Raw genomic sequence first — 113393 nt, 5'->3', positions numbered from 1 at the left:
GGAAATCTATCTCGATGCGAATGCCACCACGGCCGTCTTTCCCCCGGCCCGTCAGGCCGCGCTGGCCGTCATGGCCGACAGTTTCGGCAATCCCAGCAGCACCCATGGCAGCGGCCTCAAGGCGCGGGCTGTGCTCGACCAGGTGCGGGCCAGCGCGCGGCGCGTGCTCGATGCTCCCACGGGCGAGCTGTTCTTCACCAGCGGCGCCACCGAAGGCATCCAGACCAGCGTGCTGTCGGCGCTGTGCGAATTGCGCCGGCGCCGCGATGCCGGCGAGCCCGCGGCCGAGGCGCTGCTGTATGGCGCCACCGAGCACAAGGCGGTATCGCAGGCGCTGCAGCACTGGAACCGGCTGCTGGGATTGGACCTGCCGATCCTGGCCATTCCCGTGGACCGCAACGGCCGCCATGACCTGGCCTGGCTGCGCGCGCACGCACCGGCAGCGGGGCTGGTCTGCACCATGGCCGCCAACAACGAGACCGGCGTCATCAGCGATCTCGATGGCATTGCCGACATCCTGCGCGGCAGTGCGGCGCTGTGGCTGGTCGACGGGGTCCAGGCGCTGGGCAAGCTGCCCTTGAAGCTGGCCGAGCGGGACATCGACTACGCCCCCTTTTCCGGACACAAGTTCCACGCCCCCAAGGGCATCGGCCTGCTCTACGTGCGTGCGGGCGCGCCCTTCACGCCGCTGCTGACGGGCGGCGGGCAGGAGGGGGGCTTGCGCGGCGGCACGGAGAACATCGCCGGCATCGCGGCGCTGGGCGCGGTGCTCGGTGCCATGGAAGCCGGCAACGTCTTTCAGACACCTGTGGCGCTGGCCGCGCACCGCGCGCAGTTGACGCAGGCATTGCGCGAGGCCTTCCCGGGGCTGGTGTTCAATGCCGGCGAGGCGCCATGCCTGCCAACGACCTTGAACTTCGCGGTGCGCGGCGTCGGCTCCAAGCTGCTGCTCGATCTCTTCGATGCCGCCGGCCTGCGCGTCAGCGCCGGCTCGGCCTGCAGCGCCGCCAAGGCCGAGCCCAGCTATGTATTGCAGGCCATGGGACTGGAAAAGTGGCGGACCGAGGCCGCGGTGCGCCTGTCCTTTGGCGCGCTCGACAGCGCGGAATTCATTGCCGCGGCCTGCGCGCGGCTGCGGCGCTGCGGCGAGGTCCTGCGCGCGCGCGGCCTGGGCAGCGTGGCGCCGGCCACGGCGTGCGATCAGCCCTCGCCGTTGCCGGGCCATGAGGCGCAGGGGGTGTTTGCCGCGGCCTGCAAGGAGGCATTGCTTCCGGTCGGCGACGCCGAAAAGCGCGCGCTGGCCATCGACTGCGAAGCGGCGGTGGAGTTGCACCGGCAGGGCCAGGTGCTGTGGGTGGATGTGCGCGAAGGCTACGAGCGCGATGTCCAGGCGCAGACCGGGCTGCTCAAGGATGCGCAGGCGGCGCCCCTGTCGGGCCTGGCCTCGGCATTGCCCGAATGGCTGGCGCTCGCGCCGCAGGTGCCGGTGGTGTTCTATTGCCGCAGCGGCAACCGCAGCGCCCAGGCGGCGCGCGCGCTGCGCTGCCTGGGGCATGCCTCCGCCTGGAGCCTGGCAGGCGGGCTGGCGATGTGGAGCGAGCCGGAGCCACAGCGCACGGCCGAGGCTGCGGCGCACTGAAACCCAGGCGCCGTCCGCAAAGAAGCCCGGGTGATCAGGCCTGCGGCAGGCGCGTGCCGGCCAGCCCCCTGGCCTCCAGTGCGGCCGAGCCCATTAGGCACAGGTCCTCGCGCCAGGGCGCGGCGATCAGCTGCACGCCCAGCGGCAGGCCGCCGGCCAGCGCCGGCCACAGCGGCGCGGTGCATACCGGCAGGCCGATGCACGACAGCGGCTGCGTCAGCAGCCCCAGGCCGGCGCGCGGCGGAACCTGCTGGCCATGCAGGTCCACCGTGGCCGCGCCCAAGGGCGTGGCGGCGAAAGGCGTGGCCGGCGCCAGCAACAGGTCGTAGCGCGAGAACAGCGCCATGGCTTCCTGGTGGCACTGGCGGCGCAGCCGCTGCGCCTGCACCACCCATTCCACCGGGATCAGGCTGCCGGCCACCAGGCGGTCGCGCGAGTGCGGCTCGTACTCGGCATAACGGCTGCGCAGCCGTTCGCGGTGCAGCGCGCCGCCCTCGGCCGCGGTGATCAGGAAGGCGGCGGTGCGGGCCGTCTCTGCGCCGCGGAACTCGACCTCATCGGACGCGCCCAGCGCCGCGGCGGCCAGGTCCAGCGCCTGCCGGGCGGCGGCGTCGGCCTGGGCGTGGAACCAGCCGCCGAGGATACCTATGCGCAGGCCCGCCGGCCATTGCAGCGCCGTCGACACCGGCTCCGCCGGCCGCTGTGCGCAGGCGACATCGGCGGGGTCGCCGCCCTGCATCAGGTCGTAGGCCAGCGCCAGGTCGCGTGTGCTGCCGGCGAAGAGCCCCAGGTGATCCAGGCTGTGGACGAAGGGATAGGTGCCGCTGCGTGGCAGCCGGCCGTAGGTAGGCTTGAGGCCGAACACGCCGCACAGGCTGGCCGGCACGCGCACCGAGCCGTTGGTGTCCGAGCCCAGCGTCAGCGGCACCAGCCCCGCCGCCACGGCGGCGGCCGAGCCTCCAGAAGAACCGCCCGCCACCCGCGTGCGGTCGTGTGGATTGCGGGTGCTGCCGTAATGGCTGTTCTCGGTGGTGAAGCCATAGGCATGCTCGTCCATGTTGAGCGCGCCGACCAGTACCCCACCAGCCTGCCGCAAGCGGCGCACCAGCAGCGCGTCCTGCGTGGCCGGAGGGTCTGCGGCATTGACCTGGCCGCCGGCCAGCGTCGCCAGGCCCGCGACATCGTAGAGGTTCTTCACCGCATAGGGCACGCCGGCCAGCGGTGGCAAAGACTCGCCCCGGGCAAAGGCGGCGTCCACCGCGGCCGCTTCGGCCAATGCCCGCTCGGCGGTGACGGCGGTGAAGCAGTTGAGCTGCGGGTCCTGCGCGGCGATGCGCTCGAGTGTCTCGCACGCGATGGAGGTGGCGCTGCGCTCGCCGCTGCGCACCTGGGCGGCCAGCGCCTCGGCGCTGGCAAAGGCGGGTCCGGTCGGGGTGATGGTGGCGTTCATGGGCGGAAAACGTAGGCGGCCTCGTCCTGCCGCGCCAGCGGTTGCAGGCGCAGCGCAGCGGCCATGGCGGCGATGCGGGCGAATTGCTCGGCCACCTGCGCCGGGGGGATCAGGGTGGCGTCGTAGCCCTGCAGCGCCATGGCGGCGCGCACATAGGCATCGATGTCGGCTGCGGACGCCGCGGGAGCGGAAGGTACAGGCTGGCTCATCTCATTCGACCTTGGCGCCGGTGGACTTCACCAGCGGCGCGTAGTGGGCCATCTCGCGCTGCACGATGCGGTTGAACTGTTCCGCGTTGCCGGTGGTGACCACCTCCGCGCCCAGCTGCAGATAGGTCGCCTTGATCTCCGGCGAGGCCAGCACCTTGGCCAGGGTGTCGTTGAGCTTCCTGACCACCGGCGCGGGCAGGCCGGCGGGGCCGACGATGCCGTTGTAGAGCACCAGCTCGAATCGGGGCACGCCGGCTTCGACCATGGTCGGCACCTCGGCGGCGGAGGCCACGCGCTGCGGCGTGGTGACCGCCAGGGCCCGCAGGGTGCCGGCCTTCACCTGGGCCAGCGCGGGCGGCAGGCTGCTGAAGAAGAAGTCGATCTCGCCGGCCAGCAAGGCATTGGTGGCGGGCGCGCTGCCGCGGTAGGGCACATGCACCGGCTCGATGCCGCCGGCATTGTTGAGCATGGCGCCGGCCAGGTGGATGATGGTGCCGTTGCCGGAGGAGCCGAAGTTGCCCGGCTTGGACTTCTGCTGCGCGATCAGCTCCTGCACGGTCTTCGCCGGCGACTTGGCGTTCACCACCAGCATCAGCGGCGTGGACGCCACCATGCCCACGGGCGTGAAGCTGCGCACCGTGTCATAGGGCAGCTTGGGATAGAGGCTGGCGTTGATGGCATGCGTGGTGACGTCGGTCAGCAGCAGGGTGTAGCCGTCCGGCGCGGACTTGGCCACCGCGTCGGCGGCGATGGTGGTGCCGGCGCCGGGCTTGTTGTCCACCACCACCGCCTGGCCCAGCTCGCGGCCCATCTGCATGGCGACGGCGCGGGCGATCACATCGGTGATGCCGCCCCCGGGAAAGCCCACCACCATGCGGATCGGCTTGGAAGGATAGGCATCGGGCTGGGCCTGGGCCGGGCCGGCCAGGGCCAGCAGCAGGGATGCGGCCAGGGCCGAAAGGTTCTGACGGCGCGAAAGAAAAGGCATTTTTGACTCCCGTGGAAAGAAAAAACCAGAAAGCGGCGGTTGGAGCGGGTGCTCAGGGCGCGGCCGGCGCCGCCAGCGCCACCGCCCGCATCGCCTGCCACAGCGCCTGGATCTCGTCGCGCACCAGGCGCCGGCCGATCAGCACCAGGCTGCTGCCCTCGGGCAGGGCAGCGCCGGCGGCCAGCGGCACCTCGCGGTCGAACTGGTGGCCCACGCCCTGCACCACGAAGGCCTGGCCGGGCGCGTCCTCGTAGCGCACGATGCCCTTGACGCGCAGCAGATCGGCGCCGCGCAGGCGCACCAGCAGCTCCAGGAACTCGCGCAGCAGCGCGCGCGGCAGCGGCAGGTCGAAACGCAGCGCGAAGCTGCCGACCCCGGCGGGATGCGGCACCAGCCGGCGGCCCAGGTAGGCGCCGTCGGCCGGCGCGGTCGCCAGCCATTCGAAGGGCGTGGCATCGGCCAGGTCGGCCACCGGTATGTCGCCGAAGGCGGCCTCCTGGCAGCGCGCGAAGGCATTGATGCCGCGCACCCAGTCCTGCGCCGCCTCGCGCTCCCCGGGCGTGGCGCGGTCGGCCTTGGAGAACACCACCCGGTCGGCCGCCGCCACCTGGCGCGCGGCGATGCCGGGCGCGGCGGCGCGGCCCGCGGCGTTGGTGGGGTCGACCAGGGTCACCACATGGCCCAGCCGGTAGTCGCGCAGCAGCGGCGCGTCGCCATACAGGGTCTGCGCCACCGGGCCGGGATCGGCCAGGCCGCTGGTCTCCACCACCACCCGGTCGAAGCCGGGCAGCTCGCCGCGCCGCCGGCGCATGCCGATGTCCACCAGCATCTCCTGCAGGTCGCCGCGCAGCTGGCAGCAGACGCAGCCGTTGTCCAGCAGCATGGTGCGGTCGTCGGAGCGCTCCAGCAGGTGGTGGTCGATGCCGATCTCGCCGATCTCGTTGACGATCAGCAGCGTGTTGGCCAGCTCCGGCGCGGCCAGCACGCGCCGCAGCAGCGTGGTCTTGCCGGCGCCGAGGAAACCCGACACCACGATGACCGGCGTGCGCGCATCGCGCAGCGCGAGGGATTGCGGGCCGGCCATGGCTAGATGTTCATCTCGATGCAGTAGAGGCCGCCGGTATGGCGGTCCACCGCGAAGACGATGCCGCGGTCGTCCACGAACACGTCGTTGATCTGCGTCGCGCCCACCGGCGAGCCCGCGGGCGCGGCCGGCACGAAACTGGCGATCTCCTGCGGTGCGAACGGGTCGGAGATGTCGTAGGCGCGCACCCCGGCGTTGAAGAAGGTGCCGACGATCACCTGGTCGGACTTCCACGCGCCTGGCACCGGCGGGTTCTCGTGCAGGTTGTGCGCGCCGAAGCGCCCGCCTCGCTTGGCGAACACGTCCACGGGCGGCGCCGGCAGCGTCGAGATGCTGACCAGGTTCTTCTCGTCGCTCATGTCGACCATCCACACCAGCTTCGGCCAGTCGCCGCCGTTGTCCATCACGCATTCGTCGCTGCAGACCAGCAGGTTGCGCTCGAACAGCGGCAGCGCGGTGTGGCTGAAGCCCTTGAAGGGCGGCGAGTTGACGAAGCGCGAAACGACCTTGGGCCGCGAGCGGTCGGAGATGTCCAGCACGAAGATGCCGCCGTCGATATAGCCCAGGTAGCAGCGGTCGGGCCGCTCGGGATAGACGTTGCTGTTGTGCGCGCGGATGCCGGAATCGAAGGGCGCGGCCAGGCGCTGCGGCGGGGGCTCGGCGTCGCCCTCCATGGTGCCGGGGAAGTGCCAGCGTCCCACCGCCTCGGGCTTCGAGGGATTGCGCACGTCGATGATGCGGTAGACCTGGTCGTCCTTGGGGTTGCGCGGGACCAGCTCCGGGTCGCCGCAGGCCATGTGCACCGTCTCGCCATCGACGAACCACAGCGTGTGGGCGCCGCGCGAGTGCGGGCCGGAGGCGTCGAAGTGCGAGATCAGCCGCGGCGACTCGGGCCGCGAGATGTCGAACAGATCGAAGCCCGCCGGCTGCAGCCCGGGGCGGCTGACCTGGTAGGCGACGGCCATCATCTGGCCCGAGATCTCGAGCGAGTTGGAGCGCACCGCCGCGTGCGGCAGCTCGGTCTGCACGACGATCTTCGGCGCGCGCGGGTCGCTCACGTCCACGCCGGTGAAGTTCTTGGGCGCGCTCTCGTGCGCCATCCACAGGATGCGCCGGCCGTCCGGCGCGAGCTGCAGGGCCACGCCTTCGCCCAGCCCGCCCCAGCCGGAGAGGTCGTGGTGCGAGAGCAGCTTCATGTTGCGGTGCTGTGCGGTGGCGGCGTTCATGCTGCGGCTCCCGGTGCGGTCTGCGCGTGCCAGGCCAGGATCTGCTCGCCAGTCATGAAGGCGACGTCGGCATGGCCATGCATGTACGCGAGGGCCTGCTCGAAATACCTGATGCGGTGCGGCACGCCGCTGAGGAAGGGGTGCACCGCCAGGCCCAGCACCCGGACCTGGTCCGCGCCTTCCTCGTAAAGCCGGTCGAAGGTGTCGGTGACGCGCCGCAGCAGCTCGTCGGCGCGGTGGTGCTGCACGGCCATCATGGGAATGTCGTTGAGCTCCACCGAATAGGGCATGGCGACCATCTCGCCGGTTTGGGTGCGCAGCGGCACCGGCTGGTCGTCGAGCACCCAGTCGCCGATGTAGCGGATGCCGGCGGCATGCAGCAGGTCGACGCTGTCCAGGGTCTGCGTCAGCCCGGGGCCGAGCCAGCCCACCGGCGCCTTGCCGGTGAAGTCGCGGATGGTGTCCACCGTGCGGCGGATCATGGCCGCCTGGTCCTCGACCTTGTGCACCGGCATCTGCTCGAAGCCATGGCCCATGAACTCCCAGCCCGCGTCGCGCGCGGCTTCGGCCACGCGCGGGTAGTTCAGGCAGACCGCGCCGTTGATGGACAGGGTGGGCACGATGCCCAGCTTGTCCAGCGCCGCCTTCAGGCGCCAGAAGCCGACGCGCATGCCGTACTCATGCCAGGCCCAGTTCGCCATGTCGGGCTGCACCGCCACACCGGTGGGGGCCGGAAGCACTTGGCGCGGCATCGGCCGCTCGATGCTCCAGTCCTCGACGTTGACGATGGGCCAGACGATCACCCGGGCACCCCCGGGGCCCTTGCGTGGCGGGCGGTCGATCATGGCGGAATAGTCGATGCGGTCTTTGGGGTTCATGATAATGTCCACTATTTGGATATATGCGACAGGTCCTTCTGGCGTTGCAAATTCGATGCCCGAAGGAGCTTCTGTATGAAACCCGCAGATACTTTTACCGAATATCCATTATTTGGACTTTCAATGAATACTTCTCCGAGCCTGCCCCCTGTCTCCGCCAGCCCGCAGGGCGTCGCCCGCATCGCCGCGCTGCTGCGGCTGGTGGCGGTCCACCAGGGCAGCGGGCTGCGCTACACCGAGATCGCGGAGCTCAGCGGGCTCGAGCGGCCGACGGCCCACCGCGTGCTCAAGTCCATGGTCGAGGAGGAACTGCTGGTGCGCGACCCCGCCACCCGCAGGTACCGGCTTGGTGCGTTGATCGCCGAATTGGGGGCGCTGGCCGCGCCCGTTCACGACCTTGGTGCGCTGTGCCAGCCGGCGCTGCAGCGCCTGGCGCAGGCGACCGGCGACACCGCCTTCGTGTTCACCCGCCGCGCCAACGATGCGCTGTGCGTCAGCCGGGTGCAGGGCGACTTCCCCATCCAGACGCCGGTGGTGGCGGTCGGCAGCCGCCAGCCACTGGGGGTGAATGCGGGGGGGCTGGCCTTCCTCATGGCGCTGCCGGCGCGCGAGGTGGACAGCATTCTGGCGGCCGTCGGCAGCCGGCTCGGCAGCTTCCAGCAGCTGGAGGTGAACAAGCTGCGCGAAGCCGTGGCGGCGGCGCGCAAGCAGGGCTATGCCTGCATCGGCGAGCATGCCGTCGCCGGCGTCACGGCCATCGGCCTGCCGGTGCCGGGCGCCGGCGGCGCTCCGGTGGCGGCGCTGACGGTGGCCTCCACCACCAGCCGCATGACGCTGGAGCGGCAGCAGGACATCCTGCCGGTGCTGCGCCGCGAGGTGCATGCGCTGGCGGCGCTGCTGGGCGGCGACGGCGCAACCCAGTACAAGACGGGGCAGCACCCGTAAAAAAGCCCAGGCCGTCCGGGCACCTGGGCTTTGTCCTGAACGCCTGGCAGGCAGCACGGCATGGCATGGCGGATCCCGATGCCTTCGAGCTCAGGAGCGGTGGCCTGCCGCTTTCCCGGGCGCCGCCAGCAGGCTTTCGAGCGCGTCGAAGTCGAGCGGCTTGACGAAGTGCATATCGAACCCCGCCTCCTTCGCCGCCTTGACATCGCTCGGCTGCCCATAGCCGGTCACCGCGATCAGAATCAGGTCCTCTGGCTTGGCTTGCCGCAGCCGCCTGGCAAGCTCATAGCCGGTCATCGTCGGGAGGCCGATGTCGAGCAGTCCGACATCAGGCTTGAACGTCCGCGCAACTTCCAGGCCGGCATAGCCTTCATAGGCAAGCGCGACTTCGTGTCCAGACATCCGCAGCAGCTCGGCAACGCCGTTGGCGGCGTCGACGTTGTCGTCCACCACCAGCACCCGGCGCGCCGTGAATGCCGCGGCCGGAGCCTGGGCCGTCTCGGGCACCTTGTCCGGCAAGGCCTTCGGGACCAAGGGAAGCCGGACGGTGAAGCGGCTGCCTCGACCGATGCCGCCGCTGGCGACCGCAACAGTGCCGCCATGGGATTCCACGATCTGCTTGACCAGGGTCAAGCCGATGCCCAGTCCGCCTTCCGCGCGGGCGCGCGTGGTCTCCGACTGCACGAACAGATCGAAGATGTGCGGCAGGATATCCGGCGCGATGCCCGAGCCATCGTCCGTGACGCTCACGACCGCTTCGCCGTCGATGACTTCCATGCGCAATTCCACATGGCCGCCCCGGTCCGTGTACTTGCCGGCGTTGTTCAGCAGGTTGCCGAACACCTGGTCCATGCGCGTGCCGTCGGCCTCCACCGTGACCGGACCTTCGGGCAATACGGTGATCAGCTGGTGGCCGCGCTGCGTCATGAAAGGCGTCGCTGCGGCAGCCACGTTCTTCAGCAGTTCGACCAAGCACAGCGGACTGCGGTGCAGGGACAATTTGCCCCGGGTGATCCGCGAGATGTCCATGAGGTCATTGATCAGCCGGGTCATGGTCGTGACCTGGCGGTCGATCATGGCCAGGGGGCGGCGCAGCCCCTCGTCCTGTGATTTCATCTCCATCACCTTGACCGCCATGCGGATGGGCGCCAGCGGATTGCGCAGCTCGTGCGCCAGGACCGCGATGAACTCGTCCTTGCGATGGTCGTCGACCAGCGACATCTCGAGCCGGTCCTCGGCCGCGGTCGCGTCCTCGAATGCCAGCAGCAGGCGCGCCGACCGATGGCCCATGGCGGGCACCTTGCGCGCATGCACGAGCATGGACTTGCGCCCGATGCCCGGGAAGTCATGGTTCACGCGGTAGCTGTTGACCGGTTTGTTGACGGTCAGGACCTGCTCCAGCACGAGCCGCAGCTCGGGAATGTCCCACTGCCCGTCGCCCAGGTCGAAAAACCATCTGTTCAGCGTCATTCCCGGGTTCGTGAGGAAGATGTCGTAGAACGCATTGTTGGCGCGGTGGATGCACAATGACTGGTCCAGAACCAGCAGCGGGTGCGCCATGGTATCGATCACGGATTCGGCGTAGCTGGCGTTGAACTCGGCTTCCTTGCGCGTTTGCAGGAGCTCCGTGTTCAACACCTGCAATTCGCGGCTGCGGCTCATCATCTCTTCGTTGGCGGTCGTCAATTCCTCGTTGCTGGCCTGCAGTTCCTCGCGCGCGGTGACGAGTTCCTCGTTGCCGCTCAGGAATTCCTCGTTCGCCGATTGCAGTTCCTCCTGGGCGGAGCGGGACTCCTCCAGCGCGGCTTCATACGCCTCGTTGGTGGCGTGCAGGTAGTCGCGCAGGCTCCCCAGCTCCTCCTCCAGCTGACGGATGCGCACATCCTTTTCGGATTCCGGAATCTCGGGCCGGCCCTCGGCCTTCTGCGGGCGGCCGTTGGCGTCGAAAAGAATCAGGCAGAAGCTGCTCTTGGTCGCCGGCTCGCGCAGCGGAATGACTTCGACCGTGCCTTCGCGATGGCCGGACGCGGTTTCAATGCGCAGATCGGACTTCAGAACGGTCAAGCCCGATTGTTGCGCTTCCTTGATGACGGGCATCAGCTGCAGCAGGATGCCCGGATGCGCAACGCGGTGCAGGTTCAGGCTTGCGGTGCCGCTGGCGTGCTCGAGATAGGGACTCGTCTGGCCGCGGAACTGCACGATGTTGAGCCGGTCGTCCACCAGGATGCTGGCCGGGGCGAAGCGCGAGAGCAGCAGCCCGTCGGCCTTGCGCTGAACCTGGGTATTGTCCACGAAGGTGGGCTGGGAACTCTCGGTGGAGATGACGGCCATGGGCTTCCTGGCGGGATCGGCCCGCATCACGGCGTCGATCGAGCCGCGCGCCGGCAAGGCCCGGCGATAGACCATGCGCTGGTTGTTCTCCGAACGCTTGAAGAATTGGGTTTCCTCGTCCGCGTTCTCCGCCGGCCCCAGGATCAGGAAGCCGTCGGGCTTGAGCGCATAGTGGAAATGCCGCAGGACCTTGCGCTGCAGCCCTGGGTCGAGATAGATCAGCAGGTTGCAGCAGCTGATCAGGTCCATGCGGGAAAAGGGCGGATCGCGCGTCACGTTCTGGCGCGCGAAGACGCACAGCTCGCGGATGTGCTTGGCGATGCGGTAGCGCCGGTTCTCGTGCACGAAATAACGCTGCAGCCGGGTCGCGGACACCCGCTCGGCAATGCTTTCCGGGTAGGCACCGTGCCGGGCCTGCTCGATGGCCGCCTCATTGAGATCGGTGCCGAAAATCTGGATGGTGATGCCTTGTGCCCGCTCGCCCAGGAATTCCATCAGGCAGATCGCGAGCGAATAGACTTCTTCCCCGGTGGCGCAGGCGGGCACCCAGATCCGCAGCGGATTGGAATGGTCGCGGTCCTTCAGCAAGGCTGGCAGCACGGTTTGCTTCAGTGCCGTGTAGATCGTCTCTTCCCGGAAGAAAGAGGTCACGCGGATCAGGAAATCGTCATACAGCGCGGCCAGCTCGACCGGGTTGTCCTGAAGGACCTGCAAATAGGAGGACACCTCGGTCGCACCGATCAGTGCCATGCGCCGCTGCAGGCGCCTTTGCACCGTGCTGGGCTTGTACTGGGTGAAATCGGCCTGATAGACCTCATTGATCAACGCAAAGATACCGTCGAGAGATGCTTGCGACGCGGCGGCGGCCGTATCTTCTGCGTCCTGGGCATCGACAAAATAGGGATGCAGGGCGATCTTGGCCAGCTCCGCCACCATGTCCCGGGGGCGCACGACCAGGTCGATACAGCCGGTGTGGATCGCGGACTGCGGCATGCCGTCGAAAGCTGCGCTGGCGGGATCCTGCGCCAGCGTGACGCCGGCGGCTTCCTTGATGGCCTTGACGCCCTCGGAGCCGTCGCTGCCGGTACCGGACAGCACGATGCCGATGGCCCTGCCATTGCGTTGCTGCGCAATGGACGCGAACAGGGCGTCCACCGGCAAATGCTTGTGGGCGGCGTGCGAGCGCGGCGACAGCCTGATCCGGTTGCCCACCAGTGTCATGACGGTATCGGGCGGGATCACGTAGGCATGGTTGGGCTCGATCACCTGTTCCTGTGCCGCCGACATCGGCACGGCCGTGCGCTTTTCCAGGATTTCCGCCAGGTGGCTCTCGTGCCGCGGGTCCATGTGCGAGACGATCAGGAATGCCAGGCCCAGGTCGGGCGGCATCGCCTCGAACAGCTGGCTGATCGCCTCGAGGCCGCCTGCGGACGCCCCGATGCCGACTACCGGAACAAGGCCAAATCCCGATGGCTTGTCGGCCGGCTCCTGGTCAACCGGCGCCATGGCGGGTCCCCATGGCGGCGCTCGCTGGAAGCCTCCACCCACTGTCTTCGTTCATCTTCATGCCCATTTCCTGCAAGTTGCGTATAGAGGTGGCGGATTTCCATCCAGCCACCGCAGTCTCCAGGCCCGCCGTGTTCGACGGGGGAGTTCCGGATTCGGCGGTGGACAGCCTGTGCGTGGCGCGGACAGCGATGCGTGCTGCTTCGCTGGTGCGCGCAAGCACGCCATGCACAACACATTCAGCCGCGGGGCTTGGTTTCGCGCATGGAGAAGGAAGGGCATGCAATGGCAGCGCCTGCGCTGCCGTGTACATTCCTGAGCTGTTGCTGTGGCCTTGCTGGATGGTACTGCACGCGCTCCGCCTGACACGGGTGTGAAGTGAAAAGAACAGCATTTATGCGCGGAACGTGCCAGCCGAACGCGCTTCGCGACCCAGGCAGGGGGCGGTGGCGCAACAATGGCTCCAGGCTTGCCGGACAAGGCCGTGGCAATCGCCTGTAAACCCTGCTGAAGGTGGGGTATCCTGATCGGTTACGGCTAGGCCTTGACACCGAACCCTGGCGTTCAGGGAAATTCTTGGGCTTGGGAGTTTCGTATCGAGCGGAGCCAAGGGCATGCCGCGCCGCCTGGGCGTCAGGGCACTGCATCGTGCCGCCCATACCCTTTTGCCTGTTCTTGGGCTCAGCCGCGCTGACTGGCTCCATCGTGCAAAAGGAAAATCCTGGTCGGGGTGAGAGGATTCGAACCTCCGGCCTCTACGTCCCGAACGTAGCGCTCTACCAGGCTAAGCTACACCCCGATTCATCCACCGCAAACGGCGCTTGAACCCATGGAAGGCTTCAAGTGCGTCTGTCGAGCAGTTGAGCCGCCAATTGTAGCAAATTTGCGGTGTGTGAATTGTCTGGCAGCATTTTTAGTGCATCGATCGCACGTTCGGCCTCCGCATGCGCTGCGGCGCGGGCCACGTCCAGTGCGCCCGTGGCCTGCACGATGGCGATGACAGTGGCCAGCTGCTCGGTCGAACCCTGCTCGATGGCCCCGCGCACGATGGCCGCCTGCTCGGGCGTGGCGCGCTGCATGGCGGCAATCAGCGGCAGCGTGCATTTGCCTTCGCGCAGGTCGTCGCCCAGGTTCTTGCCCATCTCCGCGGCGTCGCCGGTGTAGTCCAGCACGTCGTCGATGATCTGGAAGGCCGTGCCCAGCGCCTGGCCGTAGATCGCGCAGGCCTCCTCGACATGCGGTGCGCTGCCCGCGAGCACCGCCCCCAGCTGGGCGCTGGCCTCGAACAGCTTGGCGGTCTTGGAGCGGATCACGTGCAGGTAGCCGGCCTCGTCGAGCGAGGCATCGTGCATGTTCATCAGCTGCTGGACCTCGCCCTCGGCAATGATGTTGGTGGCGTCCGAGAGGATCTGCAGCACGCGCATGCTGCCGGCTTCCACCATCATCTGGAAGGAGCGGGTGTGCAGGAAGTCCCCGACCAGGACGCTCGCCGGGTTGCCGAAGGCCTCGTTGGCCGTGGCGCGGCCGCGGCGCATGGTCGATTCATCGACCACGTCGTCGTGCAGCAGCGTCGCGGTATGGATCAGCTCGACCACCGCCGCGAGATTGATGCGCTGGCTGCCCTCGTAGCCCAGCGCCTTGCAGATCATCAGCAGCAGCGCCGGGCGCAGCCGCTTGCCGCCGGCGGCGATGATGTACTGGGAGATCTGGGAAATCAGCGGCACGCTGCTGTGCAGACGGTCGGCAATGACGCTGTCCACCTCGCGCATGTCGCCGGCGATCAGGGAAAGGGGATTGTTGGGGGTGATAGCTGTTGTCAAAATAGTGGCCGCCCTGTGAGCCTCGGATTATAGGAACTGTAGGCGTGAAATGAGGGGCTTGGCTGCGGCCATGGCCTGAAGTCTGCACAGGACAACGCAATGCAAGCAAATCCATGCCATGGTACAATCGCCGGCTCTGCGGAAATCCGTTTCGCAGAACTCTCAATTCAAGAGGTCATACATGTACGCGGTCATAAAAACCGGCGGCAAGCAGTATCGCGTTGCTTCCGGCGAAAACATCAAAGTAGAACAGATTGCTGCGGACGTAGGCCAGGAAATCGTGATCGACCAGGTTCTGGCAGTCGGCAACGGCGCTGAACTCAAGGTTGGCACACCCCTGGTGTCCGGCGCAACTGTGAAGGCAACCGTGGTTGCTCACGGCAAGCACGACAAGGTGCACATCTTCAAGATGCGCCGTCGCAAGCACTATCAGAAGCGTCAGGGTCACCGTCAGCAGTTCACCGAACTGCAGATCGTGGCAATCGTTGCTTAATAGGAGCTAGGTCATGGCACAGAAAAAAGGCGGCGGCTCTACGCGAAACGGGCGCGATTCCAAGCCCAAGATGCTCGGCGTGAAGGCTTTCGGCGGTGAACTGATCACGGCTGGCTCCATCATCGTTCGCCAGCGCGGCACCAAGTTCCACCCCGGCGAGAACGTCGGCGTGGGCAAGGACCACACGCTGTTTGCCTTGGTCGAGGGCCACGTGTCCTTCTCCACCAAGGGCGCACTGTCCAAGCACACGGTCAATGTGACGCCTGCCTAAGGTTTGTCACTTCGACTCGCAGCGAAGCCCCGACCTGTCGGGGCTTCGCTGTTTGAGGGGTATGCTTGGCCCCTCTAGTGCCCCGTTCATCGGGGCCTTATGCTTTTGTGCGCTGCGCGAAAGCACACTGATTTTGTAAACTGGATGCCCCATGAAGTTCGTCGATGAAGCTTATATTGACATTGCTGCCGGTGACGGCGGCAATGGCTGCGTCTCGTTCCGGCACGAGAAATACAAGGAATTCGGCGGCCCCAATGGAGGAGACGGCGGCCGCGGCGGCCATGTCTTCGCGGTGGCGGATTCCAATCTCAACACCCTGGTCGATTTCCGCTATGCGCGCCGGCACGAAGCCAAGCGCGGCGAGCACGGCATGGGCTCGGACATGTTTGGCGCCGCAGGGGCCGACATCACCCTGCGCGTGCCGGTGGGCACCATCTTCTCCGACGCCGAGACCGGCGAGGTGCTCTACGAGCTGCTGACCCCGGGCGAGGTCGTGACCATTGCCAAGGGCGGCGATGGCGGCTTCGGCAACATGCGCTTCAAGAGCGCCATCAACCGCGCGCCGCGCCAGAAGACGCCGGGCTGGCCGGGCGAGCGCAAGAGCCTCAAGCTCGAGCTCAAGGTGCTGGCCGACGTCGGCCTGCTGGGCATGCCCAACGCGGGCAAATCGACGCTGATCGCCGCGGTCTCGAATGCGCGCCCGAAGATCGCCGACTATCCCTTCACCACGCTGCACCCGAACCTGGGCGTGGTGCGCGTCGGCCCGGAGCAGAGCTTCGTCATTGCCGACATTCCCGGCCTGATCGAGGGCGCGTCGGAAGGCGCGGGCCTGGGCCATCTGTTCCTGCGCCATCTGCAGCGCACGCGCCTGCTGCTGCATGTGGTCGACATGGCACCGTTCGACGAGACCGTGGACCCCGTGGCGCAGGCCAAGGCGATCGTCGGCGAGCTCAAGAAGTACGACGCCGCGCTCCACGACAAGCCGCGCTGGCTGGTGCTCAACAAGCTGGACATGGTCCCGGCCGAAGAACGCGCCGCGCGCGTCAAGGACTTCGTCAAGCGCTTCAAGTGGAAGGGTCCGGTGTTCGAGATCTCGGCGCTGACGCGCGAGGGCTGCGAGCCGCTGATCAAGACCATCTTCCAGCATGTGCAGGCCGAGCAGCGCGCCGAGAACACGCCGGTCGAAGTCGACCAGCGCTTCGTGGGTGATGCGCCCGCGGACATCGATCCGCGCGATCCGCGCTTTGCCGGCGACGATGCTTGATGAGAGAGCCGGGCAGGCTGCAAAGCCTGCCGGGAGGGGCGGCCCAAGGGCCATCGACTGACCAGCGCCTGCGCCCACGGGGCCGGCGCCCAAGAACAATCCGAATCATGGCTTCCAGTGTTTTGCGCGACGCGCGGCGTATCGTGGTGAAGGTCGGCTCCAGCCTCGTGACCAACGAGGGCCGGGGCCTCGATGAAGAGGCCATCGCGCAGTGGAGCCGGCAGCTGGCCGGCCTGGTGCGCGGCGAAGGCGGCGTGCGCCGCGAGGTGGTCATGGTCTCCAGCGGGGCGATTGCCGAGGGCATGAAGCGCCTGGGCTGGAAGACCCGTCCCAAGCAGGTGCACGAGCTGCAGGCCGCGGCGGCCGTGGGCCAGATGGGCCTGGCGCAGATGTACGAGACCAAGCTGCGCGAGCAGGGCGTGGGCAGCGCCCAGGTGCTGCTGACCCATGCCGACCTGGCCGACCGCGAGCGCTACCTGAATGCGCGCACCACGCTGCTGACGCTGCTCAATCTGGGCGTGGTGCCGGTCATCAACGAGAACGACACCGTCGTCAACGACGAGATCAAGTTCGGCGACAACGACACGCTGGGCGCGCTGGTGGCGAACCTGGTCGATGCCGACGCGCTGGTCATCCTGACCGACCAGAAGGGGCTGTACACCGCCGACCCGCGCAAGAACCCCGATGCGCGCTTCGTCGACGAAGCCCAGGCCGGCGACCCGGCGCTCGAGGCCATGGCCGGCGGCGCGGGCTCGAGCATCGGCAGCGGCGGCATGATCACCAAGATCCTGGCGGCCAAGCGCGCCGCGGGTTCGGGCGCCTCCACGGTGATTGCCTGGGGCCGCGAGCCGAACGTGCTGGGGCGGCTGGTGGCGGGCGAGGCCATCGGCAGCCTGCTGGTGGCGCAGACAGCGAAGAAGCAGGCGCGCAAGCAGTGGATTGCCGACCATCTGCAGCTCAAGGGCGCGGTCCATGTGGACCAGGGTGCGGCCGACAGGCTGCGCGAGGACGGCAAGAGCCTGCTGCCCATCGGCATGACCGGCGTGGATGGCACCTTCTCGCGCGGCGACGTGATTGCCGTGCGCGACCCGCTGGGCCGGGAGATCGCGCGCGGCCTGGCCAACTATGCCAGCGCCGAGGCGCGGCTGCTGTGCCGCAAGAGCTCTTCGGAATTCGAGCGGCTATTGGGCTACACCGCCGAATCGGAGATGATCCACCGCGATAACATGGTGGTCACCGCAGGCTGAAAGAACGCGCCATGCTTGGCGCGGGTTTCAGGGATGCTTGTTGCCGCCCGCCGCGCGCTGGCTGGCTGCAGTCAGATCGGTCTGCGGATCGGGGTCGAAGCTGGCGCCGGGCGGAAGCTCCAGCCCCGGATGCAGCAGGCCCAGCGTGGTGCGCGAAGGCAGCGAGGCTGCGGGCATGGCGGAGCCGTCGGGGTCCCGGTTGCGCATGCCGCTGCGCAGGTAGCGGTTGCGCTGCTCCTGGCGCGGCAGGAAGCGCGCCAGCTCGGTCAGCGCCATTTCATAGACGCCGCGCTTGAACTCCACCACCACTTCCAGCGGCACCCAGTAGTCGTTCCAGCGCCAGGCGTCGAATTCCGGATGGTCGGTGGCCCTGAGGTTCAAGTCCCAGTCATGGCCCAGCAGCTGCAGCAAATACCAGATCTGCTTTTGGCCGCGGTAGTGCCCGCGCGCATCGCGTCGGATATACCGGTCCGGCACCTCGTAGCGCAACCAGTCCCGGGTTCTGGCGACCACGCGGACGTGGTCGGGCTTCAGACCCACCTCTTCGTGCAATTCCCTAAACATCGCCTGCTCAGGCGATTCCCCGCGGTCTATGCCGCCTTGCGGGAACTGCCAGCTGTGGGTGCGGATGCGTTTACCCCAGAACACCTGGTTCTTGTGGTTGAGCAGGATGATGCCGACGTTCGGGCGAAATCCGTCCCGGTCAAGCATAATCGAACCCCAATTTTTTGAATTGCGTCCATTATGCATGGTGCCATGCCCCCGGCAAGCGCGCCCGCCTGATTTCCGCTGTACTCTCGCCCCATGAAAGCCTCTCAATTCTTCATCTCCACCTTCAAAGAAGCTCCGGCCGATGCCGAAGTGGTCAGCCACAAGCTCATGATGCGTGCCGGGCTGATCAAACGGCTGGGCGCGGGTGTCTACAACTACATGCCGATGGGCCTGCGCGTCATCCGCAAGGTCGAAGCCATCGTGCGCGAGGAGATGAACCGCGCCGGGGCCGTCGAGGTCACGATGCCCGTCGTGCAGCCGGCCGAGCTGTGGCAGGAAACCGGCCGCTTCGAGAAGATGGGCGCCGAGCTGCTGCGCATCCAGGACCGCCATGGCCGCGACTTCGTCATCCAGCCGACCAGCGAGGAAGTGGTAACCGACATCGCGCGCCAGGAACTTCGCAGCCACAAGCAGTTACCCAAGAATCTCTACCAGATCCAGACCAAGTTCCGCGACGAGCGCCGTCCGCGTTTTGGCCTGATGCGGGGCCGCGAGTTCACCATGAAGGACGCCTACAGTTTCGACAAGAGCCGCGATGCGGCCCAGCTGAGCTACCAGACCATGCGCCAGGCCTACCAGCAGATCTTCGATCGCTTCGGCCTGCGCTACCGCGCCGTGCGCGCCGACAGCGGCGCGATCGGCGGCGATCTGAGCGAGGAATTCCAGGTCATTGCCGCGACCGGTGAGGACGCCATCGTCTATTGCCCGGACAGCGATTACGCGGCCAACCTCGAGAAGGCCGAGGCGCTGGCGCCCGCGGGCCCGCGCGCGGCGGCCACGCTGGCCATGAGCCAGGTTGCCACGCCGGGCAAGAGCACCTGCCCCGACGTGGCCGAGCTGCTGGGCGTGCCGCTGTCGACCACCGTCAAGTCGCTGGTGCTGGCCACCGATGCGCTCGACGACAAGGGCGTCGTGGTCAGGAGCCAGGTCTGGCTGCTGCTGCTGCGCGGCGACCACGACATGAACGAGATCAAGGTCGCCAAGGTGCCCGGCCTCGACGCCGGCTTCCGTTTCGCGACGCAGGCCGAGATCGAGTCCCACTTCGGCTGCAAGCCCGGGTACCTGGGGCCGGTCAACCTGCTGCAGCCGGTGAAACTGGTGGTCGACCGTGACGTGGCCGTCATGGGCGACTGGATCTGCGGCGCCAACGTCGAAGGCTTCCACATGATCGGCGTGAACTGGGGCCGCGACCTGCCGGAACCGGAAATCGTTGCCGACCTGCGCAATGTGGTGGCTGGCGATGCCTCGCCGGACGGCAAGGGCCCGCTGGCGATCGAGCGCGGCATCGAGGTCGGCCATGTGTTCTACCTGGGCGACAAGTATTCCAGGGCGATGAACGCCACCTTCCTGGCCGAGAACGGCAAGCCCGCGTTCTTCGAGATGGGCTGCTACGGCATCGGCATCACGCGCCTGCCGGCCGCGGCCATCGAGCAGAACCATGACGAGCGCGGCATCATCTGGCCCGACGCGATCGCACCGTTCACGGTGGTGCTGTGCCCCATCGGCATGGCGCGCAGCGAGGCCGTGCAGGCCAGCGCCGGCGCGTTGTACGACGCGCTGCTCGGGCTGGGCGTGGACGTCATCCTCGACGACCGCGACGAGCGCCTGGGCGCGATGCTCGCCGACTGGGAGCTGATCGGCGTGCCGCACCGCGTGGTGATCTCCGACCGTGGCCTCAAGGAAGGCACGGTCGAATACCAGCACCGCCGCGACACCGAGGCCACCAAGGTCGCGCAGGACGGCATTCTCGAGCACCTCAAGGCGCGTCTGGGGCTGTAATGGGCTCTCCGGGCCGCACCGCTTCACCCTTGCGGCCCATGGCCGCCGGGTTGCGCCGGCGCGGCCTGCTGGCGGCCGCTCCCGCCTGGCTGCTGCTGCCGGGCGCGCCGGCCCATGCCGGCGGGCAGCTCGAGGAACCGCTGGCCGACTCGGTGCGCACGGCGCTGCGCGCCGCCGTGCTCAGCGCCGGGCCGCCGGAGCTGATGTTCGCCTCGACCGAGGCCAGGCTGTCCTACCTGCGCTGGCTGGCGGCGATGAGCGACCGGCTGTACCGGCGCAAGCCCGATGACGCGGTGCGCCGCGAATTCCTGCAGACGGTCTGGTACGAGGCGCGGCGCGCGGGACTGGACGTGAGCCTGGTGCTCGGGCTGATCGAGGTGGAGAGCGCCTTCCGCAAGTTCGCGATCTCCAGCGTCGGTGCGCGCGGCTACATGCAGATCATGCCGTTCTGGATGCGCGTCATCGGCGATGGCGATCCCGGCAACCTGTTCCACATGCAGACCAACCTGCGCTTCGGCTGCGTGATCCTGCGCCACTACCTGGACCGCGAACGCGGCGACATGTTCCTGGCGCTGGGCCGCTACAACGGCAGCCGCGGCAGGTCGCCCTATCCCGATGCGGTGTTCGCGGCGCAGCGCAAATGGGTGTTCGATCCGGCCAGCAGGGTTTGAGCCCGCACTTCGACAGGTTCAGTGCGAACGGAGTTTGCCGTTCGTCCTGAGCCTGGCGCAGGGCAGCCTGTCGAAGGATGGACGTCCCGCCCGATGGATCTGCAGCCAGCTCATGTTCCAGAGACTGTTTGCTTCGAAAACCGGAATTCAACCCTCGGCCTTCTGCACCCCTATCGCATCCGCCTCCAGCCGTGACACCATCACCTGGTCGATGCGGTAACTGTCCACGTCCAGCACCTCGAACTTGTAGCCGCCCCAGTTGACGCTGTCGGTGCGCCGCGGCACGCGCCGCAGCATGACCATCAGGAAGCCGCCCAGGGTCTCGTATTCGTCGTCATGCGGCAGGGCATCGAGCGAGAGCGCGCGCAGCACGTCCTCCACCGGCGTCACGCCGTCGATGAGCCAGGAGTTGGCATCGCGGCGCACGATCTGTTCCTCGTCGTCGAAGGCCACCATGTCGCCCATCACCGTGCTCATCACGTCGTTGAGCGTGACCACGCCGACCACCAGGCTGTATTCGTTGACGATGATCGCGAAGTCCTCGTGCACCTGGCGGAACTGGTCGAGCACCTCGGTCAGCGTGAGGCGGTCGGGAACGATCAGCGCCTTGTGGATCAGCGTGTCGTCGCGCAGCGAGATCGGCTGGTTGGTCAGCGCGCGCTGGAATAGGTCCTTGGCATCGACATAGCCGATGACATGGTCGATGTCGCCGTCGCAGACCGGGTAGGTGGAGAAGGGTTCCTCCGCGATGCGCATGCGCACCACCTCGTCGGGGTCGTCGCGCAGGAAATAGGCAATGCGGTCGCGCTGCGTCATGGCCGAGGCCACGGTGCGCGAGTCGAGGCCGAACACGTTGGCGATCATCTGCTGCTCGCGCTGCGCCAGCATGCCGGCGCGGGCGCTGGCTTCGGTCATGGCCAGGATGTCGTCGGAGGTGATGCGCTCGTCGCGCTGGGTCGGCAGCTTCAGCAGCCTGAAGAGGGCATCGGTGCCGCGGCTGTAGAGCCAGACGATGGGCTTGAACAGCGTCATGCAGGCCTGCATGGGGCCGACCACGCGCAGCGCCACGGCTTCGGACTCGGCCATGCTCAGGCGCTTGGGGATCAGGTCGGCAAATACGATGAACAGCGAGGTGATGATGAAGAACGAGCTCAGAAAGCCCAGCGTCGCCGCCGTGCTGGCCGTGAACCAGAGCTCGAAGGCGCGCGTGAAATAGGGGCTGAAGGCGCCTTCGCCGACGATACCGCCGAGGATGGCAATGGCGTTCTGCCCGATCTGCACCACCGTGAAGTAGTTGCCCGGCTGCTCCTGCATGCGCATCACCGGCTCGGCCCGGCCATCGCCCTCGTCGGCCAGCTGTCGGAGCCGCAGGCGCCGCGAGGCCGCCAACGAGATCTCGGCCATCGAGAAAAAGGCGCTCAGGGCAATCAGCGCGGCAATGGTCAGCAGGCTTTGGGACACGCTCATAGGCAGTCGGTGACTCGCGTAGGGAACATGCCTGACATTGCATCATAAAAGCGGCTGGTGCCGGGAGGGCGATGCGTGCCGTGGACAACAAAAAACCGCCCGAAGGCGGCTGGATGGGGCAGGGCCGGGTTCAAGCCTTGTTGTCCAGGAGCTGCTGCAGCTCGCCGGATTCGTACATCTCCATCATGATGTCGGAGCCGCCAATGAATTCGCCCTTGACGTAGAGCTGGGGAATGGTCGGCCACTGGCTGTATTCCTTGATGCTCTGGCGGATCTCCTGGTCTTCCAGGACGTTGACGGTGGCAATGGTCTTGGTGTCCACGCCGCAGGCCTTGAGGATCTGCAGCGCGCGGCCGGAAAAGCCGCACTGGGGGAAACTGGCGTTGCCCTTCATGAACAGCAGGATGTCGTTGTTCTTGACGAGTTCGTCGATGCGTTGGTGGGTATTGCTCATGTCTGGCTCCTAAAGAGGGCGGCCGCGCGTGCGGCGGGATACGCCCGGGATTATTTCACTGTCTGCGCGATTCCATCATGCACCCGCCCGTGCAACGGGCAATGCCCGCCAGATCGTTGCGGCTTTGCACCTGCGCAAAGCCCGCGCGAGCCAGCAGTTCCTGCACCGCGGGCGCCTGGTCCCAGCCATGCTCGATCAGCAGCCAGCCCCCGGGCGCGAGATGTACCGGTGCCTGGTCAATGATCGCACGGATGTCATCCAGGCCATCGCTGCCGCTGGCCAGCGCCGACAGCGGTTCATGCGTCAGGCTGAGAAGATGGGGATCGTCGGCTGCAATATAAGGGGGGTTGGTGACGATCGCGTCGAATACCTGTCCGGGCGCGACGGCCTGCAGCCATGAGCCCTGGGCAAACTGTACCGCCAGGCCCAGCTGCCGCGCGTTGGCTTCGGCGACGGCCAGCGCGTCGGCGCTGGCATCCACAGCCCACACCTCGGCATCGGGGCGCTGGTGCTGCAGCGCCAGCGCGATGGCGCCGCTGCCCGTGCCCAGATCGGCAATGCGCGGTGCGGGCCGGTCGGCCAGCACTTCCAGCGCCCAGTCGACCAGCGTCTCGGTGTCGGGGCGCGGGTCGAGCACGCGCGCATCGACCTGCAGCGCCAGGCCGTAGAACTCCTTGCGCCCCGTGAGATAGGCCACGGGCTCGCCCGCGAGGCGGCGCGCGCAGAGTGCGTCAAAGGCCTGCTGCTGCGCGGGTGGGAGCATGTCGGTGTCGTGCGTCAAGAGCCAGGCGCGGCCGGCATCGGGCCGGCCCAGCGCATGCAGCAGCAGCAGTTGCGCGTCGATGCGCTCGAGGCCCGCTTCGCGCGCCTGCTGCAGGGCCTGCTGCAGCGTGCTCAAGCGTTGACCTCCAGCTCTGCCAGCTGCTCCGCCTCGCGCGCATGCTGCAGCGCCTGGATGACGTCGCCCAGGTCGCCTTCCATCACATACAGCAGTTTGTAGAGCGTGAGGTTGATGCGGTGGTCGGTGAGCCGGCCCTGGGGGAAGTTGTAGGTGCGGATGCGGTCGGAGCGGTCGCCGCTGCCGATCAGTCCCTTGCGCTGGGCGGCTTCCTTGGCGGCGCGCTCGCTGCGCTCCTTTTCCTGGATGCGCGCCTGCAGCACCTGCAGCGCCTTGGCCTTGTTGGCGTGCTGGCTGCGGCCGTCCTGGCATTCGGCGACGATGCCCGTGGGCAGGTGGACCACACGCACCGCGGAGTCGGTCTTGTTGATGTGCTGGCCGCCGGCGCCGCTGGCGCGGAAGGTGTCGATGCGCAGGTCGGCCGGGTTCAGCGTGACGGCCTGGGCCTCGTCGGGCTCGGGCATGACGGCGACGGTGCAGGCGCTGGTGTGGATGCGGCCCTGGGTCTCGGTGGCCGGCACGCGCTGCACGCGGTGGCCGCCCGATTCGAAGCGCAGCTTGCCGTAGACCTGGTCGCCCGAGACATGCAGCACGATTTCCTTGTATCCGCCGACCTCGTTGTCGCTGGCGCTCATGACCTCGACCTTCCAGCCCACGCTTTCGCAGTAGCGCGTGTACATGCGCGCCAGGTCCGCGGCAAACAGCGCAGACTCGTCGCCGCCCGTGCCGGCGCGGATTTCCAGGTAGGCATCGCGTTCGTCGTCGGGGTCCTTGGGCAGCAGCAGCCGCTGCAGCTCGTCCTCGAGCTGCGCCAGCTCGGCCGTGGCGCTGGCGATTTCCTCCTGCGCCATCTCGGCCATCTCGGGGTCGTCCTGCATGGCCTGCGCCTCGGCCAGATCGGCTTCGCGCTGCACGAAGCGCGCATAGCGCCCGGCGACGGCCGTCACCTCGGCATGCTCGCGCGAGATCTTGCGGTACTGGGCCATGTCGCCCATGATGTCCTCGCGCGACAGCAGGAAGTCGAGCTCCTCGAGGCGCTGGGCGAAACGTTGCAGCTGGCTGCGCAGAAATGGTTGCATGGGAGGGAAGCGGTTGCGCTATGCGGGCATAGCTGGAGAGAAAGCGAAGGCGAGGAAGGCACGCAGCAGGCGCGCCAGGCAAGCCGCGTCGCTAGAGCGCGTTCTTGTGGCCCTGCGAGCGCAGGAACAGGCGCGAGACGGTCTGCACGGTCTGGGCGCGCTGCTCGGGGTCGCCCGAATGCAGCTCGGCCATGGTGCCGTGCAGCATCTTCTGCGTGAGGCCCCGCGACAGGGCCTCGAGCACGGCGTCGACGTCCTCGCCCTTGGCCAGGCGCTTGCGTGCGCGCGCGATCTCGGCCGCGCGCCACACGTCGGTCTGCTCGTGCAGCTGCTGGATCAGCGGCACCACGCCGCCCTGCGGGCTGCGCTGGTCCATCCAGTGCAGGAAGCTCTGCACGCCGCTGTCGATGATGGCCTCGGCCTGGGCCACGGCGGCCTGGCGGTGGGCCTGCGCGGTCTGCACCACATGCGCGAGGTCGTCGACGGTGTAGAGATAGACGTCGCGCAGCGCCTTGACCTCGGGCTCGATGTCGCGCGGCACGGCCAGGTCGACCATGAACATCGGGCGGTGCTTGCGCTTCTTCAGCGCGCTCTCGACCGCGCCCAGGCCGATGATCGGCAGGCTCGAGGCCGTGCAGCTGATGACCGCGTCGTATTCGTGCAGGTGGTCGGGCAGCTCCGCCAGGCGCATGACCTCGGCGCCGAAGCGCGCGGCGAGCTTCTCGCCGCGCTCGATGGTGCGGTTGGCGATGGTGATGTGCTGCGGATTCTTCGCCGCGAAGTGCGTGGCGGCCAGCTCGATCATTTCGCCCGCGCCGACGAACAGGATGCGGATCCTGCCCAGGTCTTCGAACAGCTGGCCGGCCAGGCGCACTGCGGCGGCGGCCATGCTGATGCTGTGCTCGCCGATCTCGGTCGAGCTGCGCACTTCCTTGGCCACGGCAAAGCTGCGCTGGAACAGCTGGTTGAGCGTGGTGCCCAGGGCGCCCGCGGTTTCGGCCGCGCGCACCGCATTCTTCATCTGGCCGAGGATCTGCGCCTCGCCCAGCACCATGGAGTCGAGCCCGCTGGCGACGCGGAAGGCATGGCGCGCGGCCAGACCTTCTTCCAGCTGGTAGGAGTGCGAGCGCAGCACCTCGGGGCTCACGCCGCCGCTGCGCGCCAGCCAGTCGAGCGTATGGCCGAGCGCCGGGGTGTCGGCGGCGCAATAGATCTCGGTGCGGTTGCAGGTCGAAAGGATCGCGGTTTCCACGCCCTGGTGCCGGCCGCCGCCGGCCAGCGACTGGCGCAGGCCCTGCAGCGTCGGCGCGATCTGGTCGAGCGCAAACGCAAAACGACCCCGCAAATCAAGCGGAGCCGTGTGGTGGTTGATGCCTAGAGCCCAGACTGCCATAGACCTGCATTATAAAATTTATGCGCCAGCTTGGCATCCTCTGCCGGCATAAGCCTTGATTGGAATTATTGATATGGGTTTTAGCGCCGCGCTTGCGCATCTGCTGAACTTCGCCGCTCCCGCCTTGGTGCTGGCACTGGGACTGGCCGCGGCGGGCCGCCTCGTCTCTCCTGGAGCGGGACATCTGACGGGCTGGTGGGTGCAGGTGGCCATCAATTTCGCCGTGGGCTGCGGCGTGCTGCTGGCCGGGCTGGTCTGGTTCGAGCGCGATGGCAAGCTGGCGACCTATGCCGCGCTGGTGCTGGCATGCGCCGCCTGCCAGTGGGTGCTTGCGGGCGGCTGGCGCCGCTGAGCCCCGCTCAGGCCTTGTAGCCGGTGAGTATCATGTACCAGGCCAGCGCGCCGACCACCAGGGCCAGGACCATCGGCAGGGCATTGAGCAGCTGCTGCGGCAGGTGCCAGTTCCAGCCCGCGCGCGCCCTGGCGCGCCGGTAGCCCTTGAGGCCCAGCACGAAGGCCGCGGGCGGAAACACCAGCGCGGGCAGCATCAGCCACAGCAGCGGGAAGGTCAGCAACGACAGGATCACCGAGGCCGTGCGCATGTTTTCCTTAGGGGGTGGCGATTTGCCAAGCTCACCACGGTTCCATCCGTTCGTCCTGAGCTTGCCTGGGCGGCCCCGTCGAAGGATGAACGGCCTGCGCTCAAGTCTGGAGGCATGGCCGTTCATGGTTCGACAAGCTCACCACGAACGGTGTTGGAGAGCAGGGCGACCAGATCATTCACGCCGCGGCGCTGAACAGGTCCACGCGGTCGCTGATGATGCCGTCCGTGCCCAGGTCCAGCAGCCGCTGCACCGCCCATTCGTCATTGACCGTGTAGCTGAGGCAGCGCATGCCCAGGCCATGCACCTGCGCGACGCGTTCGGCATCCCACAGCGCGTGGTTGAAGACCATGGCCACGCAGTCCAGCTCCTGGGCGATGCGCAGGTCGGCATCGCCCTCGGCCAGCTTGTCGACCAGCAGGCCGCGCGGAATATGCGGCGCGGCTTCCTTTGCGGCCTGCAGCGCCGCAGACTTGAAGGAGGTGAAGAAAGGCTGGACGATATCGCGCGGCCAGATGCGGTTCATCAGTTCGGCAACCACGCGGCCGGTCTCGGCTTCCTGGCCGGGCGTGGGCTTGATCTCCACATTCAGAAAGAAATGGTTGGCCAGGCACCAGCGCGCCAGGGCCTCGAGCGTGGGCAGCGCCTCGCCCGCGTAGGCGCGCGAGTGCCAGCTGCCCGCGTCCAGTTGCGCGATCTCCGCCAGGCCCAGGTCGCCGCCCGTGCCGCGGCCGTTGGTGGTGCGCTCCAGCGTGGCGTCATGCAGCAGGAAAGGCACGCCATCGCGGCTGAGCTTGGCATCGCATTCGAACATGCGCCAGCCATGCGCCGCGCCCAGGCGGAAGGCGCTCATGGTGTTCTCGGGGGCGAGCTTTCCGGCGCCGCGGTGGGCGATCCAGCGGGGGTAGGGCCAGGGAGTCGAGGGGGCGGTCATCGCGGATCCATCAAAAACGAAAAGGGAATGTGAAAAGAGAGCCACTCGGGCTCTCTTCGGGGCAGCGCTTAGATGCGCTTTCCTGTCTCGGCGTTGAACCAGTGCAGGCGCCGTTCTTCACGGGGCTGAATGCGGATGGTATCGCCGGCCTTGGGGAAGCTGTGCGCTTCCTCGATGCGCACGGTGACCATCTCGCCGCCGACGGTGCCGTAGACCAGGCGCTCGGCGCCCAGCAGCTCGACGGTGATGACCTGCATCTCCCAGCCGCCGCTGGCGACGATGTCGATGTGCTCGGGGCGGATGCCCAGGATCTGGCCGGCACGGCCGCCGGGGGCGTTCTTCAGCAGGTTCATCGGCGGCGAGCCGATGAAGCTGGCGACGAAGGTCGTGGCCGGGGTGTTGTAGACCTCTTCGGGCGTGCCGAACTGGTCCATGACGCCGCCGTTCATCACGATCATGCGCTGCGCCAGGGTCATGGCCTCGACCTGGTCGTGGGTCACGAACAGGCTGGTGATGCCGAGTTCGTTGTGCAGCTTCTGGATCTCGATGCGGGTCTGCGCGCGCAGCTTGGCGTCGAGGTTGGACAGCGGCTCGTCGAACAGGAAGACCTTGGGCTGGCGCACGATGGCGCGGCCCATGGCCACGCGCTGGCGCTGGCCGCCCGAGAGCTGGCGCGGCTTGCGGTCGAGCAGGTGGCCCAGCTCGAGGATCTTCGCGGCCTTGTCGACGCGCTGCTTGATCTCGTCGGCCGGTACCTTGGCGATCTTCAGGCCATAGGCCATGTTCTCGAAGTTCGTCATGTGCGGGTACAGCGCGTAGTTCTGGAACACCATCGCGATGTCGCGCTGCGCCGGCTCGAGCTGGTTGACCACGCGGTCGCCGATGCTGATGTCGCCGCCGGAGATCTCTTCCAGGCCGGCGATCATGCGCAGCAGCGTGGACTTGCCGCAGCCCGAGGGGCCGACGATGACGATGAATTCGCCGTCCTTGATGTCGGCGTTGACGCCGTGGATCACGGGCACTGCGGTCTTGCCGGTGCCGTAGCGCTTGACGACGTTCTTGAGGGTAATGGATGCCATGGGAGTATTCGTTCAGATCGTTGGATTCAAGAGGTGCGGATGCAGGGCTTACTTCTCGGTATCGACCAAGCCCTTCACGAACCACTTCTGCATCAGCATCACCACGGCCGCGGGCGGCAGCATGGCGATGATGGCGGTGGCCATCACGATGTTCCAGTCCACGGCGGCTTCGCCACCGGCGAGCATGCGCTTGATGCCGATCACCACCGGGTACATGTCTTCGCTGGTGGTCATCAGCAGCGGCCACAGGTACTGGTTCCAGCCATAGATGAACTGGATCACGAACAGCGCCGCGACCGAAGTCTTGGACAGCGGCACCAGCACGTCCTTGAAGAAGCGCATCGGGCCCGCGCCGTCGATGCGCGCGGCTTCGACCAGCTCGTCCGGCACCGTCAGGAAGAACTGGCGGAACAGGAAGGTGGCGGTGGCCGAGGCGATCAGCGGCAGCGTCAGGCCGGCGTAGCTGTTGAGCATGCCGAGTTCCGCCACGACCTTGTAGGTCGGCAGGATACGCACTTCGACGGGCAGCATCAGCGTCAGGAAGATCGCCCAGAAGCACAGCATCTTGAACGGGAAGCGGAAGTAGACGATGGCAAACGCCGACAGCAGCGAGATCGCGATCTTGCCCACGGTGATCACGATGGCGGTCACGAAGCTGACCCACATCATGTGCACGACGTTGGTGTTGGAGCCCAGCTTGCCCGAGCCGAACAGCGCGGCCTGGTAGTTTTCCCAGAGGTGCGCGCCGGGCAGCAGCGGCATGGGGGACTGGACGATCGCATCCGCGGTGTGCGTGGATGCCACGAAGGCCAGGTACAGGGGGAAGGCCACGATCATCACGCCCACGATCATCACGAGGTGGGACAGGACGGTGAGCCAGGGACGGCGGTCAACCATGGGAGGGCTCCAGATTCACAAAAAGAGGTGCGGCAAAGAGGGCGGGCATCAGTACTGCACCTTCTTTTCGACGTAGCGGAACTGCACCACCGTCAGGGCCACCACGATGATCATCAGGATCACCGACTGCGCTGCGGAGCTGCCCAGGTCCAGCGACTTGAAGCCGTCTTGATACACCTTGTAGACCAGGATCGAGGTCGACTGGCCCGGGCCGCCGGCCGTCGCGGCGTCGATGATGCCGAAGGTGTCGAAGAACGCGTAGACGATGTTGATCACCAGCAGGAAGAAGGTGGTCGGCGACAGCAGCGGCAGCTGGATGTTCCAGAAGCGGCGCCACGGACCGGCACCGTCGATGGACGCGGCCTCGATCAGCGACTTGGGGATCGACTGCAGGCCGGCCAGGAAGAACAGGAAGTTGTACGAGATCTGCTTCCACACCGAAGCCAGCACGACCAGCGCCATCGCCTGGTTGTCGTTCATGATGTGGTTCCAGTCGTAGCCCAGCTCGCCCAGATAGTGGGCCACGACGCCCAGCGAGGGGGAGAACATGAACATCCACAGCACGCCGGCGATGACCGGTGCCACGGCGTAGGGCACGATCAGCAGGGTCTTGTAGAGCATGGCCGCGCGCACGATGCGGTCGGCGAAGATAGCCAGGATCAGCGAGACCGTGATCCCCAGGCCCGCCACGAGCACCGAGAACAGGGCGGTGCGCATGAAGGAGTTGAGATAGGTCGGATCGTCCAGCAGATTGGCGAAGTTCTCCAGGCCCACCCATTCGGTGCTCATGCCAAAGGCATCTTCGACCTGGAACGACTGAAGCACGGCCTGGGCGGCAGGCCAGAAGAAGAAGATGCTAATGATCAGCAGCTGGGGCAGCAGCAGCGCCCAGGGCAACCATGTCGAGCGGAAAAGTACGCGTTTTTCCATGGGGTTCACAAACAAAAAAAACCGCCGAACCCCCAGCAGGGAGTTCGGAGGATTGGAAGGCGCTGGCCACCATGGGTGCAAAAAGCGAATCTAAACGAACCGAGTCGAAACGCTTAATCCAGCGAATATGCGCGTATTGTGCCTAGCTGGCAGCGCCTGTGCCAGTGGAAAAAGCCCTAGACCCTCAAATAAAGGGCTTTAGGCTTGTAAAAATTGCTTACTTCTTGTTGGCGCGCTCGAAACGTGCCAGCAGTTCGTCGCCGCGCTTGACGATCGAGTCCAGCGCGTCCTTGGCCGACTTCTTGCCGCTCCAGACCTGTTCGAGTTCCTCGTCCTCGATGGTGCGGATCTGCACGTAGTTGCCCAGGCGGATGCCGCGCGAGTTGTCGGTGACCTTGCGGATCATCTGTTGCACGGCCACATCGGTGCCGGGGTTCTTCTGGTAGAAGCCGGACTTCTCGGTCAGGTCGTAAGCTGCCATGGTGACCGGCAGGTAGCCGGTGCGCTGGTGGCTGGCCGCCTGGACCTTGCTCTGCGACAGGAAGTCGAAGAAAGCGGCCACGCCCTTGTACTCGGCAGGCTTCTTGCCGGCCATGACCCACAGCGAAGCGCCGCCGATGACGGTGTTCTGCGGTGCGCCCTTGACATCGGAGTAGTAGGGCAGGGGAGCCAGGGCGTAGCTGAACTTGGCGTTCTTCGCCACGTCGCCGTAGAAGCCCGAGGAGGTCTGGATCATCGCGCATTCACCCGAGGTGAACGAAGCCTGTGCCGAGGAGGCGCGGCCCTTGTAGACGAACTCGCCCGCGGCAGCGGCCTTGGCCAGGTTGTCGATGTGCTTGACGTGCAGCGGCGAGTTGATCTTCAGGCGCGCGTCCATGCCGGCCAGGCCGTTGGACTTGGTGGCGAACTCGACGTTGTGCCAGGTCGAGAAGCTCTCGAGCTGGGTCCAGCCCTGCCAGGCCAGGGTCATCGGGCAGCTGTGGCCGCTGGCCTTGAGCTTCTTGGCGGCTTCGAACACTTCGGGCCAGGTCTTGGGAGCCACGTCGGGGTTCAGGCCGGCCTTCTTGAAGGCGTCCTTGTTGTAATAGAAGATGGTGGTCGAGCTGTTGAAGGGGAAGCTCAGCATCTGGCCGTTGGGGGCGGTGTAGTAACCGGCCACGGCGGGGATGTAGGCCTTGGGGTCGAAGCTCAGGCCGGCGTCAGACATGACCTTGCCCACGGGCACGGTGGCGCCCTTGGAGGCCATCATGGTGGCGGTGCCGACTTCGAACACCTGCAGGATGTGGGGTGCGTTGCCCGAGCGGAAGGCGGCGATGGCGGCCGTCATGCTCTCGTCGTAGACGCCCTTGAAGGTCGGCACGACCTTGTATTCCTTCTGGCTTTCGTTGAATTGCTTGGCCAGGTCGTTGACCCACTCGTTGTTCACCGCCGTCATCGAGTGCCACCACTGGATCTCGGTCTGGGCTTGGGCAGAGGCGCAAGTGGCGGCGATGGCCGCGGCAATGGCCAATGATTTGAAATGCATGGAAACTCCTGGAGTCGGACGAAAGGACAAACCGCACATGCTAGGCAGCGTTCGTGACAGATTTGTGTCGTGGAAAGTGCGTACCAGCCTCCTGTCTTCTCCATGCGCAAAACCGCAACTGCCGAAGCTAAGCAGGGATTTGTGTCAGAAATATGAAAGAGGCGTAACGCGGGCGGAGGATCATTTTAGGACAAGTGCCTGAGTTGTCCTATGCCCGGCCAGAAGGGAAATCCCTGAACCGGGGCGGCCCCCGCGAAAAGGGGCACCGCCATGGTGCATGCAGCCTAGAAACGCCCGTGGCGCTGGGGCCATCGCAAGTGCAGATGCATCAAGTAACAGTCACCGGCTTAAAATCTCGATCCCCATGGTTCAGGACGTGCAAAACGTCCAATACGGTCCACCCCATGAATTTTCCGATTGCGCAGGCCGCCTTGATGGCCAAGGCTGCCGAACCCGCCCGTCTCCGAGAAATCCCCTATAACTACACCTCGTTTTCCGACCGGGAGATCGTGATCCGGCTGCTGGGCATGTCCATGTGGGATGTGCTGACCCAGCTGCGCGAGGAACGCCGCACGGGGCGCTCCGCACGCATGCTCTACGAGGTGCTGGGCGATATCTGGGTGGTGCAGCGCAACCCCTATCTGCAGGACGACCTGCTCGACAACCCCGGCCGGCGCAAGGCGCTGGTCGATGCGCTGCAGCACCGCCTGGCCGAGATCGACAAGCGCCGTGAACCGGGCCTGGACGCCGAGCGCGATGCGTTGGTGGGCCAACTGGTCGAGGCCGCGCGCGGCGCGATTGCCGAATTCAACACCACCTTCGAGGCCGCCGCCGAACTGCGCCGCCGCGTGCAGCGCACGCTGGGACGCCTGACGGCCAAGGACAACATCAAGTTCGACGGGCTGTCGCGCGTCAGCCATGTCACCGATGCCACCGACTGGCGTGTCGAATACCCGTTCGTGGTACTGACCCCTGATACCGAAGCCGAGATGGCGGCGCTGGTCAAGGGCTGTATCGACCTCGAACTGACCATCATCCCGCGCGGGGGCGGCACTGGCTACACCGGCGGAGCGATTCCGCTGACCTGGCGCAGCGTGGTGATCAACACCGAGAAGCTCGAGGCCATGACTGAGGTCGAGATGCTGCGCATCCCGGGCCAGGACCGTGAGGTCGGCACGATCTGGACCGAGGCCGGCGTGGTCACGCAGCGCGTGGCCGATGCGGCCGAGCGCGCGGGCTTCGTGTTCGCGGTGGATCCCACCTCGGCCGAGGCCTCGTGCATCGGCGGCAACGTGGCGATGAACGCCGGCGGCAAGAAGGCCGTGCTCTGGGGCACGGCGCTCGACAACCTAGTCAACTGGCGCATGGTCACGCCCGAGGCGCAGTGGCTCGAGGTCACGCGCACCGACCACAACATGGGCAAGATCCACGACGCCGAGGTCGCCACCTTCGAGCTGCGCTATTTCGAGGCCGACGGCAAGACGCCGGTGCGCACCGAGACGCTGAGCATTCCGGGCCGGAGCTTCCGCAAGGAAGGCCTGGGCAAGGACGTCACCGACAAGTTCCTCTCGGGCCTGCCGGGCATCCAGAAGGAAGGCTGCGACGGCCTGATCACCAGCGCGCGCTGGGTCGTGCACCGCATGCCCGAGCACACGCGCACCGTCTGCATGGAGTTCTTCGGCAACGCCAAGGACGCGGTGCCGAGCATCGTCGAGATCAAGGACTTCATGTTTGCCGAGCAGAAGCGCTCGGGCGTGCTGCTGGCCGGCCTCGAGCACCTGGACGACCGCTACCTCAAGGCCGTGGGCTACGCGACCAAGAGCAAGAAGGGCAACGGCCATCTGCCGAAGATGGTGCTGCTGGGCGACATCGCCGGCGACAACGCCGACGACGTGGCGCGCGTGGCGGCCGAGGTCGTGCGCATCGCCAACTCGCGCAACGGCGAGGGCTTCACGGCCGTGAGCGCCGAGGCGCGCAAGAAATTCTGGCTCGACCGCAAGCGCACGGCCGCGATCTCGCGCCACACCAACGCCTTCAAGATCAATGAGGACGTGGTGATCCCGCTGCCGCGCATGGCCGAGTACACCGACGGCATCGAGCGCATCAACATCGAGCTGAGCCTGCGCAACAAGCTGCAGCTGTGCGAGGCGCTGCAGGACTTCTTCGCGCACGGCAGCCTGCCGCTGGGCAAGCAGGACGACGCCGGCGAGATCCCCTCGGCCGAGCTGCTCGAGGACCGCGTGCAGCAGGCGCTGGAGCTGATCGCCAACGTGCGTGCCCAGTGGGCCGGCTGGCTGGCCGAGGTCGAGATGCTGTTCCCGCAGCTGCAGGACCACACCCTGCGCGCCAGCTGGAAAACGCAGATCCGCGCTCCGCTGGCGCAGATCTTCGCCGGCGGCGCCTTCAAGCCGATCCTCGACGAGGTGCAGGCCATCCACCAGAAGGTGCTCAAGGGCCGCGTCTGGGTGGCGCTGCACATGCATGCCGGCGACGGCAACGTGCACACCAACATTCCGGTCAACAGCGACAACTACGAGATGCTGCAGACCGCGCACGAGGCCGTGGCGCGCATCATGGTGCTGGCGCGCAGCCTCGACGGCGTGATCTCGGGCGAGCATGGCATCGGCATCACCAAGCTCGAGTTCCTCACCGACGAGGAGCTCGCGCCCTTTGCCGCCTACAAGCAGCGCGTCGACCCGCAAGGGCGCTTCAACAAGGGCAAGCTGATCCGCGATGCCCATTTGAGCGTGGGCGAGCTGCAGCACGACGGCCGTGCGGCACGCGAATCGCTGATGTATTCGGACCTGACCAATGCCTACACCCCGAGCTTCGGGCTGATGGGCCACGAGTCGCTGATCATGCAGCAGTCGGACATCGGCGCCATCGCCGACTCGGTCAAGGACTGCCTGCGCTGCGGCAAGTGCAAGCCGGTCTGCGCCACGCACGTGCCGCGCGCCAACCTGCTGTACAGCCCGCGCAACAAGATCCTCGCGACCTCGCTGCTGGTCGAGGCCTTCCTCTACGAGGAGCAGACCCGGCGCGGCGTGTCGATCAAGCACTGGCAGGAATTCGAGGACGTGGCCGACCACTGCACGGTCTGCCACAAGTGCTTCAATCCCTGCCCGGTCAAGATCGACTTCGGCGACGTGACCATGCACATGCGCAACCTGCTGCGCAAGATGGGCAAGAAGAGCTTCAATCCGGGCAACAAGCTCACGATGACCTTCCTCAACGCCACCAACCCGGACACCATCAAGGTGATGCGCCAGGCGATGGTCGGCGTCGGCTTCAAGGCCCAGCGCCTGGCGGTGGACGCGTTCAAGGCCGTGGGCCGCAAGCAGACGAACCATCCGCCATCGACGGTGGGCAAGCCGCCGATCAAGGAGCAGGTGATCCACTTCATCAACAAGAAGCTGCCGGGCGGGCTGCCGAAGAAGACGGCGCGCGCGCTGCTGGACATCGAGAACAAGGATTACGTTCCGATCATCCGCAACCCCAAGACCACCCAGGCCGAGACCGAGGCGGTGTTCTACTTCCCCGGCTGCGGCTCCGAGCGCCTGTTCAGCCAGGTGGGCCTGGCGACCCAGGCCATGCTCTGGCACGCGGGCGTGCAGACCGTGCTGCCGCCGGGCTACCTGTGCTGCGGCTATCCGCAACGCGGCAGCGGGCAGGGCGACGTGGCCGACAAGATGATCACCGACAACCGCGTGCTGTTCCACCGCGTGGCCAACACGCTCAACTACCTCGACATCAAGACCGTGGTGGTGAGCTGCGGCACCTGCTACGACCAGCTCCAGGGCTACGAGTTCGACAAGATCTTCCCGGGCAGCCGGATCATCGACATCCACGAGTTCCTGCTGGAAAAGGGCATCACGCTGGGCCAGGCCGGCGGCTACCTCTACCACGACCCCTGCCACACGCCGATGAAGCAGCAGGACCCGATGAAGACCGTCAAGGGCCTGATGGGCGACCAGGTGCTCAAGAGCGAGCGCTGCTGCGGCGAGTCGGGCACGCTGGGCGTGACGCGCCCCGACATCTCGACGCAGATCCGCTTCCGCAAGGAAGAGGAACTGCGCAAGGGCGAGGCCCAGCTCAAGGCCGCGGGCGCGCTGGCGCCGCAGGACAATGTCAAGATCCTGACCAGCTGCCCCAGCTGCCTGCAGGGCCTGAGCCGCTATGGCGACGACATGCGCAACGGCCTGCTCGAAGCCGACTACATCGTGGTCGAGATGGCGCGCAAGATCCTGGGCGAGAACTGGATGCCCGAATACGTCGAGCGCGCCAACGCCGGCGGCATCGAACGGGTGCTGGTATGAGCGACACCAACGACAGCTGCGTGCTGTGCACCACCCCGGGCGGGGCGCCGGTCTGGCAGGGTGCGAAGCTGCGCGTCATTCGCGCCGAGGAGCCGGGTTTTCCGGCCTTCTACCGCGTGGTCTGGACGGCGCACTCTGCCGAGTTCTCCGACCTGTCCGAGGAGGACCGCCTGCTGTGCATGCAGGTGGTGGCAGCGGTGGAGCGCGTGCTGCGCGTGCAGCTCGCGCCCACCAAGATCAATCTCGCGGCGCTGGGCAACATGGTGCCGCACCTGCACTGGCATGTGATCGCGCGCTTCGACTGGGACAGCCATTTTCCCGCGGCCATCTGGGCACCGGCGCAGCGCGAGCGTTCGCCGGAGCAGGAAGCCGCGCTGGTGGCACGCTTGCCCGAGATCGACGCGCACCTTGTGGCCACGCTGCAGCCCTGGTCCTGAACATTGAACAAAAGGTGAAGTCATGGCAGGTTTGAAGCCCGGAATCCCGACCCCCGAATCCCTCACGGTGCATGGCGCCTCGCGCGTGCTGGAAGTGGGTTACTCCGACGGCGCGCAGTTTCGCCTGCCCTTCGAGCTGCTGCGCGTCTATTCGCCCTCGGCCGAGGTCCAGGGCCACGGCCCGGGGCAGGAAGTGCTGCAGTACGGCAAGCGCAATGTGGAGATCGTCGCCGTGGAGCCCGTGGGCAACTACGCGATCAAGCCGATCTTCAGCGACGGGCATGAGAGCGGGCTGTTCACCTGGGCCTATCTGTACGAGCTGGGCAGCCAGCAGGAGCAGCTGTGGGCGCAATACCTGCAGCGGCTGGAGGCGGCGGGGGTGGACCGCGATATGCCGATGCCTGCGAAGTCTTCGGGGCATGGGTGCGGGAGCCACTGAGGCGCTTTTTCTGCGTCGCTCCGGGCAGGCCCGCTGAGGTTTGTCGGCGGGGCCGTCCATGGTTCGACAAGCTCACCACGAACGGGTTTTACCGTTCGTCCTGAGCTTGTCGAAGGATGAAGGGCCTGTCCACCAGCTCAAAAGCGCCTTCCCAATGCCAGCCGGCCTGCGCACAACCCTCCCATCACCCAGCCCTGGTGCTATATTAATAGTAGCTTCGGCCGCAGCAACAGCCAGCGCCGCAGACGTTTTTTCATTTTGATGCAGGCGTGGCAAGCCCTGCGGCGCCACGGGGTTGTCCGCTGGACGCGCGGCGCATGCTTGCTAGCATTGATGGCATATGAGCACCACACATTTCGGTTTCGAGACGGTTGACGAGCAGGACAAGGCGCGCCATGTGCGCGGCGTCTTCGATTCGGTCGCGTCCAAGTACGACGTCATGAACGACCTGATGTCCGGCGGCCTGCACCGCGCCTGGAAGGCCTACACCGTCATGGTGGCCAACCTGCGCGAAGGCAGCAAGGTGCTGGACATCGCCGGCGGTACCGGCGACCTGTCGCTGGCGTTTTCCAGGAAGGTCGGCGCCAGCGGCGAGGTCGTGCACACCGACATCAACGAAGCCATGCTGCGCGTGGGCCGCAGCCGGCTGATCGACAAGGGCGTGCTGCTGCCCACGCTGGTCTGCGATGCCGAGCAATTGCCCTTTCCCGATGCGCATTTCGATGTCGTCAGCGTGGCCTTCGGCCTGCGCAACATGACGCACAAGGACGTGGCGCTGCGCGAGATGTGCCGCGTGCTCAAGCCCGGCGGCCGGCTGCTGGTGCTGGAATTCTCGCGCGTGGCCAAGCCGCTGACCAAGGCCTATGACTGGTATTCGTTCAAGGTGCTGCCGACGCTGGGCAAGCTGGTGGCGGGCGACGACGCCAGCTACCGCTACCTGGCCGAGTCGATCCGCATGCACCCCAGCCAGGACGAGCTCAAGGCGCTGATGAAGCAGTGCGGTTTCGGCCATGTCGACTACCACAACATGACCGGCGGCATCGTGGCGCTGCATGTGGGTATCAAGTGCTGAGTAGGATGACGGGAGACATGCCGCAGGGCATCGCTGAAACGAACAATGGAAGGAAGATGACATGATGAAGCTTTGGTCGGTAGTGCTGGTGGCGATGCTGTCAGTGGTGCATCTGGATGCCGACGCCAAGCGCATGGGCGGCGGCAAGTCCATGGGACAGCAATCGGGCAATGTGACGCAACGCAATTCGGCGGCGCCGGGTGCGCCCGCGCAGCAGAACGCCAGCAGCGCGGCCGCGGCCCGGCCTGCCACGGCGGCGCCGGCAGCCGCCGCGCCCAAGCGTCCCTGGGGCGCGATGCTCGGCGGCCTGGCCGCAGGCCTGGGCCTGGCCTGGCTGGCCAACGCGCTGGGCTTTGGCGAAGCCTTTGCCAACATGCTGATGTTCGGCCTGCTGGCCATGGTCATCATGGTGGTCGTGGGCATGGTCATGCGCGCGCGCAAGGCCAAGGCGGCCGGCAATGCGCCCGCCGCACGCAGCCCCTTCGCCTTCCAGGGCGCAGGCACTGGCGCGGGTGCCGGCGGTTTGGGCGACACGGGCAACGTGCCCCTGGCGCGCCAGTACAGCCCGGACAAGGTCGGCAACGACGCCTCGGCCCGCCCCTGGGAAAACCAGGCCACGGCTTTCGAGTCGGCTGCACCGTCGGCGGCTGCGGGTGCTGCCGCCGGGTCGCTGATCGGCTCCGCCCTGCCCGCGAACTGGAGCGTGCCCGAAGGCTTCGACACCGAAGGCTTCCTCACGGCAGCCAAGCGCAATTTCGTGACGCTGCAGGCCGCCTGGGACCGCGCTGACATCGGCAGCCTGCGCGCCATGATGACCGACGAGATGCTGTCGGAGATCCGCACGCAGCTGGCGGAGCGCGAAGCCGAGCATCCCGGCGCCGTCAACCAGACCGACGTGCTGATGATCGAGGCCCAGCTGCTGGGCATCGAGGACCTGGGCGACGGCTACATGGCCAGCGTCGAGTTCTCCGGCATGATCCGCGAGGAAGCCTCGGCCAGCCCGAGCCCCTTCCGCGAAGTGTGGAATATGACCAAGCCCAAGAATGGCAACAGCGGCTGGCTGGTGGCCGGCGTGCAGGCTTTGCAGTAATTTCCGCAAGCGCGCCGGCAAGGACATCTCAAGGGTTTTGTCGGGCGCGCCAACTAGGGAATAATCGGGGACTATGGCAACACAGTCCCCTTTTTCATTCCTGAACGGCCTCCTGGAACGCGTTGTGACAGGCCCACAACTCCCGTCCTGGCTGGTGCACGAAGTGCAGCAGCGCACGGTGCTGTTCCTCAACCATGTGCTGATGCAGGAAAAGGCGGCAATGGAGCGCCTGGTGCGGCAGAAGGGCCGTGTCGCGCGTGTCCAGTGGCGCTCGTACACCATGGCGCTGGCGATCACGCCCGCCGGCCTGCTGGATCTGGCCGAGGAAGGCGCCGTGCCCGACCTGCAGCTGGAAGTCACCGACACCTCGCCGCTGGCGCTGGCCCAGGCCGCGCTGCGCGGCGACAAGCCGGCCATCCGCATCGAGGGCGATGTGCAGTTGGCCGCGGACATCAACTGGCTGGTCGACAACGTGCAGTGGGACATCGAGGAAGACCTCGCGCGCGTGATCGGTGACGCTCCGGCGCACACCGTGTCGCAAATTGCACGCAAGGCGGCGCAGACGCTGCGCCAGTTCGTGGGCGCGCGTGGCGGCCGCGGCGCCGGGCGTGCCGGGGATATCGGCGGCCGGAACCTGCCATGAGCCGGATGCTGCGGGGGCTGACCATCCTCTGGGTGGTGTTTCGCTACGGCCTCGACGAACTGGTGCTCTCGGGCTTCAAGCACCCATCGCTGCGCCTGCTGAGCCGGGTGCTGACGGTGGGCCGGCGCTTCCATGCACCGCGCGGCCAGCGCCTGCGCGAGGCGCTCGAGCAGCTGGGGCCGATCTTCGTCAAGTTCGGCCAGGTCCTGTCGACGCGCAGCGACCTGCTGCCGCCCGACGTGGCACTGGAACTGGCGCGGCTGCAGGACCGCGTGCCGCCCTTTCCGGCCGAGGTCGCCGTAGCGACCATCGAACGCTCGTTCCAGCGGCCCATCGCCGAGATCTTCGTGAGCTTCGACCGCCAGCCGGTGGCCAGCGCCTCGATCGCGCAGGTGCATTTCGCGGTGCTGCGCGACCGTGCGGGCGTGGAGCACGAGGTGGCGGTCAAGGTGCTGCGCCCCGGCATGCTGTCGGTCATCGACAAGGACCTGCAGCTGATGCACATGATGGCGCGCTGGGTCGAGCGCCTGTCGTCCGACGCCAAGCGCCTCAAGCCGCGCCAGGTCATTGCCGAGTTCGACAATTACCTGCATGACGAGCTGGACCTGATCCGCGAAGCCGCCAACGCCGCGCAGCTGCGGCGCAACATGGACGGGCTGGACCTGGTGCTGATCCCCGAGATCCACTGGGACTTCTGCCACCCCCAGGTCATGGTCATGGAACGCATGAAGGGCGTGCCGATCAGCCAGGTCGAGCAGCTGCGCGAAGCCGGCGTGGACATTCCGCAGCTGGCGCGCGACGGCGTGACGCTGTTCTTCACGCAGGTGTTCCGCGATGGCTTCTTCCATGGCGACATGCACCCGGGCAACATCCAGGTGAGCCTGGAGCCCGAGACCTTCGGGCGCTACATCTCCATCGACTTCGGCATCGTCGGCACGCTGACCGAGTTCGACAAGGAATACCTGGCGCAGAACTTCACCGCCTTCTTCCGCCGCGACTACAAGCGCGTGGCGCAGCTGCACATCGAAAGCGGCTGGGTGCCGCCCACGACCCGCGTCGAGGAGCTGGAGTCGGCCATCCGCGCGGTCTGCGAGCCGTATTTCGACCGTCCGCTCAAGGAAATCTCGCTGGGCATGGTGCTGATGCGGCTGTTCCAGACCTCGCGGCGCTTCCAGGTGGAGATCCAGCCGCAGCTGGTGCTGCTGCAGAAGACCCTGCTCAACATCGAGGGCCTGGGCCGCCAGCTCGACCCCGACCTCGACCTGTGGAGCACGGCCAAGCCCTTCCTCGAGAAGTGGATGCTGGACCAGATGGGGCCGCAGCGCCTGTGGCGCGAGCTGAAGAACGAGGCCCCGACCTATGCCAAGCTGCTGCCCGAGCTGCCGCGCCTGCTGTACCGCTCGCTGCGCCACGACCAGGGCGACCAGACCCGGCTGCTGCAGGAGCTGCTCAAGGCCCAGCAGCGCACCAACGGCCTCCTGCAGGCGCTGATCTATGGCGGGGCGGGGTTCCTGCTGGGATTGCTGGTGATGCAGTTCGTAGCGCGCATCCGTATCTACTGAGAAAGGCCCCCAGGGGCCTTTTCTTTCCTCCGGCGCCGCCACAAGCCCCCATGGTTTTTACAGGCGCGCATCATTTGCACCACAGATGGCCGCAGATGGCATGGAAGGCGCCTATTGCCTTGATAATCCGCAGCGGTTTTGACAATACCCGGGGTTGGGGAAAGCTGCCATGCTGATCACATTCATCGTCCTGTACTTGCTTGCGTCCATCGGGATCGGCCTGTACGCGGCCACGCGCGTCAAGAACACTTCCGACTACGCGCTGGCCGGCCGCAGCCTGCCGCTGGCGGTGGTCGTGGCCACCACCTTCGCCACCTGGTTCGGTTCCGAGACGGTGCTGGGCGTGTCGGCGCAGTTCGTCAAGGAGGGCCTGGGCGGCGTGGTCGAGGACCCGTTTGGCGCGGGCATGTGCCTGGTGCTGGTCGGTCTGTTCTTTGCCTACAAGCTCTATCAGAAGAACCTGCTGACCATCGGCGACTACTACCGTCTGCGCTTCGGCCGCACCATCGAGGTCGTGTGCTCGCTGATCATCATCTGCAGCTACCTGGGCTGGGTCGGCGCGCAGATCACGGCGCTGGGGCTGGTGTTCCATCTGCTCACGCAGGGCGCGATGTCGGTCACGGTGGGCATGCTGGTGGGCACGCTGGTCGTGCTGGTCTACACGCTCTATGGCGGCATGTGGTCGGTGGCGCTCACGGATTTCGTGCAGATGATCGTGATCGTGGCCGGCCTGCTGCTGATCGCCTGGTATGCGGCCGACCTGGCCGGTGGCGCCGGGCGTGTGATCGACTTTGCCGCCAGCGAAGGCAAGTTCCGTTTCTTCCCCGAGAACGCCAGCCCGCGCGAGTGGCTGTTCTTCATTGGCGCGGCCATCACCATGATGCTGGGCTCGATTCCGCAGCAGGACGTGTTCCAGCGCGTCATGTCCGCCAAGAACGCCTCGGTGGCGCGCCGCGGCCCGGTCATCGGCGGCATCTTCTACATCCTGTTCGCGTTCGTGCCGATGTTCGTCGTGACGGCGGCGGTGCTGATCATGCCGGAGACCGCTGCCGCGCTGCTGGCCGACGATCCGCAGAAGCTCCTGCCGACGCTGGTCATGGAGCGCATGCCGCTGGCGCTGCAGATCGCGTTCTTCGGCGCGCTGCTGTCGGCCATCATGTCCACGGCCTCGGCCACGCTGCTCGCGCCTTCGACGGCCTTCGTGGAGAACATCCTGCGCAACCTGTGCCCGAACCTGTCGGACGCGGCCACGCTCAAGGCCATGCGGCTGTCGGTGCTGGTGTTCACGCTGTGCGTGCTGGCGTACTCGATCACCATGCAGGGCAGCTCGATCTACGAGATGGTCTCGGGCGCCTACCAGGTGCCGCTGGTCGGCGCGCTGGTGCCGCTGGCCGCGGGCCTGTACTGGAAGCGCGCCACGACCCAGGGCGCACTGCTTGCCGTGTTCCTGGGGCTGGGGGTCTGGTTGCTGTTCATCTGCGTGCCGGGCTGGAGCGAACTGTTCCCGCAGCAGCTCGCGGGCCTGCTGGCCGCGGCCGGCGGCATGTGGGCCGGATCGCTGTTGCCGCAATGGTTCACCGACCAGCGCGCGGCGGGGCACCACTTCGCCCAGACGGCGGCCTGAAAATCCTGGCGGGGGCGGCGCACAACCCCCGCCGGCCGCAGAACCGGGACGCGCGCCTATAATTGAAGGTTTTGCACTTTCCCTCGATTCAAGCGCTATGCCCATTTACGCGTACAAGTGTGGTTCCTGTGGTCACGCCAAGGATGTGCTGCAGAAAATGTCCGATGCTGCGCTGACGCAGTGCCCGGCCTGCAATGCCCAGGCGTTCTCGAAGCAGCTCACGGCCCCGGGCTTCCAGCTCAAGGGCACGGGCTGGTATGCGACCGATTTCAAGAACGGCAGCAAGGCCGCGGCACCGGCCGTGGCGGGCGCCTCGTCCGATACGGTCGCAACGCCGGCTGCCGCAGCCCCTGCCGCACCGGCTCCCGCCGCCCCTGCCGCCAGCGCTGGCGCGGCTGCCTGAGTCCCGCCCATGGCTGCCTTGCGCAAATGGCTCTTCACCGGCTTGCTGGTGATCGTTCCCGGAGTGATCACCGTCTGGGTGCTCAACTGGATCATCGGCACGCTGGACCAGACGCTGACCATCCTGCCCGAAGCCTGGCAGCCCGACCGGCTGCTGGGCCTGCACATTCCCGGCTTCGGCGTGCTGCTGACGCTGGGCATCCTGCTGGTCGTGGGGGCTGCCGCCAGCAATCTCGCGGGCCGCAAGCTGGTCGCCTGGGGCGATGCGGCGGTGAGCCGCATCCCCGTGGTGCGCTCGATCTACTCCAGCGTTAAGCAGGTTTCCGACACCCTGTTCTCCGAGAGCGGCAATGCGTTTCGCACCGCCGTGCTGGTACAGTGGCCGCGCGAAGGCGTATGGACCGTGGCTTTCGTCACCGGCTCGCCCAGCGGCGAGATCGCAGCCTATCTGCGCGACGAATACCTCAGCGTGTTCGTGCCCACGACCCCCAACCCGACCGGGGGCTACTTCGTGATCGTGCGCAAGAGCGACTGCATTGAACTCGACATGAGCGTGGACGCCGCGCTCAAGTACATCGTCTCGATGGGCGTGGTGACGCCACCCGACACCACGCTCGCGAATAAATAACAAACCTTGTCGCGCCCCAGGAGGGCGCAGGAAGACTAGCCATGGCCATGCGCTCCCACTATTGCGGTCTCGTGACCGAAGCCCTGCTGGGCGAAACCGTCACCCTGTCGGGCTGGGTGAACCGCCGCCGCGACCACGGTGGCGTGATCTTCATCGACCTGCGCGACCGCGAAGGCTACGTGCAGGTGGTCTGCGACCCGGACCGTCCCGAGATGTTCGCCACCGCCGAAGGCGTACGCAACGAGTTCTGCGTGCAGATCAAGGGCCTGGTGCGCGCGCGCCCCGCCGGCACCACCAACGACAAGCTCAAGAGCGGCCAGATCGAAGTGCTGTGCCACGAGCTGAACGTGCTCAACGCCTCCGTGACGCCGCCGTTCCAGATCGACGACGACAACCTGTCCGAAACCGTGCGCCTCACGCACCGCGTGCTGGACCTGCGCCGCCCGTACATGCAGAAGAACCTGATGCTGCGCTACAAGGTCAGCATGGAGGTGCGCAAGTTCCTCGACGCCAACGGCTTCGTCGACATCGAGACCCCGATGCTCACCAAGAGCACGCCCGAAGGCGCGCGCGACTACCTCGTGCCCAGCCGCGTGCACGACGGCCAGTTCTTCGCGCTGCCGCAGTCGCCCCAGCTGTTCAAGCAGCTGCTGATGGTCGCCGGTTTCGACCGCTACTACCAGATCACCAAGTGCTTCCGCGACGAAGACCTGCGCGCCGACCGCCAGCCCGAATTCACCCAGATCGATATCGAGACATCGTTCATGGATGAGCAGGAAATCCGCGACATGTTCCAGGGCATGATCAAGAGCGTGTTCCAGACCGCGCTGGGCGTGGACCTGGGCGACTTCCCGGTCATGAGCTACCAGGATGCGGCGCGCCTCTACGGCTCGGACAAGCCCGACCTGCGCGTTAAGCTCGAGTTCACCGAGCTGACCGACGTGATGGCCGATGTCGACTTCAAGGTGTTCTCCGCCCCCGCCACCACGCCCGGCGGCCGCGTCGTGGCGCTGCGCGTGCCCGGCGGCGCCCAGATCAGCCGCGGCGAGATCGACGGCTACACCGAGTTCGTCAAGATCTACGGTGCCAAGGGCCTGGCCTGGATCAAGGTCAACGAAGTGGCCAAGGGCCGCGAGGGCCTGCAGTCGCCGATCGTCAAGAACCTGCACGACGCGGCGCTGGCCGAGATCGTCAAGCGCACCGGCGCGCAGGACGGCGACCTGATCTTCTTCGGCGCGGACAAGGAAAAGATCGTCAACGACGCGATCGGCGCGCTGCGCATCAAGGTCGGCCACAGCGAGTTCGGCAAGGCCAGCGGCCTGTTCGAAGACCGCTGGGCACCGCTGTGGGTGGTCGACTTCCCGATGTTCGAGCACGACGAGGAAAACGACCGCTGGGTCGCCGTGCACCACCCCTTCACCGCGCCCAAGGACGGCCACGAGGACCTGATGGTCACCGACCCGGGCAAGTGCATTGCCAAGGCCTACGACATGGTGCTCAACGGCTGGGAGATGGGCGGCGGCTCGGTGCGTATCCACCGCGCCGATGTGCAGAAGAAGGTGTTCGACGCGCTCAAGATCACGCCCGAGGACGCGCAGCTGAAGTTCGGCTTCCTGCTCGACGCGCTGCAGTACGGCGCGCCCCCGCATGGCGGCCTGGCCTTCGGCCTGGACCGCATCGTCACGCTGATGACCGGCGCCGAGTCGATCCGCGACGTGATCGCCTTCCCCAAGACGCAGCGCGCGCAGTGCCTGCTGACGCAGGCGCCGAGCCCGGTGGATGAAAAGCAGCTGCGCGAGCTGCATATCCGTCTGCGCAACCCGGATGCGGTGAAGGCGTGATTGTCTCGTCTGAGCCCGTCATCCTTCGGCAGGCTCAGGACGAACGGACAAGCAAAGCGGCACCCGCTTGATCCACAGGGTCAGGCAGGTGCCGTTTTTTTATGGGCATCGGCATGGGCCACAATGGCCCATGCCCAAGATTCCCCAATCCGTGCTGGTGGTGATCCACACGCCGCAGCGCCAGGTGCTTTTGCTGCAGCGCGCCGGCCAGCCGGACTTCTGGCAGTCGGTCACGGGCAGCAAGGATTTCGAGCACGAGCCCTGGGAAGTGGTGGCCGCGCGCGAGGTGCGCGAGGAGACCGGCATCGATGCCCATGCCGAGGGCTGCAGCCTGCGCGACTGGCGGCTCGAGAACGTCTACACCATCTATCCCGAGTGGCAGCACCGCTATGCGCCCGGGGTCTGGCACAACACCGAGCGGGTGTTCGGCCTGGAGGTGCCGTCCTACACCGGCGTGAGGTTGAATCCTTGCGAGCACACCGCATTTGCTTGGCATCCTTGGCTGGAAGCGGCGGACCGCTGTGCGGCTGCATCGAATGCCGAAGCCATATTGCTTCTGCCCCGGCTGGCTGCTTCTTCTTCTCGTTCTCACCGCTGTACATGACTGTTTCCAACCCATCCGATCCCGGCATCCTGCGCGTGGCAACCTACAACATCCACAAGGGTGTGCAGGGCCTGGGGCCTGCGCGGCGGCTGGAAATCCACAACCTGGGCCTGGCCGTCGAGCAGCTCGACGCCGATATCGTCTGCCTGCAGGAAGTGCGCAAGATGAACCGGCGCGAGGCGCTGTACTTCGACCGCTGGCCCGAACTGTCGCAGGCCGAATACCTGGCGCCCGAAGGCTACGAGGCGGTCTACACCACCAATGCCTACACGCGCGACGGCGAGCACGGCAATGCGCTGCTCACGCGCTGGCCGGTCATCGGCCACAAGCACGAGGACATGTCCGACCACCGCTTCGAGCAGCGCGGCCTGCTGCACGTGGAGATCGACATCGAAGGCCGGCGCGTGCATGCGATCGTCGTGCACCTGGGGCTGATCCGTGGCAGCCGCATGCGCCAGATCGCGCAGCTGCAGCGCTTCATCGAGCGCGAGGTGCCGCCGGGCGCGCCGCTGGTCGTGGCCGGCGACTTCAACGACTGGGGCGGGCAGATCAAGCGCATGCTGGCCGGTTTCGGGCTGTACGAATTCGACGAGGGCGTCGACGTGCTGACCTATCCCTCGCGCCTGCCGCTGGCGCAGCTCGACCATGTCTATGTGCGCGGGCTCACGCCCTGCGGGCTGCATGTGCCCAAGGGCAAGATCTGGTGGCGCATGTCGGACCACCTGCCGCTGATCGCCGAATTCAAGCTCTGAACGCGGCGGATTTCACGCCTCACGCGCGCAAGTCCCTTGCCGGGGAGTGCGGCGCAATCGCTGGTAGGATGCCCGGATGCTCAGAGAATCCGCTGCCGAAATGAACACAGCCAGCCCCGACGAGGGCACGCCCGTTTCCGTCAAAATCCGCGAGCGGTTGGCTGCCGCGCGCAAGCGCTACAACGCCAACGACAACATTGCCGAATTCATCGAGCCCGGCGAGCTGGAGAAGCTGCTGGACGAGGTCGAGCACAAGATGCAGGGCGTGCTCGACAGCCTGGTCATCGACACCGCCAAGGACCACAACACCCGCACGACCGCGCGGCGCGTGGCCAAGATGTATGTCAACGAGGTGTTCAAGGGCCGCTACACGCAGGCCCCGGCCATCACCGAGTTCCCCAACGCCGAGCATCTCAACGAGCTGATGATCGTCGGCCCGATCACCGTGCGCAGCGCCTGCAGCCACCATTTCTGCCCCGTGATCGGCAAGATCTGGATCGGCGTGCTGCCCAACGAGCACACCAACGTCATCGGCCTGTCGAAGTACGCGCGGCTGGTCGACTGGGTCATGGGCCGCCCGCAGATCCAGGAAGAGGCGGTGGTGCAGCTGGCCGACCTGATCATGGAAAAGACCCAGCCCGACGGCCTGGCCATCGTCATGGAGGCCTCGCACTTCTGCATGTCCTGGCGCGGCGTGCGCGAGATGGACTCGAAGATGCTCAATTCGGTCATGCGCGGCGTGTTCCTCAAGGACCCCACGCTGCGCCGTGAATTTCTCTCGCTGATTCCCGGAAGGAACTGACCCATGCTGGTGCGCCTGATCTATGCAAGCCGTGCGGCGGATGCCTCGCCCGCCGCGATCGAAGCCATCCTGACCCAGGCGCGCGAGCACAATCCGGGCTCGGGCATCACCGGGGTGCTGTGCTACGGCGGGGGCGTGTTCCTGCAGGCCATCGAGGGCGGGCGCTCCCAGGTCAGCGCGCTCTTCGGCCACATCCAGCGCGATGCGCGCCACCAGGACGTGGAACTGCTGCACTACGAGGAAATCGCCGAGCGGCGCTTTGGCGGCTGGACCATGGGCCAGGTCAACCTGTCGCGCATCAACCATGCGATCGTGCTCAAGTACTCGGAGACCATCGAGCTCAATCCCTATGTGGTGTCGGGAAAGATGTCGCTGGCGTTGCTGGAGGAGTTGATGGCGACGGCGTCGATTGGAAGCCGGGGGTGATTTTTCGTTCTCGCTCCTTGGCTTGAGGTCAGGCCGTCCATGGTTCGACAGGCTCACCACGAACGTTTTTTCCGTTCGTCCTGAGCCTGCCTCGCCGGCCGCGTCGAAGGATGAGCGGCCTGTCCTCAAGTTCCGCTGCTGACCTTGATTCTCTGGCTGGTCAATAAAGGATCAAAGAGGGGCGCGGTCTTGTTGAAGAGGTCCCCATGCCCACCCCCGAATCCCTCCTCGCCTTCTTCGGCGTCTCCCTTCTGCTCGCCCTGAGCCCTGGCCCCGACAACATCTTCGTGCTGCTGCAATCGGCACGACACGGAGCGCGCGCCGGCATGGCCGTAGTGTTGGGCCTGTGCGCCGGCCTGGTAGCGCACACGGCCGCCGTCGCGCTGGGCCTGGCCGCGGTATTCGCTTCCTCGCCCATGGCATTCACGGTGCTCAAATACTGCGGCGCGGCCTATCTCGCCTGGCTGGCCTGGCAGGCATGGCGCGCGCCGGTGGCCCAGGCCGATCCTGCCGCACCGCAGCAGAGCGCGGCCCTCGATGCGCGCGCGCTGCGCCGCATGGTGGCGCGCGGCGTGATCATGAATCTCACCAACCCGAAGGTGCTGATCTTCTTCCTGGCCTTCCTGCCGCAGTTCGCCGACCCGGCGCGCGGCGGCCTGGCGCCGCAGATCATGGCGCTGGGCTGTGTCTTCATGCTGGCGGCGCTGCTGGTGTTCGGCGCGATGGCCTGCTTTTCCGGCGCGTTCGGCCGGCTGCTGCAGCGCTCGGCCAAAGGCCAGCGCTGGCTCAACCGGCTGACCGCGCTGGTGTTTGTCGGCCTTGCGCTGCGCCTGGCTTCGCTGCAGCGCTGAGCGGCCTCAAGCCCAGGACAGCGACGACAGGTCGTTGACAAAGACGGGCATGTCTTTCCAAAGCCCGCGCAGGCCTTTCTTCGCCACCGTGACCCACTGCGGCTGGTACAGGAACGCATGCACCGATTCCTGCGCGATCAGGCGCTGGGCATCGCCGAGCAGGCGGGCGCGGTCGGCGGGGCGGGGGGCGCGCTTGATCTGGTCGTACAGCGTGTTGAACGCCTGCGACTGGTAGCCCCAGTAGTAGTCGGGCTTGGCGAAGTTGCCCAGGTCGAAGGGCTCGACGTGCGAAATGATCGTCAGGTCGTAGTTCTTGTTGCCGTAGGTGCCGCTGAGCCACTGCGCCCATTCGACGTTCTGCAGCTTGACCTGGATGCCGATCTTGGCGAGCTGCGCCGCGATGACCTCGCCGCCCTGGCGCGCATAGGGCGCCGGCGGCAGCGTCATGGTCAGCGTCAGGGGCAGCTTCACGCCGGCCTCGGCCAGCAGCGCCTTGGCCTTGGCCAGGTCGTAGGGATTGACGCCGGTCGTGTCGACATAGCCAAAGGCGGTGGGCACGTAGTAGCTGCCGATGGGCACCCCATAGCCTTCGGCCGCGCCGTCGATCACCGCCTTGCGGTCGATGGCGGCGGCGATGGCGCGGCGCACGCGCACGTCGCTCAAAGGCTTGCGCGCGTTGTTCATCGCCATGATGGTCTTGGCGCGCGAGCCGCTGACCAGCACCTCGAAGCGCGGGTTGGACTTGAACTGCGCGATGGAGCGCGGCGACACGCGCGGGAAGCAGTCCACGTCGCCGGCCATCAGCGCCGCGACCTGGGCCGCGGGGTCGGGAATGAAGCGGAAGGTGGCGCGCTGGATCTGGATGTCGCGCGCGGCGCGAAAGTCCTTCCAGGCGTTGAGGGTGACGGACGCGCCCTTGCTCCAGCGGCCGACCAGATAGGGGCCGGTGCCCACGGGCTGGGTGGCGTTCGTGGCTGCGCTCTTGGGCTCGACGATGATCGAGGTGGCCTGGCCCAGCACGAACAGGAAGTCGGGGTCCACATCCTCGTTGACGATGGTCACGGTGTACGGGTCGACCACCTGGACGCGCAGGCCGGTGAAGTTGCGCCGGTCCTTGTTGGTGCTTTTCTCGGCGGCCGCGCGCTCGAAGGAGAACTTCACCGTTTCGGCATTGAAGGGCTCGCCGTTGTGAAAGCGCACGCCCTTGCGCAGTTTGAAGGTGAAGGTCTTGAGGTCGCTGCCGACTTCCCAGCTCTCGGCCAGCAGCGGCGAGACGCTGCCGTCGGAATTGATCTTGGTCAGCGTCTCGAACAGGTTGTACTGCACGATCTCGGCAATCGACGAGGCCGCATTGGCCGTCGGATCGAGCCCTGGCGGCTCGAGCGTGAGCGCGATCACGATGCTGTTCTTCTTTTCCTGGGCCAGGGCGCTCCAGGACGCAAGCAGGGAGGTGCTGGCCAGGGAGCTGGCGGCCAGTACGCGGCGGCGATTCAACATGGGTGTCTCCGTCGGAGTGTTCTGGGGGGCAGGGGTAGCCGCTTGGGGCTCGCGACCCCGCTTTTTACACTATTGTGCCCCCACGCGTTGACTGCGGCGGGCGCGCGAGCGCCCCGGCGCGATCTGCGGCACGGCCGCGACCAGCGCGCGGGTATAGGGGTGCTGCGGCGCGTGGAACAGCTGCGCGGGCGCGCCGCGCTCGACGATCCGGCCCTGGTACAGCACCACCACCTCGTCGCACAGCTGCTGCACCACGGCCAGGTCATGGCTGATCAGCAGATAGCCCAGGCCATGGAGCTGCTGCAGGTCGCGCAGCAGATTGAGCACCTGGGCCTGCACCGATACGTCGAGCGCGCTCACCGGCTCGTCGGCCACGATCAGGCGCGGGCGCGTGATCAGTGCGCGCGCGATGGCGATGCGCTGGCGCTGGCCGCCGGAGAATTCATGCGGGTATTTGTCCAGATCGGCGCTGTGCAGCCCGACCTCGGCCAGCGCCTGCGCCGCCTGCTCGCGCAGCGCAGCCCGGCTGCCCAAGGCCAGCGCCTGCAGCGGCTCGCCGACGATGCGCGCCACGCGCTGGCGCGGATCGAGCGAGCCGTAGGGGTCCTGGAACACCATCTGGAAATCGCGCCGCGCCGCGCGCAGCGCCTGCGGCCCCAGCCGGTGCACGTCCTGGCCGAGTATCTTCACCTGGCCCGCATCGGGCCGGTCCAGCGCCATCACCAGCCGCGCCAGCGTGGACTTGCCCGAGCCGGATTCGCCCACGACACCCAGGCTGCGCCCGGGCTCCACGCGCAGGCTCACGCCGCGCAGCGCGTCGATGCGCGGCGCCGCGCGCCACAGCTGCTCGCGCGGCAGGCGGTAGCTGCGCGCCAGGTCGGTGACTTCCAGCAGCGCCGGGGAGGGGGACGGGATCATGGCGGGGCGGAAACGGCGGAGGGGGTCTGCACGACTTCGGGCCGCACGCAGCGGGTCCAGTGGTCTGCCGCCCCATCGACGCGGACTGCGGGGGGGCGCTGGCGCGTGCATGGGTCGATGGTGTGCGCGCAGCGCCCGGCAAACGGGCAGCCGGGCGGCATCTCGCCCAGCGCGGGCACGCTGCCGGCAATGGTCGGCAGGCGTTGCTGCGCCGCGCCCAGCTGCGGCCGCGCCGCCAGGAGCGCGCGCGTGTAGGGATGGCCCAGGTGACCGAAGATGGCCTCGGTCGGGCCGCTTTCGACCACAGTGCCGCCATACATGACCAGCATCTGGTCGACGTTCTGCGACACCACGGCCAGGTCGTGCGAGATCAGCAGCAGCGCCATGCCGCGCTCGTCGACCAGGTCGCTGATCAGGTCGAGGATCTGCTGCTGGATGGTCACGTCGAGCGCCGTGGTCGGCTCGTCGGCAATCAGGAGATCGGGCTCGCAGGCCAGCGCCATGGCGATGGTGATGCGCTGGCGCTGGCCGCCCGAGAACTCGTGCGGGTAGGCGTCGGCGCGGCGCGCGGCGTCGGCAATGCCCACGCGGTCGAGCAGGGCCACGGCCTGGCGCCGCGCGGCCGCGGCATCGAGCCCGCGGTGGCGGCGCAGCGGCTCGGCCACCTGACGACCGATGCGGTGCAGCGGATTGAGCGCCGTCATCGGCTCCTGGAAGACCATCGCCATGCGGTTGCCGCGCAGCGCGCTGCGTTCGGACTCGCGCAGGCCGATGAGCTCCCGGCCGTCGAAGCGGATGCTGCCAGAGAGCTGCGCATGCTCCGGCAGCAGGCCCATCAGCGCCATGGCGGTGAGCGACTTGCCGCTGCCCGATTCGCCGATGATGCCCAGCGTGGCGCCGCGCTCGAGCGAAAAATCCATGCCGCGCACGGCCACGGCCGGGCCGCGCGGCGTGGCCAGCGTGAGCTGCAGTTGGGAGACTTCGAGCAATGCCATGGTTCAGCGCGCGCGGGTCAGGCGCGGGTCGAGCAGGTCGCGCAGGCCGTCGCCCAGCAGGTTCAGGCCCAGCACCGCCAGCGCGATCGCCAGGCCCGGCCAGATGGCCAGCAGCGGCGCCTCGAACATCAGGGTCTGGGCCTCGCTCAGCATGCGGCCCCAGGAGGGCTGCGGCGGCTGCGTGCCCAGCCCGAGATAGGACAGGGCGGCCTCGGCCAGGATGGCGATGGCGAACTGGATCGTGGCCTGCACGATCAGCATCGGCAGGATGTTGGGCAGCACATGTTCCCAGGTGATGGACCAGCGGTTCCTGCCGCAGGCGCGCGCGGCGAGGATGTATTCGCGCGACCAGACCGTGTTGGCCGAGGCGCGCGTGACGCGCGCGAAGGTCGGGATGTTGAAGATGCCGATGGCGATGATGGCGTTGACGATGCCCGCGCCGAACACCGCCGTGAGCATGATGGCCGACAGGATCGCGGGAAAGGCAAAGGTGAAGTCGGCCAGGCGCATGATCGCTTCCTCGACCCAGCCGCGCCGTGCCGCCGCCAGCAGCCCCAGCGCCGTGCCCAGCAGCAGGCCGATGCCCACGGCGATCAAGCCGACCAGGATGGAGTTGCGCGCGCCCACCAGCAGCAGCGAGGCCACGTCGCGGCCGAAGGCATCGGTGCCGAGCCAGTGCGCGGCGCCAGGCGGCTGCAGCTTGATGGCCAGGTCCATCTCGTAAGGCGACCAGGGTGTCCACACGAACGACAGGCCCGCCGCCAGCACCAGCGCCAGCGTCAGCGCCGCGCCCAGCACCAGGCTGCGCTGGCGCAGCGCGCGCCGCCAGGCGCCGGGCGCCGCGCTGTGGCCGAGGGAGGCGGAGGTATTCATAGGTCGCTGGCTTTCAGGCGCGGATCGATGGCCGCATACAGCAGGTCGACGATGAAATTGACCAGTACCACCATGGCGGCCAGCAGCATCACGCAGTTGCGCACCACGATCAGGTCGCGGTTGGCGATGGACTGGAAGATCAGCCGGCCAAGGCCCGGCAGGTAGAAGACATTCTCGACGACGATGGTGCCCGCCAGCAGGTTGGCGAACTGCAGGCCCATCACCGTGACGACGGGCACCATGGCATTGCGCAGCACATGTCCCCAGAGCACGGCGCGCGTAGACAGGCCCTTGGCGCGCGCGGTGCGCACGAAATCCTCGCGCATGACGTCCAGCACGGCCGAGCGCGTGATGCGCGCCAGGATCGCGGCCTGCACCACCGCCAACGAGATCGCCGGCAGCAGCAGCGCCTTGAGCCCGGGCCAGAAGCCGCCGCCGGCTTCCTCGGTCCATCCGGGAAAGCCGCCGGCCGAGAACCACTGCAGCTTCACCGAGAACAGCAGGATCAGCAGGATGGCAAACCAGAAGTTGGGAATGGCAATGCCCAATTGGGCCAAGCCCATGACGCCCATATCGCCCCAGCGGCCATGGCGCGAGGCGGCGTAGACGCCGGCCAGCAATGCCAGCAGCGTGGTGATCAGCATGGCCAGCACCGCCAGCGGCACGGTGAGCGCGAGGCGCTCGAGCACCAGGTCCAGCACCGGGCTGCCATAGGCATAGCTGTTGCCCAGGTCCAGCACCAGGAGGCCCTGCACCCACTGCACGTAGCGCTGCCAGGCTGGCTGGTCGAGGCCCAGCTGCTCGGCCAGGGCCTGCACGGCCTCGGGCGCGGCGTCCGGCCCCATCAGCACCTGCGCGGCATTGCCCGGCAACACGTCCAGCACCATGAACACCACGGCCGAGGTGGCGGCCAGGGTGGCGATCAGGGTGAGGATGCGTTTGAGGAGAAAGACACTCATGGAAGGGGCAGGTCCAGGCGCCGGGGCCGGAGGTGCAGAGCATAGCGGCAAATGCGCCCCTGCGAGCCTGGCGGCCATGTCCGCCAGCGCTGCGGGACTATGCCGGCGGCGGGATAATTGCCCGCATATGAAAGCCATGCCCTCTTTTACGTTGCTCTGCCGGGCGCCGCGCTGCGCGCACAGGGGTCCGCCATGGCGCTGATGATCACCGACGAGTGCATCAACTGCGACGTCTGCGAGCCCGAGTGCCCGAACGATGCGATCTACATGGGAGAGTTCATCTACGAGATTGCGCCTTCGAAGTGCACCGAATGCGTGGGCCACTTCGACGAGCCGCAATGCGTGCAGATCTGCCCGGTGGCTTGCATTCCGGTGAATCCGGAGTTCGTGGAGACGCGGGAGACTTTGCTGCAGAAGTTCAATCGGCTGGAGGCAGCGAAGGCGCAGGGAGATTGACTCTTCTATAGGGCAGGCCGTTCATGCTTCGACAAGCTCAGCACGAACGCTTTCCTCCGGCCACCCTGCGCTTGGCTCAGAACAGGGGCGTGCGGGCATTACCGTTCGCCCTGAGCCTAGTTCATTACTAGAGCACCCTGGGAGTCACCGTTCGCCCTGAGCCTAGTTCATTACTAGAGCACCCTGGGAGTCACCGTTCGCCCTGAGCCCAGTTCATTGCTAGAGCACCCTGGGAGTCACCGTTCGCCCTGAGCCCAGTTCATTGCTAGAGCACCCTGGGAGTTACCGTTCGCCCTGAGCCTGTCGAAGGGTGGACGGCCTGCACTCCAATGCACAAATGCTGCTTGACAGGCTCATGGTCGTCCGGCAGCTCACCCCTCCACTACCGGCTTCGCCGGCTTGGGCCGCGGCGGCTTGGTCGTATGGATCTGCAGCGTTGCCTTGTCCATCTCCCCCGCCTGCAGCAGCCGCCACGACCTGAGCGAATGCGCGATGGAGTCCTCGATCAGCGTGCGCTGGTCGGGTGCGGGTTTCTTCAGCACCCAGTTCGCCACTTCGGCGCGGTCGCCCGGGTGGCCGATGCCGATGCGCAGGCGCCAGTAGTCGGGCGTGCCCAGCTGCGCATGGATGTCGCGCAGCCCGTTGTGGCCCGCGTGGCCGCCCCCGCGCTTGAGCTTGGCCTGGCCGGGCAGCATGTCCAGTTCGTCGTGCACCACCAGCACCTCCTCGGGCAGGATCTTGAAGAAGCGCGCCAGCGCCCCGACGGACTTGCCCGAAAGATTCATGTAGGTCTGCGGCTTGAGCAGCCAGACGTTCTGGCCGTCGACGCTGGCGCGCGCGGCCAGGCCGAAATAGCTGCGCTCGGGCTGCAGCGAGACCTTGAGTTCGCGCGCCAGGCCGTCGATCCACCAGAAACCGGCGTTGTGGCGCGTGTCCTCGTACTCGGGGCCGGGGTTGCCCAGGCCAACAAACAATTTGATCATCGGTGAATTATCTCCATGGATGCTGCCCCAAAGCCAACGGCCCACACGCCGTGAAGCGGTGGGCCGTTGGCTTTGGGGCAGCGCCCGGCCCGCGAAGGCCAGGCGCTGCGCTCAGGAAGTGATTACTTCTTGCCCTTCTTGGCGGGAGCAGCGGGTGCGGCGCCTTCGGCGGGAGCAGCGATCTCGTCGGCCGGGGGCACGATCGAGACCAGGGCCGGGTTGCTTTGCGTGCCGCGGATGTGGGCTTCGACGCCCTTGGGCAGCTTCACGTTCTTCAGCGTGAACGACGAACCCTTTTGCAGGTTGCTCAGGTCCACGGTGATGAACTCGGGCAGGTCCGAAGGAACGCAGATCACGGGCAGGGCGGTGACCAGGGGGGTCACGACGCACTTGTCCTGGGCCACGGCGGGCGACTTGTCGGCGCCTTCGAAGTGCAGGGGCACGTTCAGGTGCAGCTTGGTCTTCTCGTCGACGCGCTGGAAGTCCACGTGCAGCACGAGCTGCTTGTAGGGGTGGAATTGCACGTCACGCAGCACGACCTTGCTGGTCTGGCCGGCGATGTCCATTTCCAGGACGCTGGAGTGGAACGCTTCCTTCTTCAGGGCGTGCCACAGTTCGTTGTGGTTGGTTTCGATGGCCAGGGGTTCGGCACCGCCACCGTAGACGATACCGGGGGTGTTGCCCGAATTACGCAGACGGCGGCTCGCACCCGTACCTTGCTTGGCGCGCTCTGTAGCGACGAATTTCATAGTTAGCTCCTGTGTGAGTCGGCCGCGACCAGCCGGACTCGATTGAAAAAAGACAGCCGGCACATGCCGGACCGCCTTGGTATGCCCCGAAACACGCAAGACCTCCCGAGGGAGGCCATTGCAGCGGCTGCCGGGGCAGCCGCGGATCTCGCTGAGCGAGCTCTTATTCCGAGAACAAGCTGAGGACCGAATCACCCGAGGAAATGCGCTTGATCGTTTCGGCGATCAGCGGAGCCACGGAGAGTTGGCGGATCTTGCTGCAACCCTGGGCTTCGGCGCTCAGGGGAATGGTGTTGGTGACCACGACCTCGTCGAGGGCCTCGCCGCCGGCGATGCGCTCGATGGCCGGACCCGAGAAGATCGGGTGCGTGCAGTAGGCATAGACCTTCTTGGCGCCGCGCTGCTTGAGCACTTCGGCCGCCTTGACCAGCGTGCCGGCGGTGTCAATCATGTCATCCATGATCACGCAGTTGCGGCCTTCGATGTCGCCGATGACGTGCATGACTTCGGAGACGTTGGCCTTCGGGCGGCGCTTGTCGATGATCGCCAGGTCGCAGCCGAGCTGCTTGGCCAGCGCACGCGCGCGCACCACGCCGCCGACGTCGGGCGAGACCACGATCAGGTCTTCGTAGTTCTTCTGGCGCAGGTCGCCCAGCAGCACCGGCGAGGCGTAGATGTTGTCGACGGGAATGTCGAAGAAGCCCTGGATCTGGTCGGCGTGCAGGTCCATGGTCAGCACGCGCTCGACGCCCACGGCCTGCAGCATGTTGGCCACGACCTTGGCCGTGATCGGCACGCGCGAGGAGCGCGGGCGGCGGTCCTGGCGGGCATAGCCGAAGTACGGGATCACGGCGCAGATGCGCTCGGCGGATGCGCGCTTGAGGGCATCGACCATCACCAGGAGTTCCATCAGGTTCTCATTGGTGGGGCTGCAGGTCGGCTGGACGACGAAAACGTCGCGCGTGCGCACGTTCTGCTTGATCTCGACAGTGACTTCACCGTCGGAGAAACGGCCCACTTCGGCGGCGCCGAGCTGGGTGCCCAACTGGCTGGCAATCTCTTCGGCCATGCCGCGATTGGCATTGCCGCTAAAAATCATGAAGTCTGAATGATTGGTGTGCATGAGCGTCCCAGTGTTTATGGGTTTGCTTGTACGCAAAAGACATTTGGCAGGGGAAGAAGGATTCGAACCTTCGCATGCTGGAATCAAAATCCAGTGCCTTAACCAACTTGGCGACTCCCCTACACAGGTCAATTGCTGATGCAACCAACCGGTAACTTTCAATCCTTGGCCCACCCCGCAAGCGGATGAGCGTCCAGATTATGGCAAACCCTGGAGATCCAGCCGCTGGGCGCGCCTGCAATCTCGACCGTTTGCGTCATCGGTGCAAACACTGCACTTCCCGAGCCGGTCATTCTACCGTGCAATCCATGTGCTTCGAGCCAATCGATGGCTTTTTTCACATCGGGGCACAGTTTTTCTGCGACCGGCTGCAAGTTGTTTTGACCAAAGTCATAGTGCTTTGCAGCGAAGACCGCGATTGTAGCACGCTCGGAATCACGTTGGAGGTCGGGGGCGGAAAAAATCGATTTCGTGTCCAGTCCGGCTTCCGGTTTGACCACCACGAAGCGTTGCGGCGGCAGCTTTTGCGCGCCCTCGAGCGGGGTGATGATGTCGCCTATCCCTTGCACCCAGGCATTGCGCCCGCGCAGGAAGAACGGCACATCGGCGCCCAGCTTCAGGCCGATGGCCTCCAGCGCCGGGCGCGGCAGATGCAGGTTCCACAGCCGGTTGAGCGCCAGCAGCGTGCTGGCCGCGTCGGACGAGCCGCCGCCCATGCCGGCCTGCGCGGGAATGCTTTTCTCCACGCCGATGTGCGCGCCCGCGCTGCAGCCGGTGGCCGCCTGCAGCGCGCGCGCGGCGCGCACGATCAGGTCGTCGTCGGGCAGGCGCATGCCGCCGAGGTCTTCGCGCGTGACGGCGCCGCCTGCGCGCAGCTCGAAATGCAGCCGGTCCTGCCAGTCGATCAGCATGAACACCGATTCGATCAGGTGATAGCCGTCCGGGCGGCGCCCGGTGATGTGCAGGAAAAGATTGAGCTTGGCCGGGGCCGGCACATCGTGAAGCGAACGCATGGAAAAGAACGAGAGAGGAAAGGAATTCAGCGGTCGAGCACGACGCGCAGCGTGGCGCGCGGCAGCGGGTCGGTGCGCTCGGCGCGCAGGCGGCCTTCGGCCAGTTGCGTGAGATCGGCCTGCCAGCCCGGCACCGCAGCCTGCTCGCCCGCCAGCCAAGCAAACAGCGCGCCCAGCGGCAGCGCCGTGCCCAGCGTGTCTTGCACCAGGACGCCAAGCGAAGGCGATTCGCGCAGCTGCCCGCCCTGGCGCAGCTGCGCGCCCGCGGGGCTCCACTGCAGCTCGGCCAGCACCGCGCCAAAGGGGCTCAGCAGCACCAGCTGCCCTTCGCGCTGCGTGCCCTGGAGCTCGAAGGAGGCACTGAAGGACTGCTCCTCGGCCTGCTCGTCATGCACCTGCAGCGCCAGCCTGCCGCTCCAGGAGCCCGCGGCAGTGCCCGAGACGCCTGGCTCCGGCCGCAGACGCGGCTGGGCGCAGCCCGCCAGGCCCAGGGTCGCGGCCGCCAGCAGCAGCGCGCGGCGGCGCGTCGGCGCCCTCATGGCTTGACGCCCAGGCGCTGCAGGGTCTCGCGCAACGTATCGTTGTCGGCATTGAGCTGCAGGCCCTTCTGCCAGACCTCGCGCGCCTGGCGCCGCTGGCCGGTGCTCCACAGCACCTCGCCCAGGTGCGCCGCGATCTCGGCGTCGGGCCGCAGCGCATAGGCTTTCTCCAGCAGGGACTGGGCCATGGCCGTGTTGCCGCTGCGGAATTCCGTCCAGGCCAGGCTGTCGATGATGAAGGGATCGTTCGGCGTGGCTTCCAGCGCCCTGGTGATCAGCGCGCGCGCCTCGTCCAGGCGCACGCCGCGCTCGGCGAAGGAAAAGCCCAGCGCATTGTAGGCGTGGTGGAAGCCCGGGTCGCGCGCGATGATCGCGCGCAGCAGGCTTTCCATTTCCTCGAAGCGGCCGACCTTCTCGGCCAGGATCGCGGTGTCGTAGGCAATCTCGTTGTCCTGCGGGAACTGCTGCTGCAGCTGCGACTGCAGCGCGTAGGCCAGCGCCGGCTGATCGGCCTCGCGCACCACCTGCACCTCGGCCTGCTGGCGCAGGCGCTGCTGCTGCGGGGTGCTGGCGGGCACCGCCTGGATGGCCGCACGCGCCTGCTCGAGCTGGCCCTGCTGGGCCAGGATCGAGGCGCGGCGCACCTGCACGTTCAGCAGCTCGGTGCCGTTCTCGATGCGGCCCAGCCACTCCAGCGCGGGGGCGAAGCGGCCCTGCTTCTGCGCGATCAGCGCATGCAGCAGCGCCGACTCGGTGCGCGCGCTGCGCTGGCTGCCGGCATTGGGCAGCTGCGGCACCAGCGCGTCGAAACGCTGCAGCGAGGCCTCGGCCTCGGGCCAGCGCTGGGTCTGCGCCTGCAGCCGCGCCAGAGTGAACCAGGCATCGGCGTAATCGGGGGTCTCGCGCGTGATGGCCAGGAGCTGCGTCTCGGCCGGCTCGAGCCGGTCCTGGCCCAGCAGCACGCGCGCATAGGCCATGCGCATGTCGGCGCCGCGCTGCTGCTCCACATAGCGCGCGACCAGCGGTTCGGCCTCGCGCTGGCCGTTTTCCAGCAGCTCCAGCGCCAGCAGCGCGGCCGCGCCATTGCCCGGGGACAGGGCTTCGGCCTTTTGGACGGCCTGCAGCGCGGCGGCGGGGTTGCCCGCAACCAGTTGCATGTGGCCGATCGCGGCATAGGCCGACGGGCCGGCGGCGGGGTCGGCCAGCTGGCCCTGCAGCGCCTGCTCGACGATCTGCGCCGCCAGCGCCTTGTCGGTGACGCGGCTGTAGAGCTGCGTGATCGACAGGAAGGTCACGGGCTTGCTTGGCGCGGGCGTGGAGTCGATTTCCTGGCGCAGGTAGGGCAGGGTGTCGGCAACGCGGTTGAGCGCCACCAGGATCTGCAATACGTAGCGGTTGGCGTTGCGCGACTCGGGAAAGGCCTCGCGCCAGGCCTGGGCCGCCAGCAGCGCCTGGTTGCCGGCGCGCGCCTGCAGCGCCATCTCGGTGGCGCGGCGGTACAGCTGGGGGTTGCGGCTCTGGCGCGCGGCGTTGAGCATCAGCTGCTGGCCGCTGCCCGGGTCGCCGACGCCGGCCGCCATTTCTCCGACCAGGACTTCGTAGAACAGCCCGGCGTTGAACGCCGCGGTCTCGTCGGGGTCGTTCTCGGCCGGCGCCAGCGTGCCGCCGCTGGCAGGCAGGGGCTCGGCCTGGCTCCAGGCAGTTGCAGGAGCGGCGGCCAGTGCCGCCAGTGTGGCGGCCAGCGCCAGGGCCCGTGGGCGTAGAGGTTGAACCATCGAACCATAATAATCGAACCGGGTGGCTGCGCAAGCGGACGGAAGGCTGCTTGCATTGCTGCAAAAGCGCCTCATCTGCAGGACACGCCGCGCTGCCGCCGGGCGCGCGCCAGGCCCATTCACGCAGGAGTGCCATGCCCGAATTACCCGAAGTTGAAGTCACGCGCCGCTCGTTTGCCGCCTCGATCGCGGGCGCGCGCATCGTGGACGCGCGCCTGGGCAAGCCGCTGCGCTGGCCGCTGGGCATCGCGCCCGAGGCGCTCGTGGGGCGCGAGGTGCTGGGCGTGCGCCGCCGCGGCAAATACCTGCTGGTTGATTTGAACGAAGGCCTGCTGCTGCTGCATCTGGGCATGTCGGGGAGCCTGCGCTTCGCGCCCACCGACACCCTGGCTGCGCCGGGCACGCACGACCATTTCGATCTGGTGACCACGCTGGGCACGCTGCGGCTGCACGATCCACGCCGCTTCGGCGCCGTGGTCTTTGCCGGGGGCGAGGGCGACCCGGTGGCGCGCAAGCTGCTGGGCGGCCTGGGCATGGAGCCGCTGGAAGACGCATTCGCGGCGCAGGCGTTCCACGCCGGACTGCAGGCCAGCCGCATGCCGATCAAGCAGCTGCTGCTGGGCGGCAAGCTGGTGGTGGGGGTGGGCAACATCTACGCTTCCGAGGTGCTGTTCCTGGCGCGCATCTCGCCGCTGGCCCCGGCCAACAGCATCGGGCCACGGCGCGCGCAGCGGCTGCACCAGGCCATCCGCGAGGTGCTGGCCAGGGCGGTGGCGCAGGGCGGCACCACGCTCAGGGATTTCTCCAACGCCGATGGCATGCCCGGGCATTTCCAGCTGCAGGCCCAGGTCTATGACCGCGAAGGCCTGCCCTGCACGCGCTGCGCGGCACCGCTGCGCATGCTGCGCCAGGGGCAGCGCAGCACCTTCTATTGCAGCCATTGCCAGCGGCCCTGAGGCAGGCGGCGGCGATAATTTTGCGTGGCGCCATTTGGCGGCCTTCCTACCGGTAATCAGATCTTGACGAATTCCTCCATCGCCGCTGCCGTCGTGCAGTGGCAGGCCTCGCATGGCCGCAACCACCTGCCCTGGCAGCAGACGCGCGACCCCTACCGGGTCTGGCTTTCGGAGATCATGCTGCAGCAGACCCAGGTGGCGACGGTGCTGGGCTACTACCCGCGCTTCCTGGCGCAGTTCCCCGACGTGGCCAGCCTCGCGGCCGCGCCCGAGGACGCGGTGCTGGCGCTGTGGAGCGGCCTGGGCTACTACAGCCGCGCGCGCAACCTGCACAAATGCGCGCAGGCAGTGATGGCGCTGCATGGCGGGCGCTTTCCCGAGACCGCCGAGCAGCTGGCGACGCTGCCCGGCATCGGCCGCTCGACCGCGGGCGCCATCGCGGCCTTCTGCTTCTCGCAGCGCGTGCCCATTCTCGATGCCAACGTGCGGCGCGTGCTCACGCGCGTGCTGGCCTTCGATGGCGATCTCGCCGTGGCGCGCAACGAGCGGGAGCTCTGGGATCTGGCGACCGACCTGTGTCCCGATCCGCGGGAGCTCGATCTGCAGGACGCGATGCCGCGCTACACCCAGGGCATGATGGACCTGGGCGCGAGCCTGTGCCTGCCGCGCAAGCCGGCCTGCCTGCTGTGCCCGCTGCAGAGCCAGTGCCGCGCCTCGCGCGCCGGCAACCCCGAGGACTACCCGGTGCGCACGCGCAAGCTCAAGCGCAGTTCCCAGGCCTGGTGGCTGCTGATCGCGCAGGACCGCGAAGGGCGCATCCGCCTGGGCAAGCGCCCGTCCACCGGCATCTGGGCGGGGCTCTACGCTCCGGCGGTGTTCGAGGACGCTGCGGCGCTGGAAGCCGCTGTGCAGGCGCGCTGGCCGGGCGCAGTGGAGCTCGAGCACCAGGATGCGTTCGTGCATGTGCTCACCCATCGGGATCTGCATCTGCACCCGGTGATCGCGCGGGTCGAGGCGGCTGAACCCGCGGCAGATGATTGGTATACGCGGGCGCAGTGGGAGGCGATGGGGTTGCCGGCGCCGGTGAGGAAGTTGCTGGACGGGGGAAGGTAGGCGGTTTCTCCGAGGACAGGACGTCCATCCTTCGATGGAGCTGCCCAGGGCGAACGGAAAAACCGTTCGTGGTGAGCCTGTCGAACCATGGACGGGTGGCAAGCGCGCTCAACGAAAATCAGATCTCCGCCGCAGCCGTGCGTCCATCCAGCTCTCGGTGCCTTGTCAACGTAGGCCAATCCGTGCCGAAGTGCGCCGCCAGCTGCTCCACCAGATACACCGAACGGTGCTGTCCGCCCGTGCAGCCGATGGACACCGTCACATAGCTGCGGTGGTTCTGCTCCAGCAGCGGCAGCCAGTGCTCGAAGAACTGCACGATCTGCCGCTGCATCTCCAGCACCTCGGGCTGCTGGCGCAGGAAGGCCTGCACCTGCGCGTCCTTGCCGGAAAAGGGGCGCAGATCGGTGTCGTAGTAGGGGTTGGGCAGCATGCGCACGTCGAACAGATAGTCGCAGTCCGCCGGAATGCCGTGCTTGAAGCCGAAGGACTGGAACACCAGCGTCATTTGCCCGCGCGGCAAGGTCAGCAGGCTCTTGACGTAGCTTTGCAGCTGCGAGGGCCGCAGGTGGCTGGTATCGATGACCTCCGACTGCTCGCGCAGGCCGGCCAGCAGCTCGCGCTCCCATCCGATGGTCTGCATCAGCGCGCGGCGGCCCTGCTGCAGTTCGTCGCTCGACAGCGGATGGCGCCTGCGGGTCTCGGAAAAGCGCCGCGCCAGCGTGCTGGTGGTGGCATCGAGAAACAGCGACTGCACCAGCACGCCCTGCTCGCGCAGCGCGGCCAGCTGCGCGGGCAGCCGGGGCAGGCCGGTGGCGCTGCGCGCGTCGATGGCAATGGCCACGCGGTTGCCGTGGTGCGTGTGCTCGAGTTCCACGAACGAGGCCAGCAGCTCGGGCGGCAGGTTGTCGACGCAGTAGTAGCCGGCATCTTCCAGCGCATGCAGCGCCACGGATTTTCCGGAACCGGACATGCCGGTGACCAACACGATCTCGAGTCCCATGCGTCAACCCCTGGCCTGCTGGAGCATTTCGCGCGCGTGCGCCATGGTGGTTTCGGACAGGCGCTCGCCGCCGAGCATGCGCGCCACCTCGGCCACACGCGTGTCCTGGGCCAGCGCCATGACGGTGCTGGTGGTGGCCTGCTTGTCGCGCCGCTTGGCCACCACCAGATGGTGGTCGGCGCAGGCCGCGACCTGGGGCAGGTGGGTCACGGCCAGCACCTGCCGGTCCTGGCCCAGCCTGTGCATCAGCCGGCCCACGGTTTCGGCCACCGCGCCGCCCACGCCCGAATCCACCTCGTCGAAGATCAGCGTCGAGGCTTCGCCCAGTTCGCTGGTCGTCACGGCAATGGCCAGCGAGATGCGCGACAGCTCGCCGCCCGAGGCCACCTTGCCGATGGGCTTGGGGCTCGCGCCCGGATGGCCGGCCACCAGGAAGGCCAGCGCATCGATGCCGTGCGGGCCCGGTTCCTCGGCCACGGTCTGCGCGACCTCGAAGCGCCCGCCCTCCATGCCCAGCCCCTGCATGGCCTGGGTGATGGCGCGCGCGAGCTTCGGCACGGCCTTGGCGCGCTGCTGCGACAGGGCGCGCGCGGCCTGCTCGTACTGCGCCTGGGCGGCATCGGCCCGGGCGCGCAGCCCTTCGATATCCACGACCGCATCGAGCTGGCGCAGCTCCTCCTGCCAGCCCGCATACAGCTGCGGCAGCTCGGCCGGCGGGCGCTTGTAGCGGCGCGCAAGCTGCATCCACAGCGACAGGCGGGTGTCGAGTTCGGCCAGGCGTTCGGGATCGAGCTCGGTGCGGCGCAGATAGGACTGCAGTGAATGGCGCGCATCGCCGATCTGCGCCAGGCCCGAGGCCAGCACTTCGGCGATCTCCTTGAATTCCGCGTCCAGATGTTCCTGGTACTGCAGCTCGCCATGGGCGCGCGTCAGCGCCGCCAGGCCGCCGGCCTCGTCGTCCTCGATGGCGAACAGCGCGCTCTGCGCCGTATCCAGCAGCGCCTGCGCATGCGACAGCCGCGTGTGCTGGGCGTTGAGCTCCTCCCACTCGTCCTCGCCCGGGTCGAGCTTCTCGACTTCGCCGAGCTGCCACTGCAGCCGCTCGCGTTCGCGCTGCAGGCTGTCCTGCGCGGCAATCGCATGTTCGAGCGCCTGGCGCGCGCCGCGCCACTCGCTCCAGAGCTTGCGCAGCGGCTGGGTCTGCAGGCCGGCGTAGGCATCGAGCAGCTCGCGCGCCGCGTCGGGCCGCGTGAGGCTTTGCCAGGCATGCTGGCCGTGGATGTCGAGCAGCTGCTCGCCCACGGTGCGCAGCTGCGTGGCGGTGGCGGGCGCGCCGTTGATCCAGGCGCGGCTGCGGCCCTGCGCGTCGATCACGCGGCGCAGCAGCAGCGTGTCCTCCAGCGCGAAACCGCCTTCCTCGAGCCAGGGCTTGAGCCGCGCCGGGCACTCGAATTCGGCGCAGATGTCGGCCTGCGACGCGCCTTCGCGCACCACGCCGGCATCGGCGCGCGCGCCCAGGGCCAGCTGCACCGCGTCGATCAGGATGGACTTGCCGGCGCCGGTCTCGCCGGTCAGCGCGGTGAAGCCGCCGTGCAGATCCAGGTCCAGCGCCTGGACGATGACAAAGTCGCGCAGTGCAATGCGTTTGAGCGCCATATCAATTCATCCCCTCGTTCCAGCCCAGTTTCTTGCGCAGGGTGGCAAAGTAATTCCAGCCCTTGGGGTGCAGGAAGCGCACCGAATGTTCCGCCTTGGTCACCAGGATGCGGTCGCCATGCAGCAGCGAGGCCAGCGACTGCATGTCGAAATTGGCGCTGACATCGCGCCCGCCCACCACCTCGATGGCGACCTCGGTCGCATCCGACAGCACGATGGGCCGGTTGGAGAAGGTGTGCGGCGCGATCGGCGCCATGACCCAGGCGGGAATCGAGGGGTGCATCATCGGGCCGCCCACCGACAGCGCATAGGCCGTCGAGCCCGTGGGCGTGGCGATGATCAGGCCGTCGGCGCGCTGGTTGGCGACGAAATGCCCGCCGACCTCGACGCGCAGCTCGACCATGCCCGAGGTGCCGCCGCGGTTGACCACGACGTCGTTCATCGCCAGCGCCTCGAACACCAGCTGCTCGCCGCGCATGACGCGCGCGCGGATCATGGGCCGCAGGTCTTCCTCATATTCCCCCTGGAGCATGGGCGTGAGGGGGGCCTGATAATCTCCCAGCGGAATGTCCGTGACGAAGCCCAGGCGCCCCTGGTTGATGCCGATCAGCGGCGTGCCGTAGCGCGCCAGATGGCGGCTGATGCCCAGCATGGTGCCGTCGCCGCCCACGACCAGCCCGAGGTCGCAATGCGTGCCCAGGCCGTCGATATCCATCGATTGGTAGCCCTCGATGCCGGCATTGGCGGCCGAATCCGCATCGACGATGACTTCGCAGCCCTGCCGGGTCACGAAGCTGGCGATATCCTGGAGGGCGTGGCGGACGCTGTCGGGGCTGGCGCTGCTGGAGGCGGGCGACTGGTATTTCCCTATCAGCGCGACGCGGCGGAACTTAGAAGTCATTTTGAAATTACATCATTAAAATCACTACATGCTCGATGACCGTGCCAAGTTGTTACTCAAAGCGCTGGTCGAGCGATATATCGCCGACGGCCAGCCAATAGGTTCACGTACGCTTTCGCGTGCCTCGGGCCTTGAATTGTCGCCTGCAACCATACGCAACGTGATGGCCGACCTCGAGGAGCTCGGCCTGATCGTCAGCCCGCACACCTCCGCGGGCCGTATTCCCACGGCCAAAGGTTACCGTCTGTTCGTTGACACCATGTTGACAGTGCAGCGCGACGGCCTGCATGCGCCCGCGCTGCCGGCCGAGCAGCCGCAGAAGGTCATCGCCAACGCCGCGCACCTGCTGTCGAACCTGTCGCAGTTCGTCGGCGTGGTGATGGTGCCCAAGCGCAGCTCGGTGTTCCGCCAGATCGAGTTCGTGCGCCTGTCGGAAAAGCGCTTCCTGGTCATCATCGTCTCGCCCGAGGGCGACGTGCAGAACCGCGTGATCTTCACCGAGGTCGACTACACCGCCGCGCAGCTGGTCGAGGCGGCGAACTTCCTCAACGCCAACTATGCCGGCCTGGCCATGGAACAGGTGCGCGAACGCCTCAAGGGCGAGGTCGAACGGCTGCGCGGCGAGGTCGCGCAGCTGATGCAGGCCGCCGTCAACGTCGGCACCGAAAGCCACAGCGAGGAGGGTGATGTCGTGATCGCCGGCGAGCGCAATCTCCTGGCCGTGAGCGATTTCTCCAGCGACATGGACCATCTGCGCCGCGCCTTCGACCTCTTCGAGCAAAAGACGCAGATCCTGCGCCTGCTCGACATCTCGAACCAGGCCGAGGGCGTGCGCATCTACATCGGCGGCGAAAGCCATGTGGTGCCCTTCGAGGAGCTGTCGGTGGTGAGCGCGCCCTACGAGGTCGACGGCAAGGTCGTCGGCACCCTGGGCGTGATCGGCCCGACGCGCATGCACTACGACAGGATGATCCAGATTGTCGACATCACCTCGAAGCTCGTGACCAATGCGCTGAGCCATCGCCGATAGCGTCTACAATGAGCGGGTTTTGCCAGGGCAGCTCAAGTCCCTGGCTTCAGGTTTGCGGGCCTCTAGCTCATGCTTGGTTAGAGCAGCGGACTCATAATCCGTTGGTGCCGTGTTCGACTCACGGGAGGCCCACCAGTTGAAAAAGCCAACCCCCTGGGGTTGGCTTTTTTGTCTTCAGGCTCAGAGCAGCACGCGGCAGCGGATCGTCCCCGCGATATCCAGCAGCTGCGCCATCGGCAGCTCCTGCGTGTCGCCGATGTCCATCACCACATAGCCCAGCTTCTCGTCGGTGCGCAGGTACTGCCCGGCGATGTTGATGCCGTGCTGCGCGAACACCTGGTTGATGGCCGAGAGCACGCCAGGCACGTTGTGGTGCACGTGCAGGATGCGCTTTTGCCCGGGGTGCGGCGGCAGCGCGACCTCGGGGAAGTTCACGGCCGAGATCGAGGTGCCGTTGTCGCTGTATTTGACCAGCTTCTCCGCGACTTCGAGGCCGATGTTGGCCTGCGCCTCCATGGTCGAGCCGCCGATGTGCGGGGTCAGGATGACGTTGTCCAGGCCGCGCAGCGGGGAGATGAATTCATCCTTGTTGGTGCGCGGCTCGACGGGGAACACGTCGAGCGCGGCGCCCAGCAGATGGCCCGACCTGAGCGCATCGGCCAGCGCGTCGATCTCCACCACCGTGCCGCGCGAGGCGTTGATCAGGATCGCTCCGGGCTTCATGGCCGCCAGTTCGGCGGCGCCGATCATCCATTGCGTCGAGGGCAGCTCGGGCACGTGCAGGCTGACGATGTCGCTGGTCGCCAGCAGCTCCTGCAGCGAGGCCGCCTGGCGCGCGTTGCCCAGCGGCAGCTTGGTGACGATGTCGTGGAACTGCACCTGCATGCCCAGGCCCTCGGCCAGCACCGACAGCTGGCTGCCGATCGAGCCGTGGCCGACGATGCCCAGCGTCTTGCCACGGATCTCGTAGGAGTTCTCGGCCGTCTTGAGCCAGCCGCCGCGGTGCGCCGCCGCGTTCTTCGCGGGAATGCCGCGCAGCAGCAGGATGGCTTCGCCCAGCACCAGCTCGGCCACCGAGCGGGTGTTGGAGTAGGGGGCGTTGAACACCACGATGCCGCGCTGGCGCGCGGCGTTCAGGTCGACCTGGTTGGTGCCGATGCAAAAGCACCCCACGGCGACGAGCTTCTGCGCCGCCTGGAACACTTCCTCGGTCAGCTGGGTGCGCGAGCGGATGCCGACGAAGTGCACGTCGGCGATCTTGCGCATCAGCTCGTCATTGGGCAGCGCGCCCGTGATGGTCTCGACGTTGGTGTAGCCGGCCTTGTGCAGCAGCTGCAGCGCGCTGGGGTGGATGCCTTCCAGCAGCAGGAATTTGATCTTCGATTTGTCCAGCGAGGTCTTGGTGGTCATTGCATGGTTCCCATTGCACAAGCTTCCATTACAGCGGATTCCCTATACCGCCACACGGGATAGGTCCACCGACCCCGTGCAGCGTTGGCCTGATCAGGCCTCAGCCCCGGCCGACGAAAGGCATCTTGGTGGCCATGACGGTGTGGAACAGCACGTTGGCCTCGAGCGGAAGATTGGCCATGTACAGCACCGACTGGCCCACCACGCCCACATCCATGGTCGGCTCGACGGCGATCTCGCCATTGGCCTGGGGCACGCCCTGCGTCATGCGCTCGGCCAGCTCGGTCAGCGCGTTGCCGATGTCGATCTGCCCCACGGCGATGTCGTACTGTCGGCCATCGAGCGCCGCGGTCTTGGTCAGCCCCATCACCGCATGCTTGGTCGCGGTGTAGGCGATCGAATTCGGGCGCGGCGCATGCGCCGAGATCGAGCCGTTGTTGATGATGCGCCCGCCCTGCGGGCTTTGGCTCTGCATCACCTTGAAGGCCTGCTGCAGGCAATAGAACATGCCGTTGAGGTTGACATCGACCACCTCGCGCCACTGCTGCGCAGTCCAGTCGATGAAGGAGCCGGGCGGGTTGCCGCGGCCGGCGTTGTTGAACAGCACATCGACGCGGCCGAACTGCTCGACGGCGCGGGCAAACAACGCGGCAACGGCTTCAGGGTCGGCCACATCGGTGGGCACGCACAGCACGCGGCCACCGGCACCATGCAGCGCTTCGGCTTCCTCCTTCACCTGCTCCAGCAGCTGCGCCCGGCGCCCCGCCAGGACCACGTCGAAGCCGCCGCCCAGCAGCGCCAGCGCCGCGGCCTTGCCGATGCCCGAGCCGGCGCCCGTGATGACCGCTACTTTCCTGGATGCCATTGCCTGTTCTCCCGAATATGAGTGCAAAAGCCCCATTGTCCGTGCATTGCGCCGACCTGGCGCCGGCGCGAAGGCGGGACAATGCAGGACATCCCATTGGAAAGGTAAACCATGCGCAGTTCCGGCTTTGGCGTTCGTGCCGCATTCCCCGCAGCCCTGGTGCTGGCGGCCCTGTTCTCCACGGCGGCCCATGCCGTGCTCAAGCCCGGCGACGCGGCGCCCACCTTCACCACGCAGGCCGCGGTGGCCGGCAAGCCCTTCGCGTTCAACCTGCAGGCGGCGCTGCAGAAAGGGCCGGTGGTGCTGTACTTCTTCCCCAAGGCCTTCACCCAGGGCTGCACCCTCGAAGCCCACGCGTTTGCCGAGGCCACGCCGCGGTTCAAGGCGCTGGGCGCGCAGGTGGTGGGCATGTCGCATGACGACATCGACACCCTGCAGCGTTTTTCCGAGGAAGCCTGCCGCGACCAGTTTGCCGTGGCGTCCGACCCGCAGGCGCGCACCATCCAGGCCTATGACGCGGCGGCCGCGGCCAATCCGCAGCGCGCTGACCGCATCTCCTATGTGATCGGGCAGGACGGCAGGATCAAGTTCGCGCATGTCGGGGCCGATCCCGTGGAGCATGTGGGCAAGACTATGGCCGCGGTGGAGCAACTGCAGCGCGGCAAGAAGCCCTAGGGGCATGATGGCCCGTAGGTCCATTCCCATCGGGCAATGGGGTGCCGGCTGACGAACACCGTGCCGGCAGGGGCTTAACGTGGGGTTTTTACAAGGAGCCTCCAATGAAACTCAGCCATTTCGCCGCCGCCGCATTCAGCGTTGCCATGATTGCCAGCGCACACGCTGAAGTCAGCAAGAAGGACCAGGACTTCATGACCAAGGCCGCCGCGGGCGGCATGTACGAAGTCGCGGCCGGCCAGCTGGCGCAGCAAAAGGGCAGCGCGGAAGGCGTGAAGTCCTATGGCGCGATGCTGGTCAAGGACCACACTGCAGCCAACGAGGAACTCAAGAGCCTGGCGAGCACCAAGGGCGTGGCGCTGCCCACGGCGCTGCCCACCGACAAGCAGGCCCGCCTGGACAAGATCGGCCGTGCAAGCAACTTCGACAAGGAGTTCGTCAAGGAAGTCGGCCTCGACGACCACAAGAAGGACATCTCGCTGTTCGAGAAGGCCAGCAAGAACGCAGACGACGCCGACGTGAAGGCCTTTGCCACGAAGACCCTGCCGGTCCTGAAGGCCCACCGCGAGCATGCGGACGGCCTGCGCAAGTCCATCAAATAAAGACGGTGGCTCGAACGTAGCCAGCGCTTCGGGCCAGCCTCCCGCAAGAAAACCGCAACTGCCCCCGGGCACTTGCGGTTTTTTGCATCGGGCAGGCGTCATCCAAAGCGCGCGGCCATCTCCGCGCGGGTGCCGCCGGGCCAGGGCACCGGGTCGCTTGGCCCAGCTGCTGCAGGTCGCGGGCAGGAAGGGCCGAGCCCAGGTACGGTCTTTGGAAATGACGCAGACTCGGATTGTGACACGATGTAAGTTGTACATCGAGTTGAACCCACTCCCACGTCTGCCATGCATGGACTGCGCCTTTCGGAGCTAATCTCCGCCCTAAGCCACGCCCTCGATATCACCGAGGGGCAGCCCCAGGGGCACTGCACCCGCTGCTGCTGGATCGGCACGCAGGTCGGGCAGCGCCTGGGCCTGGCGCACGAGGAGCTCTGGGGCCTGTACTACACGCTGCTGCTCAAGGATCTGGGATGCAGCAGCAATGCCGCGCGCATCTGCGAGCTCTACCTGACCAACGACCTGGCGTTCAAGCACGACTTCAAGACGGTGGGCGACAGCCTGCCCCAGGTGCTGAACTTCGTGCTGTCGCATACCGGCCTGCGCGCGCCGCTGGCCGAGCGCTTTCGCGCGGTGATGAACATCCTGCGCAACGGCACGCAGCTGGCCGACGAGCTGATCCAGACGCGCTGCCAGCGCGGCGCCGAGATCGCGCGGCTGCTGCGCTTTCCCGAGTCGGTGGCGCGGGGCATCTACCATCTGGACGAGCATTTCAACGGCAAGGGCCGGCCCGACGGCCTGGGCGGGCAGGACATTCCGCTGTATTCGCGCATCGCGCTGCTGTCGCAGGTGGTCGATGTGTTCCATACCAGCGGCGGGCGCGAAGCCGTGATGCAGGAACTGCAGCGCCGGCGCGGCCAGTGGCTGGACCCGGCCGTGATCGACGCTTTCATCGAGGTGGCCGACGCCGGGTTCTGGGAACGGCTGGCCCGCGAGGACATCGGCGCCGCGGTGCTGGCGCTCGAGCCTGCCTCGGTGCCGGTGCCGCTGGATGAAGACTATCTGGACGACATCGCCGCGGCGTTCGGGCAGGTCGTCGATTCCAAGAGCCCCTACACCAGCGGGCACAGCGCGCGCGTGGCGCTCTATGTCGACCTGATGGCCGAGACCATGGGCTTCAACGAGGAGCGGCGCCGCTGGCTCAGGCGGGGCGCGCTGCTGCACGACATCGGCAAGCTCGGTGTCAGCAACAGCATCCTCGACAAACCCGGCAAGCTCGACCGTGACGAATGGATTGCGGTGCAGCAGCATGCTATCCATACCGAAACCATCCTATCGCGCATTGCCGCGTTTGGCGAGCTCGCGCGCATTGCTGGCGCGCACCACGAGCGCCTGGACGGCACCGGCTATCCCCGCGGGCTGGACGCGCGCGACATCACGCTCGAGACGCGCATCATCACCTGCGCCGACATCTTCGATGCCATCACCGCAGCCCGCCCTTACCGCGGCGCGGTGCCGGTCGAGGAAACGCTGGAAATCATGGACGCGGCCGTCGGCACCGCCATCGATCCCGAATGCTTCGCGGCGCTCAAGGCCTGCATCCACCGCCTGCCGCCGATGCCATCGTGAGCGGCGCGCGGGCGAGATTCAGGGCGCGCCGAGAAAAAGCCGGGTCGCCTTCAGGCCCACCGGAGTCCAGTGCAGGGCCGGCGACATGGCTTGCACCAGCAGATCGCGTTTGGCGGCCGGATCCAGCGAAGGATAGCGCTGCTCGAAGATCTCCAGATCGGTATCGAGCCCGGCCGCGCTGCGGTCGGGGGCCGCGCCGCGGGCGGCCTTGAGCCGCTGCTCCACGCGGAAGCTCCTCTGCCGGGTCTGGCTGCCGGGCGCGGCGTCCTTGTCGAACTTGGCGCCATCGACGCTGTCCGGCCCGCGGATCCAGTCATGGATCACCTGCAGCTCGTAGGGCGAGAACACGCCGAACATCTCCGCGCGCTCGCCCTGCAGCAGCTGCCAGAAGCGGCTTTCGCTGGCCGGCTGGTTGCGCTTGATCCAACCCGACTTCTCCAGCGCCGCGAGGAACTCGGGCATCGCGTCGGGGGTCGAGAGCCAGTCGTTCACGCTGCGCCCCGCCACCTTGCAGAAGTCGGAATGCGCGCCATTGCCCGAGGGGGCCTTGCGCGCCATGATGGCAATGACCTCGTTCTCGATGTCGAAGCCGTCGATCACGTCCAGCGTGCTCACGCCCAGGTTGCCCAGCTTGGCGCCGGCGCGCACCCGGCGCCAGTAGTCGCCATCGTCGTCGATGCGCGGCGCGGCGTCGAGCGCAGCGACGCAGGCGCGCTTGGCATGGCCGGTGTCGGCATTGTCCACGGTGACATGCAGCACGAAGTAGTAGGGGTCGATGCCCAGCTCGTTGAGCTCGTAGGAGGTGATGAGCAGGTGCAGGGGCAACTGCTCGTAGGCCAGGTTGAAACCCACGATCTCGGGCAGGAACTCCTGCGCGTTCCAGCCCAGCGCCAGCTGCACCAGCCCCTGCTGGTAGAGCGCATCGGGCAGCTCGCCGACGGGATCGAGCCCATAGGTCTCCAGCAGCGCGCGGTAGAGCTTGACGTGGTTCTTGTCGTCCAGGCCGTCGCCCAGCTCCTCGACATAGGTCGTCACCAGGTCCGACAGGCGCGAATTGCCGGCATGCGCGCACAGGCCATAGAGCCAGGAGCCGTCGACCAGCTTGGTGGGCGCGACATTGCGCAGGAAATACAGCGCATGGGCGCGGTTGAGGAAATAGCGCCGCGGGCTGCCGGCCTTGCGCCCTTCCAGATAGGCCTGGTACTGGCCGTGCACCTTCTGGACATTGGCTTCCATCCAGGCCGTGAGGCCCGACGGGTCGTCCGGCAGATCGTCTTCCTGCTGCGCCACGTCCTGCAGCGCCTGGCGCAGGAACTCGGCCGCGGTCTCGCGTTCCTGGTCGCTGGGGATGTGATTCGCCAGCCGGTCGTAGAGGGGGAAGAAAGCCGTGCCCTTCCGGGGACAGTCCACTGGAGCGACGGCGGAAATCGGGAGATCGGGGGACTGGAGGGCGTACATACAAAAAGGGGAAAAGTTATGCCCTGAGCGTGCGTTCACATCCGCGTCCTGGATGTCGGGACATGGCATGCAATGGGGTGGGCGAGCTCCTACAGGTCGCCGGCCCGCCCCGCTCCCTGAATGAAAAAGCCTGCCATGGCTGTGCATGGCAGGCTTGGATGCATCGACCTGGGCCTTGCGGCCCGTGGCGTCATTGCGCGCTGACGACAATCTTGCCGGTGGGGCGCGGGCTGTGGCAGTCGTTGTAGAAGTACTCGCCGGGCTGCGTGAACCTGTGCTGTGCCGACTCGCCCGGCGCCAGCTTGAAGTTGAACACGCCTTCGAAGAACTGCGTGGCGCAATGCGCGTTCTTGTTGTCCGCCGGGTTGGTGAAGGTCACGGTGGTGTTCAGCGGCACCGTCATCCAGGTGGGCGTCATGGCGTTGACGGCCGTGGATTCCGCCGCGCCCGGCGCGTTGGTGGCGGTCTGCACGCGTCCCAGGAAGACGGTGTAGGGCGTGGGCAGGCTGGCGCCGGCCACCGCCGTGCCGGAGACCGGACGGCGCACCTGCGGCGGCTTGGGCGCCTCGACCGCCGGCACCTTGCCGCCGACCTTGAAGGCCCAGAGATAGTCGCCGCGCGGCGCATCGCTGTAGGGGATGGACGTGCCGCCCGCGAACACCGCGATGTACTGCTCGCCGTCGATCTCGTAGCTCACCGGGCTGGCGCTGATCGAGGCGCCGGTCTGGAAGCGCCAGACCTCGTTGCCGTTGTCCGCGTCCATGGCGATCAGGTTGCCGTCGGGCTGGCCGATGAACAGCAGGTTGCCGGCCGTCGAGAGGATGCCGTTGCCGTGGGCCAGCGAGTAGGGCATGGCCTTCTTCCAGCGCACGAGGTTGGTGCTGGGATCGACGGCGACGACGCCGCCGGTCTGGTAGGTGCCCGGCGGGCGCAGGCCGTTGCTGGCCTCGGTCAGCGAGTGCGCCGCGCCCACATAGCCATAGCCGGTGTAGACCAGCTTGGTCTTGGGGCTGAACGACTGGTGGTTCCAGTTGGCGCCGCCGCCGTGGCCCGGCACCGACAGGATCGGAATGTCCCAGTGCGGATCGAACAGGCAGCCCTTCTGGTAGTTGGGAATGGCGCGATTCGGGTCGCCCGGAACGGCCGTGCCCAGTTGCTGGTCGACCACGCAGGTCTCGGTCCAGGCGCCCTGGCGCGGGATCGGCTGTGTCGGCCAGGTCGCCTGGCGCGCGTCCTGCTTGACCGGGATCTCGTCGATGCCCAGCGGCGCGGAGCCGTCCTTGCGGTCGAGGATGTAGTACATGCCGGTCTTGCTGCCGTAGATCACGACCTTGCGCAGCTGCGTGCCGATCATCACGTCGGCCAGCACCGGCGACATCACGTTGTCCATGTCCCAGATGTCATGGTGCACGGACTGGAAATGCCACTTGTACTCGCCGGTGTCGGAGTCGAGCGCGACGATGGAATTGGCGAACAGGTTCAGGCCCGGGCGCTTGGAGCCGTCCTGCGAGGAGCCGCCGCGCACGTTGCCGAAGGTCCAGTAGACCATCTTGAGCTCGGGGTCGACCGCCGGGTGGATCCAGGGCGTGGCGCCCGTGCGGTCGGACTCGGCGGCGCCGCCCCAGGTCTCGGAGCCGCGCGTGCCGGGCTTGGGAATGCCCCAGAACACGTTCAGCACTTCGCCGTTGGTGGCATCGGCGGTGAAGGCCGCGCCGCGGTTGCCGTCGTTGGTGCCGATGTACAGGCGCTTGTTGTGATAGACGATGGCCACCTTCTGCACCGCGCCCAGGTAGTTGGCATCGGTGGTGGCGCTGGGGTACTGCTTGATCCAGGCGACCTCGCCGGTGGCGATCTTCAGCGCCACCAGCCGGTTGCCCGGGGCCACGGTGTAGACCAGGCCCAGCTCCTTGGCCACGCCCACGCCGCGGCGGGTGATCGTGCCGTAGGGGGTCTCCCATTTCCACTTGGTGACGCCGGTCTTGCCGTCGACCGCGACCACGTTGCCCAGCGCGGTTTCCAGGTAGATGACGCCATCGACCACCACCGTGGTGCTCTGGTTGGTGCCGGTGTTCAGGCCGCCTTCGACGCGGTTGAGCCAGGCGCCGCCGAGCTGGGCGATGTTGCGCTTGTCCAGCGCGGCCAGGCCGCTGTAGTTCTGGTTGCCAAGGTTGCCGCCCACCTTGGGGAAGTCCTTGTCGCCCGGAGTGCAGCAGTCGCTGAGATCGGCGGCCGGCGTCGGTGCCGGTGCCGGGTCGGGAGTGGGCGCGGGCGCCGGTGCCGGCGCGGTGGCGGGTTTGTCGCTGCCGCCGCAGCCGATCAGCACCACGGGCAGGCAGATGATGGCCGCTGCGATCGCAGAAAGCGTGTAGGAACGTGTCTTCACGGATATCCCCTAGGTGTTGTTGGAGCTCAGCGCGTGGAGGTACCTGCTGCGGCACCTGCGGCGGGAGCCGCAGCCGGGGTGCTGGTGCAGAACTCGGTCAACCCCATGGTCGACTTGACGGCCTGGACCACCATCTTCTGGAAGTCCTTGGCGCCCGGCGCAGCGGAGTTCGCGGTGAAGTGGTCTGCGGCATGGCCCAGCGTGCTCAGCCAGGCACGGCCGCCGTCGTAATACTGGCACCAGGCGACGGGGTGGAAGTCCTTGTGGCCTGGATGCGGCGCGGCCGTCAGCGGGTTCAGCGTCGAGGTATCGACCTTGGCCAGGAACTTCACGTTGGTCGGGAAGGGCGCGAGGTTGTACCACTCGTCCTTGAACGGGAAGCTCAGCGACACGCCCTCGGTGGATGGATCCTGCGCCACGATCTGCACCGTGCCGTCGCGGTTCGGGCCGTGGTTGTAGAAGTTGGCGTTGCCCAGCAGACCTTCGTAGTAGGGCCAGTTGTATTCGGCGCCGAAGGCGTTGTGCAGGCCGACGAAGCCGCCGCCGCGGCGCATGTAGTTGCGCAGGGAGGTGCGCGCCGCATCATTGCTGGTGGGCACAGCCTCGTTCCACAGCGTGTCGCGGTTGGAGCTGGCGAAGATGACGGTCTTGTAGTTGTTGATGCGGCCGCTGAGCACTGTGACGTCCTCGGTCCAGTCGGCCTGGATGCCCGCTTCCTCCATCATGCGCTTGAGGCCGGCCTGCATGACGTTGTCGGCGTTCATGGGAGGATTCAGCCCGGCGGCCATGGGCGTGCCCAGATTGGCGTGGCGCGGGCCGGCGGTGCGCGAGTAGATCAGCACGCGGTTGGGCGTGGAGGCAAACGCGCCCCAGTCGCTGTAGCACTTTGGGTTCGTGCCGCGGCAGACGTTGTAATAGGCATCGAAGCTGTTGTCGACGACTTCCGGTGTCTCCACCGCGGGCGGCTGCGGCTGCTCGCCCGTGGGCGGCGTCGGGTCGACGACCGCTGGCGGCTGCGGCTGGGCGGCGTTGTCGCCATCGCCGTTGCCGCCGCCGCAGGCGCCCAGTCCCACCGCCATGGCCGAGGCAAGGGCGGCATAGGCAAATTTCTTGTTGAGCTTTCTCATATGGCTCTGTCTCCGTTGATTGTTGAGGTGCCCGGCCCTGTACGCTGCTGGAGCAAGGCAGAGGGACCCCCGGAGCATGAATTTTTGTGGAAAAGTTTTCCATAATGGAAATCCCTTCTATATATTTCTGATTGTTGCAGTATGTTGTGCGAGCTCCAGCGGGAGGGGAGCCAGAGAACGCAACAGCTATTTCCTTGGCGTAAGTAATGGTTTGTTATTTCTGTATATTCATACAGTGGAATTGCAAACCAAACTCGCCGTTCTGGCCGATGCCGCCAAATACGACGCCTCCTGCTCCTCGAGCGGCAGCGCCAAGCGCAATGCCGTGGGCGGCGGCATCGGCTCGACCGAGGGCAGCGGCATCTGCCACAGCTACACGCCGGACGGGCGCTGCATCTCGCTGCTGAAGATCCTGCTGACCAATTTCTGCATCTACGACTGCAAGTACTGCATCAACCGCGTCAGCTCGAACATCCCGCGCGCGCGCTTCTCGGTGGCGGAGGTCGTCGACCTCACGCTCGACTTCTACCGGCGCAACTGCATCGAGGGCCTGTTCCTGTCGAGCGGCATCATCCGCAGCAGCAACTACACGATGGAGCAGCTCGTCGGCGTGGCGCGCACGCTGCGCCTTACGCACGGCTTCAAGGGCTACATCCATCTCAAGACCATTCCCGATGCCGACCCTGAGCTTTTGGCCGAAGCTGGCCTCTATGCCGACCGACTTAGCATCAATATCGAGCTGCCCACGGTGCAGGGCCTGGCGCAGCTCGCGCCCGAGAAAAGCAGCGCCACCATCCACCAGGCGATGGGCCAGCTGCACGATCACATCGCGACCTCCAAGGCCGAGCGCAAGGAGGCGAGCAAGACTTCCGTCGTCTCCATGCCGCGCTCGTGCCGCACCCGGCCCACGGCGCCCAAGGCCTTTGCGCCTGGCGGCCAGAGCACGCAGATGATCGTCGGCGCCGATGGCGCGGACGATGGCGACATCATCGTCACCAGCTCCAGGCTCTACACCGGCTATCGGCTGCGCCGCGTCTACTACTCGGCTTTCAGCCCCATTCCCGATGCCACGGCCGAGCTGCCGCTGATCGCCCCGCCACTCGTGCGCGAGCACCGGCTCTACCAGGCCGACTGGCTGATGCGCTTCTACGGCTTCGAGGCGCACGAGATCGTGCCCGCGGGCGCGCAGGGCAAGCGCATGCTGTCGCTGGAGCACGACCCGAAGCTGGCCTGGGCGCTGGCGCACCGCGAGCGTTTCCCCGTCGACCTGAACACCGCGCCGCGCGAGATGCTGCTGCGCGTGCCGGGCCTGGGCGTGGGCAGCGTCGACAAGCTGCTGGCGGTGCGCCGCTTTCGCCAGCTGCGCAGCGCCGACATCGAGCGACTGCGCGTGCCCATGTCGAAGGTGCTGCCCTTCGTCGAATGCCTGGGCTGGAGCCCGGGCCGGCGGCTTGACGATCCGCTGCTGGCGGCCAAGCTGGTCCAGCCGATGGCGCCGCCGGTGCAGGCCAGCCTGTTCTAGATGCGATGGCGGCGCAGACCCTGATCCTGCCCGGCGACGGCACCGACTTCGCGCATTGGCGCAGCGTTGCGCGCTGGCTGTGGTCGCAGCAGGTGCCGCCCGAACAGGTCGTCTGGCATACCGAGGATGGGCAACGCGAGGCGCCCGATCTTTTTGCGCCGCCGCCCGGGCCTTCCGCGCTGGCTGCGCCGGCATCGTCCCCCGAGCGTCCATTGACCGTGCCGCGCGCCTGGCTGGAACAAGCCGAGCATTGCCTGCTGCACTGCGACCCCGACCGCTTTGCGCTGCTCTACCGGCTGCTGTGGCGCATGCAGCATGAACCCGCGCTGCGCCACGACCTGCTCGATGCCGACCACGTGCAGATGCAACATTGGATCAAGGCCGTGCGCCGCGAGGTGCACAAGACCCATGCCTTCGTGCGCTTCAGGCCCGTGGCGCTGGCCGATGACCCGGTGGATGGCGCCGGGCCGCTGCATGTCGCCTGGTTCGAGCCGGTGCACCATATCGTGCATGCCGCGGCGCCGTTTTTCGTCAAGCGCTTCGCCAACATGCGCTGGGCCATCCTCACGCCGCGCGTCAGCCTGCGCTGGTGGCCCGATGCGCCCGACGTCGCCGCGCTGGCGGCGCAGGGCGTGGAGCCCGACTTCGCGCTCAAACCCTTCAAGGCCCGCCCCGGCGTGCTGAGCTGGGGGCCGGGCGCCAGCGCCGAGGATGCGCCCGCGTTGGACGCCGGCGAGGGCCTGTGGCTCACCTATTACGCGCATATCTTCAACCCCGCGCGGCTCAAGGTGGCGGCCATGTGCAAGGAAATGCCGCGCAAGTACTGGCACAACCTGCCCGAGACCCAGCTGATATCGCCCATGATCCAGGCGGCGCAGGCGCGCAGCGCGGCGATGCTGGCCAATGCGCCCACGACACCGCAAAGAAAGCTGCCCCAGCGAGAGCTCCCGCGCAAGCCTGCCGTGAAGGACTAGGTGCCGACTGTCATCCGATGCTGCTAAAACGGCACGCACGGCCCCATAGCCGCCGTTATATTCACAAGACAACACGAAGACTGGGACTGTCAAGGCAGCATGTTCCCCAGCATTGGAGGGTTCCATGAACGAGATCGAACTGAAGTTCCAGGTGCCGGCCGCGCGGCGCCACTCCCTGCAGCAGGCGCTGGGCAAGCTCCACGCAGAAACACTGCGCCTGCAGGCGCAGTATTTCGATACGCCCGACCGGCGCCTGGCCGCGGCGCATATCTCGCTGCGACTGCGCCAGGAGGGCGATGCCTGGGTGCAGACGCTCAAGTGCCCGGGCGAGAACCGCTGGACTCGCCTGGAGCATGAGGTGCCGCGTGCCGACGGGGATGGAGAGCCGGTGCTCGATGTGGCGCTGCATGCCGATACGGAGGCCGGCAAGCGGCTGGCAGCCGTGCTGGGCAGCCGCGCCGATCGCCTGCAGGTGGTCTATGCCACCGATGTGCAGCGCAGCCTGCGCCTGATCAGCGCCCCTGGCGTGCAGGTCGAAGTCGCGCTGGACGTGGGCGAGATCCGCGCCGGCAGTGCCTGCCGCGAAGTGCACGAGATCGAATTCGAGCTCAAGGAGGGCTCCGTCGAGGCACTCGTGGCGCTGGCCTCGGGCTGGGTCGAGCGCCATGGGCTGTGGCTCGATGTCATCAGCAAGGCCGAGCGCGGCCAGCAGCTGGCGCGCGGCGCGCGCAGCGTGCTGGCCGTGCATGCGCGGCCGGTGATGCTGAAAGACCTGCAGTCGCCCGATGCGGCGCTGCGCCAGATGGTCGCGGCTTGCTTGGCCCATCTGCTGCCAAACGTGGCCGAGGTGGCCGGTGGCGACGCCGCGCCCGAGCATCTGCACCAGGCGCGCGTGGCGCTGCGCCGCCTGCGCACGGCGCTGCGCATCTATGGCGACTGGTCCGCTAATGTCGATCCGGAATGGGCGCCGGCGCTGGCCCGGCTGTTCGGGCAGATGGGCGCGCTGCGCGACCGCGATGCGCTCGAGGCAGGGCTGCTGCCGGCGCTGCGCGCGTCTGGCGCCCCGCTGGCCGAGCTGCCCGAGCCGGAGGGCGAGGAAGCCGCCGCCGACCCCGCCGACACCCTGCGCTCGCCGGCCAGCACGCGCATTTGGCTGGCGTTGATGGCGTTTGCCAACGGCGCGCCAAAGCAAGAGCAGGATGCGGCGCCCGAGCGCCAGGTGCGCAAGCTGGCGGCGAAGCGGCTCGAGCGTCTGCAGCGCCAGCTGGCGAAGGACGCCAAGGGCTATGCGGACCTGGACGACGAGCAGCGCCACCGCGCGCGCCGGCGCCTCAAGCGGCTGCGCTACGGCATTGAATTCACCGCCTCGCTGTTTCGCGCCAAGAAGGTCGAAGCCTATCTCGCCGATCTCAAGCCGGCACAGGATGCGCTGGGTGAATACAACGATCTGGTGGTGGCCGAGGAAGTATTCAGGCGGCTGGTGGAGCAGCAGCCCCAGGCCTGGTTTGCGCTGGGCTGGCTTGCGGCGCAGCGCACGCAGCTGCTCGATGCCTCGCAGCAGCGAATGCAGAAGTGGGCCAAGGAGCCAGGTTTCTGGTGACCCAGGCACGGCATTGCAAAAAAAGCCGGTTTTTTGCCTGGAGCTACCGGAAGTGCGGCTAGAATACGAAGCTTAGCGGCTGTAGCTCAGCTGGATAGAGTACTTGGCTACGAACCAAGGGGTCGTGGGTTCGATTCCTGCCAGCCGCACCAAACGACAAGCCCCGGAGTGGAAACATTCCGGGGCTTTTTCGTATCTGCCGCCTGTGCGGGTGCCCTCCGTGGAGGGCACCTTGTCTTATGCGTTGGCCGCAACCAGTTGGTCAAGAGCCTGCGCAACTTCCTGCGCATCGACCCCTTCGATGGGCGCCAGACGCCCGCTCAGGTCAGCCAGCGCCGCGCTGCCCTGCTGCTGCAGCCGCGCGATGCTCTGGCCCGCTTCCTTGGGCGCGTCGAAACCGGTGCTCTGCAGCAGCAGCTGGCCCGTGGCCGACAGCAGCTTGAAATAGAACTTGCCGTCGGCTTCGCGGTACTGCTTGAACTGCGGCAGCGCCGATTTCTGCGCCTTGGCGGCCTGCGGGGCCTGGGCCTGTGCCAGGCTGCGCAGGCCGACGGCTTCGCGCAGCTGGCGCATCAGCGGCGTGGCCAGCGCGCGTGCGCGTTCGCCGCCGGTGCGCAGGATGCGCTCGATCTGCGCCGGGTCGGCCATCAGGCTGTCGTAGCGTGCGCGCATGGGCGCGATTTCCTGGTCCAGGCGCTCGAACACCAGCTGCTTGGCATCGCCCCAGGCAATGCCCTGGGCGTAGCGCGCGCGCAGCGCTTCGGTTTCCGGGTTCGAGGCAAAAGCCTGGAACAGCTGGAACAGCGCCGAGCCTTCGGTCTCCTTGGGCTCGCCGGGCGCGCGCGAGTCGGTGGTGATGCCGTTGATCAGCTTGCGCAGCTGCTCGCGCGGCGTGAACAGCGGGATGGTGTTGTTGTAGCTCTTGCTCATCTTGCGGCCGTCGAGGCCGGGCAGCGTGGCGACGTTGTCGTCGATGACCACTTCGGGCAGCACCAGCAGCTCGCCGTAGAGATGGTTGAAGCTCGAGGCGATGTCGCGCGCCATCTCCAGGTGCTGGACCTGGTCGCGGCCCACCGGCACCTTGTGCGCCTGGAACATCAATATGTCGGCGGCCATCAGCACCGGATACATGAACAGCCCGGCGGTGACATCGGCATCGACGTCATTGCCGGCGGCCACGTTCTTGTCGACCGAAGCCTTGTAGGCATGGGCGCGGTTGAGCACGCCCTTGCCCGTGACGCAGGTCAGCAGCCAGCACAGCTCGGTGATCTCGGGCACGTCGGACTGGCGGTAGAGCATGACCTTCTCCGGGTCCAGGCCCGCGGCCAGCCAGCTGGCGGCGATCTCCAGCGTCGAGCGCTGCACGCGCGCCGGATCGGAGCACTTGATCAGCGCGTGGTAGTCGGCCAGGAAGTAGAAGCTCTGCACATCGGCGCGCTGGCTCGATTGCACGGCCGGGCGGATGGCGCCGACGTAGTTGCCGAGATGCGGGGTGCCCGACGGTGTGATGCCGGTGAGAAATCGGGTTTGGGACATGGCGGGAAACAATGGATCGCGAAAACGGGAAAACGCTCAGCGCAGCAGCGCCAGCAGCGGGGTCAGCAGCAGGTCGATGGCGCTGTAGCCCAGGCTCATCAAGGGGCGCAGCCACAGGCTGCCGACGATGCCGAACAGCACCAGCGCCAGCACGATGAAGAAGCCGAAGGGCTCGATGCGCGCCACCTGCTGGCCGATGCGCCAGGGCAGCAGGCCGACGAGGATGCGCCCGCCGTCGAGCGGCGGCAGCGGAAACAGGTTGAAGGCCCACATCACCAAGTTGACCAGAATGCCGGCGCGCGCCATCTCGACGAAGAAGCGCTCCTGCACGCCGGTGCCCACGAGCACCACCAGCAGCACGGCCCAGAAGATGGCCTGGAAGAAGTTCGACGCCGGCCCCGCCAGCGAGACCCAGATCATGTCGCGCTTGGGGTTGCGCAAGTGGTCGAAACGCACCGGCACGGGCTTTGCATAGCCGAACAGGAAGGCGCCCGAGGTGGCGAAATACAGCATCACCGGCATCAGGATCGTGCCGATGGGGTCGATATGCTTGAGGGGATTGAGCGTGATGCGCCCCAGCATGTGCGCCGTGTTGTCGCCGAAATGGCGCGCGGCATAGCCATGGGCCGCCTCGTGCACCGTGATGGCGAACAGCACGGGCAGGGCGTAGATGAGAACGGTTTGGATGAGATCGGAGAAGTCCACGCGTGGATTGTCTCAGACCGTTGACGCCCGGTCCCGACCGCGGGCATGTCCGGTATCGGAAATTGATCGGTTTGTTGCAAAATGCAAGAGGATGTGCCGGCAGGGCCGGAGCCACAAACACTATTACAGAAGTCGTTGCGCCAGGCGCAGGGAAAGGCAGACATGGGATTCGGCAGCTGGAAGATCGGCACCAGGCTGGTGCTCGCCTTTGGAGGCATTTGCGCAATGATGGCGCTGATGATGGTGGTCGCCGGCTGGAAGCTGGGCGGCGCCGAGCGTGCCCTGGAGGCCGGAGGCGCCACCGACATCGCCCAGGCGGCTGTGGAGCAGGTGCGCTGGTGGGTGCTGGGCCTGGGAGCCGCGGTGTTCGTGCTGGCGCTGGCGGCCTGGGCCAGCCTGCAGCGCGGCATCGTGCGGCCGCTGCAGCAGGCGATCCTGATTGCCGAGACCGTTGCCGCCGGCGACCTGAGCCAGGAGTTCAGCTCCGACCTGCAGGGCGATTTCGGCCGCCTGCTGGGCGCGCTGGGCACCATGGAGAACACGTTGACCGAACTGGTCGGCCGCATCCAGCAATCGAGCAATGCCATCTATGTGTCGGCCTCCGAGATCGATGGCGGCAATGCCGACCTGTCGCGCCGCACCGACGACCAGGTGGCGGCGCTGACCCAGACCGCCGCCAGCATGGAGCAGCTCACGGCCACCGTGCGCCAGAACGCCGACCGCGCGCGCTCGGCCAGCGGCCTGGCCGTGGGGGCGTCGGCCACGGCCGAGCGTGGCGGCGTGGTGGTGGGGCAGGTGGTGGACACCATGCAGGCCATCAGCGGCAGCTCGCGCAAGATCGTCGACATCATCCAGGTGATCGAAGGCATTGCCTTCCAGACCAATATCCTCGCGCTCAACGCCGCGGTGGAGGCCGCGCGTGCCGGCGACCAGGGCCGCGGCTTTGCCGTCGTGGCCAGCGAGGTGCGCAGCCTGGCCGGACGCTCGGCCGAGGCCGCCAAGCAGGTCAAGACGCTGATCACGGCCAGCGTGGACCAGGTGCAAAGCGGTGCCGCCCTGGTGGGCGAGGCCGGCAAGACCATGCAGGAGATCGTCGGCTCGGTGGGCCAGGTCACGGGGCTGTTGGGCGAGATCTCGCATGCGCTGCAGGAGCAGAGCGAAGGCATCGTCCAGGTCAATCTGGCCGTGGCGCACATGGATGGCGCGACCCAGGAGAACGCCAACCTGGTGGGCCAGGCCGGCCACGCGGCGCAGGCGCTGTCGCAGCGCGTGCAGGAGCTGCAGCGCGCGGTGGGGGCGTTCAAGCTGGAGGAGGAGGCGCCAGTGACGGTGGGCAGGGGAGCGCATCGCGGGGTACTAGCGATCGAGGGGTGAGCATTCCTCGCGGCAGGCGCGCGAAAGAGCGGCTCAACTTGAGGACAGGCCGTCCATCCTTCGACAGGCTCAGGACGAACGGTTTTAGGCCACTCCCTGAACAAGCCCCTGCCGTTTAACCTATCCCCCGTTCGCCCTGAGCCTGTCGAAGGGTGAAGGGCCTGTCCTCAAGAATAGGCAGGGCCTGTGTCAAGTGCCCGGCGCCACGGAAGCCCTCGGCCTTGGTGAAAACAGCGCTCCCCGGGCCAGTAGCGATCCTCAAAGCCCCAGCGGCTGCAACTCCCCGCGCCCCTGCCGCACCACCGTCGGGTCGCCGCCATTGGCCATCGTGGTGAGATCCAGCACCGTGGTCGGCTCATCCGGACAGGCACCGGCATCGACGATGCCATCCAGCAGCTTCTCATAGCGCTCGCGGATGAGCTGCGGGTCATTGAGCGGCTCGGTCTCGCCGGCCGGGATCAGCGTCGTGGCCAGCAGCGGCGCGCCGTGCAGCTCGAGCAGCAGCAGCAGGCCCTTGCGGTCCGGCACGCGCAGGCCGATGGTCTTGCGCTGCGGGTGGCTCACGCGGCGCGGCACTTCCTTGGTGGCGTCGAGGATGAAGGTGTAGGGGCCGGGCGTGGCGAGCTTGAGCAGCCGGTACTGGCGGTTGTCCACCAGGGCATAGCTGGCGAGCTCGGACAGGTCGCGGCACAGCAGCGTCAGGTGGTGCTTGTCGTCGATCTGGCGGATGCGGCGCATGCGTTCCACGGCGTCTCGGTCGTCGAGATGGCAGACCAGCGCATAGCTCGAATCCGTGGGCACGGCCAGCACCCCGCCTTTTTGCAGCAGGGTAGCGGCCTGCTTGAGCAGGCGGGGCTGGGGGTTTTCGGGGTGGGCTTCAAAGTACTGGGCCATTTGCAAGCGCTCCGTGGCAGGGGGAAAGGGAAGGTCAGGGCTGTTGGATGCGTTCGGCCAGCAGTTCCCAGACCGGGGTCAGTGCGCCCGGCAGCGGAGGCAGTGCCCCGAGGTCGGTGCGCGATTCTTGCGGGCTGTGGAAGTCGCTGCCGCGCGAGGCGGCCAGGCCGAACTCCTGGGCCATGGCCGCATAGGTCACGTATTCGGCGCTGGTATGGCTGCCGGTGACGACTTCCACGCCCTGGCCGCCATGGGCCTTGAATTCGGAAAACAGCGCGTACTCCTCGTTGGCCGTGAAGCGGTAGCGCGCGGGATGGGCGATGACGGCCACGCCGCCGGCCCCGTTGATCCACTGCACCGCGTCCTGCAGCCGGGCCCAATAGTGCGGCGCATAGCCCGGCTTGCCCTCGGTGAGGTAGCGGCGAAACACCTCGCCCATGTCGCGGCAGATCTTCTGCTCGACCAGGAAGCGCGCGAAGTGCGTGCGCGAGACCAGCGCCGGGTTGCCGACGTAGCGCAGCGCGCCTTCGTAGGCGCCGGGAATGCCGACCATCTCCAGCTGGCGCGCCATCTCCCTGGCGCGCGGGATGCGGCCGCCGCGCACCTGCGCCAGGCCCTCGTCCAGCGCCGCATTGTCGGCGTCGAAGCCCAGGCCGACGATATGCACGGTTTCCTTGGCGAAGGTGACCGAGATCTCGACGCCCGTGAGATAGGGCAGGCCCTCGGCGCGCGCCGCGGCCGCCGCGCGCTGCTGGCCCGCGATCTCGTCATGGTCGGTCAGCGCCCAGAGCTCCACGCCGTTGGCACGCGCCCGCGCGGCCAGCGCTTCGGGCGCCAGCGTGCCATCCGAGATGACGGAGTGGCAGTGCAGGTCGGCGTTGAGGTAGGTAGGCACGGGACCATTGTAGGGTGTGGTCCGGGGAAAGGGACCAATGCCGTCAATGCCCCTGCCGCCTGAGCTCAGGCGCCCGTCTGTGCGCCTTCCAGAAGGAATTGCACTTTGCGCTCGCCGCGCCATTCATTCACATCCAGCCGGAACGCGATCAGCACCCGTTCGGGCAGCGGGTCGGTATGGCCGAACCAGATGCCGTCCACGGGCTGGCCGCGGTGGCGCAGCTTGAGCGACAGGTGCTTCTCGCCGACCAGACGCTGCGACAGCACGTCGACCTCCTCGCTGAAGGTCGGTGCGGCGAAGCCCTGGCCCCAGACCTCCTGGTGCAGCTGGTCGACCAGGTCGGCATCGCAGTACTCGCGCGCCAGCGGGCCGTCGGTCTCGATGCGGCGCGTGAGCGTCGCGGCATCGAGCCACTCCTGCGCGACCTGGGCCAGCGCCTGCTCGAAGACCTCCAGATGCTCCTCGGCAATGGTGCAGCCTGCGGCCATCGCGTGGCCGCCAAAGCGCAGCAGCACGCCCGGATGGCGCTTGGCCACCAGGTCCAGCGCATCGCGCAGGTGGAAGCCGGGAATGGAGCGGCCCGAGCCCTTGAGCTCGTGCTCGTGGCCGGGCGCGGCGCTGGCGGCGAACACGAAGCTCGGGCGGTGCAGCTTGTCCTTGAGGCGCGAGGCGACGATGCCGACCACGCCCTCGTGGAAGTCGGGGTCGAACACGCACACCGCCGGTGGCGGCTCCTCGCTTTCGTCGAACAGGCTCTCGACCATCAGCAGCGCCTGCTCGCGCATGCCGCCCTCGATCACGCGGCGCTCGCGGTTGATCGCGTCCAGCGTGCGCGCCAGCTCGGCGGCGCGCGTGCGGTCCTCGGTCAGCAGGCATTCGATGCCCAGCGTCATGTCGGCCAGGCGGCCGGCCGCGTTGATGCGCGGCCCCAGCGCGAAGCCGAAGTCGAAGGTGGTGGCGACGCGCGACTTGCGCCCCGCGGCGTCGAACAGAGCCGCCAGGCCGGGTTGCATCTGGCCGGCGCGGATGCGCTTGAGGCCCTGTGCCACCAGGCGGCGGTTGTTGGCGTCGAGCTTGACCACGTCGGCCACCGTGCCCAGCGCCACCAGCGGCAGCAGCGGCTCGAGCCGGGGCTGGCTCTCGCGGTCGAACACGCCGCGCGCGCGCAGCTCGGCGCGCAGCGCCAGCAGCACGTAGAACACCACGCCCACGCCGGCCATCGACTTGCTCTCGAAGCTGCAGTCAGGCTGGTTCGGGTTGACCAGCGCATCGGCCTCGGGCAGCGCCGGACCGGGCAGGTGGTGGTCGGTGACCAGCACCTGCATGCCCAGCGCGCGCGCCTCGGCCACTCCTTCCACGCTGCTGATGCCGTTGTCGACGGTGATCAGCATGTCGGCGCCGCGCTCCTTGACGCGGCGCGCGATCGAGGCCGTGAGGCCGTAGCCGTCGACCACGCGGTCGGGCACGAGGTAGTCGACATGGCGCGCGCCCAGCAGGCGCAGGCCGCGCACCGCCACGGCGCAGGCGGTGGCGCCATCGCAGTCGTAGTCGGCGACGATGCACAGGCGCAGGTCGCGCGCGATGGCATCGGCCAGCAGCCGTGCCGCGGCATCGATGCCGAGCAGGCCCGCGGGCGGCAGCAGGCGCCCCAGCCCGTCGTTGAGCTCGTCGGCCGAGAGCACGCCGCGCGCCGCATAGAGCTGGGCCAGCAGCGGGTGGATGCCGGCCTGCCGCAGCGCCGCCAGCGTGGCGGGGGGAATCTCGCGATTGGTGATTTTCATAGCAGGTTCGGAAGGTCGGGCAAGCCTGCGGGCTTGAAGACCTGTTGTATTTTCTGGCGCCAGCCGGGCTGGCGCGGCTGCCAGGTCAGCGCGTTGCGCTCGCCGCACAGGGTCAGTTGCACGCTGGCGCCGCGCTGATGCGCTTCGAGCAGTTCGCGCAGCAGGCCGGCATCGAGCTGCTGCCAGGCCGCGCCCCAGGCCGGCCAGTTCTCCTGCAGCGCGGCTTCGCGCAGCGCAGTCAGCGCAGGGTTCTGGGGCAGAGGCTGCACGGGCACCGGCGCCTGCAGCCGGCCCGCGCCATGCAGCCAGAAGGCATTGACCGGCGGCAGGCCGCGCGCGGCGCGCCGGTCGTTGAAGGGGTGGGTGTAGAGCAGCATCTGCACCTCGCTGTGCAGCCGGTTGACGGTGCGCGCGCTCTGGGCGTCGGGCAGCCAGGAACGCACGTCGCGGCCGACCACGCGGTCGAGCGCGGCGGTCGCCAGGTGCTCCAGCGGCGCGCCGCTGGCCAGCCAGCGGTCGGGGCGTTCATACTGCAGCGCGATGCCGTCCTCGGCAAACCAGGGCGCGAGGATCTCCAGCAGCGCGCGCGATTCCTCTTCCTGCAGGCCCAGCTGCGCCGGATCGGCCATGTGCACGGTGTCGGCGCCGATGCGCCAGTGGCAGGGCGAGAACCAGGCCCAGGCCTGCCGCTGCGGCGCGGGATCGTGGGCCTGCTGCTGCCAGGCGGCCCAGGGCACGCCGCCGGCCTGCAGCGGCAATTGCAGCTGGCGCGCCCAGGCGCGTTCGTGCGGCGTGCTGAAGCTGGTGTCCTCGCCCAGGTCGCTGTGGACCAGCGCCGCGTGCTGCAGCAGCTGGCGCAGATGCGGCAGCTGCAGCGTCGGCCACAGCGCCACGGCGCCGGGCCCGCCATTGGCAAAGGCAACGATGGGCGCAAGCGCTGGAGTCAAGGGGGCAGGGGAAGGCAGGGAGTCGGTCGCGGGCATGGCCCCTATTGTCGGGCACCGGGCGTTCCGGTGCCGGGGAAGGGACGCCCGGCGAGGGCCGCCCGGGTAAGGGACGCCCGCAGAGGTTGCCCAGACAGGGCCTACGCCGGTCCCCCGTGCTTTCCCGGGGATATGCCCAGGCAATGCCACAATGCAACCACCATGCAAATACCCTATGAGCTGGCCCTGGGCTGGCGTTACACCCGAGCGGGACGCGCGACGCGCCGCAATGGTTTCATCTCCTTCATCTCCGGCGTCTCCATGCTGGGCATCGCGCTGGGCGTTGCCGCGCTGATCATCGTGCTCAGCGTGATGAACGGCTTCCAGAAGGAAGTGCGCGACCGCATGCTCAGCGTCGTGTCGCACATCGAGATCTTCGCGCCCCAGGGCGCGGCGCTGCCCAGCCTGGAGCGCACGCTGGCCGAGGCCCGGCGCAACCCGAACGTGGTGGGCGCGGCGCCCTTCGTGTTCTCGCAGGCGCTCTTGGCGCGCGGCGAGGAGATGAAGGGCACGCTGGTGCGCGGCATCGATCCGGCGCTCGAGCATGAGGTCACCGACCTGGCGCAGGGCAATGCCGAAGCCCTCAAGCAGCTCGTGCCGGGCGAGTTCCGCGTGGTGCTGGGCATCGAGCTGGCGCGCTCCCTTGGCGTGCGCATCGGCGAGGCCGTGACGCTGATCGTGCCCGGCGGCCAGGTCACGCCCGCCGGCGTGGTGCCGCGGCTCAAGCAGATGACGGTGGCCGGCACCTTCGATTCGGGCCACTACGAATACGACGCGGCGCTGGTCATGCTGCACCACGAGGATGCGCAGCGGCTGTTCCGCCTCGAAGGCCCGACCGGCGTGCGCCTGAAGCTCAAGGACCTGCACGAGGCGCCCCAGGTGGCGCGCCAGCTGGCCGATACCTTGACCGACCAGCTGCTGATCCGCGACTGGACGCAGCAGAACAAGACCTGGTTCTCGGCCGTGCAGCTGGAAAAGCGCATGATGTTCATCATCCTGACGCTGATCGTCGCGGTGGCCGCCTTCAACCTGGTTTCGACGCTGGTCATGACCGTGACCGACAAGCGCGCCGACATCGCCATCCTGCGCACGCTGGGCGCGAGCCCGCGCAGCATCATGGCGGTGTTCATGGTCCAGGGCGCGATGGTCGGCGTGATCGGCACGCTGGCCGGGCTGGCGCTGGGCCTGGGCATCGCGATGAACATCGACGTCATCGTGCCGGCCATCGAGCAGGCCTTCAACGCCAGCTTCCTGCCCAAGGACATCTACCTGATCAGCAAGATGCCGAGCGAGCCGCAGAGCTCCGACATCGCGCCGATCGCCGTCATTTCCCTGATCCTGTCCTTCGTGGCGACGATCTATCCCAGCTGGCGTGCAAGCCGCGTGAACCCGGCGGAGGCGCTGCGTTATGAATGATTCCCAAGCCATCGTGCTGCAGGCACGCGCGCTGAGCAAGCGCTTCACCGAGGGCCGCCTCGACGTGCAGGTGCTGCGCGGCGTGGACCTGGCAGTGGCCGCGGGCGAGACCCTGGCCATCGTCGGCGCCTCGGGTTCAGGCAAGAGCACGCTCCTGCATCTGCTGGGCGGACTCGACACGCCCAGCGAGGGCAGCGTCACGCTCAAGGGCCAGGCCCTGCACGCGCTGTCGCCGCAGGCCCAGGGCCAGCTGCGCAACCAGCACCTGGGCTTCATCTACCAGTTCCACCATCTGCTGCCGGAGTTCAGCGCGCTCGACAACGTCGCCATGCCGCTGCGCATCCGCCGCCTGCCGCTGGAGGAATGCCGCGCGCGCGCGCAGCAGATGCTGGCTGCCGTGGGCCTTCAGGGCCGCGTGCAGCACCGCCCCTCGGAACTGTCGGGCGGCGAGCGCCAGCGCGTGGCCATTGCGCGCGCGCTGGTCTCCGAGCCAGCTTGCGTGCTGGCCGACGAACCCACCGGCAATCTCGACCGCAGCACCGCCGATGCGGTCTTCGCGCTGATGCTGCAATTGGCGCGCGACAAGGGCACGGCCTTCGTCATGGTCACGCACGATGAATCGCTGGCCGCGAAATGCGACCGCGTGGTGCGCCTGGTACAGGGCCAGCTGGGCTGACGGCAACGCAAGGAGATGGCAATGAGTTTCTGGATCGACACCCACTGCCATCTCGATGCGTCCGAGTTCGACCCCGACCGCAGCGAGGTGCGTGCCGCGGGCCGCGCGGCGGGCGTCGGCCAGGTCGTGATTCCGGCCGTGGCGCGCAGCAACTGGCGGACGGTGCGCGAGCTGGCGCATGCGGGCAATGACAGCTACGCGCTGGGCATCCATCCGCTGTGCACGCCCGGCGCCGCAGAGGACGATATCGAGTTGCTGTCGCAGGAGCTGGCCGCGCGGCGGGGCGACCCCCGGCTGGTGGCGATCGGCGAGATCGGACTGGATTACTTCGTGCCCGGACTGGATGAGGAGCGGCAGTTGGAGATCTACCGCGCGCAGATCGCCCTGGCGCGCAAGTTCGACCTGCCGGTGCTGCTGCACGTGCGCAAGTCCAGCGACCGGGTGCTGCAGCAGCTGCGCAAGACCCCGGTGCGCGGCGGCATTGCCCATGCCTTCAACGGCAGCCTGCAACAGGCGCAGATGTTCATCGACATGGGCTTCAAGCTGGGATTCGGCGGCGCCGTGACCTTCGAGCGCGCCAACCGGATACGCCAGCTGGCGACCGAGCTGCCGCTGTCTTCGCTGGTGATGGAGACCGACGCGCCGGACATTCCGCCGCACTGGGTCTACACCACCGCCGAGGAGCGCGCCGCGGGCCAGCCCCAGGGACGCAACAGCCCGGCCGAATTGCCGCGCATTGCGCAGGTGCTGGCCGGGCTGCGCGGCATTTCAGCCGAGGAATTGGCCGAGGCCACGACGGCCAACGCCTGCGCCGCGCTGCCCGGACTGGCGGTTTTGACCGCCGGGGATACCGCTGCGCGCTGACAGCGCAATGCGCCAAATCGCCATGCGCCGGCCTGGTTTCAGGACAGAATGCAGGGCATGACCTTGAGCTCTTCCGTGCCTGAAGCCGCCGCTGCGCAAAAGACGCCGGTGCGCGTGCCTGGCCCGGCGGAGCCAGCCGGGCGCCTGCAGGGCCTGGCGCCCGTGGTCGGCCCCGGCACCAGGATGCTGGTGCTGGGCAGCTTCCCGGGCGCGGCCTCGCTGGCGCGCCAGCAGTACTATGCGCATCCGCAGAACCAGTTCTGGCCGCTGCTGCAGTCCTTTTGGCCGCAGCATCCCCAACCCGGGCGCGAGGACTATGCAGGGCGCTGCGAATGGCTGCTCGCACGCGGGCTGGGCCTGTGGGATGTCTATGACAGCTGCGAGCGCAAGGGCAGCCTGGACGCGGCCATCCGCCAGCCGCAGGTGAACGATTTCGCGGCGCTGCGCGTGCATTGCCCGCAGCTGCGCGTGCTGGCGCACAACGGCGCCGAGAGCTTTCGCCATGCGCCGGCGGCACTGGCGGCCCTTGGCGCTGCGCCGGGCGGCGCTCCGCCAAACGGCGCGGCGCTGCAGGCGCTCAGGCTGCCTTCGACCAGCCCCGCCAATGTGGGCTGGAGTTTTGAACGTAAACGGCAGGCCTGGCATGAAGCCCTGGCCGCCGCTGGATTGGTGAACGCGTGAACAGCAAACAAACCGACAGCATCGAGCTGCCCGAAGTCAGTGTCTCGGAATATGGCGACGTGCGCCATCTGCACCTGGGGACGCCCTGGATCCAGGGCTCGATGCGCGTCAAGGAGCCGTTCGAGCTCGAGCTCGAATACGTGCAGCGCATGATGGCCTGGCTGCTGTTCGTCGACCCGGCCAGCGTCGCCAAGCGCTATGCCGTGCAGCTGGGCCTGGGCGCGGGCGCGATCACCAAGTTCTGCCACAAGAAGCTGCGCATGCAGACCACCGCCATCGAGCTCAATCCGCAGGTGATCGCGGTGTGCCGCAGCTGGTTCAAGCTGCCGCCCAACGGCGCGCGCCTGCAGGTGGTGCTGGCCGACGCGGCCGAGGAAATCCGCCGCCCGGGCTGGGAGGACCAGGTCGATGCGCTGGCCGTCGATCTCTACGACCATGAAGCGGCGGCGCCCGTGCTCGACAGCGCGGAGTTCTATGCCGACTGCCGCGCGCTGCTGACCGAGGACGGCTGCATGACGGTGAACCTGTTCGGCCGCTCCTCCAGCTATGAAAAGAGCCTGGCGAAGATGGCCGAGGCCTTTGGCGAGCAGGCGCTGTGGGCCTTCAAGCCGACGCGCGAAGGCAACACCGTGGTGCTGGCGCAGCGCACGCCCTCGCGCCCCGCGCGCGCGGTGCTCGACGAGCGCGCGCAGATGATCGAGGCGCGCTGGGGGCTGCCTGCGAGCAAGTGGCCGCGCGCGTTCAAGCCGATCGTCAAGCGATAAGGTGCTCGACTGATACCAGCTTGTGAATGAGAAGCGCAGTGCCCGGAAGGACACGGCGTTTTTTATTTTGTCGTAGGGCCGTTCATCCTTCGACAAGCTCAGGACGAACGGAGGTTTACCGTTCGCCCTGATCCTGAGCTTGCCTGGGCGGCCCTGTCGAAGGATCGAAGGGTGAGCGGCCGCGCCAGCGTTTACATTGGCTGCATGTCTTCCACCATTGCTTCCTCTGTGCCTATGCCTCCATCCTCTGGCGGCACAGCCGAATCCGGCCCGCTGCACTGGCGCTCCATCGTGCGCTGGCTGCAGGCCGATGGCGTGATCACGGCCGAGGAGGCCGAGCGCACCATCGTGCGCTGCTCGCAGGCCGAGAGCAGCCTGCATCCGCTGGTGCGGCTGGCGCATGTCGCGATGGTCCGCGCCGATGGCAGCGAGCCGCTCGATGTCGAGGCGCTGACGCAGTATGTGGCGCAGCGCTGCGGCCTGGCCTACCTGCGCATCGACCCGCTGCGCGTCGATGCCGGGCGCATTGCCGAGACCATGAGCGCGAGCTACGCCGAGCGCCACCGCGTGCTGCCGGTGCAGGTCACGCCCGACGAGGTGGTGGTCGCCACTTCCGAGCCGCTGATCGACGACTGGGTCGCCGAGGTCGAGCGCCAGGCGCGGCGCAAGGTGCGCCGGGTCATGTCCAACCCCTTGGACATCAAGCGGCTGACGGCGGAATTCTTCGCGCTGGCGAAGTCGGTGCGCGCCGCGCAGAAAAGCGGCGGCGCGGCCAGCAGCGCCAGCTTCGAGCAACTGGTCGAGCTGGGCAACTCCAGCAAGCAGCTCGATGCCAACGACCAGGGCGTGGTGCGCGTGGTCGACTGGCTGTGGCAATACGCCTTCGACCAGCGCGCGAGCGACATCCACCTCGAGCCGCGGCGCGAGCAGGGCGTGATCCGTTTCCGCATCGACGGCGTGCTGCACCCGGTCTACCACCTGCCGATGGGCGTGCTCAGCGCGATGGTGGCGCGCGTCAAGCTGCTGGGCCGCATGGACGTGGTCGAAAAGCGCCGCCCGCAGGACGGGCGCATCAAGACGCGCAACCCGCGCGGGGTCGAGGTGGAAATGCGTTTGTCGACGCTGCCCACGGCCTTTGGCGAGAAGATGGTGATGCGCATCTTCGACCCCGACAACGCCGTCAAGGACCTCGCGGCCCTGGGCTTCGCGCCGCACGACGCGCAGCGCTGGGAATCGCTGGTGCGCCATCCGCACGGCATCATCCTCGTGACGGGCCCCACGGGCTCGGGCAAGACCACCACGCTGTATGCCACGCTCAAGCGCCTGGCGACCGAGGAAGTCAACGTCAGCACCGTCGAGGACCCGATCGAGATGATCGAGCCCGCCTTCAACCAGACCCAGGTCCAGCCGCAGCTCGATTTCGGCTTCACCGAAGGCCTGCGCGCGCTGATGCGCCAGGACCCGGACATCCTCATGGTCGGCGAGATCCGCGACCTGGCGACGGCCGAGATGGCGGTGCAGGCCGCGCTCACCGGCCACCTGGTGTTCTCCACGCTGCACACCAACGACGCGCCCAGTGCCATCAGCCGGTTGATGGAGCTGGGCGTGCCGCCCTACCTGATCAACGCCACCCTGCTCGGGGTGCTGGCGCAGCGGCTGGTGCGCACGCTGTGCCCGCAGTGCAAGCAGCCCGACGAATCCGCCACGCGCGAGCAGCTGGCCGAGGCCGTCAAGCCCTGGAAGCTCAACGGCGGCTACCGACCCTACCAGCCCGTGGGCTGCACCGAATGCCGCATGACCGGCTTCAAGGGCCGCACCGGCCTCTACGAGCTGCTGGCGGTGGGCGAGGAGCTCAAGGCGCTGATCCATTCCGCGCCCTCCATCGACGGGCTGCGCCGCCAGGCCGTGGCCGATGGCATGCGCCCACTGCGGCTGGCGGGCGCGCTGCGCGTGGCGGAGGGGCTCACGACCCTGCCGGAAGTGGTCAGCAGCACCCCGATGCTGGGCTGAACCGCCCCCTGGTACAAACCCTTGGGTGCTTCGCCCGCAAGCTCCTTTGAAAATCCGCAAACCCAGGCTGCATGCGGGCCGCAGCCCGATTTCGCATGACCACAAGCATGTCTTGGCGAATGTGGTTTGTAGGTGGAATCCACATTCGGACACAACTTGAGCGGCCCCACAATCGCCCCATCGTGATTTCCGTCTAGGAGACATTTTTGTGAAAATCAAGAGTCAAAAAGACTTTTTTGCCGGTCTGATGTTCTTGGCCGTCGGTCTCGCCTTCGCGATCGGCGCCACGGACTACAACGTCGGCACGGGCGCACGCATGGGTCCCGGGTACTTCCCGCTGATCCTGGGCGTGCTGATGTCGATCCTGGGCCTGGCCATTGCCGCCACCGGCCTGATCGTCGAAACCGCCGACGGCGACAAGATCGGCAAGTGGGCCTGGAAGCAGGTCTTCTTCGTTCTGGCCGCCAACTTCGCCTTCGGCATCCTGCTGGTCGGCGTTCCGGCTTTCGGCATTCCCCAGTTTGGTCTGATCGTTGCCATTTACGCACTGGTGTTCATCGCCAGCCTGGGCGGCCACTCCTTCAACCCGAAGGAAGTGCTGATCCTGGCAACGGTTCTGGCAGTGGGCAGCTATGTGGCTTTCGTCTGGGCGCTGAATCTGCAGTTCCCCGTGTGGCCTAGCTTCATCACCGGTTAAGGGAGCATAGTTCGTGGAACTTCTTGACAACTTGGCAATGGGCTTCGGCGTTGCCTTCACTTTCCAAAACCTGATTTACTGCTTCATCGGCTGTCTGTTGGGTACCCTGATCGGCATCCTGCCGGGCATCGGCCCCGTGGCGACCATCGCCATGCTGCTGCCCGCGACCTACGCCCTGCCTCCGGTGGCGGCGCTGATCATGCTGGCCGGTATCTACTACGGCGCGCAGTATGGCGGCTCGACCACCGCGATTCTGGTGAACCTGCCGGGCGAATCCTCGTCCGTGGTGACCGTGATCGACGGCTACCAGATGGCGCGCAAGGGCCGTGCGGGTCCCGCGCTGGCCGCTGCCGGCATCGGTTCGTTCTTCGCAGGCTGCGTCGGCACCATCATCCTGGCCGCCTTCGCGCCTCCGCTGACGGAAGTCGCCTTCAAGTTCGGCCCTGCCGAGTACTTCTCGCTGATGACCCTGGGCCTGATCGGCGCCGTGGTGCTGGCTTCGGGCTCGCTGCTCAAGGCCATCGCGATGATCGTGCTGGGCCTGCTGTTCGGCATGATCGGCACCGACGTGAACTCCGGCGTGGCCCGCTATAGCTTCGACATCCCCGAACTGACCGACGGCATCGACTTCGTCGTGATCGCCATGGGTGTGTTCGGCTACGGCGAAATCATCGCCAACCTGTCCAAGCCCGAAGACGAGCGCGAAGTGTTCACCGCCAAGGTGAAGGGCCTGATGCCCACCGGCGAAGACTTCAAGCGCATGATCCCCGCCATGCTGCGCGGCACGGCACTGGGTTCCTCGCTGGGTATCCTGCCTGGTGGCGGCGCGATGCTGTCGGCCTTCGCTGCCTACACGATCGAGAAGAAGACCAAGCTCAAGCCGGGCGAAGTTCCTTTCGGTCAGGGCAACATCCGCGGCGTGTGCGCTCCCGAGTCGGCCAACAACGCCGGTTCGCAGACCTCGTTCATTCCCCTGCTGACGCTGGGTATCCCCCCGAACGCCGTGATGGCGCTGATGGTGGGTGCCATGACGATCCACAACATCCAGCCTGGTCCCCAGGTCATGACCAGCAACCCGGAACTGTTCTGGGGCCTGATCGCCTCGATGTGGCTCGGCAACCTGATGCTGATCATCCTGAACCTGCCGCTGATCGGCGTCTGGATCAAGCTGCTGACGGTGCCCTACCGCTGGCTGTTCCCCGCCATCGTGCTGTTCTGCGCGATCGGTGTGTACGGCACGAAGAACAGCGAGTTCGACGTGTGGATGGTGGGTATCTTCGGTTTCGTTGGCTACGTGTTCCACAAGCTGGGCACCGAACCCGCACCGCTGCTGCTGGGCTTCATCCTGGGCCCGATGATGGAAGAGAACCTGCGCCGTGCGCTGCTGCTGTCGCGCGGCGACTGGAGCGTGTTCGTGACGCGTCCGATCTCCGCCAGCTTCCTGGCTTTGGCCGTGATCCTGCTGGTCATCGTGCTGCTGCCTGCGGTGAAGAACCGCCGCGAGGAAGCGTTCGTCGAGGATTGACGACCCGCTGCCCCTGGCACGAAAACAAGAACGGCACCTTCGGGTGCCGTTTTTTTTCGCCTGCGCGGCACGTAGGTCAGGCGCCGGCAGCGAGGCGCGGATATATTCAAAGCCTGTATGGATTTTTGGGTGCCGGGGCGCGCTTGAGGCCCCGGTCTTGCAACGGCAGACGGAGACTTATTTCATGGATTTGGGTATTGCAGGCAAGTGGGCGCTGGTGTGCGGCGCGAGCAAGGGTCTGGGCTATGGCTGCGCGCAGGCGCTGGCAGGCGAGGGCGTGAACCTGGTGATCAACGCGCGCAACCCCGAGGCACTGGCCGAGGCTGCTGCGCGCCTGGCGGCACTGCCGGGCGCAGGCAAGGTCATTGCCGCCGCCGCCGACATCACCACGCCCGAAGGCCGCGCCGCGGTGTTTGCCGCAGCCGGCGGCCCGGGCACCGACTTCGACATTGTCGTGACCAACGCCGGCGGCCCGCCGCCCGGCGACTTCCGCGACTGGGACCGCGAGGCCTGGATGAAGGCGGTGGACGCCAACATGCTCACGCCCATCGAGCTGATCAAGGCCACGGTGGACGGCATGGCGGCGCGCGGCTTTGGCCGCATCGTGAACATCACCTCCAGCGCCGTGAAGGCCCCCATCGACATCCTGGGCCTGTCCAATGGCGCGCGCAGCGGCCTGACCGGCTTCGTCGCCGGCGCTGCGCGCAGCGCCATTGCCGGCAAGGGAGTGACCATCAACAACCTGCTGCCGGGCAAGTTCGCCACCGACCGCCTGCAGGGCACGATGCAGGCCGCGGCCAGCAAGACCGGCAAGAGCATCGACGAGATCAGCGAAGCCAGCATGAAGCAGATCCCCGCGCGCCGCTTCGGCAACGCACAGGAATTCGGCGCGATCTGCGCCTTCCTGTGCAGCCAGCATGCGGGCTATATGACGGGACAGAACATCCTGCCTGACGGCGGCCTGTATCCGGGCAGCTTCTGAGTCGGCGGCCCGGCGGGGGCCGGGCCTGATCTGTGGTTTTTCAAGGAGACAGCGATGAACATGGCAGTGCAGATCGCGCAACCCGGCGGCCCCGAGCAAATGGCGCTGGTCGAGGTGGCGGTGGGGGAGCCCGGCCCGGGCGAGGTGCGCATCCGCCACAAGGCGGTGGGGCTCAACTACATCGATGTCTACCAGCGCAGCGGCCTCTATCCGCTGGAGCTGCCGCTGCGCCTGGGCATGGAGGGCGCGGGCGTGATCGAGGCCGTAGGCCCGGGCGTGGAGCATCTGCGGGTCGGCGACCGCGCGGCCTACACCAGCAACCCGCCGGGTTCGTACTGCGAGGCGCGGGTCATGCCCGCCGACCGCGTGTGCCGCCTGCCGGACGACATCTCCTTCGAGACCGGCGCGGCGATGATGCTCAAGGGCCTGACGGTGCAGTATCTGCTCAAGAAGGTCCGGCCCGTCGAGGGCCTGCAAGCCGGCGACTTCGTGCTGTTCCATGCGGCGGCGGGCGGGGTCGGACTGATTGCCTGCCAGTGGGCGCGCGCCCTGGGCCTGCAGTTGATCGGCACCGCCGGCAGCGACGAGAAATGCCAGCTGGCGCTGGACAACGGCGCGGCGCACGCGATCAACTACCGCCGCGAGGACTTCGCCGAACGCGTGCGCGAGATCACCGGCGGCACCGGCGTGAAGGTGGTCTACGACTCGGTGGGCAAGGACACCTGGGAAGGCTCGCTCAAGTGCCTGCGCACCTTCGGCCTGATGGTCTGCTTCGGCAACGCCTCGGGGCCGGTGCCGGCCTTCGCGCCCTCGCTGCTGGCGGCGCGCTCGCTCTACGTCACGCGCCAGACGGTCTATAACCACATCGCCACACGCGAGTCCTGCCAGGCCATGGCCGAAGACCTGTTTGCCGTGGTGCAAAGCGGCGCCGTCAAGATCCACATCGACCAGCGCTATGCGCTGCGCGACGTGCAGCAGGCCCACCGCGACCTCGAGGCGCGCAAGACCACGGGCTCGACCATCCTGACGCTATGAGCACGCTGCCGGCCTGGGTGGCACGCGAACGCGCGATCGCGAGCCAGCCGCCGCTGCTGCCGCGCGAGGCGCTGCATGTCGCGGGCCGGGCCGTGGGCTCGGTGCAGCGCGGGCTGCTGCCGGACCTGGGGCTGGACAACCTGCGCGCGATGGCCATCGATCTCGCGTCGCGCGATGCGGATGATTCCATCAGCTGGTGGCTGCAGGCCGAGGCAGGCGAAGATGCGAGCCTGGCGCTGAACCGCCTGGCCCAGGTGCTGCGCGCCGACGGCCGCTGCGGGCCCTGGCGCGATGAGCAGATCGCGGTGCGCAGCACTGAAGGCGAGCAGGTCGCCACTGTGGAGCGCGGCGCAGTGCGCGTGCTGGGCATCGTCACCGAGGCCGTGCATCTGGTGGGCGTCGCGCCCGACGGCCGGCTCTGGGTGCAGCAGCGCGCGGCCGACAAGGCGATGTACCCGAGCCGCTGGGATACGCTGATGGGCGGCATGGTATCGGCGCAGGACAGCCTGGATACCGCGCTAGAGCGTGAGACCTGGGAGGAAGCGGGGCTGCATCTGGCCCAACTGCGCGACCTGCGCCACGGCGGCGTTTTTGAATTGAACCAGCCCAGCGACGAGGGTGATGGCTGCGGCTATATCCGCGAGCGCATCCACTGGTTTGTGGCCACGGTGCCCGACGGGGTGGAGCCCGGCAACCAGGATGGGGAAGTGCAGGGTTTTGCGCTGCTGCCGCCGGAGCAGGTGCAGGCCTGGGCCGGCGAGGAGAAATTCACGCCGGAGGCGGCGCTGGTGTGGGCAGCCTACTGGGGTTTTTGAGCGGGTGGCCCGTCATCCTTCGACAGGCTCAGGACGAGCGGACTTCTAACCGCGCGCCCCATCTCCCCCCGTTCGCCCTGATCCTGAGCCTGTCGAAGGATCGAAGGGTGCGTCTATAGGCAGGAGAACTGTCCGGGCCACTACCCGGCCTCGTCACTTCTGCTGCGGCAGCGGCGTCTCCCGCAGCCGGCTCGGCGCCAGCGCCCCGGCCGATTCCAGGATCGGATAGGCCACCGAGCACAGCAGCGAGTTGATGCGCTTGAGTTCGCTGATCAGGTCGATGTGCAGCGAGCTGGTCTCGATGCTGGGCACCGTCTTGTCCGAAAGGCGCGCCAGGTGCGAGGCCGAATAGGCGAGCTCCAGGTCGCGGAAACGCGCCTTCTCCTCCAGCAGCTTCTGCGCATCGCGCACGTTGCCGGTGAGGAACACGCTCATCGCCAGGCGCAGATTGGCCAGCAGGCGCGCATGCAGGTCGTTGATCTCCTGCATGCCGGCCGCGGAAAATTGCCGGCCCTTCCTGATCTTCTTGGTCTCGATGTCCTGCAGCACGCGCTCGATCAGGTCGCCGATCTGCTCCATGTTGATGGTGAAGCTGATGACTTCGGTCCAGCGCTGGCCTTCCTTCTCGTCGAGTTCGGCGCGCGAGATCTTGGTCATGTAGTACTTGATGGCCGAGTACAGCTCGTCGACGGTGTCGTCCAGGTGGCGCAGCTCGGTCGAGAGCTTGAGGTCGTCATTGACCACGACCTTGTGCATGCCGATCAGCATCGCTTCCACCACGTCGGCCTGGTGCAGCGCCTCGCGCGCGGCGCAGGAGATGGCCAGCGAGGGCGTGGCCAGCGCCGAGGCATCGAGGTGGCGCGGGCGCAGCGGGTTGCCCGAGCCCGGCTCGGGCTTGGGCAGCAGCGTGGTCACCCATTTGGCCACCATGTGCGTCATGCCGATGAAGAACAGCGTGTTGAAGACATTGAACGCCAGGTGGAACAGCACCACGTTGCGCGCGCCGCCGCCGATGACCGGCCGCACATGCTCCATCCACAGTCCGATGCAGGGCAGCGCCAGCGCCACGCCCATCAGCTTGAACAGCATGTTGCCGATGGTCACCTGGCGCACCTCGACGCTGGACTTGGCCGTGGTGAGCACCGCCACCATGCCGCTGCCCAGGTTCGCGCCCAGCACCAGCCCCAGCGCCACTTCGAGCGGCACCGCGCCCGAGCTGGCCATGGCGGCGATCAGCAGCACGATGGCCAGGCTGGAATAGGCCATGATGGCCAGCACCGCGCCCATCAGCAGCTCGAGGAAGATATCGCTGGTCATCGAGCCCAGCAGCGTGCGGATGACGGGGGACTCCACCAGCGGCTCGGTGGCTTCGACCACCAGGCGCAGCGCCAGCAGCATCACGCCCAGGCCGATCAGCACCCGGCCGATGCGCCCCGGGGTGCTGTCCTGGCGCGTGATGAACAGCACGACTCCGACGAAGATCAGCAATGGCGACAGCCAGGAAAGGTCGGTGGCAAAAAGCACCGACATCATTGCCGTGCCCACATCGGCGCCGCGCATGACGGCCAGCGCCGAGGGCAGGGTGATCAGGCCCTGGCCGACGAAGGAGGAGGTCATCAGCGAGGTCGCGGTGCTCGACTGCACCAGCGCCGTGACGCCTATCCCCGAAATCATCGCGGACACGCGGTTGCCCATGCTGCGGGCAAGCAGATTGCGCAGATTCGCACCGAAGACGCGCAAGACCCCGGTCCGAACCATGTGGGTGCCCCACACGAGCAGTGCGACGGCGGCCAGTAGGTTGAGTAAGTGTTTCATGGGCTGAGCCGGACACTATAGCGTCATGCTCGCGCCCGCGCCAGAAGAATGGTTGAAATGACGCGTTTTTGCGCGTTTTGGCGCGTTTGACCTACGGCGAGGCTTGGTGATGCGGGTGAGACTGGGTTCTGAAACTGGCGCAACGCTCTTCAACCGTTCGTTTGCGCTCTAGTGCTTACGGCATGCCTTGTTCATCAGACTGGCCGTCCATCCTTCGACTGGCTCAGGGCGAACGAGACAACTACCGTTCGTCCTGAGCCTGTCGAAGGATGGACGGCCAGCCCTCTAGCCCGGGGCCGGCTCTCGATCAAGCAATGCTCTTCTTCCTCATCCGCCGCAGTTCATCAACGATCAACAACACCGCCCCGACGCTGATCGCCATGTCCGCCACATTGAACGCCGGAAAGTGCGAGGCGCCCCAGTAGAAGTCCAGGAAGTCCACGACATAGCCGTGCTGCAAACGGTCCACCACATTGCCGATCGCGCCGCCCAGGATGCTCGACAGCGCCAGGCCCAGCAGCTTCTGGCCGCGGTGGGTGTGCAGCTGCCAGACGATGACCACCGTCGCCACCACGCCGATGCCCGTGAACAGCCAGCGCTGCCAGCCGCCGGCATCGGCCAGGAAGGAGAAGGCCGCGCCGGTGTTGTGCGCGCGCACGATGTTGAAGAAGCCCGTGATAGGCGTGTAGTCGCCCAGCTGGTAATGCGCCAGGATCCATTCCTTGGTCAGCTGGTCCACGGCGATCAGCGCCAGGGCCCAGACCAGCCACGGCCAGATGGCCGGGCGGCTTGCGGAGGTGGTGACCGGCGCCATCATGCGGCCACGCGGTTTTCACCGGCTCCATGCAGGTTGCTGTCGCAGCGGCCGCACAGCGTCGGATACGCGGGGTTGGCGCCCACGTCCTCGCGGTAATGCCAGCAGCGCTCGCACTTGTCGTGCGCGCTCGGCGCCACGCCGGCCTGCAGCGCTTCGCCCGCCACCGCCTGCGCGGCCGAGGTGATGAATACGAACTTCAGGTCGTCGCCCAGGCTCTGCAGCAGCTCCAGGTCCTCGTGCGCAGCGGCCAGCGTGACCTCGGCCTGCAGCGAGGAGCCGACCTGGCCCGTGCCGCGCACGGCCTCGATGTCCTTGTTGACCAGGTCGCGGATCTCGCGGATGCGTGCCCACTTGGCCAGCAGACCCGCGTCGCCCGCCGGCAGGTCGATGAACTTCTCCAGGAAGATGGTCTCGCTGTCGCCGAAGATCTTCCAGGCTTCCTCGGCGGTGAACGACAGGAAGGGCGCCATCCAGCGCAGCATCGCATGGGTGATCTGCCACAGCGCGGTCTGCGCCGAGCGCCGCGCCAGGCTCTTGGGGGCGCTGGTGTAGAGCCGGTCCTTGAGCACGTCGAGGTAGAAGCCGCCCAGGTCCTCCGAGCAGTACAGCTGCAGCTTGGCGACCACCGGGTGGAACTCGTAGACCTGGTAGTGGCCGAGGATCTCGCCCTGCAGCTGGTGCGCGCGCGCCAGCGCGTAGCGGTCGATCTCGAGCATCTGCTCGAAGGGCACGCTGTCGGCGGCCGGATCGAAATCGCTGACGTTGGCCAGCAGGAAGCGCAGCGTGTTGCGGATGCGGCGGTAGGCATCGACCACGCGCGCCAGGATCTTGTCGTCGATGGCCAGGTCGCCCGAGTAATCGGTCGAGGCCACCCACAGGCGGATGATCTCCGCGCCCAGCTTGCTCGACACGTCCTGCGGCGCCACGGTGTTGCCCACCGACTTGCTCATCTTCTTGCCCTGGCCGTCCACCGTGAAGCCATGCGTCAGCAGGCCGCGGTAGGGCGCGCGGCCGAAGATCGCGGCCGACAGCAGCAGCGAGGAGTGGAACCAGCCGCGGTGCTGGTCGTGGCCTTCCAGGTACAGGTCGGCTTCGGGGCCGCTGTCATGGTGCATGTCGGGGTGGGTGCCGCGCATCACATGCCAGAAGGTCGAGCCGGAATCGAACCAGACCTCCAGGATGTCGGTGCTCTTGGTGTACTGGGCGGCTTCCTCGGCGCCCAGGATCTCCTCGGTGCTCACGCGGCTCCAGGCCTCGATGCCGCCCTGCTCGATCATGGCCGCGGCCTGGTCGATGATCTCCATGGTGCGCGGGTGCAGTTCACCCGAATCGACATGCAGGAAGAAGGGCAGCGGCACGCCCCAGCTGCGCTGGCGCGAGATGCACCAGTCGGGGCGCCCGGCGATCATCGCGCGCAGGCGCTCCTTGCCGTTCTCGGGATAGAACGCGGTCTGCTCGATGGCCGCCAGCGCGGTCTCGCGCAGCGTGCCCGGCGCCTTGTCCTTGGTGAACACGCCTTCGCCCTCGTCCATGCGCACGAACCACTGGGCCGCGGCGCGGTAGATCACCGGCGTCTTGTGGCGCCAGCAGTGCGGGTAGCTGTGGGTGATGGTCTGGGTATCGAGCAGGCGGCCGGCTGCGCGCAGCGTGTCGATGATGACCGGCGCCGCCTTCCAGATATGCTGGCCGTCGAACAGCGGCAGCTCGGGCGCGTACACGCCGTTGCCCTGCACCGGGTTGAGGATGCTGTCGTACTCCATGCCGTTGGCGACGCAGGAGTTGAAGTCGTCCACGCCATAGGCGGGTGCCGAGTGCACGATACCCGTGCCGTCGTCGGCGGTGGCGTAGTCGGCCAGGTACACCGGCGACAGGCGGTCGAAACCGGCATCGACCTCGGCCAGCGGGTGGCGGAAGTTCAGGTGGTCGAGCTTCTCGCCCAGCGCCTTGGCGATCACCGTGCCTTGCAGCGACCAGCGCTCCAGGCATTTGTCGACCAGCGCGCTGGCGACGATCAGCAGGCCGCGCTCGGTGTCGACCAGGCTGTATTCCAGCGCCGGGTTGACGTTGAGCGCCTGGTTCGCGGGGATGGTCCAGGCGGTGGTGGTCCAGATGACGATCGCGGCGGGCTTGGAAAGCTGGGGCAGGCCAAAGGCCGCGGCCAGCTTCTCGGGCTCGGCCGTGGGGAACATCACGTCCAGCGTCTGGCTCTTCTTGTCGGCGTATTCGATCTCGAACTCGGCCAGCGAGGAGCCGCAGTCGAAGCACCAGTAGACGGGCTTGAGGCCGCGGTACACATAGCCGCGCTCCATGACGCGCTTCAGGGCGCGCAGCTCGGCGGCCTCGTTGGCGAAGTTCATGGTCTTGTAGGGATTGTCCCAGTCGCCGAGCACGCCCAGGCGCTTGAAGTCGGCCATCTGCTGGGCGATCTGCGCGGTGGCGAAGGCGCGGCTCTTGGCCTGCATCTCGTCGCGCGGCAGGTTGCGCCCGTGCAGCTTCTCGATGGCGTTCTCGATCGGCAGGCCGTGGCAGTCCCAGCCCGGCACGTACAGCGCGTCGAAGCCCTCGAGCTGGCGGCTCTTGACGATCATGTCCTTGAGCACCTTGTTGACCGCGTGGCCGATGTGGATCTGGCCGTTGGCATACGGCGGGCCGTCGTGCAGGATGAACTTGGGCGCGCCGCAGCGCGCGTCGCGTAGCTTCTTGTAGATGCCCTTGTCGTCCCATTCCTGGGCCCAGCCCGCTTCGCGCTTGGGCAGGTCGCCGCGCATCGGGAACGGGGTGTCGGGCATGTTCAGCGTGCTGCGGTAGCTGCTCGCGGCGGGGGTGTTTTTGGCTTGATCGGACATGGAAACCTTCAAAGCGAAGCGTTGCCCGGGACATGAGCCCGGGCATGGAAAGCGGGGCGGGAGCGGAGCGCAGGCGACGGGCCCGGCCCCTGGAAGCGCGGGGCGCGCGTCAAATTCGGTCGCGGGTGGTCTGGCGACGGGTCTCGGTGTAGATCGGCGCGGGCAGCGTGGCAAACAGCGCGCGCGCTTCATCGCAGTCCCGGGCAATGCCCTCGGTGAGGGCTTGCAGACTGTCGTACTTCAGCTCGTCATGCAGTTTGTGCAGAAGTTCCACGCGGATGATTTTACCGTATGCCCCTTCGGCCCCCAGGTGCCCGGGCCAATCGAGGCAATGCGTCTCGAGCAGCACACGCCCGCCGTTGACGTCGTTCGGGTCGAGCGAAGGGCGCACGCCGAGGTTGGCCACGCCCTGCAGCGGCTGCTGCGACAGCCCGTGCACCAGCACCGCGAAGATGCCTCCGGCGGCGGGCTTCCAGTGCGCGAAGCGCAGGTTCAGCGTGCGGAAGCCGTCGTTCGCGCCGGGGCGCGACTCGGCCAGCTGGCGGCCGAGCTTGCGGCCGTGCAGCACATGGCCGGAGATGGTGTAGGGGTGGCCCAGCAGGCGCGCGGCCTCGTCCATGCGGCCCGCGGCCAGGGCCTCGCGCACGGCCGAGCTCGACACGCGCAGGCCATGCACTTCATAGCTGTTCATGCGCGCCACGTCGAAGCCCGCGCGCTGCCCCGCGGCATCGAGCATCGCGTAGTCGCCCGCGCGCCGCGCGCCGAAGCGGAAGTCGTCGCCCACCAGCACATAGCGCGCGCCCAGGCCCGCGACCAGCACCTCGTCGATGAAGGCCTGCGGCGACTGGCGCGCCAGCCGCTCGTTGAAGGGCAGCACCACTACCTGGTCGACGCCGCAGCGCTCGAGCGCGCTGAGCTTGTCGCGCAGCGTGCAGATGCGCGCGGGCGCCAGTCCCGGCTGGTTCAGCGCCTGGGCGAAATAGTCGCGCGGATGGGGCTCGAAGGTCAGCACGCAGGTGGCGACGCCGCGCTGGCGCGCCTCGCCGGCCAGCAGCGACAGCATCGCCTGGTGGCCGCGGTGCACCCCGTCGAAATTGCCGATCGTCAGGGCACAGGCGGGTTCGCGCCCGGCGTGCTGGAAGCCGCGGAAGATCTTCATCAATATGCTTTGTTTGGCGGGCGATGCGCGCTGGTCCCTGCAGCGCCGCCTGCCGGTTCTTGCGGGAAAGCGAGTATATTGCCAGAGACAGGTCGGCCCACGCGGCGGATGGTCGTGGTCGGGTCGATGTTCCTTGGGCGATGTGGGTTGCAAAGGAGGCCGGTTGTGAAGGTGCTGAAATTGTCCGCGCAGGGACTGCCCCAGTCCTGGATCACGCTCGAGCAGGCGGTGTTGTATTACGCCGCCGATGCCGTGCGCTGGGAGTCGGGCGGCGCCATCGCCCGCTTCCATGGCGGCCACAACGCGCGCACCGGACTGCAGTCGGTCATCGAGATCAACAGCATCATCGGCACGCGCGGCATGCCGGCCATCAACCCGCATGCGCTCAAGCCCGGCCTCACCAACGGCAAGCTGTTCGCGCGCGACCGCTGCATCTGCGCCTACTGCGGCCAGCGCTTTGCCGACCATGAGCTCACGCGCGAGCACATCCTGCCGCAGTCCGCGCGCGGCCAGGACCACTGGATGAACGTGGTCACGGCCTGCCGCCCCTGCAACCACCGCAAGGGTGCGCGCACGCCCGAGCAGGCGCGCATGCCGCTGCTCTACGCACCTTACGTGCCCAGCCTCTGGGAGGATTTCATCCTGCGCAACCGGCGCATCCTGGCGGACCAGATGGAATTCCTCATAGCGCATCTGCCAAGGAACTCAAGGATGCGGGACTGCTCTCATTGAGGCGCCAGGGCCGCGGCAAAGTGCCGCGCCGGCGCCGGCAGGTCTTCGAAGCGGGTGGCGTACAGATTGAGGCTGCGCTCGGCCCAGGCATCGGTCAGCGGCACCGCATGCAGATCACGCGCATCGCCCAGCCGCTGGTACGCGCCTTCGGGCATCACGCCCACGCCCAGCCCGCATTCGATCATGCGGCACATCGCGCTCAGGCTGTCGACCTCGATGCGCTGGCGCAGCATGCGCCGGCCGGCGCGCGCCTGGCGGTCGAGCATCTCCTGCACCGTGGAGCTGTCGCGCAGCCCGATCTGCGCATAGTCCAGCGCCTCCTCGTAGGCCAGTTCCCGGTGCTTTGCCAGAGGATGGGCGCGCGGCATGATCAGCACCATGCGCTCGCGCCGGTAGGGCCGCGATTCCAGCCCCTCGGCCTCGTCGGAAGGGCTGCAGACCCCCAGGTCGGCCAGATGGTCGCGCACCGCGCGCGCCACGTTGCGGCTGGTGGCCTGGCGCAGGTCGATGCGGATATCGGGATGCTGGCCGGCAAACGCGGCGATGTGCTCGGGCAGGAACTGCTCGACGGCGGAGGCATTGGCGCTCAGCCGCACCAGCCCGCGCACGCCGCGCGCGTATTCGCTCAAGTCGTCGCGCAGGTGTTCCACCCCCTGCAGGATGGTGCGCGCATGCGCCAGCAGCAGCTCGCCCGCGGGGGTTGGCCGCACGCCGCGCGCGTGGCGCAGCAGCAACGGGGTGCGCGCCAGCGCTTCCAGCTCGGCAATGCGCTTGCTCACGGCCGAAGCCACCATTCCGCCGTGCTCGGCCGCGCGCGCGATGCTGCCCCATTCGCAGATCAGCACGAACAGGTCCAGCGAGGCGAGGTCGATCTGGCGCAGGAAGCTGCGCGGCGAGGTGAAGTCGGACATGGCGCCAGTGGGAAGGAAATGGCCTGAGCCATCGCGGTTTGGAACGGCTCGAGGAATTTTAGCCACTTCCGGTGCGCGGCCTGGATTCTTACCATGCCCTTTTGCCCACGGATACGTTCATGCTTCTTTCCGATTCCGACGCGCCGCGCGTTGCCCAGGCCCTGGTGGCGCTGGGCGCGGTGCGCATCGCCGCGCACCAGCCCTTCATCTACACCTCGGGCTGGGCCAGCCCGGTCTATATCGACGCCCAGCTGCTGATGTCGGATGTCGCGTTGCGCCGCGAGATCATGGACATCGCCGCGCGCCGTGTGAAGCCGCTGCTCGCCGCGCGCGGCATCAACGCCATCGTCGGCACCGAGAGCTCGGGCATCGCCTTTGGCGCCTGGCTGGCCGAGCGCCTGGAGCTGCCGATGCTGTACCTGCGCAAGCGTCCCGTGGGCTGGGACATCACGGCCCAGCTCGAAGGCCGCCTGCCGGAAAATGCCAAGGTGCTGCTGGTCGACGACGTGACCACCGACGGCCGCTCCAAGGCCGGCACCGTGGCGGCGCTGCGCCGCGCCGGCCCGGTGATCGAGGACGTGCTGGTGCTGCTGGACTATGCGCTGTACGCGCAGGAAGCGCGCACCCTGAACGAGCACCAGCTGTCGCTGCATGCGCTGGCCACCTGGAAGCATCTGCACGAGGCCCTGCTGGCCAGCGGGCAGCTGAGCCCGGCGCAGCAGGCGACGCTGGCCGACTTCACGGCCTCGCCCGTGGCCTGGTCCATCCGCAACGGAGGGACCGGAGCATGATTGCCTGCGCCACCCTGACCCCTGCCGATACCCGCGAACTGGCGCTGTCGCTGCTGGCCGAGATCCGCGAGGCCACGCGCGACGGCCTGGGCGTGACGCGCGAGAGCTATGGCAAGGGCGAGAACACCGCCATGCGCATTCTTTCGCAGCGCGCCCGGACGCTGGACCTCCGTTCCGAGACCGACCGCGCCGGCAACCTGTGGCTGAGCCTGCCCGAGGACGAGCGCCAGCAACCGTATCTGGTGATCGGCTCGCATGCCGACTCGGTGCCGCAGGGCGGCAACTTCGACGGCCTGGCGGGCATCGTCGCCGGCATGCTGGTCCTGCTGGGCCTGCGCGGGCGGCACGAGGAATCGGCGCCAGTGCGCGTGCTGGCGCTGCGCGGCGAGGAAAGCGCCTGGTACGGCAAGGCCTACCTGGGCTCGCTGTCGCTGCTGGGCAAGCTGCCCGCGGGCACGCTGGCGCGCCCGCGCCGCGATGGCGTGGATACATTGAGCCAGGCCATGGAGCGCTGTGGCGCCGACGTGGGCGCCATCCAGCGCGGCGAGGCGCTGGTCGACACCGCGGACATCGCCGCCTACCTCGAGCTGCATATCGAGCAGGGCCCGGTCATGGTCAACCGCGGCTGGCCGGTGGCGCTGGTCACCGGCATCCGCGGCAACGTGCGCCACAACCTGATCCGCTGCATCGGCGAGACCGGGCACTCGGGCGCGGTGCCGCGCTGGCTGCGCAAGGACGCGCTGCTGGCCGTGGCGGAACTGCTGTCGCGCATGGACGAGCACTGGCGCGTGCTGCTGCAGATGGGCATGGACATGGTGATGACCACCGGCATCTGCTCGACCTCCACGCAGTCGCATGCGGTGTCGGTGATTCCCGGCGAGGTGGCGTTCAGCTTCGAGGTGCGCAGCCAGGACACGCAGACGCTCGAGCGCTTCTACACCCTGATGCGCGAGGAGTGCGCCGCCATCGAGCGCGCGCGCGGCGTGCGCTTCGAATTCGACGAGCGCCTGTTCACCGAGCCGGCGACGATGGATGCCGGATGGCTCGACCGCCTCGAAGCCGCCGCCGAACCGGGCGGGAAGCTCGAGCGCATCGCCAGCGGCGCGGGCCACGATGCGGCGGTGTTCGCCAACGCCGGCGTGCCCTCGGCGATGGTCTTCATCCGCAACGAGAACGGCTCGCACAATCCGCATGAAGCGATGGAGATCGATGACTTCATGGCGGGCGTGGAGCTGATGCAGCGGGCCATGGTCCGCGGGTAAAGCCCCTTCGGCCTGAGCAGCCTGGGGCTGCGTCCCGTTCTTCCTGATCTTGAGCTTGCTGGGGATCTACGGATGAACGGGCTTATTCCCCCTTATTTCCCAATGTCCGGATTGGGATAAACCCGGACACTTGGTCTGCCAAACCTTGATATGCAAAAATTGCAACAGCTTATGTCTTTCACGCAAATGCGTTGCAGTCCTACGCTACCCCGCCCTTGAAGACCCCGGATCTACCATGCAAACCACCCAGATTCTCCGCCGTACCGCCGTGGCCGCTGGCCTGCTGATGGCCGCAGCCGTCGCCCTGCCTTCCTTTGCCGCCGACAACAACTATCCCAACCGGGCCATCACCATGGTCGTGGGCTATCCTCCGGGCGGCAGCACCGACCTGGTGGGCCGCCTGGTGGCCGATGGCCTGTCGGCACGCCTGGGCCAGCCGGTCGTGGTGGAAAACCTCGGCGGCGCCGGTGGCGCCATCGGCGCGCAGAAGGTCGCCAAGTCCACTCCCGACGGCTACACCATCATGGTCGGCGCCAACAACGAGATCGCCATCGCGCGCCTGATCAACAAGGCCGTGAAGTACACCATCGACGACTTCACGCCCATCGGCATCGTCGGCTCGCAGCCCATGGTGCTGGTGGCATCGCAGAAGGCCGGCGTGAAGAACGCCTCCGAATTCATCGAGCAGACCGCCAAGAACCCCGGCAAGTTCAGCTACGGCAGCTCCGGCGTGGGCACGGCACTGCACCTGGCAGGCGAGCTGATCAAGGAGCAGGGCAAGCTCGACATGGCCCACATCCCCTACAAGGGCGTGGCGCCGCTGACCACCGACCTGGTGGGCAACAACATCGAATACGGCGTGTTCGTACTGTCCTCGGGCCTGCCGCAGATCAAGGCCGGCAAGGTCGTCGCGCTGGGCACCACCGAAGCCAAGCGCTCGGCCATCACGCCCGACATCCCCGCGCTGTCGGAGCTGCCCCAGTTCAAGAACGTGGACATCAACTCCTGGTTCGCGATGATGGCTCCCAAGGGCCTGCCCGCACCCATCGCCGCCAAGCTCAAGAAGGCTCTGGTCGAAACCATGGCCTCGCCCGAGTTCCGCAAGAAGATGGAAGAAACCGGCAACGTGGTGGCCGATCCCAAGATCGACGCCGGCCGGTACATCAACGCCGAGATTGCCAAGTACGGCAAGATCGTGCAGTTCGCGAAAATCGAGAACTGAGAGCGACATGCGCGAGCTTCCAGGACCGGGAGCTCGCGCCGGACGGCTGTCTGTCTTGAGCGGGCGGAGGTGTCTGCGGATGCCTTCGAACTTTTCTCGCGGTACGGC

At 67.3% G+C, this 113393-nt stretch carries 101 protein-coding genes and 4 tRNA genes (1 of these 105 only partly in view); 53 read left to right on the top strand and 52 right to left on the bottom strand.

Features of this window, described 5'->3' with window-relative positions; translation table 11 throughout:
• On the top strand, positions 1–1639 hold the 3' portion of the coding sequence (locus tag M9799_RS05280; RefSeq protein WP_231043484.1) for an aminotransferase class V-fold PLP-dependent enzyme. Its footprint begins 2 nt before the window's first position; 1639 of the gene's 1641 nt are visible here — the last part of the coding sequence; its start codon straddles the left edge of the window (only 1 of its three bases is visible, at position 1); its stop codon occupies positions 1637–1639.
• Between the two features lie 34 nt (positions 1640–1673).
• Here M9799_RS05280 and M9799_RS05275 read toward each other — a convergent pair whose 3' ends face one another.
• From M9799_RS05275 to M9799_RS05250, 6 genes are read right to left on the bottom strand one after another with little or no spacing between them, the layout of a single operon-like run.
• Complete coding sequence (locus M9799_RS05275; protein WP_231043485.1) at positions 1674–3089, bottom strand: AtzE family amidohydrolase; 1416 nt, start codon at positions 3087–3089, stop codon at positions 1674–1676.
• A complete protein-coding gene (locus tag M9799_RS05270; RefSeq protein ID WP_231043486.1) occupies positions 3086–3298 on the bottom strand; it encodes an AtzG-like protein in 213 nt (70 codons plus the stop codon). Before M9799_RS05270 ends, M9799_RS05275 begins: the two co-directional genes overlap by 4 nt.
• Position 3299: 1 nt before the next feature.
• On the bottom strand, positions 3300–4286 hold the full coding sequence (locus tag M9799_RS05265) for a Bug family tripartite tricarboxylate transporter substrate binding protein (RefSeq protein WP_231043487.1): 987 nt from the start codon (positions 4284–4286) through the stop codon (positions 3300–3302).
• 52 nt (positions 4287–4338) lie between these two features.
• Positions 4339–5370: a CobW family GTP-binding protein gene (locus M9799_RS05260; protein ID WP_231043488.1), complete on the bottom strand. Its 1032-nt coding sequence runs from the start codon at positions 5368–5370 to the stop codon at positions 4339–4341.
• Between the two features lie 2 nt (positions 5371–5372).
• Positions 5373–6596, bottom strand: coding sequence for an LVIVD repeat-containing protein (locus tag M9799_RS05255; protein WP_231043489.1), 1224 nt, complete (start codon positions 6594–6596; stop codon positions 5373–5375).
• Positions 6593–7474: a polysaccharide deacetylase family protein gene (locus M9799_RS05250; RefSeq protein ID WP_231043490.1), complete on the bottom strand. Its 882-nt coding sequence runs from the start codon at positions 7472–7474 to the stop codon at positions 6593–6595. The genes M9799_RS05255 and M9799_RS05250 overlap by 4 nt, the downstream gene beginning before the upstream one ends.
• Before the next feature lie 123 nt (positions 7475–7597).
• On the opposite strand from M9799_RS05250, the gene M9799_RS05245 reads away from it, so the two are divergent.
• Positions 7598–8419: an IclR family transcriptional regulator gene (locus M9799_RS05245; RefSeq protein WP_231043491.1), complete on the top strand. Its 822-nt coding sequence runs from the start codon at positions 7598–7600 to the stop codon at positions 8417–8419.
• Positions 8420–8509: 90 nt separating this feature from the next.
• Here M9799_RS05245 and M9799_RS05240 read toward each other — a convergent pair whose 3' ends face one another.
• The 3 genes from M9799_RS05240 to M9799_RS05230 all read right to left on the bottom strand — a co-directional run bounded on the left by M9799_RS05240 (position 8510) and on the right by M9799_RS05230 (position 14025).
• Complete coding sequence (locus M9799_RS05240) at positions 8510–12256, bottom strand: chemotaxis protein CheB (RefSeq protein WP_231043492.1); 3747 nt, start codon at positions 12254–12256, stop codon at positions 8510–8512.
• Between the two features lie 722 nt (positions 12257–12978).
• A tRNA-Pro gene (locus M9799_RS05235) sits at positions 12979–13055 on the bottom strand.
• A gap of 40 nt (positions 13056–13095) precedes the next feature.
• Entirely contained in the window at positions 13096–14025 is a 930-nt protein-coding gene (locus M9799_RS05230) for a polyprenyl synthetase family protein (protein ID WP_231043614.1), read from the bottom strand.
• Positions 14026–14257: 232 nt separating this feature from the next.
• Here M9799_RS05230 and rplU point away from each other — a divergent pair, with 232 nt between their 5' ends.
• The 4 genes from rplU to proB all read left to right on the top strand — a co-directional run bounded on the left by rplU (position 14258) and on the right by proB (position 17351).
• Positions 14258–14569, top strand: a complete 312-nt coding sequence (gene rplU, locus M9799_RS05225; RefSeq protein WP_175505864.1) for a 50S ribosomal protein L21 — start codon at positions 14258–14260, stop codon at positions 14567–14569.
• Positions 14570–14582: 13 nt separating this feature from the next.
• Positions 14583–14840 carry a 50S ribosomal protein L27 gene (gene rpmA, locus M9799_RS05220; RefSeq protein WP_175505027.1) on the top strand — a complete coding sequence of 86 codons (258 nt, stop codon included), beginning with the start codon at positions 14583–14585 and terminating at the stop codon, positions 14838–14840.
• Positions 14841–14991: 151 nt separating this feature from the next.
• A complete protein-coding gene (cgtA, locus tag M9799_RS05215; protein ID WP_231043493.1) occupies positions 14992–16104 on the top strand; it encodes an Obg family GTPase CgtA in 1113 nt (370 codons plus the stop codon).
• Between the two features lie 107 nt (positions 16105–16211).
• Positions 16212–17351 (top strand): glutamate 5-kinase, encoded by a 1140-nt coding sequence (proB, locus tag M9799_RS05210; protein ID WP_231043494.1) that lies wholly within the window; start codon positions 16212–16214, stop codon positions 17349–17351.
• Positions 17352–17378: 27 nt separating this feature from the next.
• Here the strand turns inward: proB and M9799_RS05205 are convergent, their stop codons facing one another.
• A complete protein-coding gene (locus M9799_RS05205; RefSeq protein ID WP_231043495.1) occupies positions 17379–18062 on the bottom strand; it encodes an RNA pyrophosphohydrolase in 684 nt (227 codons plus the stop codon).
• 93 nt (positions 18063–18155) lie between these two features.
• On the opposite strand from M9799_RS05205, the gene M9799_RS05200 reads away from it, so the two are divergent.
• Positions 18156–19901 carry a proline--tRNA ligase gene (locus M9799_RS05200; RefSeq protein ID WP_231043496.1) on the top strand — a complete coding sequence of 582 codons (1746 nt, stop codon included), beginning with the start codon at positions 18156–18158 and terminating at the stop codon, positions 19899–19901.
• Between the two features lie 38 nt (positions 19902–19939).
• Positions 19940–20572 carry a lytic transglycosylase domain-containing protein gene (locus tag M9799_RS05195; RefSeq protein WP_231043497.1) on the top strand — a complete coding sequence of 211 codons (633 nt, stop codon included), beginning with the start codon at positions 19940–19942 and terminating at the stop codon, positions 20570–20572.
• Between the two features lie 147 nt (positions 20573–20719).
• Here M9799_RS05195 and paeA read toward each other — a convergent pair whose 3' ends face one another.
• From paeA to hemA, 5 genes are all read right to left on the bottom strand, one after another.
• Positions 20720–22039, bottom strand: coding sequence for a polyamine export protein PaeA (paeA, locus tag M9799_RS05190; protein ID WP_231043498.1), 1320 nt, complete (start codon positions 22037–22039; stop codon positions 20720–20722).
• Positions 22040–22169: 130 nt separating this feature from the next.
• A complete protein-coding gene (gene grxD / locus M9799_RS05185; protein WP_231043499.1) occupies positions 22170–22493 on the bottom strand; it encodes a Grx4 family monothiol glutaredoxin in 324 nt (107 codons plus the stop codon).
• 55 nt (positions 22494–22548) lie between these two features.
• Positions 22549–23391, bottom strand: coding sequence for a peptide chain release factor N(5)-glutamine methyltransferase (prmC, locus tag M9799_RS05180; protein WP_231043500.1), 843 nt, complete (start codon positions 23389–23391; stop codon positions 22549–22551).
• Positions 23388–24470: a peptide chain release factor 1 gene (gene prfA, locus M9799_RS05175; RefSeq protein WP_231043501.1), complete on the bottom strand. Its 1083-nt coding sequence runs from the start codon at positions 24468–24470 to the stop codon at positions 23388–23390. The genes prmC and prfA overlap by 4 nt, the downstream gene beginning before the upstream one ends.
• A 91-nt stretch (positions 24471–24561) precedes the next feature.
• A complete protein-coding gene (hemA, locus tag M9799_RS05170) occupies positions 24562–25863 on the bottom strand; it encodes a glutamyl-tRNA reductase (protein WP_231043502.1) in 1302 nt (433 codons plus the stop codon).
• Between the two features lie 73 nt (positions 25864–25936).
• Here hemA and M9799_RS05165 point away from each other — a divergent pair, with 73 nt between their 5' ends.
• Positions 25937–26215 (top strand): hypothetical protein, encoded by a 279-nt coding sequence (locus M9799_RS05165; RefSeq protein WP_231043503.1) that lies wholly within the window; start codon positions 25937–25939, stop codon positions 26213–26215.
• Between the two features lie 7 nt (positions 26216–26222).
• Here the strand turns inward: M9799_RS05165 and M9799_RS05160 are convergent, their stop codons facing one another.
• From M9799_RS05160 to ugpB, 6 genes are all read right to left on the bottom strand, one after another.
• A complete protein-coding gene (locus M9799_RS05160) occupies positions 26223–26465 on the bottom strand; it encodes a hypothetical protein (protein ID WP_231043504.1) in 243 nt (80 codons plus the stop codon).
• Positions 26466–26643: 178 nt separating this feature from the next.
• A complete protein-coding gene (ugpQ, locus tag M9799_RS05155) occupies positions 26644–27399 on the bottom strand; it encodes a glycerophosphodiester phosphodiesterase (RefSeq protein WP_231043505.1) in 756 nt (251 codons plus the stop codon).
• A gap of 68 nt (positions 27400–27467) precedes the next feature.
• Complete coding sequence (locus M9799_RS05150; RefSeq protein ID WP_231043506.1) at positions 27468–28478, bottom strand: sn-glycerol-3-phosphate import ATP-binding protein UgpC; 1011 nt, start codon at positions 28476–28478, stop codon at positions 27468–27470.
• Positions 28479–28526: 48 nt separating this feature from the next.
• The gene (gene ugpE, locus M9799_RS05145; RefSeq protein ID WP_231043507.1) at positions 28527–29375 is read right to left on the bottom strand and encodes a sn-glycerol-3-phosphate ABC transporter permease UgpE; all 849 of its coding nucleotides are present in this window, start codon (positions 29373–29375) and stop codon (positions 28527–28529) included.
• Positions 29376–29423: 48 nt separating this feature from the next.
• Positions 29424–30305: a sn-glycerol-3-phosphate ABC transporter permease UgpA gene (gene ugpA, locus M9799_RS05140; protein ID WP_231043508.1), complete on the bottom strand. Its 882-nt coding sequence runs from the start codon at positions 30303–30305 to the stop codon at positions 29424–29426.
• A gap of 217 nt (positions 30306–30522) precedes the next feature.
• Positions 30523–31830: a sn-glycerol-3-phosphate ABC transporter substrate-binding protein UgpB gene (ugpB, locus tag M9799_RS05135; RefSeq protein WP_231043509.1), complete on the bottom strand. Its 1308-nt coding sequence runs from the start codon at positions 31828–31830 to the stop codon at positions 30523–30525.
• A gap of 404 nt (positions 31831–32234) precedes the next feature.
• Here ugpB and M9799_RS05130 point away from each other — a divergent pair, with 404 nt between their 5' ends.
• The 16 genes from M9799_RS05130 (at position 32235) to M9799_RS05055 (ending at position 49319) form a co-directional block, all read left to right on the top strand.
• Positions 32235–36146 carry a DUF3683 domain-containing protein gene (locus tag M9799_RS05130; protein WP_231043510.1) on the top strand — a complete coding sequence of 1304 codons (3912 nt, stop codon included), beginning with the start codon at positions 32235–32237 and terminating at the stop codon, positions 36144–36146.
• Entirely contained in the window at positions 36143–36583 is a 441-nt protein-coding gene (locus M9799_RS05125; RefSeq protein WP_231043511.1) for an HIT family protein, read from the top strand. The genes M9799_RS05130 and M9799_RS05125 overlap by 4 nt, the downstream gene beginning before the upstream one ends.
• A gap of 22 nt (positions 36584–36605) precedes the next feature.
• Positions 36606–37022 carry a gamma-butyrobetaine hydroxylase family protein gene (locus M9799_RS05120; protein ID WP_231043512.1) on the top strand — a complete coding sequence of 139 codons (417 nt, stop codon included), beginning with the start codon at positions 36606–36608 and terminating at the stop codon, positions 37020–37022.
• A gap of 340 nt (positions 37023–37362) precedes the next feature.
• A complete protein-coding gene (ubiE, locus tag M9799_RS05115) occupies positions 37363–38094 on the top strand; it encodes a bifunctional demethylmenaquinone methyltransferase/2-methoxy-6-polyprenyl-1,4-benzoquinol methylase UbiE (RefSeq protein WP_231043513.1) in 732 nt (243 codons plus the stop codon).
• A gap of 61 nt (positions 38095–38155) precedes the next feature.
• A complete protein-coding gene (locus tag M9799_RS05110; RefSeq protein ID WP_231043514.1) occupies positions 38156–39184 on the top strand; it encodes a Tim44 domain-containing protein in 1029 nt (342 codons plus the stop codon).
• A gap of 73 nt (positions 39185–39257) precedes the next feature.
• The gene (locus M9799_RS05105) at positions 39258–39827 is read left to right on the top strand and encodes a ubiquinone biosynthesis accessory factor UbiJ (RefSeq protein WP_231043515.1); all 570 of its coding nucleotides are present in this window, start codon (positions 39258–39260) and stop codon (positions 39825–39827) included.
• On the top strand, positions 39824–41389 hold the full coding sequence (ubiB, locus tag M9799_RS05100; protein WP_231043516.1) for a ubiquinone biosynthesis regulatory protein kinase UbiB: 1566 nt from the start codon (positions 39824–39826) through the stop codon (positions 41387–41389). Before M9799_RS05105 ends, ubiB begins: the two co-directional genes overlap by 4 nt.
• A 169-nt stretch (positions 41390–41558) precedes the next feature.
• Positions 41559–43013: a high affinity choline transporter 1 gene (locus M9799_RS05095; protein ID WP_231043517.1), complete on the top strand. Its 1455-nt coding sequence runs from the start codon at positions 41559–41561 to the stop codon at positions 43011–43013.
• 97 nt (positions 43014–43110) lie between these two features.
• Positions 43111–43416 (top strand): FmdB family zinc ribbon protein, encoded by a 306-nt coding sequence (locus tag M9799_RS05090; protein WP_231043518.1) that lies wholly within the window; start codon positions 43111–43113, stop codon positions 43414–43416.
• Positions 43417–43425: 9 nt separating this feature from the next.
• Positions 43426–44043, top strand: a complete 618-nt coding sequence (locus M9799_RS05085) for a DUF502 domain-containing protein (RefSeq protein WP_231043519.1) — start codon at positions 43426–43428, stop codon at positions 44041–44043.
• Positions 44044–44084: 41 nt separating this feature from the next.
• Positions 44085–45884, top strand: coding sequence for an aspartate--tRNA ligase (gene aspS, locus M9799_RS05080; RefSeq protein WP_231043520.1), 1800 nt, complete (start codon positions 44085–44087; stop codon positions 45882–45884).
• A gap of 130 nt (positions 45885–46014) precedes the next feature.
• A complete protein-coding gene (gene nudB / locus M9799_RS05075) occupies positions 46015–46488 on the top strand; it encodes a dihydroneopterin triphosphate diphosphatase (protein ID WP_231043521.1) in 474 nt (157 codons plus the stop codon).
• Positions 46485–47240, top strand: coding sequence for an endonuclease/exonuclease/phosphatase family protein (locus tag M9799_RS05070; protein WP_231043522.1), 756 nt, complete (start codon positions 46485–46487; stop codon positions 47238–47240). Before nudB ends, M9799_RS05070 begins: the two co-directional genes overlap by 4 nt.
• A 76-nt stretch (positions 47241–47316) precedes the next feature.
• A complete protein-coding gene (gene folE / locus M9799_RS05065) occupies positions 47317–48042 on the top strand; it encodes a GTP cyclohydrolase I (RefSeq protein ID WP_377007414.1) in 726 nt (241 codons plus the stop codon).
• Between the two features lie 3 nt (positions 48043–48045).
• Positions 48046–48468: a BLUF domain-containing protein gene (locus M9799_RS05060; protein WP_231043524.1), complete on the top strand. Its 423-nt coding sequence runs from the start codon at positions 48046–48048 to the stop codon at positions 48466–48468.
• A 206-nt stretch (positions 48469–48674) separates the two neighbouring features.
• Positions 48675–49319, top strand: a complete 645-nt coding sequence (locus M9799_RS05055; protein ID WP_231043525.1) for a LysE family translocator — start codon at positions 48675–48677, stop codon at positions 49317–49319.
• Between the two features lie 6 nt (positions 49320–49325).
• Here M9799_RS05055 and M9799_RS05050 read toward each other — a convergent pair whose 3' ends face one another.
• The 5 genes from M9799_RS05050 to M9799_RS05030 form a co-directional block, all read right to left on the bottom strand.
• Positions 49326–50816 carry an ABC transporter substrate-binding protein gene (locus M9799_RS05050; protein WP_231043526.1) on the bottom strand — a complete coding sequence of 497 codons (1491 nt, stop codon included), beginning with the start codon at positions 50814–50816 and terminating at the stop codon, positions 49326–49328.
• Between the two features lie 69 nt (positions 50817–50885).
• The gene (locus M9799_RS05045) at positions 50886–51734 is read right to left on the bottom strand and encodes an ATP-binding cassette domain-containing protein (protein ID WP_231043527.1); all 849 of its coding nucleotides are present in this window, start codon (positions 51732–51734) and stop codon (positions 50886–50888) included.
• Positions 51731–52729 carry an ABC transporter ATP-binding protein gene (locus tag M9799_RS05040; protein WP_231043528.1) on the bottom strand — a complete coding sequence of 333 codons (999 nt, stop codon included), beginning with the start codon at positions 52727–52729 and terminating at the stop codon, positions 51731–51733. Before M9799_RS05040 ends, M9799_RS05045 begins: the two co-directional genes overlap by 4 nt.
• Positions 52730–52732: 3 nt before the next feature.
• Positions 52733–53602 carry an ABC transporter permease gene (locus M9799_RS05035; protein WP_231043529.1) on the bottom strand — a complete coding sequence of 290 codons (870 nt, stop codon included), beginning with the start codon at positions 53600–53602 and terminating at the stop codon, positions 52733–52735.
• Positions 53599–54561: an ABC transporter permease gene (locus M9799_RS05030; RefSeq protein ID WP_231043530.1), complete on the bottom strand. Its 963-nt coding sequence runs from the start codon at positions 54559–54561 to the stop codon at positions 53599–53601. Before M9799_RS05030 ends, M9799_RS05035 begins: the two co-directional genes overlap by 4 nt.
• A gap of 192 nt (positions 54562–54753) precedes the next feature.
• Here M9799_RS05030 and M9799_RS05025 point away from each other — a divergent pair, with 192 nt between their 5' ends.
• The gene (locus M9799_RS05025) at positions 54754–55017 is read left to right on the top strand and encodes a YfhL family 4Fe-4S dicluster ferredoxin (protein ID WP_231043531.1); all 264 of its coding nucleotides are present in this window, start codon (positions 54754–54756) and stop codon (positions 55015–55017) included.
• Between the two features lie 371 nt (positions 55018–55388).
• Here M9799_RS05025 and pth read toward each other — a convergent pair whose 3' ends face one another.
• From pth to M9799_RS04990, 7 genes are all read right to left on the bottom strand, one after another.
• Entirely contained in the window at positions 55389–56000 is a 612-nt protein-coding gene (pth, locus tag M9799_RS05020; protein ID WP_231043532.1) for an aminoacyl-tRNA hydrolase, read from the bottom strand.
• A gap of 122 nt (positions 56001–56122) precedes the next feature.
• Positions 56123–56749: a 50S ribosomal protein L25/general stress protein Ctc gene (locus M9799_RS05015; RefSeq protein WP_231043533.1), complete on the bottom strand. Its 627-nt coding sequence runs from the start codon at positions 56747–56749 to the stop codon at positions 56123–56125.
• 163 nt (positions 56750–56912) lie between these two features.
• On the bottom strand, positions 56913–57872 hold the full coding sequence (locus M9799_RS05010; protein WP_231043534.1) for a ribose-phosphate pyrophosphokinase: 960 nt from the start codon (positions 57870–57872) through the stop codon (positions 56913–56915).
• 44 nt (positions 57873–57916) lie between these two features.
• Positions 57917–57993: transfer RNA gene (locus M9799_RS05005), tRNA-Gln, on the bottom strand.
• Positions 57994–58030: 37 nt separating this feature from the next.
• Positions 58031–58885 carry a 4-(cytidine 5'-diphospho)-2-C-methyl-D-erythritol kinase gene (ispE, locus tag M9799_RS05000; protein ID WP_231043535.1) on the bottom strand — a complete coding sequence of 285 codons (855 nt, stop codon included), beginning with the start codon at positions 58883–58885 and terminating at the stop codon, positions 58031–58033.
• 26 nt (positions 58886–58911) lie between these two features.
• Complete coding sequence (locus M9799_RS04995) at positions 58912–59424, bottom strand: lipoprotein insertase outer membrane protein LolB (RefSeq protein WP_231043536.1); 513 nt, start codon at positions 59422–59424, stop codon at positions 58912–58914.
• The gene (locus M9799_RS04990; RefSeq protein ID WP_231043537.1) at positions 59421–61199 is read right to left on the bottom strand and encodes a tetratricopeptide repeat protein; all 1779 of its coding nucleotides are present in this window, start codon (positions 61197–61199) and stop codon (positions 59421–59423) included. The genes M9799_RS04995 and M9799_RS04990 overlap by 4 nt, the downstream gene beginning before the upstream one ends.
• A gap of 134 nt (positions 61200–61333) precedes the next feature.
• On the opposite strand from M9799_RS04990, the gene mutM reads away from it, so the two are divergent.
• Positions 61334–62155, top strand: a complete 822-nt coding sequence (gene mutM, locus M9799_RS04985) for a bifunctional DNA-formamidopyrimidine glycosylase/DNA-(apurinic or apyrimidinic site) lyase (protein WP_231043538.1) — start codon at positions 61334–61336, stop codon at positions 62153–62155.
• Between the two features lie 63 nt (positions 62156–62218).
• A complete protein-coding gene (mutY, locus tag M9799_RS04980) occupies positions 62219–63268 on the top strand; it encodes an A/G-specific adenine glycosylase (protein WP_231043539.1) in 1050 nt (349 codons plus the stop codon).
• 118 nt (positions 63269–63386) lie between these two features.
• On the opposite strand, the gene rapZ is transcribed toward mutY, so the two are convergent.
• The 3 genes from rapZ to M9799_RS04965 are packed head-to-tail and all read right to left on the bottom strand — an operon-like array spanning position 63387 to position 66825.
• The gene (gene rapZ, locus M9799_RS04975; RefSeq protein ID WP_231043540.1) at positions 63387–64268 is read right to left on the bottom strand and encodes an RNase adapter RapZ; all 882 of its coding nucleotides are present in this window, start codon (positions 64266–64268) and stop codon (positions 63387–63389) included.
• Between the two features lie 3 nt (positions 64269–64271).
• The gene (gene recN / locus M9799_RS04970; protein WP_231043541.1) at positions 64272–65924 is read right to left on the bottom strand and encodes a DNA repair protein RecN; all 1653 of its coding nucleotides are present in this window, start codon (positions 65922–65924) and stop codon (positions 64272–64274) included.
• Position 65925: 1 nt separating this feature from the next.
• On the bottom strand, positions 65926–66825 hold the full coding sequence (locus M9799_RS04965; RefSeq protein ID WP_231043542.1) for an NAD kinase: 900 nt from the start codon (positions 66823–66825) through the stop codon (positions 65926–65928).
• A 28-nt stretch (positions 66826–66853) separates the two neighbouring features.
• Here M9799_RS04965 and hrcA point away from each other — a divergent pair, with 28 nt between their 5' ends.
• A complete protein-coding gene (gene hrcA / locus M9799_RS04960) occupies positions 66854–67855 on the top strand; it encodes a heat-inducible transcriptional repressor HrcA (RefSeq protein ID WP_231043543.1) in 1002 nt (333 codons plus the stop codon).
• A 56-nt stretch (positions 67856–67911) separates the two neighbouring features.
• Positions 67912–67990, top strand: a tRNA-Ile gene (locus tag M9799_RS04955).
• Between the two features lie 45 nt (positions 67991–68035).
• Here M9799_RS04955 and serA read toward each other — a convergent pair.
• Together serA and M9799_RS04945 are read right to left on the bottom strand one after the other, a co-directional pair.
• Positions 68036–69265, bottom strand: coding sequence for a phosphoglycerate dehydrogenase (gene serA, locus M9799_RS04950; protein ID WP_231043544.1), 1230 nt, complete (start codon positions 69263–69265; stop codon positions 68036–68038).
• A 100-nt stretch (positions 69266–69365) separates the two neighbouring features.
• A complete protein-coding gene (locus tag M9799_RS04945) occupies positions 69366–70130 on the bottom strand; it encodes an SDR family oxidoreductase (protein ID WP_231043545.1) in 765 nt (254 codons plus the stop codon).
• Positions 70131–70241: 111 nt separating this feature from the next.
• On the opposite strand from M9799_RS04945, the gene M9799_RS04940 reads away from it, so the two are divergent.
• The 3 genes from M9799_RS04940 to M9799_RS04930 all read left to right on the top strand — a co-directional run bounded on the left by M9799_RS04940 (position 70242) and on the right by M9799_RS04930 (position 73033).
• Positions 70242–70805, top strand: coding sequence for a peroxiredoxin (locus tag M9799_RS04940; protein WP_231043546.1), 564 nt, complete (start codon positions 70242–70244; stop codon positions 70803–70805).
• A 104-nt stretch (positions 70806–70909) separates the two neighbouring features.
• Entirely contained in the window at positions 70910–71407 is a 498-nt protein-coding gene (locus M9799_RS04935) for a DUF4142 domain-containing protein (RefSeq protein WP_231043547.1), read from the top strand.
• Between the two features lie 285 nt (positions 71408–71692).
• Positions 71693–73033 carry an HD-GYP domain-containing protein gene (locus tag M9799_RS04930; RefSeq protein WP_231043548.1) on the top strand — a complete coding sequence of 447 codons (1341 nt, stop codon included), beginning with the start codon at positions 71693–71695 and terminating at the stop codon, positions 73031–73033.
• 18 nt (positions 73034–73051) lie between these two features.
• On the opposite strand, the gene M9799_RS04925 is transcribed toward M9799_RS04930, so the two are convergent.
• From M9799_RS04925 to M9799_RS04915, 3 genes are all read right to left on the bottom strand, one after another.
• Positions 73052–74491: an iron-containing redox enzyme family protein gene (locus M9799_RS04925; RefSeq protein ID WP_255662604.1), complete on the bottom strand. Its 1440-nt coding sequence runs from the start codon at positions 74489–74491 to the stop codon at positions 73052–73054.
• Between the two features lie 190 nt (positions 74492–74681).
• Complete coding sequence (locus M9799_RS04920; RefSeq protein WP_231043550.1) at positions 74682–76874, bottom strand: outer membrane protein assembly factor BamB family protein; 2193 nt, start codon at positions 76872–76874, stop codon at positions 74682–74684.
• A gap of 26 nt (positions 76875–76900) precedes the next feature.
• The gene (locus tag M9799_RS04915) at positions 76901–78001 is read right to left on the bottom strand and encodes a ThuA domain-containing protein (protein ID WP_231043551.1); all 1101 of its coding nucleotides are present in this window, start codon (positions 77999–78001) and stop codon (positions 76901–76903) included.
• Positions 78002–78236: 235 nt separating this feature from the next.
• Here M9799_RS04915 and M9799_RS04910 point away from each other — a divergent pair, with 235 nt between their 5' ends.
• The 4 genes from M9799_RS04910 to M9799_RS04895 all read left to right on the top strand — a co-directional run bounded on the left by M9799_RS04910 (position 78237) and on the right by M9799_RS04895 (position 82249).
• Positions 78237–79523, top strand: coding sequence for a putative DNA modification/repair radical SAM protein (locus M9799_RS04910; RefSeq protein WP_231043552.1), 1287 nt, complete (start codon positions 78237–78239; stop codon positions 79521–79523).
• A 5-nt stretch (positions 79524–79528) separates the two neighbouring features.
• Positions 79529–80497 carry a TIGR03915 family putative DNA repair protein gene (locus M9799_RS04905; RefSeq protein WP_231043553.1) on the top strand — a complete coding sequence of 323 codons (969 nt, stop codon included), beginning with the start codon at positions 79529–79531 and terminating at the stop codon, positions 80495–80497.
• 124 nt (positions 80498–80621) lie between these two features.
• The gene (locus M9799_RS04900) at positions 80622–82097 is read left to right on the top strand and encodes a CYTH and CHAD domain-containing protein (protein ID WP_231043554.1); all 1476 of its coding nucleotides are present in this window, start codon (positions 80622–80624) and stop codon (positions 82095–82097) included.
• 75 nt (positions 82098–82172) lie between these two features.
• Positions 82173–82249, top strand: a tRNA-Arg gene (locus tag M9799_RS04895).
• 85 nt (positions 82250–82334) lie between these two features.
• On the opposite strand, the gene M9799_RS04890 is transcribed toward M9799_RS04895, so the two are convergent.
• Positions 82335–83633 carry a tryptophan--tRNA ligase gene (locus M9799_RS04890; protein WP_231043555.1) on the bottom strand — a complete coding sequence of 433 codons (1299 nt, stop codon included), beginning with the start codon at positions 83631–83633 and terminating at the stop codon, positions 82335–82337.
• A gap of 36 nt (positions 83634–83669) precedes the next feature.
• On the bottom strand, positions 83670–84338 hold the full coding sequence (locus M9799_RS04885; RefSeq protein WP_231043556.1) for a site-2 protease family protein: 669 nt from the start codon (positions 84336–84338) through the stop codon (positions 83670–83672).
• Positions 84339–84500: 162 nt separating this feature from the next.
• Here M9799_RS04885 and M9799_RS04880 point away from each other — a divergent pair, with 162 nt between their 5' ends.
• The gene (locus tag M9799_RS04880) at positions 84501–85712 is read left to right on the top strand and encodes a methyl-accepting chemotaxis protein (protein WP_231043557.1); all 1212 of its coding nucleotides are present in this window, start codon (positions 84501–84503) and stop codon (positions 85710–85712) included.
• Positions 85713–85970: 258 nt separating this feature from the next.
• On the opposite strand, the gene M9799_RS04875 is transcribed toward M9799_RS04880, so the two are convergent.
• The 4 genes from M9799_RS04875 to M9799_RS04860 form a co-directional block, all read right to left on the bottom strand.
• On the bottom strand, positions 85971–86606 hold the full coding sequence (locus M9799_RS04875) for an L-threonylcarbamoyladenylate synthase (RefSeq protein ID WP_231043558.1): 636 nt from the start codon (positions 86604–86606) through the stop codon (positions 85971–85973).
• Positions 86607–86640: 34 nt separating this feature from the next.
• Positions 86641–87501 carry a 3',5'-nucleoside bisphosphate phosphatase gene (locus M9799_RS04870; RefSeq protein WP_231043559.1) on the bottom strand — a complete coding sequence of 287 codons (861 nt, stop codon included), beginning with the start codon at positions 87499–87501 and terminating at the stop codon, positions 86641–86643.
• Between the two features lie 65 nt (positions 87502–87566).
• Positions 87567–89282 carry a single-stranded-DNA-specific exonuclease RecJ gene (gene recJ / locus M9799_RS04865; RefSeq protein ID WP_231043560.1) on the bottom strand — a complete coding sequence of 572 codons (1716 nt, stop codon included), beginning with the start codon at positions 89280–89282 and terminating at the stop codon, positions 87567–87569.
• Positions 89279–90265: a phosphoglycerate mutase gene (locus M9799_RS04860; RefSeq protein ID WP_377007385.1), complete on the bottom strand. Its 987-nt coding sequence runs from the start codon at positions 90263–90265 to the stop codon at positions 89279–89281. Before M9799_RS04860 ends, recJ begins: the two co-directional genes overlap by 4 nt.
• 162 nt (positions 90266–90427) lie before the next feature.
• Between M9799_RS04860 and M9799_RS04855 the strand changes: the two genes are divergently transcribed.
• The 11 genes from M9799_RS04855 (at position 90428) to M9799_RS04805 (ending at position 101730) form a co-directional block, all read left to right on the top strand.
• A complete protein-coding gene (locus tag M9799_RS04855) occupies positions 90428–91681 on the top strand; it encodes a lipoprotein-releasing ABC transporter permease subunit (RefSeq protein WP_231043562.1) in 1254 nt (417 codons plus the stop codon).
• Positions 91674–92357: a lipoprotein-releasing ABC transporter ATP-binding protein LolD gene (lolD, locus tag M9799_RS04850; protein ID WP_231043563.1), complete on the top strand. Its 684-nt coding sequence runs from the start codon at positions 91674–91676 to the stop codon at positions 92355–92357. Before M9799_RS04855 ends, lolD begins: the two co-directional genes overlap by 8 nt.
• A gap of 21 nt (positions 92358–92378) precedes the next feature.
• Positions 92379–93221 (top strand): TatD family hydrolase, encoded by an 843-nt coding sequence (locus tag M9799_RS04845; RefSeq protein ID WP_231043564.1) that lies wholly within the window; start codon positions 92379–92381, stop codon positions 93219–93221.
• Positions 93222–93278: 57 nt separating this feature from the next.
• Complete coding sequence (locus M9799_RS04840) at positions 93279–93902, top strand: DNA-deoxyinosine glycosylase (RefSeq protein WP_231043565.1); 624 nt, start codon at positions 93279–93281, stop codon at positions 93900–93902.
• Positions 93899–94666, top strand: a complete 768-nt coding sequence (locus tag M9799_RS04835) for a spermine/spermidine synthase domain-containing protein (RefSeq protein WP_231043566.1) — start codon at positions 93899–93901, stop codon at positions 94664–94666. Before M9799_RS04840 ends, M9799_RS04835 begins: the two co-directional genes overlap by 4 nt.
• 204 nt (positions 94667–94870) lie before the next feature.
• Entirely contained in the window at positions 94871–96676 is a 1806-nt protein-coding gene (gene tfpB / locus M9799_RS04830; RefSeq protein WP_231043567.1) for a type IV pilus assembly ATPase TfpB, read from the top strand.
• A gap of 208 nt (positions 96677–96884) precedes the next feature.
• Complete coding sequence (locus M9799_RS04825; RefSeq protein WP_231043568.1) at positions 96885–97373, top strand: tripartite tricarboxylate transporter TctB family protein; 489 nt, start codon at positions 96885–96887, stop codon at positions 97371–97373.
• A 13-nt stretch (positions 97374–97386) separates the two neighbouring features.
• A complete protein-coding gene (locus tag M9799_RS04820; RefSeq protein ID WP_231043569.1) occupies positions 97387–98898 on the top strand; it encodes a tripartite tricarboxylate transporter permease in 1512 nt (503 codons plus the stop codon).
• A 184-nt stretch (positions 98899–99082) separates the two neighbouring features.
• Entirely contained in the window at positions 99083–99880 is a 798-nt protein-coding gene (locus M9799_RS04815) for an SDR family oxidoreductase (RefSeq protein WP_231043570.1), read from the top strand.
• A gap of 54 nt (positions 99881–99934) precedes the next feature.
• Positions 99935–100915 carry a quinone oxidoreductase family protein gene (locus M9799_RS04810; protein WP_231043571.1) on the top strand — a complete coding sequence of 327 codons (981 nt, stop codon included), beginning with the start codon at positions 99935–99937 and terminating at the stop codon, positions 100913–100915.
• The gene (locus tag M9799_RS04805) at positions 100912–101730 is read left to right on the top strand and encodes an NUDIX hydrolase (protein WP_231043572.1); all 819 of its coding nucleotides are present in this window, start codon (positions 100912–100914) and stop codon (positions 101728–101730) included. The genes M9799_RS04810 and M9799_RS04805 overlap by 4 nt, the downstream gene beginning before the upstream one ends.
• Positions 101731–101883: 153 nt before the next feature.
• Here M9799_RS04805 and M9799_RS04800 read toward each other — a convergent pair whose 3' ends face one another.
• The 4 genes from M9799_RS04800 to M9799_RS04785 all read right to left on the bottom strand — a co-directional run bounded on the left by M9799_RS04800 (position 101884) and on the right by M9799_RS04785 (position 108367).
• Positions 101884–103545, bottom strand: coding sequence for a Na/Pi cotransporter family protein (locus M9799_RS04800; protein WP_231043573.1), 1662 nt, complete (start codon positions 103543–103545; stop codon positions 101884–101886).
• A 307-nt stretch (positions 103546–103852) separates the two neighbouring features.
• The gene (lspA, locus tag M9799_RS04795; RefSeq protein WP_377007380.1) at positions 103853–104362 is read right to left on the bottom strand and encodes a signal peptidase II; all 510 of its coding nucleotides are present in this window, start codon (positions 104360–104362) and stop codon (positions 103853–103855) included.
• Entirely contained in the window at positions 104359–107208 is a 2850-nt protein-coding gene (ileS, locus tag M9799_RS04790) for an isoleucine--tRNA ligase (protein WP_231043574.1), read from the bottom strand. The genes lspA and ileS overlap by 4 nt, the downstream gene beginning before the upstream one ends.
• A gap of 109 nt (positions 107209–107317) precedes the next feature.
• A complete protein-coding gene (locus M9799_RS04785; RefSeq protein WP_231043575.1) occupies positions 107318–108367 on the bottom strand; it encodes a bifunctional riboflavin kinase/FAD synthetase in 1050 nt (349 codons plus the stop codon).
• Between the two features lie 165 nt (positions 108368–108532).
• Here M9799_RS04785 and M9799_RS04780 point away from each other — a divergent pair, with 165 nt between their 5' ends.
• Complete coding sequence (locus M9799_RS04780) at positions 108533–109099, top strand: HNH endonuclease (protein ID WP_231043576.1); 567 nt, start codon at positions 108533–108535, stop codon at positions 109097–109099.
• Here M9799_RS04780 and M9799_RS04775 read toward each other — a convergent pair.
• Entirely contained in the window at positions 109093–110010 is a 918-nt protein-coding gene (locus M9799_RS04775; RefSeq protein ID WP_231043577.1) for a LysR family transcriptional regulator, read from the bottom strand. The genes M9799_RS04780 and M9799_RS04775 overlap by 7 nt on opposite strands.
• A 119-nt stretch (positions 110011–110129) precedes the next feature.
• Between M9799_RS04775 and M9799_RS04770 the strand changes: the two genes are divergently transcribed.
• The 3 genes from M9799_RS04770 (at position 110130) to M9799_RS04760 (ending at position 113285) form a co-directional block, all read left to right on the top strand.
• Entirely contained in the window at positions 110130–110801 is a 672-nt protein-coding gene (locus M9799_RS04770; protein WP_231043578.1) for an orotate phosphoribosyltransferase, read from the top strand.
• Positions 110798–112063 carry a hydantoinase/carbamoylase family amidase gene (locus M9799_RS04765; protein WP_231043579.1) on the top strand — a complete coding sequence of 422 codons (1266 nt, stop codon included), beginning with the start codon at positions 110798–110800 and terminating at the stop codon, positions 112061–112063. The genes M9799_RS04770 and M9799_RS04765 overlap by 4 nt, the downstream gene beginning before the upstream one ends.
• A 235-nt stretch (positions 112064–112298) precedes the next feature.
• Positions 112299–113285, top strand: a complete 987-nt coding sequence (locus M9799_RS04760; protein WP_231043580.1) for a Bug family tripartite tricarboxylate transporter substrate binding protein — start codon at positions 112299–112301, stop codon at positions 113283–113285.
• The last annotated feature ends 108 nt before the right edge of the window (positions 113286–113393 follow it).

The organism is Comamonas endophytica (genome assembly GCF_023634805.2).
GTDB classification, from domain to species: Bacteria; Pseudomonadota; Gammaproteobacteria; order Burkholderiales; family Burkholderiaceae_C; genus Comamonas; species Comamonas endophytica.
The sequence above is the reverse complement of the archived record's forward strand: the minus strand, read 5'-3'. Positions and strand labels throughout refer to the sequence as shown.

Coding starts and splice junctions, on each gene's coding strand:
- M9799_RS05205 (WP_231043495.1), bottom strand. CDS start 18,062: ATGCTTGACCGGGACGGATTTCGCCCGAACGTCGGCATCATCCTGCTC.
- paeA (WP_231043498.1), bottom strand. CDS start 22,039: ATGAGCGTGTCCCAAAGCCTGCTGACCATTGCCGCGCTGATTGCCCTG.
- M9799_RS05240 (WP_231043492.1), bottom strand. CDS start 12,256: ATGGCGCCGGTTGACCAGGAGCCGGCCGACAAGCCATCGGGATTTGGC.
- hrcA (WP_231043543.1), top strand. CDS start 66,854: ATGCTCGATGACCGTGCCAAGTTGTTACTCAAAGCGCTGGTCGAGCGA.
- M9799_RS04925 (WP_255662604.1), bottom strand. CDS start 74,491: ATGTACGCCCTCCAGTCCCCCGATCTCCCGATTTCCGCCGTCGCTCCA.
- M9799_RS04935 (WP_231043547.1), top strand. CDS start 70,910: ATGAAACTCAGCCATTTCGCCGCCGCCGCATTCAGCGTTGCCATGATT.
- mutM (WP_231043538.1), top strand. CDS start 61,334: ATGCCCGAATTACCCGAAGTTGAAGTCACGCGCCGCTCGTTTGCCGCC.
- M9799_RS05090 (WP_231043518.1), top strand. CDS start 43,111: ATGCCCATTTACGCGTACAAGTGTGGTTCCTGTGGTCACGCCAAGGAT.
- serA (WP_231043544.1), bottom strand. CDS start 69,265: ATGACCACCAAGACCTCGCTGGACAAATCGAAGATCAAATTCCTGCTG.
- M9799_RS04800 (WP_231043573.1), bottom strand. CDS start 103,545: ATGAAACACTTACTCAACCTACTGGCCGCCGTCGCACTGCTCGTGTGG.
- M9799_RS04915 (WP_231043551.1), bottom strand. CDS start 78,001: ATGAGAAAGCTCAACAAGAAATTTGCCTATGCCGCCCTTGCCTCGGCC.
- M9799_RS05275 (WP_231043485.1), bottom strand. CDS start 3,089: ATGAACGCCACCATCACCCCGACCGGACCCGCCTTTGCCAGCGCCGAG.
- ugpE (WP_231043507.1), bottom strand. CDS start 29,375: ATGGTTGACCGCCGTCCCTGGCTCACCGTCCTGTCCCACCTCGTGATG.
- aspS (WP_231043520.1), top strand. CDS start 44,085: ATGGCCATGCGCTCCCACTATTGCGGTCTCGTGACCGAAGCCCTGCTG.
- M9799_RS05195 (WP_231043497.1), top strand. CDS start 19,940: ATGGCCGCCGGGTTGCGCCGGCGCGGCCTGCTGGCGGCCGCTCCCGCC.
- M9799_RS04990 (WP_231043537.1), bottom strand. CDS start 61,199: ATGGTTCAACCTCTACGCCCACGGGCCCTGGCGCTGGCCGCCACACTG.
- M9799_RS04840 (WP_231043565.1), top strand. CDS start 93,279: ATGACCTTGAGCTCTTCCGTGCCTGAAGCCGCCGCTGCGCAAAAGACG.
- M9799_RS04815 (WP_231043570.1), top strand. CDS start 99,083: ATGGATTTGGGTATTGCAGGCAAGTGGGCGCTGGTGTGCGGCGCGAGC.
- M9799_RS05060 (WP_231043524.1), top strand. CDS start 48,046: ATGCTGGTGCGCCTGATCTATGCAAGCCGTGCGGCGGATGCCTCGCCC.
- rapZ (WP_231043540.1), bottom strand. CDS start 64,268: ATGGGACTCGAGATCGTGTTGGTCACCGGCATGTCCGGTTCCGGAAAA.
- grxD (WP_231043499.1), bottom strand. CDS start 22,493: ATGAGCAATACCCACCAACGCATCGACGAACTCGTCAAGAACAACGAC.
- M9799_RS04940 (WP_231043546.1), top strand. CDS start 70,242: ATGCGCAGTTCCGGCTTTGGCGTTCGTGCCGCATTCCCCGCAGCCCTG.
- M9799_RS05150 (WP_231043506.1), bottom strand. CDS start 28,478: ATGGCATCCATTACCCTCAAGAACGTCGTCAAGCGCTACGGCACCGGC.
- M9799_RS05055 (WP_231043525.1), top strand. CDS start 48,675: ATGCCCACCCCCGAATCCCTCCTCGCCTTCTTCGGCGTCTCCCTTCTG.
- M9799_RS05050 (WP_231043526.1), bottom strand. CDS start 50,816: ATGTTGAATCGCCGCCGCGTACTGGCCGCCAGCTCCCTGGCCAGCACC.
- M9799_RS05165 (WP_231043503.1), top strand. CDS start 25,937: ATGGGTTTTAGCGCCGCGCTTGCGCATCTGCTGAACTTCGCCGCTCCC.
- ugpB (WP_231043509.1), bottom strand. CDS start 31,830: ATGCATTTCAAATCATTGGCCATTGCCGCGGCCATCGCCGCCACTTGC.
- folE (WP_377007414.1), top strand. CDS start 47,317: ATGCTCAGAGAATCCGCTGCCGAAATGAACACAGCCAGCCCCGACGAG.
- M9799_RS05270 (WP_231043486.1), bottom strand. CDS start 3,298: ATGAGCCAGCCTGTACCTTCCGCTCCCGCGGCGTCCGCAGCCGACATC.
- M9799_RS04770 (WP_231043578.1), top strand. CDS start 110,130: ATGCTTCTTTCCGATTCCGACGCGCCGCGCGTTGCCCAGGCCCTGGTG.
- M9799_RS04900 (WP_231043554.1), top strand. CDS start 80,622: ATGAACGAGATCGAACTGAAGTTCCAGGTGCCGGCCGCGCGGCGCCAC.
- M9799_RS04845 (WP_231043564.1), top strand. CDS start 92,379: ATGAGTTTCTGGATCGACACCCACTGCCATCTCGATGCGTCCGAGTTC.
- M9799_RS05230 (WP_231043614.1), bottom strand. CDS start 14,025: ATGCGCGAGGTGGACAGCGTCATTGCCGACCGTCTGCACAGCAGCGTG.
- recJ (WP_231043560.1), bottom strand. CDS start 89,282: ATGAAAATCACCAATCGCGAGATTCCCCCCGCCACGCTGGCGGCGCTG.
- hemA (WP_231043502.1), bottom strand. CDS start 25,863: ATGGCAGTCTGGGCTCTAGGCATCAACCACCACACGGCTCCGCTTGAT.
- ugpA (WP_231043508.1), bottom strand. CDS start 30,305: ATGGAAAAACGCGTACTTTTCCGCTCGACATGGTTGCCCTGGGCGCTG.
- M9799_RS05040 (WP_231043528.1), bottom strand. CDS start 52,729: ATGGCATTGCTCGAAGTCTCCCAACTGCAGCTCACGCTGGCCACGCCG.
- M9799_RS04760 (WP_231043580.1), top strand. CDS start 112,299: ATGCAAACCACCCAGATTCTCCGCCGTACCGCCGTGGCCGCTGGCCTG.
- M9799_RS05120 (WP_231043512.1), top strand. CDS start 36,606: ATGGCAGGTTTGAAGCCCGGAATCCCGACCCCCGAATCCCTCACGGTG.
- M9799_RS05010 (WP_231043534.1), bottom strand. CDS start 57,872: ATGCACACCAATCATTCAGACTTCATGATTTTTAGCGGCAATGCCAAT.
- ubiB (WP_231043516.1), top strand. CDS start 39,824: ATGAGCCGGATGCTGCGGGGGCTGACCATCCTCTGGGTGGTGTTTCGC.
- M9799_RS04995 (WP_231043536.1), bottom strand. CDS start 59,424: ATGAGGGCGCCGACGCGCCGCCGCGCGCTGCTGCTGGCGGCCGCGACC.
- M9799_RS05250 (WP_231043490.1), bottom strand. CDS start 7,474: ATGAACCCCAAAGACCGCATCGACTATTCCGCCATGATCGACCGCCCG.
- M9799_RS04805 (WP_231043572.1), top strand. CDS start 100,912: ATGAGCACGCTGCCGGCCTGGGTGGCACGCGAACGCGCGATCGCGAGC.
- M9799_RS05105 (WP_231043515.1), top strand. CDS start 39,258: ATGGCAACACAGTCCCCTTTTTCATTCCTGAACGGCCTCCTGGAACGC.
- ugpQ (WP_231043505.1), bottom strand. CDS start 27,399: ATGACCGCCCCCTCGACTCCCTGGCCCTACCCCCGCTGGATCGCCCAC.
- tfpB (WP_231043567.1), top strand. CDS start 94,871: ATGTCTTCCACCATTGCTTCCTCTGTGCCTATGCCTCCATCCTCTGGC.
- M9799_RS05160 (WP_231043504.1), bottom strand. CDS start 26,465: ATGCGCACGGCCTCGGTGATCCTGTCGTTGCTGACCTTCCCGCTGCTG.
- pth (WP_231043532.1), bottom strand. CDS start 56,000: ATGATCAAATTGTTTGTTGGCCTGGGCAACCCCGGCCCCGAGTACGAG.
- M9799_RS04905 (WP_231043553.1), top strand. CDS start 79,529: ATGGCGGCGCAGACCCTGATCCTGCCCGGCGACGGCACCGACTTCGCG.
- ubiE (WP_231043513.1), top strand. CDS start 37,363: ATGAGCACCACACATTTCGGTTTCGAGACGGTTGACGAGCAGGACAAG.
- lolD (WP_231043563.1), top strand. CDS start 91,674: ATGAATGATTCCCAAGCCATCGTGCTGCAGGCACGCGCGCTGAGCAAG.
- M9799_RS04875 (WP_231043558.1), bottom strand. CDS start 86,606: ATGGCCCAGTACTTTGAAGCCCACCCCGAAAACCCCCAGCCCCGCCTG.
- M9799_RS05045 (WP_231043527.1), bottom strand. CDS start 51,734: ATGATCCCGTCCCCCTCCCCGGCGCTGCTGGAAGTCACCGACCTGGCG.
- M9799_RS04775 (WP_231043577.1), bottom strand. CDS start 110,010: ATGTCCGACTTCACCTCGCCGCGCAGCTTCCTGCGCCAGATCGACCTC.
- M9799_RS05015 (WP_231043533.1), bottom strand. CDS start 56,749: ATGAAATTCGTCGCTACAGAGCGCGCCAAGCAAGGTACGGGTGCGAGC.
- rplU (WP_175505864.1), top strand. CDS start 14,258: ATGTACGCGGTCATAAAAACCGGCGGCAAGCAGTATCGCGTTGCTTCC.
- rpmA (WP_175505027.1), top strand. CDS start 14,583: ATGGCACAGAAAAAAGGCGGCGGCTCTACGCGAAACGGGCGCGATTCC.
- cgtA (WP_231043493.1), top strand. CDS start 14,992: ATGAAGTTCGTCGATGAAGCTTATATTGACATTGCTGCCGGTGACGGC.
- recN (WP_231043541.1), bottom strand. CDS start 65,924: ATGGCGCTCAAACGCATTGCACTGCGCGACTTTGTCATCGTCCAGGCG.
- M9799_RS05095 (WP_231043517.1), top strand. CDS start 41,559: ATGCTGATCACATTCATCGTCCTGTACTTGCTTGCGTCCATCGGGATC.
- M9799_RS05130 (WP_231043510.1), top strand. CDS start 32,235: ATGAATTTTCCGATTGCGCAGGCCGCCTTGATGGCCAAGGCTGCCGAA.
- M9799_RS04855 (WP_231043562.1), top strand. CDS start 90,428: ATGCAAATACCCTATGAGCTGGCCCTGGGCTGGCGTTACACCCGAGCG.
- M9799_RS04890 (WP_231043555.1), bottom strand. CDS start 83,633: ATGTCCCAAACCCGATTTCTCACCGGCATCACACCGTCGGGCACCCCG.
- M9799_RS05200 (WP_231043496.1), top strand. CDS start 18,156: ATGAAAGCCTCTCAATTCTTCATCTCCACCTTCAAAGAAGCTCCGGCC.
- M9799_RS04880 (WP_231043557.1), top strand. CDS start 84,501: ATGGGATTCGGCAGCTGGAAGATCGGCACCAGGCTGGTGCTCGCCTTT.
- M9799_RS04860 (WP_377007385.1), bottom strand. CDS start 90,265: ATGCCCGCGACCGACTCCCTGCCTTCCCCTGCCCCCTTGACTCCAGCG.
- M9799_RS04785 (WP_231043575.1), bottom strand. CDS start 108,367: ATGAAGATCTTCCGCGGCTTCCAGCACGCCGGGCGCGAACCCGCCTGT.
- M9799_RS05030 (WP_231043530.1), bottom strand. CDS start 54,561: ATGAGTGTCTTTCTCCTCAAACGCATCCTCACCCTGATCGCCACCCTG.
- M9799_RS05245 (WP_231043491.1), top strand. CDS start 7,598: ATGAATACTTCTCCGAGCCTGCCCCCTGTCTCCGCCAGCCCGCAGGGC.
- M9799_RS05035 (WP_231043529.1), bottom strand. CDS start 53,602: ATGAATACCTCCGCCTCCCTCGGCCACAGCGCGGCGCCCGGCGCCTGG.
- M9799_RS05110 (WP_231043514.1), top strand. CDS start 38,156: ATGATGAAGCTTTGGTCGGTAGTGCTGGTGGCGATGCTGTCAGTGGTG.
- M9799_RS05255 (WP_231043489.1), bottom strand. CDS start 6,596: ATGAACGCCGCCACCGCACAGCACCGCAACATGAAGCTGCTCTCGCAC.
- M9799_RS04765 (WP_231043579.1), top strand. CDS start 110,798: ATGATTGCCTGCGCCACCCTGACCCCTGCCGATACCCGCGAACTGGCG.
- lspA (WP_377007380.1), bottom strand. CDS start 104,362: ATGATGGCGCCGGTCACCACCTCCGCAAGCCGCCCGGCCATCTGGCCG.
- M9799_RS05085 (WP_231043519.1), top strand. CDS start 43,426: ATGGCTGCCTTGCGCAAATGGCTCTTCACCGGCTTGCTGGTGATCGTT.
- M9799_RS04945 (WP_231043545.1), bottom strand. CDS start 70,130: ATGGCATCCAGGAAAGTAGCGGTCATCACGGGCGCCGGCTCGGGCATC.
- ispE (WP_231043535.1), bottom strand. CDS start 58,885: ATGCGTTCGCTTCACGATGTGCCGGCCCCGGCCAAGCTCAATCTTTTC.
- M9799_RS04810 (WP_231043571.1), top strand. CDS start 99,935: ATGAACATGGCAGTGCAGATCGCGCAACCCGGCGGCCCCGAGCAAATG.
- prfA (WP_231043501.1), bottom strand. CDS start 24,470: ATGCAACCATTTCTGCGCAGCCAGCTGCAACGTTTCGCCCAGCGCCTC.
- M9799_RS04965 (WP_231043542.1), bottom strand. CDS start 66,825: ATGACTTCTAAGTTCCGCCGCGTCGCGCTGATAGGGAAATACCAGTCG.
- M9799_RS05125 (WP_231043511.1), top strand. CDS start 36,143: ATGAGCGACACCAACGACAGCTGCGTGCTGTGCACCACCCCGGGCGGG.
- M9799_RS05260 (WP_231043488.1), bottom strand. CDS start 5,370: ATGGCCGGCCCGCAATCCCTCGCGCTGCGCGATGCGCGCACGCCGGTC.
- M9799_RS04930 (WP_231043548.1), top strand. CDS start 71,693: ATGCATGGACTGCGCCTTTCGGAGCTAATCTCCGCCCTAAGCCACGCC.
- M9799_RS05025 (WP_231043531.1), top strand. CDS start 54,754: ATGGCGCTGATGATCACCGACGAGTGCATCAACTGCGACGTCTGCGAG.
- proB (WP_231043494.1), top strand. CDS start 16,212: ATGGCTTCCAGTGTTTTGCGCGACGCGCGGCGTATCGTGGTGAAGGTC.
- M9799_RS05265 (WP_231043487.1), bottom strand. CDS start 4,286: ATGCCTTTTCTTTCGCGCCGTCAGAACCTTTCGGCCCTGGCCGCATCC.
- ileS (WP_231043574.1), bottom strand. CDS start 107,208: ATGTCCGATCAAGCCAAAAACACCCCCGCCGCGAGCAGCTACCGCAGC.
- M9799_RS05070 (WP_231043522.1), top strand. CDS start 46,485: ATGACTGTTTCCAACCCATCCGATCCCGGCATCCTGCGCGTGGCAACC.
- nudB (WP_231043521.1), top strand. CDS start 46,015: ATGCCCAAGATTCCCCAATCCGTGCTGGTGGTGATCCACACGCCGCAG.